Source organism: Streptomyces sp. NPDC051555, from assembly GCF_044454405.1.
In the GTDB taxonomy this organism is placed as follows: domain Bacteria; phylum Actinomycetota; class Actinomycetes; order Streptomycetales; family Streptomycetaceae; genus Streptomyces.
In genome coordinates this window covers 922077-1035948 of record NZ_JBITDP010000001.1, presented here as the reverse complement: position 1 = coordinate 1035948, position 113872 = coordinate 922077, and the positions used below count along the sequence as shown (strand labels likewise).

94 protein-coding genes, 1 pseudogene and 2 riboswitches (2 of these 97 only partly in view) are annotated in these 113872 nt (G+C 73.6%); of the genes and pseudogenes, 55 read left to right on the top strand and 40 right to left on the bottom strand.

The genetic code is table 11. The annotated features are described in order from the left end of the window. Nucleotides 1–391 carry the 5' portion of an IclR family transcriptional regulator gene (locus ACIBEA_RS04365; protein WP_399257756.1) on the bottom strand. 362 nt of this gene lie to the left of the window's left edge, so 391 of the gene's 753 nt are visible here — the first part of the coding sequence; its start codon is at nucleotides 389–391; the stop codon falls past the left edge of the window. Between the two features lie 24 nt (nucleotides 392–415). Next, a complete protein-coding gene (locus ACIBEA_RS04360) occupies nucleotides 416–1489 on the bottom strand; it encodes a sugar kinase (protein ID WP_399257754.1) in 1074 nt (357 codons plus the stop codon). 219 nt (nucleotides 1490–1708) lie between these two features. Here ACIBEA_RS04360 and ACIBEA_RS04355 point away from each other — a divergent pair, with 219 nt between their 5' ends. Genes ACIBEA_RS04355 through ACIBEA_RS04340 form a run of 4 tightly spaced genes read left to right on the top strand, consistent with a single transcriptional unit; the run spans nucleotide 1709 to nucleotide 6724 of the window. Then, nucleotides 1709–3016: an alanine racemase gene (locus tag ACIBEA_RS04355; protein ID WP_399257752.1), complete on the top strand. Its 1308-nt coding sequence runs from the start codon at nucleotides 1709–1711 to the stop codon at nucleotides 3014–3016. Continuing rightward, on the top strand, nucleotides 3016–4641 hold the full coding sequence (locus tag ACIBEA_RS04350; protein ID WP_399257751.1) for an amidohydrolase family protein: 1626 nt from the start codon (nucleotides 3016–3018) through the stop codon (nucleotides 4639–4641). Before ACIBEA_RS04355 ends, ACIBEA_RS04350 begins: the two co-directional genes overlap by 1 nt. Continuing rightward, nucleotides 4638–5330 (top strand): bifunctional 4-hydroxy-2-oxoglutarate aldolase/2-dehydro-3-deoxy-phosphogluconate aldolase, encoded by a 693-nt coding sequence (locus tag ACIBEA_RS04345; RefSeq protein ID WP_399257749.1) that lies wholly within the window; start codon nucleotides 4638–4640, stop codon nucleotides 5328–5330. The genes ACIBEA_RS04350 and ACIBEA_RS04345 overlap by 4 nt, the downstream gene beginning before the upstream one ends. Further along, complete coding sequence (locus ACIBEA_RS04340; RefSeq protein WP_399257747.1) at nucleotides 5327–6724, top strand: GntP family permease; 1398 nt, start codon at nucleotides 5327–5329, stop codon at nucleotides 6722–6724. The genes ACIBEA_RS04345 and ACIBEA_RS04340 overlap by 4 nt, the downstream gene beginning before the upstream one ends. 110 nt (nucleotides 6725–6834) lie before the next feature. Here the strand turns inward: ACIBEA_RS04340 and ACIBEA_RS04335 are convergent, their stop codons facing one another. Next, nucleotides 6835–7377, bottom strand: a complete 543-nt coding sequence (locus tag ACIBEA_RS04335) for a hypothetical protein (RefSeq protein WP_399257745.1) — start codon at nucleotides 7375–7377, stop codon at nucleotides 6835–6837. 218 nt (nucleotides 7378–7595) lie between these two features. On the opposite strand from ACIBEA_RS04335, the gene ACIBEA_RS04330 reads away from it, so the two are divergent. The 3 genes from ACIBEA_RS04330 (at nucleotide 7596) to ACIBEA_RS04320 (ending at nucleotide 10217) form a co-directional block, all read left to right on the top strand. After that, nucleotides 7596–8105: a GNAT family N-acetyltransferase gene (locus ACIBEA_RS04330; protein ID WP_399257743.1), complete on the top strand. Its 510-nt coding sequence runs from the start codon at nucleotides 7596–7598 to the stop codon at nucleotides 8103–8105. 7 nt (nucleotides 8106–8112) lie between these two features. Beyond that, nucleotides 8113–8913 (top strand): alpha/beta fold hydrolase, encoded by an 801-nt coding sequence (locus ACIBEA_RS04325; protein ID WP_399257741.1) that lies wholly within the window; start codon nucleotides 8113–8115, stop codon nucleotides 8911–8913. Nucleotides 8914–9227: 314 nt separating this feature from the next. Then, the gene (locus ACIBEA_RS04320) at nucleotides 9228–10217 is read left to right on the top strand and encodes a phospholipase (RefSeq protein ID WP_399257740.1); all 990 of its coding nucleotides are present in this window, start codon (nucleotides 9228–9230) and stop codon (nucleotides 10215–10217) included. A 61-nt stretch (nucleotides 10218–10278) separates the two neighbouring features. On the opposite strand, the gene ACIBEA_RS04315 is transcribed toward ACIBEA_RS04320, so the two are convergent. The 4 genes from ACIBEA_RS04315 to ACIBEA_RS04300 form a co-directional block, all read right to left on the bottom strand. Beyond that, nucleotides 10279–11421, bottom strand: coding sequence for an FAD-dependent oxidoreductase (locus ACIBEA_RS04315; protein ID WP_399257944.1), 1143 nt, complete (start codon nucleotides 11419–11421; stop codon nucleotides 10279–10281). A 214-nt stretch (nucleotides 11422–11635) separates the two neighbouring features. Further along, nucleotides 11636–12910, bottom strand: coding sequence for an NAD(P)/FAD-dependent oxidoreductase (locus tag ACIBEA_RS04310; RefSeq protein WP_399257738.1), 1275 nt, complete (start codon nucleotides 12908–12910; stop codon nucleotides 11636–11638). Nucleotides 12911–13121: 211 nt separating this feature from the next. Further along, nucleotides 13122–14870: a serine/threonine-protein kinase gene (locus ACIBEA_RS04305; protein WP_399257737.1), complete on the bottom strand. Its 1749-nt coding sequence runs from the start codon at nucleotides 14868–14870 to the stop codon at nucleotides 13122–13124. 173 nt (nucleotides 14871–15043) lie between these two features. Beyond that, nucleotides 15044–16339: a protein kinase gene (locus ACIBEA_RS04300; protein ID WP_399257735.1), complete on the bottom strand. Its 1296-nt coding sequence runs from the start codon at nucleotides 16337–16339 to the stop codon at nucleotides 15044–15046. A 523-nt stretch (nucleotides 16340–16862) separates the two neighbouring features. On the opposite strand from ACIBEA_RS04300, the gene ACIBEA_RS04295 reads away from it, so the two are divergent. From ACIBEA_RS04295 to ACIBEA_RS04280, 4 genes are all read left to right on the top strand, one after another. Continuing rightward, entirely contained in the window at nucleotides 16863–17981 is a 1119-nt protein-coding gene (locus tag ACIBEA_RS04295) for an LLM class flavin-dependent oxidoreductase (RefSeq protein WP_399257733.1), read from the top strand. Then, a complete protein-coding gene (locus ACIBEA_RS04290) occupies nucleotides 17978–18895 on the top strand; it encodes an ABC transporter permease (protein WP_399257731.1) in 918 nt (305 codons plus the stop codon). Before ACIBEA_RS04295 ends, ACIBEA_RS04290 begins: the two co-directional genes overlap by 4 nt. 110 nt (nucleotides 18896–19005) lie before the next feature. Next, on the top strand, nucleotides 19006–20037 hold the full coding sequence (locus tag ACIBEA_RS04285) for an ABC transporter substrate-binding protein (RefSeq protein WP_399257729.1): 1032 nt from the start codon (nucleotides 19006–19008) through the stop codon (nucleotides 20035–20037). After that, entirely contained in the window at nucleotides 20024–20890 is an 867-nt protein-coding gene (locus ACIBEA_RS04280) for an ABC transporter ATP-binding protein (protein ID WP_399257727.1), read from the top strand. The genes ACIBEA_RS04285 and ACIBEA_RS04280 overlap by 14 nt, the downstream gene beginning before the upstream one ends. 43 nt (nucleotides 20891–20933) lie before the next feature. Here the strand turns inward: ACIBEA_RS04280 and ACIBEA_RS04275 are convergent, their stop codons facing one another. Beyond that, complete coding sequence (locus ACIBEA_RS04275; protein WP_399257941.1) at nucleotides 20934–21719, bottom strand: helix-turn-helix transcriptional regulator; 786 nt, start codon at nucleotides 21717–21719, stop codon at nucleotides 20934–20936. Nucleotides 21720–21937: 218 nt separating this feature from the next. Here ACIBEA_RS04275 and ACIBEA_RS04270 point away from each other — a divergent pair, with 218 nt between their 5' ends. Then, the gene (locus ACIBEA_RS04270; RefSeq protein ID WP_399257939.1) at nucleotides 21938–22651 is read left to right on the top strand and encodes an SDR family oxidoreductase; all 714 of its coding nucleotides are present in this window, start codon (nucleotides 21938–21940) and stop codon (nucleotides 22649–22651) included. 43 nt (nucleotides 22652–22694) lie between these two features. Here ACIBEA_RS04270 and ACIBEA_RS04265 read toward each other — a convergent pair whose 3' ends face one another. Both ACIBEA_RS04265 and ACIBEA_RS04260 read right to left on the bottom strand, forming a co-directional pair. Continuing rightward, nucleotides 22695–23885: an aromatic amino acid transaminase gene (locus ACIBEA_RS04265; RefSeq protein WP_399257725.1), complete on the bottom strand. Its 1191-nt coding sequence runs from the start codon at nucleotides 23883–23885 to the stop codon at nucleotides 22695–22697. Next, the gene (locus ACIBEA_RS04260) at nucleotides 23878–24852 is read right to left on the bottom strand and encodes an EamA family transporter (protein WP_399257723.1); all 975 of its coding nucleotides are present in this window, start codon (nucleotides 24850–24852) and stop codon (nucleotides 23878–23880) included. Before ACIBEA_RS04260 ends, ACIBEA_RS04265 begins: the two co-directional genes overlap by 8 nt. A gap of 208 nt (nucleotides 24853–25060) precedes the next feature. On the opposite strand from ACIBEA_RS04260, the gene ACIBEA_RS04255 reads away from it, so the two are divergent. The 6 genes from ACIBEA_RS04255 (at nucleotide 25061) to ACIBEA_RS04230 (ending at nucleotide 32463) form a co-directional block, all read left to right on the top strand. After that, nucleotides 25061–25543 (top strand): Lrp/AsnC family transcriptional regulator, encoded by a 483-nt coding sequence (locus ACIBEA_RS04255; protein WP_399257721.1) that lies wholly within the window; start codon nucleotides 25061–25063, stop codon nucleotides 25541–25543. Between the two features lie 202 nt (nucleotides 25544–25745). After that, nucleotides 25746–27746: an AAA family ATPase gene (locus tag ACIBEA_RS04250; protein WP_399257720.1), complete on the top strand. Its 2001-nt coding sequence runs from the start codon at nucleotides 25746–25748 to the stop codon at nucleotides 27744–27746. 120 nt (nucleotides 27747–27866) lie between these two features. Next, nucleotides 27867–29423 (top strand): MFS transporter, encoded by a 1557-nt coding sequence (locus tag ACIBEA_RS04245; protein ID WP_399257718.1) that lies wholly within the window; start codon nucleotides 27867–27869, stop codon nucleotides 29421–29423. 113 nt (nucleotides 29424–29536) lie between these two features. After that, nucleotides 29537–30901 (top strand): carotenoid oxygenase family protein, encoded by a 1365-nt coding sequence (locus tag ACIBEA_RS04240; protein WP_399257716.1) that lies wholly within the window; start codon nucleotides 29537–29539, stop codon nucleotides 30899–30901. A 79-nt stretch (nucleotides 30902–30980) separates the two neighbouring features. Further along, entirely contained in the window at nucleotides 30981–31538 is a 558-nt protein-coding gene (locus tag ACIBEA_RS04235; protein WP_399257714.1) for a TetR/AcrR family transcriptional regulator, read from the top strand. A gap of 97 nt (nucleotides 31539–31635) precedes the next feature. Next, complete coding sequence (locus tag ACIBEA_RS04230; protein ID WP_399257937.1) at nucleotides 31636–32463, top strand: MBL fold metallo-hydrolase; 828 nt, start codon at nucleotides 31636–31638, stop codon at nucleotides 32461–32463. 56 nt (nucleotides 32464–32519) lie between these two features. Here the strand turns inward: ACIBEA_RS04230 and ACIBEA_RS04225 are convergent, their stop codons facing one another. The 3 genes from ACIBEA_RS04225 to ACIBEA_RS04215 all read right to left on the bottom strand — a co-directional run bounded on the left by ACIBEA_RS04225 (nucleotide 32520) and on the right by ACIBEA_RS04215 (nucleotide 34929). Beyond that, nucleotides 32520–33251 carry a hypothetical protein gene (locus ACIBEA_RS04225; RefSeq protein WP_399257712.1) on the bottom strand — a complete coding sequence of 244 codons (732 nt, stop codon included), beginning with the start codon at nucleotides 33249–33251 and terminating at the stop codon, nucleotides 32520–32522. A gap of 194 nt (nucleotides 33252–33445) precedes the next feature. Then, nucleotides 33446–34306: an alpha/beta fold hydrolase gene (locus ACIBEA_RS04220; RefSeq protein WP_399257710.1), complete on the bottom strand. Its 861-nt coding sequence runs from the start codon at nucleotides 34304–34306 to the stop codon at nucleotides 33446–33448. Beyond that, on the bottom strand, nucleotides 34303–34929 hold the full coding sequence (locus ACIBEA_RS04215) for a TetR/AcrR family transcriptional regulator (protein WP_399257708.1): 627 nt from the start codon (nucleotides 34927–34929) through the stop codon (nucleotides 34303–34305). Before ACIBEA_RS04215 ends, ACIBEA_RS04220 begins: the two co-directional genes overlap by 4 nt. A gap of 220 nt (nucleotides 34930–35149) precedes the next feature. On the opposite strand from ACIBEA_RS04215, the gene ACIBEA_RS04210 reads away from it, so the two are divergent. Then, nucleotides 35150–36514 carry an AMP-binding protein gene (locus ACIBEA_RS04210; RefSeq protein WP_399257706.1) on the top strand — a complete coding sequence of 455 codons (1365 nt, stop codon included), beginning with the start codon at nucleotides 35150–35152 and terminating at the stop codon, nucleotides 36512–36514. 37 nt (nucleotides 36515–36551) lie between these two features. On the opposite strand, the gene ACIBEA_RS04205 is transcribed toward ACIBEA_RS04210, so the two are convergent. The 4 genes from ACIBEA_RS04205 to ACIBEA_RS04190 all read right to left on the bottom strand — a co-directional run bounded on the left by ACIBEA_RS04205 (nucleotide 36552) and on the right by ACIBEA_RS04190 (nucleotide 41478). Continuing rightward, complete coding sequence (locus ACIBEA_RS04205) at nucleotides 36552–36914, bottom strand: UBP-type zinc finger domain-containing protein (RefSeq protein WP_399257704.1); 363 nt, start codon at nucleotides 36912–36914, stop codon at nucleotides 36552–36554. Then, complete coding sequence (locus tag ACIBEA_RS04200; protein ID WP_399257702.1) at nucleotides 36911–38374, bottom strand: ATP-binding protein; 1464 nt, start codon at nucleotides 38372–38374, stop codon at nucleotides 36911–36913. The genes ACIBEA_RS04205 and ACIBEA_RS04200 overlap by 4 nt, the downstream gene beginning before the upstream one ends. Beyond that, nucleotides 38371–40047 carry an FAD-dependent oxidoreductase gene (locus ACIBEA_RS04195; RefSeq protein ID WP_399257700.1) on the bottom strand — a complete coding sequence of 559 codons (1677 nt, stop codon included), beginning with the start codon at nucleotides 40045–40047 and terminating at the stop codon, nucleotides 38371–38373. The genes ACIBEA_RS04200 and ACIBEA_RS04195 overlap by 4 nt, the downstream gene beginning before the upstream one ends. A gap of 153 nt (nucleotides 40048–40200) precedes the next feature. After that, the gene (locus tag ACIBEA_RS04190) at nucleotides 40201–41478 is read right to left on the bottom strand and encodes a helix-turn-helix domain-containing protein (RefSeq protein ID WP_399257698.1); all 1278 of its coding nucleotides are present in this window, start codon (nucleotides 41476–41478) and stop codon (nucleotides 40201–40203) included. 226 nt (nucleotides 41479–41704) lie between these two features. On the opposite strand from ACIBEA_RS04190, the gene ACIBEA_RS04185 reads away from it, so the two are divergent. The 3 genes from ACIBEA_RS04185 (at nucleotide 41705) to ACIBEA_RS04175 (ending at nucleotide 45231) form a co-directional block, all read left to right on the top strand. Beyond that, complete coding sequence (locus tag ACIBEA_RS04185) at nucleotides 41705–42466, top strand: DUF4232 domain-containing protein (protein WP_399257696.1); 762 nt, start codon at nucleotides 41705–41707, stop codon at nucleotides 42464–42466. A 102-nt stretch (nucleotides 42467–42568) separates the two neighbouring features. Beyond that, entirely contained in the window at nucleotides 42569–43927 is a 1359-nt protein-coding gene (locus ACIBEA_RS04180) for an MFS transporter (protein WP_399257694.1), read from the top strand. Between the two features lie 5 nt (nucleotides 43928–43932). Beyond that, nucleotides 43933–45231, top strand: coding sequence for an anhydro-N-acetylmuramic acid kinase (locus ACIBEA_RS04175; RefSeq protein ID WP_399257935.1), 1299 nt, complete (start codon nucleotides 43933–43935; stop codon nucleotides 45229–45231). 21 nt (nucleotides 45232–45252) lie between these two features. Here the strand turns inward: ACIBEA_RS04175 and ACIBEA_RS04170 are convergent, their stop codons facing one another. Both ACIBEA_RS04170 and ACIBEA_RS04165 read right to left on the bottom strand, forming a co-directional pair. After that, nucleotides 45253–46083 (bottom strand): TrmB family transcriptional regulator, encoded by an 831-nt coding sequence (locus ACIBEA_RS04170; protein WP_399257692.1) that lies wholly within the window; start codon nucleotides 46081–46083, stop codon nucleotides 45253–45255. 264 nt (nucleotides 46084–46347) lie between these two features. Beyond that, nucleotides 46348–46575, bottom strand: a complete 228-nt coding sequence (locus ACIBEA_RS04165; protein ID WP_399257691.1) for a hypothetical protein — start codon at nucleotides 46573–46575, stop codon at nucleotides 46348–46350. Here ACIBEA_RS04165 and ACIBEA_RS04160 point away from each other — a divergent pair. The 7 genes from ACIBEA_RS04160 to ACIBEA_RS04130 all read left to right on the top strand — a co-directional run bounded on the left by ACIBEA_RS04160 (nucleotide 46574) and on the right by ACIBEA_RS04130 (nucleotide 52941). Further along, complete coding sequence (locus ACIBEA_RS04160) at nucleotides 46574–47068, top strand: hypothetical protein (RefSeq protein WP_399257689.1); 495 nt, start codon at nucleotides 46574–46576, stop codon at nucleotides 47066–47068. The two genes, ACIBEA_RS04165 and ACIBEA_RS04160, sit on opposite strands and share 2 nt — an antisense overlap. A 318-nt stretch (nucleotides 47069–47386) precedes the next feature. Next, nucleotides 47387–49270, top strand: a complete 1884-nt coding sequence (locus ACIBEA_RS04155) for an ATP-binding cassette domain-containing protein (RefSeq protein ID WP_399257933.1) — start codon at nucleotides 47387–47389, stop codon at nucleotides 49268–49270. A 10-nt stretch (nucleotides 49271–49280) separates the two neighbouring features. After that, nucleotides 49281–49748 (top strand): NUDIX domain-containing protein, encoded by a 468-nt coding sequence (locus ACIBEA_RS04150; RefSeq protein ID WP_399257688.1) that lies wholly within the window; start codon nucleotides 49281–49283, stop codon nucleotides 49746–49748. Continuing rightward, complete coding sequence (locus tag ACIBEA_RS04145; RefSeq protein ID WP_399257686.1) at nucleotides 49745–50290, top strand: NUDIX domain-containing protein; 546 nt, start codon at nucleotides 49745–49747, stop codon at nucleotides 50288–50290. Before ACIBEA_RS04150 ends, ACIBEA_RS04145 begins: the two co-directional genes overlap by 4 nt. Before the next feature lie 32 nt (nucleotides 50291–50322). Further along, nucleotides 50323–50733, top strand: a complete 411-nt coding sequence (locus ACIBEA_RS04140; protein WP_399257684.1) for a VOC family protein — start codon at nucleotides 50323–50325, stop codon at nucleotides 50731–50733. Between the two features lie 103 nt (nucleotides 50734–50836). Next, nucleotides 50837–52114 (top strand): VWA domain-containing protein, encoded by a 1278-nt coding sequence (locus tag ACIBEA_RS04135; protein ID WP_399257683.1) that lies wholly within the window; start codon nucleotides 50837–50839, stop codon nucleotides 52112–52114. Continuing rightward, nucleotides 52114–52941, top strand: coding sequence for a hypothetical protein (locus ACIBEA_RS04130; RefSeq protein ID WP_399257681.1), 828 nt, complete (start codon nucleotides 52114–52116; stop codon nucleotides 52939–52941). The genes ACIBEA_RS04135 and ACIBEA_RS04130 overlap by 1 nt, the downstream gene beginning before the upstream one ends. Before the next feature lie 9 nt (nucleotides 52942–52950). Here ACIBEA_RS04130 and ACIBEA_RS04125 read toward each other — a convergent pair whose 3' ends face one another. Beyond that, the gene (locus ACIBEA_RS04125; protein ID WP_399257679.1) at nucleotides 52951–54390 is read right to left on the bottom strand and encodes an FAD-dependent monooxygenase; all 1440 of its coding nucleotides are present in this window, start codon (nucleotides 54388–54390) and stop codon (nucleotides 52951–52953) included. Between the two features lie 38 nt (nucleotides 54391–54428). On the opposite strand from ACIBEA_RS04125, the gene ACIBEA_RS04120 reads away from it, so the two are divergent. Together ACIBEA_RS04120 and katG are read left to right on the top strand one after the other, a co-directional pair. Then, on the top strand, nucleotides 54429–55121 hold the full coding sequence (locus ACIBEA_RS04120) for a TetR/AcrR family transcriptional regulator C-terminal domain-containing protein (protein WP_399257677.1): 693 nt from the start codon (nucleotides 54429–54431) through the stop codon (nucleotides 55119–55121). Between the two features lie 270 nt (nucleotides 55122–55391). Next, nucleotides 55392–57566, top strand: coding sequence for a catalase/peroxidase HPI (gene katG / locus ACIBEA_RS04115; RefSeq protein WP_399257675.1), 2175 nt, complete (start codon nucleotides 55392–55394; stop codon nucleotides 57564–57566). A 90-nt stretch (nucleotides 57567–57656) separates the two neighbouring features. Here katG and ACIBEA_RS04110 read toward each other — a convergent pair whose 3' ends face one another. After that, a complete protein-coding gene (locus ACIBEA_RS04110) occupies nucleotides 57657–58457 on the bottom strand; it encodes an N-formylglutamate amidohydrolase (protein WP_399257673.1) in 801 nt (266 codons plus the stop codon). A 182-nt stretch (nucleotides 58458–58639) separates the two neighbouring features. Between ACIBEA_RS04110 and ACIBEA_RS04105 the strand changes: the two genes are divergently transcribed. Next, a complete protein-coding gene (locus tag ACIBEA_RS04105) occupies nucleotides 58640–60109 on the top strand; it encodes an amidase (protein WP_399257671.1) in 1470 nt (489 codons plus the stop codon). A 64-nt stretch (nucleotides 60110–60173) separates the two neighbouring features. On the opposite strand, the gene ACIBEA_RS04100 is transcribed toward ACIBEA_RS04105, so the two are convergent. Both ACIBEA_RS04100 and ACIBEA_RS04095 read right to left on the bottom strand, forming a co-directional pair. Then, on the bottom strand, nucleotides 60174–61289 hold the full coding sequence (locus tag ACIBEA_RS04100) for an ABC transporter substrate-binding protein (RefSeq protein WP_399257669.1): 1116 nt from the start codon (nucleotides 61287–61289) through the stop codon (nucleotides 60174–60176). Nucleotides 61290–61354: 65 nt separating this feature from the next. Then, nucleotides 61355–61792 (bottom strand): MarR family winged helix-turn-helix transcriptional regulator, encoded by a 438-nt coding sequence (locus ACIBEA_RS04095; RefSeq protein ID WP_399257667.1) that lies wholly within the window; start codon nucleotides 61790–61792, stop codon nucleotides 61355–61357. Nucleotides 61793–61937: 145 nt separating this feature from the next. Here ACIBEA_RS04095 and ACIBEA_RS04090 point away from each other — a divergent pair, with 145 nt between their 5' ends. The 3 genes from ACIBEA_RS04090 (at nucleotide 61938) to ACIBEA_RS04080 (ending at nucleotide 66205) form a co-directional block, all read left to right on the top strand. Further along, complete coding sequence (locus tag ACIBEA_RS04090; protein WP_399257665.1) at nucleotides 61938–62822, top strand: MBL fold metallo-hydrolase; 885 nt, start codon at nucleotides 61938–61940, stop codon at nucleotides 62820–62822. Between the two features lie 139 nt (nucleotides 62823–62961). Continuing rightward, nucleotides 62962–64428 (top strand): rifampin monooxygenase, encoded by a 1467-nt coding sequence (gene rox / locus ACIBEA_RS04085; protein WP_399257664.1) that lies wholly within the window; start codon nucleotides 62962–62964, stop codon nucleotides 64426–64428. Between the two features lie 82 nt (nucleotides 64429–64510). Next, on the top strand, nucleotides 64511–66205 hold the full coding sequence (locus ACIBEA_RS04080; protein ID WP_399257663.1) for a protein kinase: 1695 nt from the start codon (nucleotides 64511–64513) through the stop codon (nucleotides 66203–66205). Here ACIBEA_RS04080 and ACIBEA_RS04075 read toward each other — a convergent pair. The 5 genes from ACIBEA_RS04075 to ACIBEA_RS04055 all read right to left on the bottom strand — a co-directional run bounded on the left by ACIBEA_RS04075 (nucleotide 66171) and on the right by ACIBEA_RS04055 (nucleotide 71615). After that, the gene (locus ACIBEA_RS04075; protein WP_399257661.1) at nucleotides 66171–67403 is read right to left on the bottom strand and encodes a cation:proton antiporter; all 1233 of its coding nucleotides are present in this window, start codon (nucleotides 67401–67403) and stop codon (nucleotides 66171–66173) included. The genes ACIBEA_RS04080 and ACIBEA_RS04075 overlap by 35 nt on opposite strands. A gap of 179 nt (nucleotides 67404–67582) precedes the next feature. Beyond that, nucleotides 67583–68791 carry an enoyl-[acyl-carrier-protein] reductase FabV gene (locus ACIBEA_RS04070; protein ID WP_399257659.1) on the bottom strand — a complete coding sequence of 403 codons (1209 nt, stop codon included), beginning with the start codon at nucleotides 68789–68791 and terminating at the stop codon, nucleotides 67583–67585. Between the two features lie 256 nt (nucleotides 68792–69047). Further along, nucleotides 69048–70142, bottom strand: a complete 1095-nt coding sequence (locus ACIBEA_RS04065) for a glutamate--cysteine ligase (RefSeq protein WP_399257657.1) — start codon at nucleotides 70140–70142, stop codon at nucleotides 69048–69050. 112 nt (nucleotides 70143–70254) lie between these two features. Further along, nucleotides 70255–70458, bottom strand: coding sequence for a cold-shock protein (locus tag ACIBEA_RS04060; protein ID WP_328929665.1), 204 nt, complete (start codon nucleotides 70456–70458; stop codon nucleotides 70255–70257). A gap of 236 nt (nucleotides 70459–70694) precedes the next feature. Further along, nucleotides 70695–71615 carry an alpha/beta fold hydrolase gene (locus ACIBEA_RS04055; protein WP_399257655.1) on the bottom strand — a complete coding sequence of 307 codons (921 nt, stop codon included), beginning with the start codon at nucleotides 71613–71615 and terminating at the stop codon, nucleotides 70695–70697. A gap of 189 nt (nucleotides 71616–71804) precedes the next feature. Between ACIBEA_RS04055 and ACIBEA_RS04050 the strand changes: the two genes are divergently transcribed. Beyond that, nucleotides 71805–72347: an EF-hand domain-containing protein gene (locus ACIBEA_RS04050; protein ID WP_399257653.1), complete on the top strand. Its 543-nt coding sequence runs from the start codon at nucleotides 71805–71807 to the stop codon at nucleotides 72345–72347. A 199-nt stretch (nucleotides 72348–72546) separates the two neighbouring features. Here ACIBEA_RS04050 and ACIBEA_RS04045 read toward each other — a convergent pair whose 3' ends face one another. Beyond that, nucleotides 72547–73041, bottom strand: a complete 495-nt coding sequence (locus ACIBEA_RS04045) for a GNAT family N-acetyltransferase (protein ID WP_399257651.1) — start codon at nucleotides 73039–73041, stop codon at nucleotides 72547–72549. Nucleotides 73042–73183: 142 nt separating this feature from the next. On the opposite strand from ACIBEA_RS04045, the gene ACIBEA_RS04040 reads away from it, so the two are divergent. Next, nucleotides 73184–74089, top strand: coding sequence for a hypothetical protein (locus tag ACIBEA_RS04040; protein WP_399257649.1), 906 nt, complete (start codon nucleotides 73184–73186; stop codon nucleotides 74087–74089). Nucleotides 74090–74179: 90 nt separating this feature from the next. Here the strand turns inward: ACIBEA_RS04040 and ACIBEA_RS04035 are convergent, their stop codons facing one another. Then, nucleotides 74180–74917: a TetR/AcrR family transcriptional regulator gene (locus ACIBEA_RS04035; protein ID WP_399257647.1), complete on the bottom strand. Its 738-nt coding sequence runs from the start codon at nucleotides 74915–74917 to the stop codon at nucleotides 74180–74182. A gap of 127 nt (nucleotides 74918–75044) precedes the next feature. On the opposite strand from ACIBEA_RS04035, the pseudogene ACIBEA_RS04030 reads away from it, so the two are divergent. Beyond that, nucleotides 75045–76560 (top strand): annotated as a pseudogene (locus tag ACIBEA_RS04030) (MFS transporter). A gap of 66 nt (nucleotides 76561–76626) precedes the next feature. Here ACIBEA_RS04030 and ACIBEA_RS04025 read toward each other — a convergent pair. The 3 genes from ACIBEA_RS04025 to ACIBEA_RS04015 form a co-directional block, all read right to left on the bottom strand. Beyond that, the gene (locus ACIBEA_RS04025; protein ID WP_399257645.1) at nucleotides 76627–80055 is read right to left on the bottom strand and encodes a molybdopterin-dependent oxidoreductase; all 3429 of its coding nucleotides are present in this window, start codon (nucleotides 80053–80055) and stop codon (nucleotides 76627–76629) included. A 110-nt stretch (nucleotides 80056–80165) separates the two neighbouring features. Further along, nucleotides 80166–80504, bottom strand: a complete 339-nt coding sequence (locus tag ACIBEA_RS04020; RefSeq protein WP_399257643.1) for a hypothetical protein — start codon at nucleotides 80502–80504, stop codon at nucleotides 80166–80168. 115 nt (nucleotides 80505–80619) lie between these two features. Further along, nucleotides 80620–81171 carry a nuclear transport factor 2 family protein gene (locus ACIBEA_RS04015; protein ID WP_399257641.1) on the bottom strand — a complete coding sequence of 184 codons (552 nt, stop codon included), beginning with the start codon at nucleotides 81169–81171 and terminating at the stop codon, nucleotides 80620–80622. A 332-nt stretch (nucleotides 81172–81503) separates the two neighbouring features. Here ACIBEA_RS04015 and ACIBEA_RS04010 point away from each other — a divergent pair, with 332 nt between their 5' ends. After that, entirely contained in the window at nucleotides 81504–82232 is a 729-nt protein-coding gene (locus ACIBEA_RS04010) for a DUF4232 domain-containing protein (RefSeq protein WP_399257639.1), read from the top strand. A 71-nt stretch (nucleotides 82233–82303) separates the two neighbouring features. On the opposite strand, the gene ACIBEA_RS04005 is transcribed toward ACIBEA_RS04010, so the two are convergent. Further along, nucleotides 82304–85129 (bottom strand): hypothetical protein, encoded by a 2826-nt coding sequence (locus ACIBEA_RS04005; protein ID WP_399257637.1) that lies wholly within the window; start codon nucleotides 85127–85129, stop codon nucleotides 82304–82306. A gap of 301 nt (nucleotides 85130–85430) precedes the next feature. Here ACIBEA_RS04005 and ACIBEA_RS04000 point away from each other — a divergent pair, with 301 nt between their 5' ends. Continuing rightward, nucleotides 85431–85889 carry a hypothetical protein gene (locus ACIBEA_RS04000; protein WP_399257635.1) on the top strand — a complete coding sequence of 153 codons (459 nt, stop codon included), beginning with the start codon at nucleotides 85431–85433 and terminating at the stop codon, nucleotides 85887–85889. A 107-nt stretch (nucleotides 85890–85996) separates the two neighbouring features. After that, nucleotides 85997–87055, top strand: a complete 1059-nt coding sequence (locus ACIBEA_RS03995; RefSeq protein ID WP_399257633.1) for a hypothetical protein — start codon at nucleotides 85997–85999, stop codon at nucleotides 87053–87055. 72 nt (nucleotides 87056–87127) lie between these two features. Here the strand turns inward: ACIBEA_RS03995 and ACIBEA_RS03990 are convergent, their stop codons facing one another. Further along, on the bottom strand, nucleotides 87128–88393 hold the full coding sequence (locus ACIBEA_RS03990) for a serine hydrolase domain-containing protein (RefSeq protein ID WP_399257632.1): 1266 nt from the start codon (nucleotides 88391–88393) through the stop codon (nucleotides 87128–87130). Between the two features lie 106 nt (nucleotides 88394–88499). On the opposite strand from ACIBEA_RS03990, the gene ACIBEA_RS03985 reads away from it, so the two are divergent. Further along, nucleotides 88500–88931, top strand: coding sequence for a DUF3592 domain-containing protein (locus tag ACIBEA_RS03985; RefSeq protein ID WP_399257630.1), 432 nt, complete (start codon nucleotides 88500–88502; stop codon nucleotides 88929–88931). 35 nt (nucleotides 88932–88966) lie between these two features. Here ACIBEA_RS03985 and ACIBEA_RS03980 read toward each other — a convergent pair whose 3' ends face one another. Further along, the gene (locus tag ACIBEA_RS03980; RefSeq protein WP_399257628.1) at nucleotides 88967–89341 is read right to left on the bottom strand and encodes a cupin domain-containing protein; all 375 of its coding nucleotides are present in this window, start codon (nucleotides 89339–89341) and stop codon (nucleotides 88967–88969) included. A gap of 68 nt (nucleotides 89342–89409) precedes the next feature. On the opposite strand from ACIBEA_RS03980, the gene ACIBEA_RS03975 reads away from it, so the two are divergent. After that, nucleotides 89410–89850, top strand: a complete 441-nt coding sequence (locus ACIBEA_RS03975; protein WP_399257626.1) for a MarR family winged helix-turn-helix transcriptional regulator — start codon at nucleotides 89410–89412, stop codon at nucleotides 89848–89850. Between the two features lie 72 nt (nucleotides 89851–89922). Continuing rightward, nucleotides 89923–91860: a hypothetical protein gene (locus tag ACIBEA_RS03970; RefSeq protein ID WP_399257624.1), complete on the top strand. Its 1938-nt coding sequence runs from the start codon at nucleotides 89923–89925 to the stop codon at nucleotides 91858–91860. A 7-nt stretch (nucleotides 91861–91867) separates the two neighbouring features. Here ACIBEA_RS03970 and ACIBEA_RS03965 read toward each other — a convergent pair whose 3' ends face one another. Together ACIBEA_RS03965 and ACIBEA_RS03960 are read right to left on the bottom strand one after the other, a co-directional pair. Then, nucleotides 91868–92326 (bottom strand): MarR family winged helix-turn-helix transcriptional regulator, encoded by a 459-nt coding sequence (locus ACIBEA_RS03965; RefSeq protein WP_399257622.1) that lies wholly within the window; start codon nucleotides 92324–92326, stop codon nucleotides 91868–91870. A 111-nt stretch (nucleotides 92327–92437) separates the two neighbouring features. Then, complete coding sequence (locus ACIBEA_RS03960) at nucleotides 92438–93664, bottom strand: cytochrome P450 (protein ID WP_399257620.1); 1227 nt, start codon at nucleotides 93662–93664, stop codon at nucleotides 92438–92440. A 483-nt stretch (nucleotides 93665–94147) separates the two neighbouring features. Here ACIBEA_RS03960 and ACIBEA_RS03955 point away from each other — a divergent pair, with 483 nt between their 5' ends. Further along, nucleotides 94148–95311, top strand: coding sequence for an agmatine deiminase family protein (locus ACIBEA_RS03955; RefSeq protein WP_399257618.1), 1164 nt, complete (start codon nucleotides 94148–94150; stop codon nucleotides 95309–95311). A gap of 55 nt (nucleotides 95312–95366) precedes the next feature. Here the strand turns inward: ACIBEA_RS03955 and ACIBEA_RS03950 are convergent, their stop codons facing one another. Next, nucleotides 95367–96779: a hypothetical protein gene (locus tag ACIBEA_RS03950; protein WP_399257617.1), complete on the bottom strand. Its 1413-nt coding sequence runs from the start codon at nucleotides 96777–96779 to the stop codon at nucleotides 95367–95369. Nucleotides 96780–96921: 142 nt separating this feature from the next. Continuing rightward, nucleotides 96922–96997, bottom strand: a riboswitch (cobalamin riboswitch). A gap of 117 nt (nucleotides 96998–97114) precedes the next feature. Beyond that, a riboswitch (cobalamin riboswitch) is annotated at nucleotides 97115–97253 on the top strand. A 109-nt stretch (nucleotides 97254–97362) separates the two neighbouring features. Between ACIBEA_RS03950 and ACIBEA_RS03945 the strand changes: the two genes are divergently transcribed. From ACIBEA_RS03945 to ACIBEA_RS03905, 9 genes are all read left to right on the top strand, one after another. Continuing rightward, nucleotides 97363–100161 carry a prenyltransferase/squalene oxidase repeat-containing protein gene (locus ACIBEA_RS03945; protein ID WP_399257614.1) on the top strand — a complete coding sequence of 933 codons (2799 nt, stop codon included), beginning with the start codon at nucleotides 97363–97365 and terminating at the stop codon, nucleotides 100159–100161. Continuing rightward, the gene (locus ACIBEA_RS03940; protein ID WP_399257612.1) at nucleotides 100158–101138 is read left to right on the top strand and encodes a hypothetical protein; all 981 of its coding nucleotides are present in this window, start codon (nucleotides 100158–100160) and stop codon (nucleotides 101136–101138) included. The genes ACIBEA_RS03945 and ACIBEA_RS03940 overlap by 4 nt, the downstream gene beginning before the upstream one ends. A gap of 4 nt (nucleotides 101139–101142) precedes the next feature. Then, the gene (locus ACIBEA_RS03935) at nucleotides 101143–102330 is read left to right on the top strand and encodes an energy-coupling factor transporter transmembrane component T (protein WP_399257610.1); all 1188 of its coding nucleotides are present in this window, start codon (nucleotides 101143–101145) and stop codon (nucleotides 102328–102330) included. Further along, nucleotides 102327–104033, top strand: a complete 1707-nt coding sequence (locus tag ACIBEA_RS03930) for an ABC transporter ATP-binding protein (RefSeq protein WP_399257608.1) — start codon at nucleotides 102327–102329, stop codon at nucleotides 104031–104033. Before ACIBEA_RS03935 ends, ACIBEA_RS03930 begins: the two co-directional genes overlap by 4 nt. Next, nucleotides 104030–104848: an ECF transporter S component gene (locus ACIBEA_RS03925; RefSeq protein WP_399257606.1), complete on the top strand. Its 819-nt coding sequence runs from the start codon at nucleotides 104030–104032 to the stop codon at nucleotides 104846–104848. Before ACIBEA_RS03930 ends, ACIBEA_RS03925 begins: the two co-directional genes overlap by 4 nt. 117 nt (nucleotides 104849–104965) lie before the next feature. Continuing rightward, nucleotides 104966–106306: a hypothetical protein gene (locus ACIBEA_RS03920; RefSeq protein WP_399257604.1), complete on the top strand. Its 1341-nt coding sequence runs from the start codon at nucleotides 104966–104968 to the stop codon at nucleotides 106304–106306. Nucleotides 106307–106398: 92 nt separating this feature from the next. Beyond that, a complete protein-coding gene (locus ACIBEA_RS03915; protein ID WP_399257602.1) occupies nucleotides 106399–108600 on the top strand; it encodes a hypothetical protein in 2202 nt (733 codons plus the stop codon). Nucleotides 108601–108743: 143 nt separating this feature from the next. Next, nucleotides 108744–110843: a DUF11 domain-containing protein gene (locus ACIBEA_RS03910; protein ID WP_399257601.1), complete on the top strand. Its 2100-nt coding sequence runs from the start codon at nucleotides 108744–108746 to the stop codon at nucleotides 110841–110843. Nucleotides 110844–110986: 143 nt separating this feature from the next. Next, nucleotides 110987–112270 (top strand): serine hydrolase domain-containing protein, encoded by a 1284-nt coding sequence (locus ACIBEA_RS03905; RefSeq protein WP_399257599.1) that lies wholly within the window; start codon nucleotides 110987–110989, stop codon nucleotides 112268–112270. A 28-nt stretch (nucleotides 112271–112298) separates the two neighbouring features. Here ACIBEA_RS03905 and ACIBEA_RS03900 read toward each other — a convergent pair whose 3' ends face one another. Next, entirely contained in the window at nucleotides 112299–113303 is a 1005-nt protein-coding gene (locus tag ACIBEA_RS03900; protein ID WP_399257597.1) for a BtrH N-terminal domain-containing protein, read from the bottom strand. A 160-nt stretch (nucleotides 113304–113463) separates the two neighbouring features. Between ACIBEA_RS03900 and ACIBEA_RS03895 the strand changes: the two genes are divergently transcribed. Continuing rightward, nucleotides 113464–113872: the start of an FUSC family protein gene (locus ACIBEA_RS03895; RefSeq protein WP_399257595.1), read on the top strand. The gene runs 1661 nt beyond the window's last position; the window shows 409 of its 2070 coding nt (coding positions 1–409); it begins with the start codon at nucleotides 113464–113466; its stop codon lies beyond the right edge, outside the window.

Here is a 113872-nt window from a genome sequence, read left to right as displayed (position 1 = left end):
TGTGCAGGGCCGCGCGCAGCCCGATCCGGGAGTACATGCGCACGGGGTGGCGCGAGTCGTACTTGTCGATGTAGACCACCTCGCCGCCCTCGTACGCGGCCAGGTGCACGGTCTGCCCGGTGTCCGCGTTGAGCCCGGCCAGGTGCGGGGCGGCCGTGCGGCGGATGCCGTGCTGTTCCAGGGCCAGGCTGGACAGGGCGAACAGGCCTGCGCCCAGGTGGTAGCGGTAGCCCGGATCCCGGTAAACGAACCGTGCCTCCTCCAGGCTCTGGAGCAGTCGCAGTGCGGTGGTCTTGTGCACGTCGAGGACGTGGGCGAGCTGGTCGAGGGAGCGCTCGCCCTCGCCCAGCTCGGTGAGGAGGCGCAGGGCACGGGTGACGGTCTGGCTCATGGGTGGTGGTGCTCCGGGTCGGGTCTATGGAGTGGTCGACAGGGGTGACACGATGCCACCCGCCGTGACCGAGGTCGCGGCCCACCGCTCCGGCGACGCGCCGAGGAGGTCGTTCAGGACCGGCGCCGGGGCCGGTACTCCGTGGTCCTCGTGCGCGGTGAGCGCGGCGGCCGCGCTGAGGTGGCCGAGCCGCAGCCGGCTGCGCTGGTCGAGGCCGCGCAGCGTACCGGCGAGGTACCCGGCGGCGAAGGCGTCGCCCGCCCCGGTGGCCTCCACCACCTCCACGGTCAGGGCCGGTTCGGTGACGGTCAGGCCGTCCCGGGTCAGGGCAGTGACGGCGTTCCCGGAATCCTTGACGACGAGGGTGGCGGGCGAGGGGAACAGGGCCCGCAGCTCCTGCGGGTCGCCGGTGCCGAAGGCGGCCTCCGCCTCGTCCGCGCCGAGGAGTACGAGGTCGGCCGCGTCCAGCAGGTCACGCAGGACCCCGGGGTCGCGGTCGTGCCACAGGGCGGCGCGCCAATTGAGGTCGAAGCTGACGAGGGTGCCGGGACGCCGGTGTTCGGGGGCCAGGAGGGCCCGTACCAGGTCGAGGCAGCTGTCGGAGAGCGCGGCCGTGATGCCGCTGAGGTGCAACAGCCGGGCCGCCGTCAGCAACCGCGCGGCGGCGGGGTCCGTGAGCAGCTCCGGGCCGAGGGCGGAGGCCGCCGAGCCGGTGCGGTAGTAGTGCAGGCGGCTGCTGCCCGCGCCCAGGTCGCCGCGGTGTCCGGAGCCGCCGGTCTCCTTGAGGTAGAGGCCGGTCGGGCGGTGCGGGTCGATCGCGACGGCGCTGGTGTCCACGCCGCGGGCGCCGACCTCGGCGGTGAGCCGGCGGCCGAAGCCGTCGTCGCCGACGCGGCTGATCCAGGCGCTCGGTATGCCGAGGGAGGCCAGCGCGCAGGCCACGTTGGACTCGGCGCCGCCCACGGACGGCCGGAAGGCGCCGACGGTGTCGAGCGGGCCGGGGCCGTCGGCCAGCAGGACAGCCATCGACTCCCCCAGGCAGACGGCCTGGACCGGTTCGGCCGTACGGGGTGCGGGTGCGGTGTCCTGCCGGTTCATCAGTCGCTGCTCCCTGGTTCGCGTGTCTGCTGCTCGTGGTGTGCCCGTCGCTTCCGCCTCCCGGCACCCGGGGGCCTTTCGGACGTTGCCATCCGTTCCGACGGAATGCTAGAACCATAACAGCAACATACGCAACGAGCGTTGCGCATGTTGCAACGCGCAGTACCCGCAGTACCCGTACCAGTCGCAACACCTGCACCAGTCGCACCGGAGGATCACGTGGATCACCAGAGCTACGCACGCCATACCGACGGCCCCGGGATCGACCACGCCGCCGTGTCCGCGCTGACGGACGAGCCACTCGACTGGCGCTTCAAGGCACTGCCCGATGCGGCCCGGGGCCTGACGGTCGGCCAGTACCTCGCGACCGGCCCCGCCCTCCACGACCTCGGCACCCCGCTGCTGACCCTCGACTCCGGCGCCCTCGCGCACAACACGCGCACCATGGCCGATTGGTGCCGCCGCGCCGGGGTGGTCCTCGCCCCGCACGGCAAGACCACGATGGCCCCCGCCCTGTGGCGGACCCAGCTCGACGCCGGGTGCCACGGAATCACCCTCGCCAACCTGCCGCAGCTGCGGGTGGCCCGCGCCTTCGGCGTCTCGCGGTTGATGCTGGCCAACACCCTCCTGGACCCGGCCGGACTGGCCTGGCTCGCCGGCGAGCTCGACCGCGACGCGGAGTTCGCCTTCACCTCGTGGGTCGATTCCGTCACCTCCGTGGAGCTGATGGACGAGGCCCTGCGGGCCGCGGGGGCCCACCGCCCGGTGGAGGTCCTCGTCGAACTCGGCGCCGCGGGCGGCCGGACCGGGGCCCGCGACCTGGACACGGCCGAGCGGATCGCCGCCGCCGTGGTGGCGGCCCCGACCCTGCGCCTGGCGGGCACCGCCGGGTACGAGGGGGCGCTGGCCCACGAGGCCACCGAGGGCGGGCTGGCCGTCGTACGCGGCTACCTGCGTTCGCTCGCCACCCTGCACCGGCGCCTGGCCGAGACGTACGAGACCTCCGCGCCGGTGGTCACCGCGGGCGGCAGCGCCTACTTCGACACCGTCGCCGAGGAACTCGTACCGCTCGCCGCGCAGGTGCCGGGCACCGTGGTGATCGTTCGCGCCGGCGCCTACCTCGCCCACGACGACGGCTTCTACCGGACCATCTCCCCCCTCTCGCGTGACGCCGACGAGACGCCGCTGCGCTCCGCGATGCACGGCTGGAGCCGGGTCGTCTCCCGGCCCGAGCCGCAACTCGCCCTGCTCGACGGCGGCAAGCGCGACTTCCCCTTCGACGAGGGACTGCCCGAACCGCAGGCGGTGCGCGGTGGCGGCCCCCTCGGCTCCGGCCGGATCACCGCCCTCAACGACCAGCACACCTTCCTGCGCGACGCCGGGGATCCGGCCCCGGTGGGCGCGGTCCTGCGGCTGGGGCTCTCGCACCCCTGCACCGCCTTCGACAAGTGGTCCCTGATCCCCGTGCTCGACGACGCCCACGCGGAGCATCCGCGCGTGGTGGACTTCGTAAGGACGTTCTTCTGATGGCCGATCTGCTCTTCCGGGGCGCCACCGTCGTCGACGGCACCGGCGCCGAACGCTTCCCGGCCGATGTCACCGTCACGGACGGGACGATCGAGGAGGTGACCGCCCCCGGTGCGGGGCGCCTGAGCGCGCGCGAGGTCGTCGACGCCGACGGACTCGTCCTGGCCCCCGGCTTCATCGACATGCACGCCCACTCCGACCTGCGGCTGCTGCTCGAACCCGAGCACCCCTCCCGGGTCACCCAGGGCATCACCTGCGAGGTCCTGGGACAGGACGGCCTGTCCTACGCGCCGGTCGACGACACCACCCTCCCGGCGCTGCGCCGCCAGATCGCCGGCTGGAACGGGAACCCCGACGACGGGGCGGGCTTCGCGTGGGACTGGCGCACCGTCGGCGAGTACCTCGACCGGATCGACCGGGGTGCCGGGGTCAACGCCTGCTACCTGGTGCCGCACGGCTCCGTACGGATGCTCGCGATGGGCTGGGACAACCGCCCGCCCAGCCCGGCCGAGCTGGACCGGATGCGCGAGATCCTCGCCCAGGGAATGCGCGAGGGCGCGCTCGGCATGTCGAGCGGCCTCACCTACACCCCCGGCATGTACGCGGACACCGCCGAGCTGGTCGCGCTCTGCGAGGTGGTGGCCTCGTACGGCGGCTACCACGCACCGCACCAACGCTCCTACGGAACAGGGGCGTTGGAGGGATACGCGGAGATGGTGGAGATCGCCCGCCGGTCCGGCTGCGCGCTGCACCTCACCCACGCCACGATGAACTTCGGCGTCAACGAGGGCCGGGCGGGCGAACTTCTGGCCCTGGTCGACGCGGCGCTCGCCAAGGGCGTGGACCTGACCCTCGACAGCTATCCCTACCTCCCCGGCTCCACCACCCTCTCCGCCCTGCTGCCCAGTTGGGCCACGGAGGGCGGGCCGGACGCGACCATGGCCCGGCTCGACTCCCCCGGTGACCGCGAGCGGATCCGGGGGGACGTGGAGGAGCGCGGCAGCGACGGCTGCCACGGCGTGGTCACCGACTGGGCCACGATCCAGCTCTCCGGGGTGCAACAGCAGCGTCTCGCACCCCTGGTGGGCCGCACCGTCGCCGAGATCGCCGCGGAGCGCGGCCGCACCGGCACCGAGGTCTTCTTCGACCTGCTGCGCGAGGACGCCCTGGCCACCACGATCCTCCAGCACGTGGGCCACGAGGAGAACGTGCGGGCCATCATGCGCCACCCGGCGCACACCGTCGGCAGCGACGGCCTGCTGACCGGGGCCCGCCCGCACCCCCGGGCGTGGGGCACCTTCCCCCGCTACCTCGCCCGCTACAGCCGTGAGTTGGGCGTGCTCAGCCTGGAGGAGACCATCACCCGGATGACCGGCCGCGCGGCCCGCCGCCTGGGCCTGGTCCGGCGCGGCCTCGTACGTCCCGGCCACCACGCCGACCTGGTCCTCCTGGACCCGGACACCGTCCAGGACACCGCGACCTTCGCACACCCCCGGCGGCCCGCCGCCGGCATCCCCTACGTCTACGTCAACGGCACGGCGGTCGTCCACGACGGCGCCCCCACCGGCGCCCTGCCCGGCCGGGCACTGCGCCGCACCCACCGAGGAACAGAGGCAGCGCAATGACATCCCCCGCGACCGGCTCCACGTCCGCACCCACCGCCGACGCCTCCGACGCCTCCGCGGCCCTGGTGGCCACGCTCACCGCGGACCCGGTGATCGCCGTCGTCCGGGCGCCCCGCATACCCGACGCCGCCGCGCTGTGCGAGGCGCTGGCGGCCGGGGGGATCCGCACGGTCGAACTCACCTTCACCACCCCGGGGGTGGGCGCCCACATCGCGCGGGCCGCCGCCGCGGGCCACCGGGTCGGGGTCGGCACCGTACTCACCGCGGACCAGGCGCGCGAAGCCATAGCGGCCGGTGCCTCCTTCCTCGTCACCCCGGGGCTGCGCCCGCTGGTCGCGGCCGTCGCGGCCGAGGCGGGCGTACCGGTGGTGATGGGCGCGCTGACGCCCTCCGAGGTGGCCGACGCGCTGGACCTGGGCGCGGCCGCGGTGAAGATCTTCCCCGCGAAGACCTTCGGGCCCGGCTACTTCAAGGACCTGCACGGCCCCTACCCGGGCGCGGCGCTGGTCGCGTCGGGCGGCGTCAACGCCACCAACGCGGGCGCGTTCCTCGAGAACGGGGCGCTCGGCGTCTGCGCGGGCACCGACGTCGTGCCCCCGGCGGCGGTCGAGGCCGGGGACTGGGCGGACATCACGCGGCGCGCCGCGGCGTTCACCGCGGCCCTGGCCGGGGCGGGGGTCCGGGCGTGATCCACTGGCTCCAGCACGAGACGGCCGGACTCCTGGTCCTGTCCGCGATATCCATCGCCTTCCTCCTCCTGCTGATCATCAAGTTCAAGCTCGAACCCTTCATCTCCCTCGTGGTCACCGGGCTGTTGTTGGCGCTCGCGGCCGGCCTGCCCGTCAACACCATCGTCGGGTCGGCGCTCAGCAGCAAGGAGTCGCTGATCGAAGGCGGCTTCGGCGGGATCCTGGGCCACATCGCCCTGATCGTCGGTCTGGGCTCCCTGCTCGGATCGCTCCTGGAGGCTTCCGGCGGCGCCGAGGTCCTCACCCAACGGTTGCTGCGCGCCTTCGGCGAGAAGCGCGCGGGCCTGGCGATGGGTCTGACCGGCCTCATCTTCGGCATCCCGGTCTTCTTCGACATCGGCATCTTCGTCCTCGCGCCGCTCGTCTACGTGGTGGCCAAACGCAGCGGCAAGTCGATGCTGCTGTACGCCCTTCCGCTGCTGGCGGGCCTGTCGATGACCCACGCGTTCCTACCGCCGCACCCGGGGCCGGTCGCGCTCGCCGGGTTCCTCGGCATCGACCTCGGCTGGTTGATCGTCATGGGACTGGCCTGCGGTCTCCCCGCCTTCTTCGTGGCGGGCGTGCTGTGGCCGAAGTGGATCGGCAACCGGATCATGATCGAGGTGCCGGAGGAGTTCAGCGCCCCGCAGGAGGACGACGCGGAGGCGGACGGCGGCCGCGGGCCGGTGGCGCTGGGCAAGGTGGCGCTGGTCATCTGCGTGCCGCTGGTGCTGATCCTCGGGGCCACCTTCGGGACGGTCTTCCTCGACAAGGACGCCGGCGTACTGCCCTTCTTGACCTTCGTCGGGAACCCGGCCGTGGCGCTCACCCTGGCGTGCCTGGTCGCCATCAAACTCCTGGGCACCGACCGGGGCATGACCAAGCAGCAGCTCTCGGAGCTCGGTGCGGCGGCGCTGCGTCCGGTCGGCATGATCCTGCTGGTGGTCGGCGCGGGCGCCTTCTTCGGCGCCGTCATCTCGGCCACCGGGGTCGGCAAGGCACTGGCCGGGACGTTGTCCACGGCCGGGCTCCCGCTGATCGTCCTGGCGTACGTGATCTCCTGCGGTCTGCGCGTCGCCCAGGGCTCGGCCACGGTCGCCATCGTGACCACGGGCGGCATCATCGCCCCGCTGGTCAAGGACGCCGACTACAGCCAGCCCGCACTGGCCCTGATCGCGGTCTCGATCGCGGCCGGCTCGATCATCGCCTCGCACGTCAACGACGGCGGGTTCTGGATCATCTCCAAGTACTTCAACACCTCGGTGAAGGACACCCTGAGGTCCTGGACCGTGCTGGAGACGATCCTGTCGGTGACCGGCTTCGCCGCGGCCGTCGGGCTCAGCCTGGTGGTCTGACGGTACGGAGCCGCGCGCCGGTGGGCGGCCGTCACGGACGGTCCGCTCGCCGGCGCGTTGCTGTCCGATGCCCTGTGCAGTGTGGGTGTGGGTGGGGGTGGGGGTACGGATCAGCTCCCGGTCCCGTCCGAGCAGACGACCGTCAACGCGTCGAGTCGCACGGCGCGCGGTGTTCCGTTGGAGCCGAGGATGGCTTCGACGAAGTTGTTGTTCTCGCCCTCCGCCATCCAGTCGACCTGGACCAGGCGGTAGTCGCCGCTGATGAGCCATGGAGCGTAGCTGACGAGCTTCTTGCCCTGGGGGGTCCAGACCCTGAGCTCGAACTGGAGGTCCTGGTCCGGCTTGACGTAGACCCGGGCCGTGCAGAAGCGGTAGGCCGGTTCGAAGGAGGCCCAGGTGCCCTCGCGCGCCCATCCCTGGGTGGCGGTGATGCGACCGTTGCCCTGTCCGGTCAGAGCGGTGCCGGTGCCGATCTCGAAGCCCGCCTGACCGTCGCCCCCGGAGAGGCGGTCCCATTTGCCGATGTCGGACGCTTCGAATCCGTTGTAGAGACCCCGTGCACCGGCGTGTGCCGGTGTCGCCGCCATCAGGGCGGCCAGCGGCACCAGGGCCAGGGCCGCCCAACGCGCCGTGATCCGTGCGCGCTTGCGCATGATTACCTCCGCAACGATGTGCAGGTAAAGAAGAACCTGTCGACCAGGCTCGCACCACCCGCCCGCCCATTCCAAGGCAGGATCCCGCCGAAGCCCTCGCCCGCGGCGGCCGGGCCACGACGAGGTCCTCCAGAGGAGAGTGCTGGTCGCTCTCGGTGGGCACGATCGACGTCGTGCGACCGTTCACCCGTGGACACCATGAGGAACGGGAGAAATCAGTGGAGTTGCGCGATGTGGTGCACGGCGACGTCGACGCCTATGTGCGGATGCGGTGCGATCCCGTCATGATGGCCGACCTCGGTGGTCCGCAGCCCCGCGAGGGGATGGCGGACAAGGTCCGGCGGGATGCCGAGCAGGCGGCCGCCGACATCGCTTGGCTGAAGATGATCGTCCCCGATCCGGCCGTCCCCGAGGTGGTGGCGGGGACCGTGACCCTCTGGTCGCACGACGGCGGCGACGGGCCCACCTCCGAGATCGGCTGGATGGTCCTGCCCCGGTTCCAGGGACGGGGGTTGGGCAGGCGCGCCGTCCGCGCCCTCCTGGAGCGGGCCCGGGACGAGGACCGTTGGGGCGTCGTGCACGCCTTCCCGGCGACGAGCAACGCCGCCTCGAACGGCATCTGCCGCTCGGTCGGCTTCCGCTTCGTCGCGGAGGCCGACGTGAGCTTCGCCGGGCAGACCTTCAGGACCAACCACTGGGCCGTGGACCCGCGGAGCGATCTGAAATGATCACGGTATGAGAGCCGACTCCCGCGGAACCGAGACCGTCCGCGTCCCCGCCCCGGGTGGCGGCGGGCTGTGGGCCGAACGCGGCGGCTCCGGCAGCCCGGTGGTGCTGCTGCACGGCGCCGGTATGGATTCCCGGCTGTGGGACGCCGTGGTCCCCGAGTTGGCCCGGCGCCACGACGTGATCCGCTACGACGCCCGCGGGCTGGGCCGCTCCACCCCACCGGGCGAGCCGTTCAGCGACGTCGATGACCTGCGCGCCGTACTGGACCACTTCGGTCTGCGCCGAGCCGCCCTGGTGGGCCTGAGCATGGGCGGCGAGACCTCGCTGGACTTCGCCCTCGCCCACCCCGAGCGCGTCAGCGCACTCGCCCTGGTCGGCGCCTCCGTCAGCGGCCACGTCTGGCCGCGGACCCCCGAGCTCTCCGCCTACTCCGCCGCCCGGCGCGCGGGCGACGCGGCCGCCCTGGCCGAGCTGGAGCTCACGGTCTGGGCAGCCATGGGCCGCACGGCCCCCGGTGGAGAACTGATCGGGGCGATGGTCACCGCGAACGCCGAGCAGCGGCTGGTGAGCGAACGGCACTGTGTGGTGGGCCCGCGTCGCGATGCCGAAGCGCACCTGGGGGAGATCACCGCGCCGACACTGGTCGTCCACGGCGACCGCGACCACCCGGAGATCGCGGTGATCGCCGAACGCCTCGTCACCGACATCCCCGGCGCCCGCGGCCAGGTCGTCCCGGACGCCGACCACTACCTGCCGCTCCGTACGCCGGCGCGCCTGGCCGAGCTCCTCCTGACGCACCTGCCCTGACGTCCGGTGGCCGTCGTCGACACGCGCGGGCGGCCCGTCACCCGTCGAGCAACCGACGATTGACCCGAACCGCCCCGGTGAACCTCCGCCCGCAGGGCGCCAATTCGATGATTCCGGGGCATTCGCCCTCCGCCCCCGGTCGGTTTCCCGTCACGCCGCGGCGGTAGCGGAAGCGGTTTGCCGCCACCGGTACGCACTCGGCGCGCCACCCGCATCCAAATTTCATTCATCATGCATTTATCGCGTGCCACCATGTGCCCGGCGCGGTCGATTGTCCGCTTCAGCAACCGACATGAACATCAAGGAGTGCGCTCGTGACCACCCACCTCAACCGCGGCGCCGTCCCACGGACCTTACTGGCGCTGATCGCGGCCCTGTGCGCGATCGTCGGCACCACCGCGCTCGGTGCGGCCCCGGCGGCCGCGGCCGATCAGCGCCGCCCGATCTACGCCGTCGCGCACCGCGTCGACACCCTGGGCGGCGTGGACGCCGCCCTCAAGCACGGCGCCAACGCCATCGAGATCGACGTCTGCGCCTGGTGGAACCCGAACGAATGGCGGGCCTACCACGACTGTTCCTCGGCCGGCGACAACCGGCTGGGCCCCAGCTTCGACAGCATGATCGACCGCATCGTCTCGAACGCCGACGCGGGGCGCAGGCTGTCCCTGGTCTGGCTGGACATCAAGGACCCGAACTACTGCGGGGAGCAGGAGAACCGCGGGTGCAGCGTCGCCGGACTGCGCGACAAGGCACAGCGCCTGACGGCTGCGGGGATCCAGGTGCTGTACGGGTTCTTCGAGTACCACGGCGGCAGCACCCCCGACGTGGGCGGCCGGGGTTGGAAGAGCCTGGAGGGCCGGCTCGGCGGCCTGGAGGGGATCACGACGACCGGCACCCGTGACCAGGCCCAGGCGGCCTTCAACCGGTCCGGTTCCGGTTTCCCGGCCGGCCACCGCGCGATGGACTACGGCGACTCCGACATCACCAAGGGGTTCGGCAACTGCACCGAGGCCACCTGGAACACCTGCTCGGAGCTGAAGAAGGGCGCCGCGGACCGTGACGCCGGACGGCTCGCGGCCACCTTCTCCTGGACGACCACCTACAACGACCCCTGGTACGTCGACAAGCTGCTCGGCGAAGGTCGCGTGGACGGCATCATCGCGGGCTACGGAGCCTTCACCGGAGTGCGGGAGTACGACGACAGCTGGCAGTGCGCCAACGCCGTCAACCTCGTCCGCGACTGGGTGGGCCGCCACAGCGGCACCCACCGCATGGCCACCCCCGGCGACCGCCTGTTCCGCTAGGGCCTCATACCCGCCCTGTCGAAGCGGCGCCGGCGTGCCGGGCACGGGGGCCGGCGTCGCCTCAGTGGGGTCGGTCCTCCTGGGCGAGCGCGGCGAGCAGTCCCTCGGCCGTGTGGCGGGCGGACTCCGGCCCGTCGGCCTCGCCGCCGGGGGCGCCGAAGAAGGGGTCCCCGGTGCCGCGGGCGAACATGTCCTGTTCGTACGCGGCGAGCGCGGCCTCGATGTCGTCGGGGCGGGCGGCGAGGGCCTTGGCGAGTTCCGCGCCGTCGAGGATGGCCAGGTTGGCGCCCTCGCCGTTCGGCGGCGCGAGGTGTGCGGCGTCGCCGAGCAGCGTCACGCCCGGCACCCGGTCCCACCGGTGGTCGGTCGGCAGGGCGTAGAAGGGGCGCAGGACCGGCGGGAGGTCTGCGTCCGTGAGCAGCGCGCGGAGTTCCGGCGCCCAGCCCTCGAACTCCTCCGCGATCCGCGCGGTGGCTGCGGCGGCATCGGTGAAATCGATCGCGTCGAACCACTCCTGCGACTCGGACACCATCACGTACGCGTGCAGGGTGTCGCCCCGTTCCCGGTGGGCGAAGAGCTCGCGCCCCTCCTTCGGCACGATCATCGAGCCGCCGCCGACCGCCTTCGCCGCGGCCGGGTGCCGGGTGTCGGCGTCGAACAGGTAGGTCTCGACGACCGACGTGCCGACGTACTCGGGAAGGGCTGCGGTGAGCATCGGCCGGACCCGTGACCAGGCACCGTCGGCGCCGACGAGCAGGCTCGTCTCCACGGTGCCACCGCCCGCGAACGTCACCTCGTGGCGGCCGCCGCCGAGGGAGCGGACGCCGCTGACCTTGTGGCCCCAGCGGACGGTACCGGCGGGCAGGGAGTCGAGCAGCATCTCGCGCAGCTCGCCGCGATGCACCTCGGGGCGTCCGCCCGTGCCGTCGTCGGGGACGTCGTGCAGGACCGTGCCGTCCGGGTCGAGGACCCGCATCGCCTGCCGGCCCTCCAGGACGAGGCCGCGGAACTCCTCCATCAAGTCGGCTGCCTCGATGGCGAGTTGTCCGTTGTAGTCGTGGATGTCGAGCAGTCCGCCCTGCGACCGTACGCCCGGGTTGGGCTCCGCCTCGTAGATCGTGGCCGGGATGCCGTGCAGGTGCAGGACCCGGGCGAGCGTGAGGCCGCCGAGTCCTGCGCCGATGATCGTGACGTGAGTGGTGATGGGGTTCATGGAGCTCGTGGGGCTCATGGGGCTCATGGGGCTTACCTTCCTGAGGGCGGCCCGTCGTACGGGTGACGGGCGGGGCCGGCGCCGTCGGTGGGCGACGACGCCGGCTCCTTGCGACTCCAATGTCACGACCGCCACCGACAGCTCACTGACAGGCCCCCGCACCCCCCTGACAGCGGACCGACACCCCTCCCCGCCCCGGTCCTGCTCAGGCCGGCCGCTGCGCGGCCGCCGTGGGCTTCGCGCGTCGTCTGATGTTGACGGCCGAGGCCCTGGCCAAGGCCGCCGGGTTCAGGAAGCGCAGCGGGCCGATCAGGCGGGACGCGAAAAGGTGCATGTGCCGCGCCATCGCGGCGTCGCGCGCCGCCGCCGAGAAGACCAGCCGTTCCAGGGGGGTGAAGGGCCGGGACTTGGCGAAGTCCGCGGCCAGCAGCTGGTGGCCGCGCAGCCGGCGTCGGTGCCTGCGCGCGTACACGGCCAGCTGCTCGTCGAGGTCGCCCCGCCCGGTGACGGCCGCGGCGACCGCTTCGGCCAGCCACTTCCCCGATTCCAGGGCCCATCCGCAGCCCACTCCCCAGAGGGGGTCGCCGGTCAGGGCGGCGTCGCCGATGAGCGCGATGCCCGGGGCGGTCGGCCGGCGGCTGTGCAGCGGATAGTCGACGGTACCGATGATCTTCGTGATGCGCTCGGCGGAGTCGATGGGCGGCGCCTGGGGCAGGGCGCGGACGAACTCGAGGAAGCTGCCCTCCAGGTCGGCCCGGAAGGCCGGCAACCGCTTCTTGTCCGGGAGGACCGCGAGGACGGTCACCCCGTCGTCGTTGGGGAAGGCGTACGCCATGTCGGGTTCGAGGAACCAGGTGTGACCGATCCCGTCGCGCAGCGGGAGGTCTCGGAAGTGCGCGAGGTAGCCGAAGCGCGCGTTCTCGTGCTTCTGGCCCGGCACCCCGGCGAGCTTCGCCACGGCCGAGTCCTTGCCGTCGGCGCCCACCACCAGCCGGGCCCGGATCTCCCGCTCCCCCTGCGGGGTCGACGCGCGCACCCCCACGGTCCGCCCCGCCTCCTGGACCAGCCCGGTCACCTGGTGTCCGAGCAACAGGTCGACGCCGGGGGTCCGCGCCGCGTGCGACCTGATCAGCGGGTCGAGGGTGCTGCGCCGGATGTTGTACGCGTACGGCAGCTCGGAACCCCCCGGCGCGGCCTTCGGCTCGATCCAGCCCCAACGCGTGTACCAGCGGGCTTCGTTGCGCACGGCTCCCGCATCCTCGATGGCGCGGACGAGGCCGAGTTCGTCGAGCACCGGGTAGGCGTTGGCCGTGATGGAGTGGGTGCAGAGCACCTTGTACGCCCCGGGGTCCGAGCGGCGTTCCAGCAGGGCGACGCGGACGCCGCGTCGGGCGAGGAGGATCGCCGCCGTACTGCCCGCGAGGCTGGCTCCGCTGATGACCACGTCGTAGTCGTGTCCCGCACTCTCAGGCTCGGTCATGCGCTGATCGCCCCCTTCGCTGTGTGGCGCCGCCGGCCGTATCGCGCCGCCCGCGGCAGTCGTGTCGTGCAACTGGAGTCAAGATCAAGGGCAGTTGTCAAGGGTTCCGGTTCGGGCGAGGGCGAGCGGGCCGGGTCGGGGCGGGGCGGGGCGGGGCGGTACGACGGATCCGCGCCTTCCGGCAGGCGTGATCGCGCCGGACGGGGCCGGCTCAGGCCCGGCGGTACTGGTCCACGACGATCGTGACGGAGCCGCCGGCGGCCGCCTCCACCAGCCGTACGATCGCGATCTCCGTGCGGTCCGGACTGCGCACGCAGAACGGCCGCGCCTTGGTGAGCGCGCCGAACGGCAGGGCGGACACCGGTCGGGTGTCGATGCCGCGCACGCAGTCGGCGGGCGTCAGCTCCGCGGCCCCCGGATCGGCCATGAAGGCGTCGGACTCCTCGGAGGGCAGGAAGGCCTGGCTGTCGCGGGCGAGGTACCAGGTGGCCGTCTCCGTGGCCACGACCTTCCCCGCCTTCAGGTCGAACTCGTAGCCGGCATCGGGCGCCGTGAGCCGCGCCTTGGCGTAGCCCGGCAGGTAGCCGGGGGCCGTGGGCGTGGGGGTGGGCTTGGCCGACGGGGGCCGCGGGCTCTCGACCGCACCCGTACCCGCACCCGTGCCCACGTCCGTGCCCACTTCCTCGCCCGCATCGGCCCCCGTGGGGTCTTCCAGGTAGTAGACGACTCCGGCGCAGGTGAGCAGCGTGGCGGCCACCGCGAGGGCGACGGCGGGGAGCCGCCTCCCCCGGCCCGTCGACCGGCGACCGGAACCGGGGGCCGGATCGGGGGCGGGGGTGGGGGTGTGGGTCGGCCGGGCAGCGGGGTCCGAGAACGGGGCCGGCGGCTGCACCCGGGTGCGCACCTCGGTGGGGACAGCCGCGGGCGTCACAGCGGGGACCGCAGTGGGCACCGGCGCCGGGCCGGCGGACCGGGCGTCGGGCCCCGGGGGCGGAGGTGCGGAGGCCGCCCGGGTTTCCTGGAGGTGGACCGGCGCCGGCCATCCGCCGCCCTCCCGGCCCCCGACCTCGTCGCCGATCGGCCGGGGCAGCCAGCCGTCGGTGAACTCCGGGCGCGGGCCCACCAACGGGTGCCCGTGCACGTACTCGATCAGTTCGGTGGTCGAGGGCCGGTCCTCGGGGCGCTTGGCCAGGCACCAGGAGACCAGTGCGTGCAGGTCGACGGGGACGTGGCTGAGGTCGGGGTGCTCGTGGACCACGCGGTACAGGGCGCTGGACTCCGGTCCGTTGCCGAAGGGCGGCGCGCCGCCGGCCACGTACCCGATCAGCGTTCCGAGCGCGAAGACGTCGGCGGCCGGTGTCACCTGGAGCCCCAGCGCCTGCTCGGGCGCCATGAAGGCCGCGGTGCCGATCCGCAGCCCCGTACCGGTCAGGGCGGCGGCGTCGGCGGCGCGCGCGATGCCGAAGTCGATCACCCGGGGGCCGTCCCCCGCGATGAGTACGTTGGCGGGCTTGAGGTCGCGGTGGACGACGCCCACCTCGTGGATCGCCTGGAGCGCCTCGGCTATGCCCGCGACGAGCAGCAGGACCGTGCGCACCGGCAGGGGCCCGTGGCGCCGCACGACCTGGTGCAACGAGGGGCCGGGTACGTAGGCCGTGGCAAGCCAGGGCGTGCGGTCATCGGCCCCGGAGTCGACCACCTGGGCCGTGAACAGGCCGTGGATCCGCCGGGCGCTGGCCACTTCCTGGGCGAACCGCTCACGGAACTCGGGGTCCGCCGCGAACTCCCTGCGGACGGCCTTCAGCGCGACGGGGCGGCCCCCGGGCGTGTAGGCCAGGTAGACCACCCCCATGCCACCGGAGCCGAGACGCGCGTGGAGGCGGTAGCCCCCGATCTCGTGGGGGTCGTCGGCGGACAGCCCCGCGGGTGCGGGCTGTGCGCCGGGGAGCTGTTCGTACATGCGGTGGCTCTCTCAACGGTGCGGCAATGACCTGCGCGCATCGTGCCCCTAACTGAAGTTTCAGTCAACATACGACATACGCGACCTCCCCGTACAGGGGTACGGACCCCCGGCGGGCACCCGACGTTCTGGAACCGGGCGCGGTCAGGGCCGGCGACGCGGTGACGGTCCGGTCAGCCCAGCAGTAGCTTCATGAGCACCGCGACCCCGGCCGAGGCACTGACCAGGAGCGCGACGAACGCCACGGCCTTCGTGACGAGGGCTTCGGGGTCGCGGCCCCCGTCGGCCCACGGGGCCCCCGCGCCGGCAGCCAGCCGGCAGCCGAGCAGGCCGACGCCGAGGGTGGTCCACCGCAGCAGCGTCGCCCCATCCCGGTACAGGGCGGGGACGGCGAGGATCCCCGCGACGAGGGCCACGGCGGGTGCGCGGGCGAGCAGCCAACGCCGCTGGCGAAGGATCCGCAGGGGCCCCAGGGGCCGCAGGACACCGCCGCCGGCTGAGGGCTCCACCTGGGTGGGCACGTAGCCGCGGCCGGAATCGCCCGGCCCCACGCCTGCACCGACGTATGCACCGGCACCGGCACCCGCACCGAGGCCGGGACCGGCCACCGCCCGCTCGCGGATCCGCTCGACCTCGTCCCTCATCGCGTCCGCGTCCGGGAACCGGTCCGCCGGGTCCTTCGCCAGGGCCCGCGCGATCAGCGCCTCGACCTCGGGCGGCTGGTGCGCGTCCATGTCCGCGAGGGCGGGCGGCACGGCGGTCACGTGCTGGTAGCCGATCCGGAAACCCGAGTCGGCGTCGAAGGGAACGGCTCCGGTGAGCAGTTGGAAGAGGACGATCCCGACGGCGTACAGGTCGGAGCGGCCGTCGACGGGCCTGCCTGGCTCGAACTGCTCCGGTGACATGTAGTGCGGGGTGCCGACGGTGAATCCGGTACCGGTGAGCGCCGTGGCCTGCTGGTCGAGGGCGCGCGCGATGCCGAAGTCCATGACCTTGACCGAACCGTCCCGGCCCACCATCACGTTGGCCGGCTTGATGTCGCGGTGCACCATCCCGCGTGCGTGGCTGGCGGCCAGCGCGGCGAGGACCGCGGAGACGAGCCCCAGGGCGTCGGCCAGCGGTAGGCCACCGGGAACGTCCGGCACCCAGTGACCGAGGGTCCGCCCCTCGACGTACTCCATCACGATGTACGGGACCCGCCCCTGCGGCAGCTCCTCCTCGCCGACGTCGTGGACCGCGACCACCCCCGCGTGGCTGATGGCCGCGACGGCCCTGGCCTCGCGGCGGAAGCGCTCGCGGCTGGACGCGTCGGCGGCGACGGCGGCGTTCATCGTCTTCACCGCGACCGACCGGTCGAGGGCGGTGTCGCGGGCCCGGTGGACGGCGGCCATGCCCCCTTCACCGATGAGTTCCTCGATCACGTACCGCCCCCGGGCCAGACTCTGCCCCGGTCCTATCCCTGCCTGCATGCGCGTCCCCCACCTGGTCCGACGGCAGGCTATCTCCCGTCCCCGCGACGGGGCGCGATCTTCGGACACCCCGCAACGCCCGGACCCGGGCCCGCCGTTTGCGGGCGTCCCACCATCCGGAACGGATCCGATCAACATGCGGACGGCGCTTGCCCTGGCCCGCTCCGCCCCGACAGGATGCAGCCATGTCCCCCGTACTCGTATCGCGTCGTCACGTGGATCTGCTGCGTGTCTCGACCATGCTCTGTCGGGCCGACTCCTCCCGTACGCGCGGCTGTTGATCCCCTGATCCCCTGATCCGCCGCTCCTGACACCGTACGGACGCGGGCGCCCCGCCGGCGCGCCCATCCACTCCGCGCCTCCGCACTGCCCTTCATCCTCGGCCCACGGCTTCCGCGCGCCCTTGTGCGCGCGGTCCGCCGCGCGCCGGACTCCGCCTCCCCTCCTTCCCGCGTACACGTGTCACGGCCGCCGCCGCGCGGCCTCGGCACGCGCTGCGCCGCTCCTCCTCCGAGGTCCTCCCATGCCGCGAAACCCCCTCCTGCTCCACTGGTTCCTGCCCACCGGCGGGGACGGCCGCGACCCCGGCGGCGTCACCGCGGTGCAGGGCCGCACCGGGGCCGCCACCCGGCGCCCCGCCGACGTCCCCTACCTCGCCCAGGTGGCCCGCGCCGCGGAGCAGGCCGGATTCCATTCGCTGCTCGCGCCCGTGGGCCTAGGCTGCGTGGACCCGTGGATCCTCACCACCGCCCTCGCCCAGCACACGACGCGCATCGGCTTCCTCGTGGCCTTCCGCGCCGGTTTGGCCAGCCCCACCCTGGTGGCCCAACAGGCCGACGCATTCCGTCGGTTCGCGGGTGGGCGGCTGGCGCTGAACGTGGTCACCGGCGGCGATCCAGCCGAACAGCGCGCCTACGGAGACCTGTTGGGGCACGACGATCGCTACGCACGCACCGAAGAGGTGATGACGGTGGTCCGGGCCCTGCTCGACGGCACGTCGGTGGACCACGAAGGGGACCACCTGAGGATCGAGGCGGCCCGGCTGTCCGATCCCGATGCGAGCCGTCCCGTACCGCTCTACTTCGGCGGGGCCTCGCCCGCGGCCGAGGAGGTCGCCGCCCGTCAGGCCGATGTCCAACTCCTCTGGGGAGAGCCGCCGTCGGCCGTCGCCGCACGCGTCGAGCGGGTCCGGCACAAGGCGCGGGCCGCCGGGCGCACGGTCCGCTTCGGGCTGCGCCTGCACGTCATCACGCGGGACACCGCCGCGCAGGCCTGGTCGGAGGCGGACCGCATCCTGGCCGGTTTGGACCCCGAGGCCGTACGGGCGACCCAGGAGCGCTTCGCCACCATGGACTCCGCCGGGCAGGCCCGGATGACCGCGCTGCACGGCGGGGTCGCGGACGCTGCCCGGCTCACGGTGGCGCCGAACCTGTGGGCGGGCATCGGCCTGGTGCGGGAGGGGGCCGGGACCGCGCTGGTCGGCTCGCACGACGAGGTGGCCGCGCGGCTCGCCGAGTACCGGGCCCTGGGCATCGACGAGTTCGTCCTGTCCGGGTACCCGCACCTGGAGGAGGCGTACCGGGTCGGCGAGGAGGTCGCCCCGCGGCTGCGCGCGCTGACCGGATCGGCGGCCGTCGCATGACCGAGCTCACGACGACGGCCGGACCGGACCGGAGTCCGTCGGCGCCGGTGGCCCGGACCCCGGCGCCCCCGGAGCCCGGTGCGGGGCGCGGCCGGTGGACCCGGTCGTCGGCCCGGTCGGCCCGGCTGCGCGAGGCGCTGCGCTGGGGCCTCCTGCGGATCGTCGCGCTGGCCGTGCTCCTCGCCGCCTGGCAGGCGGTGGTCTCGGCCGGGGTGTGGCCACGGGTGCTGGTGCCCTCGCCGGGTGAGGTGTGGCGCCAGTTCGTGCTCGCCTCCAGCGTCCACGACGGGGTGCGGGGCGTCGGCGGGCACCTGCTGGTCGAGCACCTCGGGGTGAGCCTGGGGCGGATCGCCACCGGCTCGGGCTACGCGGTGCTGGCGGGGGTTCCGCTCGGCCTGCTGATCGGCACGGTCCGGCCGTTGGCCGTCGTGCTGGAGCCCGCGGTGACCTTCCTGCGGACGCTGCCGCCGCTGGCCTACCTGTCCCTGCTGGTCATCTGGTTCGGCATCGACGAAGCGCCCAAGATCTGGTTGCTGGTGATCGCCGCGCTGCCGCCGATCGCCGCGGCCACGGCCGCCGCCGTGCGCACGGTCCCCGGGCAACTGGTGGAGGCCGCGCGGGCCTTGGGGTCGGGGCCGGTGGCGCTCCTGCTGTCCGTGCGCCTGCCGTCGGCCCTGCCCGAGATCCTCACCGGTGTCCGGATCGCCGTCGGCGTCGCGTACACCTCCGTCGTGGCGGCGGAGACCATCAACGGCGTACCGGGCATCGGCGGCATGATCCGCGACGCGCAGCGCTACAACCAGACCGCGCTGGTGATCACGGGCATCCTCGCCATCGGCCTGTCGGGGATCGTCCTGGACGCCCTCCTGCGGCTGGTCGAGCGGCTCGCCGTCCCGTGGCGCGGCCGGTCCTGACCTCCGCTCCCCCGCCACCTCCACCACCCACATCCTTCTTCGCCCCCTGTACTACGGCCCTCACGTCCATCCACGCACCTCGCACCTCGCACCTCACACGGAGCAAAGCCATGCCCGCATTCCCGTCCCGCCGGACCGTCCTGCTCGCCGCGGCGATCGCCCTCACCGCCTCCACCACCGCCGCCTGCGGCGACTCGGGCGACGCGGGCGGCCGGACCACCGTCCGGATCGCCTACCAGGCGATACCCAACGCCGACCTGGTCGTGAAGAACCAGCGGCTGCTGGAACAGGCGTTGCCCGACGTCGACGTCACATGGGTCAAGTTCGAGTCGGGCGGCGACGTGAACACGGCCGTCGTCGCGGGGGCGGTGGACCTGGGACTCGCCGGTTCGAGCCCGGTGACCAAGGGGCTCTCCGCGCCGCTGAACATCCCGTACAAGGTGGTGTGGATCCACGACCTCATCGGGGACAACGAGGCGCTCGTCGCCAAGTCCGGCATCGGGTCGGTGAAGGACCTGGCAGGGAAGAAGGTGGCCACCCCCTTCGGCTCGACCGCCCACTACTCGCTGCTCGCCGCCCTCACCGCGGCCGGGGTCGACCCGTCCTCGGTGCGGACCATCGACCTCCAGCCGCAGGACGCGCTCGCCGCGTGGAAGCGCGGGGACATCGACGCCGCGTACGTGTGGACGCCGACGCTCGGCGAGTTGACCAAGGACGGCAAGGTCCTCGTCACCAGTCGCCAGCTCGCCCAGCAGGGCAAGCCCACCGCCGACCTCGGCGTGGTGACGGACGCGTTCGCCGCGAAGCACCCCGAGGTCGTGACCGCCTGGATCAAGGCGCAGGACCGGGCCGTCGCACAGGCACGGACCGCGCCCGATCAGGCGGCGAAGTCCGTCGGCGCCGAACTCGGGCTGCCGGTGGACGAGGCGAAGCGCCAGCTCTCGGAACTGGTGCTGCTCAGCGCCGAGGAGCAGGCGGGCCCCGACTATCTGGGCACGCCGGGAGCTCCGGGGAAGCTGGCCGCGAACCTGCACGACGCCGCGGTGTTCCTGAAGGGGCAGAAGGCGGTCGACACGGTGCCGGACGTGGCGGCCTTCGGTCGGGCGCTCGCGGTGGAGGAGCTGGCCCGTGCCACGAACTGAGCCCACTGAGAAGGGCGTCGTCGAGCCGGACGTCGTCACGCCGGACGTCGTCGAGCCGGACGTCGTCACGCCGGACGTCGCCCACGTCGTCGACCTTGCGGGGGTCGCGGTCCGCTACGGCTCGGCCCGGCAGTCGGTGACCGCGCTGGAGGGCGTGGACCTGCGGATCCGGGCGGGCGAGTTCGTCGTCCTGGTCGGCCCGTCCGGCTGCGGAAAGACGAGCCTGCTGCGGGTGGTAGCGGGTTTCGAGCGACCCTCGCGCGGGACCGCCCTGGTCCGGGGCGCGGCTCCGCGACCGGGCGGCGGCGCCGGGGTGGTGTTCCAGCAGCCCCGGCTGTTCCCGTGGCGCACGGTCGGCGGGAACATCGGCTTCGCCCTGGCCCGACACGGGGTGCCCCGGGCCGAACGGGCCGGACGGATCGCGGAGTTGCTGGAGCGGGTCGGGCTCGCGGGCACGGCCGCCCGGCGCACCTGGGAGCTGTCGGGGGGCCAGCAGCAGCGGGTCGCGCTCGCCCGCGCACTGGCCGGCGAGCCCGAACTCCTGCTGATGGACGAGCCGTTCGCGGCACTGGACGCCTTGACCCGGGAGCGGCTCCAGGAGGAGGTCCGCGCCCTGGCCGGGCGGTTCGGCACGACGGTGCTGTTCGTGACCCACTCGGCCGAGGAGGCGGTACTGCTCGGCTCCCGGGTCCTGGTGATGGCGGCGGGTCCCGGTCGAGTGGTGGCGGAACTGCCGATCGGCCTGGACCGCGGCCCGGACACGGACGTCCCGGCCCTGCGCGCCTCGGCCGAGTTCGCCCGGCTGCGCGGCCGCCTCACCGAGCTGGTACGGCTCCCGGACGACCACGCCTGACCCCGACCCTGGCCCTGGCCCTGGCCACGCCCCGGAGGCCCCCTCAGCCTTCGCCGTACACGACCAGCGTGTGGTCGGGGCGTTCGGCCAGGTGGAAGGCGGTGTACGCGTAGTCGACCACCCCGCGCGCCGGGTGCCGGAGCCGCTTCACCCCGCCGTGGCGGGCCTGGAGGTCGTACTGCGGCCACCAGGCCCGTACGTGCGGGCTCGCCGCGTTCAGTTGATCGACGAGCTTCGGGTACCGCGGGTCCCCCGGGTGGCTCGCGCCCAGGGTCCGCAGCCGCGCGAGCAGATCCCGCGCCTCCTCTTCCCAGTCGACCAGCACCTCCTTGGCCGCGGGATCCAGGAACACCCAACGGGCCAGGTTCGGTGCCGGGGTGGCGAGGTGAGGGAGGAGCTCCGCGGCGGCCGGGTTGTGGCTGAGCACGTCGTAGGTGCCGTTGATGACGTAGGCGGGGTTCGGCTGGAGCAGGTGCGGCACGGCGGCCACCGCGGCGGGGAGCGGTCCGGGCTCCGTCCCCGACGGCTCCTGCTCCTCGGGCGCGTGCCCGGCGAGCCGGAAGAGGTGGCCGCGCTCGTGGCGGTCGAGCCGCAGGACCGAGGCGAGGGAGTCCAGCACCTGGTCGGAGGCGCGGACGTCCCGGCCCTGTTCGAGGTACGTGTACCAGGTGGCGCTGATCCCGGCCAGGAGCGCGAGTTCCTCCCGGCGCAGTCCCGGGGTGCGGCGTCGGCCCGTCCGCGGGAGACCGACGTCCCCGGGGGTGATCCGTTCCCGCCGGCTGCGGAGGAAGACGCCCAGCTCACGGCGCCGCTCGGGCTCCTGCTGCATGGTGGATGGCACCCCTGGTTCCAGAATAAACGGGCTCTGGATACCAGGCTAACGGGCCCACAGACTGATGGTCGGTCCGGGCGTTCGTCCGGCACCACAGGCACGGCGACGAGGAATCCACCATGTCGGTCAGCACATCGCCCAGCACGTCTTCCAGCACGACTCGCAGCGCATCGGCCAACACCTCGGGGAACGTCCCGGGAATCGAGGGCAAGGTCGTGGCGATCACGGGCGCCAGCAGCGGAATCGGCGAGGCGACCGCCCTGCTGCTCGCCGCGCGGGGCGCCCGGCTCGTCCTGGGCGCCCGCCGGACCGAGCGGCTCGCGGGGTTGGTGGCCCGGATCGAGGGGGCGGGCGGTTCGGCGGTGCACGCCCGCACCGACGTGACCCGGCCGGAGGACCTCCACGCCCTGGTCGCGCTGGCCCGCGAGCGGTTCGGGCGCCTGGACGTACTGATCGCCAATGCCGGGGTCGGGACGATCTCGCCCCTCGACGACCTGCGCGTCGAGGAGTGGGACCGCATGGTCGACGTCAACCTCAAGGGGGTGCTCCACGGGATCGGCGCCGCGCTGCCCGTCTTCCGGACGCAGGGCGCCGGCCACTTCGTCACCACGTCCTCCACGGCCGCAGACCGCGTCCTGCCGGCGATGTCCGTGTACGCCGGTACGAAACTGGCGGTGCGCGCCGTCTGCGAAGGGCTCCGTCAGGAGGCCGGGGACCACCTGCGGGTGACCACCGTCTTTCCCGGGATGATCGGCACGGAATTCGCCGAAGCCTCGCCGAACGCGCAGGTCCGGGCGCGGATCGTGGAGGCCCGGGACCGGATCGCCATCCCGCCGGAGGCGATCGCCCGGGCCATCGCCTTCGCCATCGAGCAGCCCGCCGAGGTGGACGTGAACGAGATCGTCGTACGGCCCACCGCCCAGGCGTGACGCCGGAGCGCGGCGATGCCGCCGGCCGCTGGCCGCCGGCCGCTCAGGACCCCGTGACCGCCGCGATGCCGCGCGCGAGGCAGGGGATGCGGTGTTCCGGGATGCCCGCGATGTTCAGGCGTCCCGCGGCCGTGCCGTAGATGGCGAACTCCGTGCGCAGCCGCAGCATCTGTTGCCCCGTCAGCGACAGCATCGAGAACATCCCCTTCTGCCGGGCGAGCGTGCGGGCTTCCTCGGCCCGGCCCAGGGCGCTGAGGCCGGCGGCCAGCGCGGCCCGGTGGGCGGTGATCCTGGTGCGCATCAGCTCCAGTTCCGCGCGCCAGGAGGCCCGTAGCCCGTCGTCCTCCAGGATCGTCGTGACGACGGCCGCGCCGTGTTCGGGGGGCATGGAGTACTGGGTCCGGGCGGCGTTCTGCAGGGCCGTCTCGGCGTGCCGTGCGGCGCCGGCCGAAGCGCCGATGACGATGGCGGCGCCCACGCGGTCGCTGTAGAGGCCGAAGTTCTTCGAACAGCTGACCGCGATCAGTACCTCCGGCACGCGCGCGGCCAGCGTCCTGGTGGCCGACAGGTCGGCTTCCAGGCCGTCGCCGAGCCCGTGGTAGGCGAGGTCGACGAAGGGGATCCAGCCGCTGTCGGCGGCCGAGTCCGCGAGCGCGCGCCAGTCCTCGGGCCGCGGGTCCACCCCGGTGGGGTTGTGGCAGCAGCCTTGGAGGAGGACGACGTCCTCGCGCCCGGCGCCGGCCAGTTCGCGCAGCACGCCCTCCGTGTCGAAGCGGCCCTCGGCGTCGCGCCAGCCGAAGCCGCGCACCGTCAGCCCGGCGGCCTCCAGGATGGGCCGGTGGTTGACGTACGCCGGTTCGCTGATCCACACGGTCGCGCCGGGGCGGGTGCGGTGGATCAGGTCGGCCAGCAGGCGCAGGGCGCCCGATCCGGCGACGGTCTGGACGGCTGCGGCCCGTTCGGCCGGGCCGCCGGGCGCGGAGCCGAGCACCATGGAGAGCAGGGCCCGGTTGAAGGCGGTGTTGCCGGAGAGTCCCCGGTACTCCTTGGACGGCGAGCGTTCGGCGAGGCGTATCTCGGCCTCGCGCACGGCGGCCATGACGGGGGTGCGGCCGGTTTCATCGCGGTAGACGCCGAGGACGAGGTCGAGCCGTTCGGCCCGTTCGTCGGCGCCGAAGGCGTCGGTCAGCGCCCACAGCGGGTCTGCGGGCGGTGGCGGGAGCAGCTCAAGCATCTGCGGGGATCTCCGGTCGGGGGCGGGTGCGGGGACGGCGGTTGGCGAGGACGACGCCGGTGGTGATCAGCGGTACGCCGACCAGCACGGCGGCCGTCGGCGACTCCCCCAGCACCGGAACGGCGAGCAGGACGACGGCGACGGGGCTGAGGCTGCCCATCACGGAGCTGCGCTCGGCGCCGAGCCTGCGGATGGCGAAGGCGTACAGCAGGCCGGCGCAGAGGCCGACCCCGAGTCCCTGCACGACGAAGAAGAGGGCGATGTCGGATCCGGCGGCGTGCGCGAGGCCGGTGGGAAGGGCTCCGGTCAGGACGAGGACCGCGATGATCGCGAAAGAGGGCAGGCAGAGCAGGCCGATGGAGCCGACGGGGTCGAGGTCGACCTCCTTGAGCCCCACCGTGTACAGCGCCCAGAGGCCGCTGGCGACCAGGAGCGTGCCCGCGCCTTCCAGGACGTCGGTGTCCACGGGGACGACGTAGCGCCAGACGAGGGCGGCGACGCCGACCGCGATGAGCGCGAGACCGGCCGCCTGGGTGCCGCGGGGCGCGCGGTGCCCGCGCACGACCATGAGCGCGGTGACGAAGAGCGGGACCATGCCGGGCACGATCGAGCCGACGAAGGCGGCGGAGGTGAGGGAGCCGCCGTGCATCGCGGCGAGGAAGAAGGGCACTCCGGCCCCGCAGATGATCTTGGCGGCCGGGCCGGGCCGCACCGCGGCGATGCGCCGGCGGCGCCGCCACAGGGCGGGGGCCAGCAGCAGGAGCGGTACGCCGAAGCGCAGCAGGGCGGCATCGGCCGGCAGCAGCGAGGAGGCGCTCAGGGCGCGGGCGCTGAGCGCGAAGGCCGCCCAGATCGCCACGGTCACCACCAGCGCCGCCATGCCGACGGTCTGCGGGGAGAACCGGCGCGCGAGCGCTCGGCCGGGTCCCCGGGGAGGGGCCCCGGCCGGGGTGTCGATGGCGACCAAAGGGGTTTCTCCAGCTTCTGGGGCCCGGCGGGCGGGCAGGTGGGGACGGCTGCGGGGCAGGGGGTGCGTACGGGCGACACGGGCGGCGCACGCGCGCGCCGTGGCCGGATCCCGTACCCCGGCAACGCTAGGGCTTCGGCCGGGGCAGTCGATTGCCAGTTCTGCCTCCTGGACATACGTTTGGGGCAGAATCTGCCAAGGAGTGGCCATGGACGCAGTCGATCTGCAGATCATCCGGGAATTGCAGGCCGACGGCCGACTGTCCAACCAGGACCTCGCCGACCGCGTCCGGCTCTCGCCGTCGCCGTGTCTGCGGCGCGTGCGGCGGCTGGAGGAGGCGGGCCTGATCCGCGGCTACACCGCCGTGGTGGACCAGGTCGCCTTCGGCCTGCCCATCACCGTTTTCGTCCGGATACGCCTGGAGCGTCACACGGCGGAGGCGGTCCGGCTCTTCGAGCAGCACGTCGCGCTCATCGAGCACATCCAGGACTGCTACCTGATGGCGGGCAGCAGCGACTACCTGCTCCGGGTCGTCATCGAGGACCTGGAGGCCTACGAGTCGCTGGTGCGCGACCGGATACACGCCATCCCCGGCATCGCCTCGATCGAGTCGAGCTTCGCCTACGGCAGCGTCAAGCAGTCGCGGACCTACCCCCGCCCCGCCCCCGGCAGCTCAGCACGCCGCCTCTGACCCCCGACCGGCCTCGCCAAATGGCCTGATCAGAGCCTCGGTTAGGATCGCCGACGGAGCAGCGGCTCGGGAGGCGGACCATCTCTCGGGCACCGGATCCGACACCTCCCCTCCCGCGCGCGGCACGGCCCGGCGGGCGGAGCTGTCCCGGACGCGGCCGCTCCGTAAGGGAACGAGGGGGAGGAGAGCCACCATGGTGTCCGTGGGAGAGAGGCTGAGCCGGGCGCGCGTACGGGCCTTCATCGGCCGGGACGAGGAACTCGGCCGCTTCGAGGACGCGTTGGGCGGCGACCCGCACGCGCCGTTCGCCTTCTACGTGTACGGTCCGGGCGGCATCGGCAAGTCGACGCTGCTGCGCTGTCTGACGGACCGCGCCCGCGCGGCGGGCCGGCCGCTCGTCGAGCTCGACGGCCGCTTCGTCGAGCGGGACCCGGCCCATTTCGAGCGTGCCGCCGCGGCTTTCCTGGACGTGCCGGGGACCGTCCTGTTCGTGGACTCCTTCGAGCACTGCCAGTGGATGGAGAGTTGGCTGTGGCACCACTTCCTGCCGCGGGCCGCTGACGGCACCCTGGTCGTCCTGGCCGGCCGGCGCGCGCCGCAGCCGCAGTGGGCGGCCGACCCGGCGTGGTCCGGGCTCCTGCACGTGAGCGAACTGGGGCCGTTCTCCGAGGACCAGGCCCGCGGGCTGCTGGCGGCCGCCCGGATCCGGCCCGAACTGCGCGACCCGTTGCTGCGCTTCGCCGGAGGCAACCCGCTGGCCCTGTCCCTCGCCGCCGCCGCGGGGTCGACGGGCTGCGGCCGGGAGGACATCTGGGCCCCCTCGGCGGACGTACTGCGCACCCTGCTGGCGGGCTTGATCGGTGAGGTGCCCACGGCGGCCCACCGCCGGGCCCTGGAGGTGGCGGCGCAGACCCACTCGACCTCCGAGGAGCTGCTCGCCTCGGTGCTGCCGGAGGAGGACGCCCACCTGCTCTTCTCCTGGCTGCGGGAACTGCCCTTCATGGAATCCACGCGGCGCGGTCTCCACCCGCACGACGCGGCGCGCGAGACCCTGGCCGCCGACCTGCGCTGGCGGGCGCCCAACGCCTTCGAGACGATGCGCCGCCGCCTGGCGGACGAGTACCTGCGGATCCTGCGGGAAGCACCCGAGGAGCGGGTGTGGACCGTCACCGACGAGCTCTTCTTCCTCTTCCGCGAGGGGAAGACCCTGGCCCGGCTGCGCACCTGGTCCCGCGAGGACGAGGTGCACGACCGCCCCCTGCACCCGGACGACCTCGACACCGTACTGCGCATGGCCGAGGAGACCGAGGGCGCCGCCTCCGCGGAGATCGTCCGCTACTGGGCCCGGCGCCAGCCGCAGGCCTTCAGCGTCTACCGCCTCGTCGACACGGGTCGGATCGTGGCCTTCACCGCCCGGCTCGCGCTGGCGGCCCCGCCCGACCCGCAGGACCTGGCCGCCGATCCCGTCGTCGCCGCCGCGTGGCGGTACACCGAGGACACCGCGCCCGTCAGCCCCGGCGAACACATCGGCGTCAGCCGCTTCACCGTCTACCCCGAGCGCTACCAGGTCCCCTCGCGCGTCATCGACTTGAGCAGTTCGCGCGCCCAGGCGGAGGCGGCCCGCGCCCGGGGCCGCGCCTACGGCTTCGCCGTCTTCCGGGACGCCGAGACCTGGGCCGCCCGCGTCAAGGGCACCCTGGAGGACACCGGGGCGCGCCCGCGGGTGGGCTCCTACACCTACGGGGTGTTCGGGGTCGATTGGCGCGGCATACCCGTGGAGGCGTGGATCCAGAGCTTCATATCGGACACCGACGCCTCCCCCGTGCCGCCCGGGCCCTCGCCCATCTCGCGCATCGCCTTCGACCAGGCCGTGCGCGAGGCGTTGGCGCACTGGCGGGACCCGGGCACCTTCGCGGCGTGCGCCCTGCTGCGCACCCGGCTGGCCGCCGATCTCACCGACGCCGTCGGGGAGTTGCGCGCCCTGCTGCGCGGGGCGGTCGACGGGCTCGCCGACGACCCGCGCGCCGTGCGCGCCCGGGAGGCCCTGACGGCGGGGTACTTCTCCGGCGCTCCCACCCAGGAAGCCGCCGCCCGGCGCCTCGGCCTCCCCTACGGCACCTACCGGCGCCACCTGCGCCAGGGCCTGGACCTGCTCTGCGAGGCCCTGTGGGAGCAGGAGTTGCACGGCTCGCGGGGGCGCTAGCTAGCGCGGCGGTGGCACGGAAGCCCGCAGCGGTGGGTGGACAGCCGCGGACAGGAGTGGACAGTCACCGGCGCCGTCGGGCCTGGAGAGTGGACAGCGCTCCGCACGAAGCTGTGCGACATGAACCTCCCCCACCGCACACCGACCGGGCGGACACCACCCGGTCGGACACCACCCCGTCGGACACCACCCGCCGTCCGGGCGACGGCCGCGCTCACGGTGCTCGCCGCGGCCCAGTTCACCATCATGCTCGCCACCTCGATCGTGAACGTCGCGCTGCCGCAGATCCGCGCCGGGGTCGGCCTGTCGGACGGAGGCACGACCTGGGTGGTCAACGCCTACGGCCTGGCCTTCGGGGCCCTGCTCCTGGCCGGCGGGCGCGCGGCCGACCTGCTCGGCCACCGCCGGGTGCTGATCACCGGCCTCGCGCTGTTCGCGGTCGCCTCGCCGGTGGCGGGGCTGGCCACCTCGCCCGGCCTGTTGATCGCGGCGCGCGCCGTCCAGGGCATCGGCGCCGCCGCCATCGCACCGGCCTCCCTGGCGCTGGCCATGGGCCTCTTCCCGACCGGGCCCGGGCGGGGCAAGGTGCTCGGGGTGTGGGGCGCGGTCTCCGGTGCGGGGGCGGCGGGCGGCGTCCTGCTGGGAGGTGGGCTCACCCAGGCGTGGGGCTGGCCGTGGCTCTTCCACTGCGTCGCGCTCGGGGCTGCCCTGGTGCTGGCCGCGGTGGTGGCGCTCGTACCGCGCGGGGCCGGCAGCGAGCACGGCCGGTTCGACCTGGTGGGCACCGTCACCGTCACCCTCGCCCTGACCAGCCTGGTCTGGGGCCTGACCACGGCGCGCGGCGCCGGCTGGACGGACGCCCGGGTGCTGGGCGCCTTCCTCGCCGCCGGTGTGCTGCTCGCCGTCTTCGCCGTGATCCAGTCGCGCCGGCCGGACGCGCTGCTGCCGCCGCGGTTGCTCGCCACCGGGCGGGTGGCCGCGGGCAACCTGCTGATGGCCCTGCTCGGGTCGGTGTGGATCGCGCTCTTCTTCTTCCTGCCGCTCTACCAGCAGCAGGTCCTGGGATACAGCCCGTTGGTGACCGGGGTCGGGCAACTACCGCTCGCGATCACCCACATGATCGGGTCGGCCCTCGCGCCGCGCGTCTCGCGCCGCTTCGGCGCCACCGCGACCGTGACCGCGGCCCTGTTCACCGAGGCCGCGGGGATGCTGTGGCTGTCACGGATGAGCGCCGACGGCAGCTACCTCGTCGACGTGCTGGGCCCGAGCGTCCTCATCGGCCTCGGCCTGAGCATCGCCTTCGTCCAGCTCACCGCCTTCGCCGTGGAGGGCCTCCCGCCGCAGGACGCGGGCCTGGCGGGCGGCCTGGTGAACACCACGCGTCAGGTCGGCGGTGCGATCGGCCTGGCCGCGCTCGCCACCTTCGCGGGCTCCGTCACCGCCCAGGCGTCCCCCCACGAACCGGCCCTGGAGGCCCTGACCGCCGGGTACCGGGCCGCCTTCACGGTCTCGGCCGCCGTCCTGGCCGCGACGGGCGTCCTCGCCGTGCTCCTCACGCGCCGCACGGGCCCGCGGAGCACCGGTACGCCGACGTACGGGTCCACGGGCCCGCGTCGCCCGCACCTCGTGGGACGCCCGCGGGCCCCCGAGGCCCCCACGACCCCGCGCGTCGGCTGACCCGGCCGGCTCCGCCACCCCCGCGGCACCCCTCCACCCCCGCTCCCCTGCCCGTACGTCACCTGACGTCCCGCACCTGCCGTTCCACCGTGTCCATCGAAGGGAAATCCACCATGACCGCCGACAAGCCCTACCTGACCGGCCACTTCACGCCCGTCGTCACCGAGGTCACCGCCACCGACCTCACCGTCGAGGGCACCCTGCCCCCCGAGCTGACCGGCCGGCTGCTGCGCAACGGCCACAACCCCAAGCCCGGCGTCACCCCCACCCACTGGTTCAAGGGCAGCGGCATGGTCCACGGCCTCCGGCTGCGCGACGGCCGCGCCGAGTGGTACCGCAACCGTTGGGTGCGCACCCCCGCACTGGACGGCGCCCCGTACATGACGGAGCGGGGCCCGGACCTCACGGCCAGCGCCGCCGGGACGCACATCATCGAGCACGGCGGACGGCTGCTCGCCCTGTGCGAGGCGAACCTCCCCTTCGAGCTCACCCGGGAGTTGGACACGGTCGGCGCGTACGACTTCGACGGCAAGCTGCGCACGGCGATGACCGCGCACCCCAAGGAGGACCCCGTCACGGGCGAACTCCACTTCTTCGGGTCCTCGCCGTTCCCGCCGTTCCTCGTCCACTACGTCGCCGACGCCAAGGGCGAGATCGTCCACACCGCCGAGGTGCCGGGGGCGACCGCCTCGCTCAAGCACGACTTCGCCATCACCCGTCACCACGTGGTCTTCATCGAGGGCAACGTCACCTTCGACCCCACCGAGCACTCCGGCATCCCCTACGGCTGGAGCGACCAGCACCCCGCCCGCATCGGCGTCATGCCGCGCGGCGCCGACGGCCCCCGCGACATCCGCTGGTTCTCCATCGAGCCGGGCAACATGCTGCACGTCGCGAACGCCTTCGAGGACGGCCGGGGCCGCGTCGTCCTGGAGGGCCCCACCGTGGACCACGAGGGCTTCGACCTCTCCTGGAACTGGTGGGCGGGCAACCCCGGTCGCGGCACCGAGCCCGTCTCCCGCTCCTACACCCGCCGTTGGGTGATCGACATGGCGGCCGGCTCCGTCGACGAGCAGATCGTCGACGACCTGCCGGTGGAGTTCCCGACCCTCAACGAGGAGTACCTGGGCGCCGAGAACCGCTACCACTACGCCGTCTCCTTCCCCGACGAGAAGGGCTTCGGCGGCTACGGCGTGGTGAAGTACGACCGCACCACCGGCGCCCGCCGCATCCACCAGGTCGGTGACGCCCGGATGCCCGGCGAGGCCCTCTTCGTCCCCGCCGCCGGCGCCACCCGCGAGGACGACGGCTACCTGCTGACGGTCGTCAGCGACCTCAAGCAGGACGCCTCGCAACTGCTCGTCCTCGACGCGTCGGGCCTCGACCGGATCGCCACGGTCCACCTGCCCCACCGCGTGAGTGCCGGGCTGCACGGCTCCTGGGTCCCCGACGCCGCCCCGGCCGGATCCGAGCGCTGACCGTACCGCGATCGGACACTCCCGAGCCCCTTGACGCTCATCCTTAGCGTTAAGGGGTTCGGGACGCTAGGGTGACGGCATGAGTACGCGACCGACCACACGCCCCGGGGGCCGCAGCGCCCGTGTACAGCAGTCCGTGCACGACGCCGCGCGCGACCTCGTGGCGGAGCGCGGCCGCGAGGGGCTGACGGTGCCCATGATCGCCGCGCGCGCCGGCGTGACGCCGTCCACCGTGTACCGCAGGTGGGGCGACCTCCAGGAACTGCTGGCGGACGTCGCGATCGCGCACCTGCGCCCCGACGGTCCGCCCGACGACCTGGGCTCCCTCAGGGACGATCTCGACGCCTGGGCCGAGCTGTTCCTCGACGAGATGGCGTCGCCCCCGGGACGCGCCTACGTCCGGGACGCGCTGAGCGGCGACCCCGACGGACGCAACGCCGGCCAGTGTTCGGCGTACGCGGCCGAACAGCTCACCGTCATCCTGGAACGGGCCGTGGGGCGCGGCGAGGAGGCGCCCGGCCTGGAGGACACGATGGACGCGCTGGTCGCCCCGATGATGTACCGCATCCTGTTCCGGCCCGGCGCCCTGACGGCGGACTACGCCCGCGGCCTGGTGGACGCGCTGCTGGCCCGCTGAGCCCACCGACCCGCGTAGCTCACCAAAGCCCCTTCCCAGGAGAACTCCCGTGTCCCACTGGCAGATCGGCGACATCGCCGTCCACCGCATCGATGAGATGTCCCTTCCCGCGGCCACCGGACCCTGGCTGCTGCCCGGCGCGACTCCCGCCGTGGTGGCGGGAGTCGACTGGCTGAAGCCGTCCTTCGCCGGCCCCGACGACCACATCAAGCTGGCCGTCCACACCTTCGCGCTGGAGATCGACGGCCTGCGCGTCCTCGTCGACACGGGCATAGGCAACGGCAAGACCCGCGCCAACCCGGCGTGGAACGACCTCGACACGGCCTACCTGGAGCGGCTGACCGACGCGGGTTTCGCGCCGGACAGCGTCGACTACGTGATCCTCACCCACCTGCACGCGGACCACGTGGGGTGGAACACCCGTCGGGCTCCCGACGGTTCCTGGCAGCCCACCTTCCCCGGCGCCCGGTACGTCGTCGCGGCGGCCGAGGACGCGTACTGGTCCGCGGTGGAGGTGGAGGAGAGCCGCCGGCAGATGCTGGACGACTCCGTCGAGCCGGTGCGCGCGCACGGCCGGTTGGACCTCGTCGATGTCGCGGAGGGCGGTACGGAGTTCCTGCCCGGCCTCACGCTCGTGCCCACGCCCGGTCACACGCCGGGGCAGATCGCGGTCGCACTCAGCAGCGGCGGGCACCGCGCCGTCATCACCGGCGACTGCATCCACCACCCGGTGCAGCTGGCCGAGCCCACCCTCTGCAGCTGCGTCGACATCGATCCGGCGGCGGCCGTACGCACCAGGACCCGGTTGCTGGACGAACTCGTCGACACCGACACCCTGTTGCTCGGCAGCCACTTCCCGCCGCCGACCGCCGGAGTGGTCCGGCGCGACGGCGACGGTTTCCGCCTCCTGCCCGCGGCGCACTGACCCGCCCGGCGCGCGGGGGCGCCGACGGGCCGGCCGCAGGCGGGGTCGGCCCGGGATCAGGCGGGTGCGTTCCAGGCGGTCGTCAGGCCGTCCAGCCAGGCGGGCGGCAGCTCCCCGGCGTCCCACTCCTCGCGCAACGGTCCGGGCGCCACGACCAGTCGCTCCAGCACGGCGATGCCGGTGACCGAGTGGACGAGCGAGTACCGGCCGTGCACCGCGATGCTGCCGCCCGGTCCGTACTGCGCGAACAGCCTGTCCAGTCGGGCCCGGTGGGCGGTGGTGAACTCCGTGAGCCGTCCGGCGTACCCGGCCCGCTGGCGCGGGGTCATCGTGGTGAGGACGGCGGCGAGCACCTCCTCCGTCACTTCCGGGTCCAGCTCCGAGACCTCGGTGAAGGACAGGTACAGGGGGGTGAGGGCCACCCGCGCCCGCTCCACCTCCATGCGCCGCACCCGTTGGCGCGCCGCGGCCGGATCGGGCTCGCCCTCCGCTCCCACGACCTGCAGCAGGGTCCGTTCGGTGACGGCGCCGAGCTCCTCCAGCAGGTCTCCGGCGCCGTCGAGCCAACCCGACTCGTACGCCTCGCCCTTGTCACCGGGGGCGGTCCGGGCGCCGCCGCTCAGCTCCTCGTGGGCGAGTGCCAGCGCCCCCGCCTCCAGGAGACCCATGAGCGTCCGCGCGTCATCGGAGGGGACGCCCGCGCGGGCGAGGAGCTGGAGCAGCGTCGCCCTGGCATTGTCGACACTGACCTCGTCCGGCCACTGCCGTCCCTCGTCGGCCGTGCTCATCGGGTCCTCCTGATCGCTCGGGTGGTGCGCGGTGCGTTCCGTCCCATCAGATCAGATCGTCGGGGTGACCGCGGGAAGGGTCCCCCGCAGGATCCCCTCGCGTGGCAGGACACGTCCGAAGAGCCGCTCCAGGATCCCCGGCGCCGCGTCACGTCCTCCATGATCGTCGAACCCGCCGACGTTCCGGCCGCGGCTCAGCCGCCGATCTCCGCCAGGAAGGGGACGACCGCGTCGACGAAGTGTTCGCCCCGGTCCCCGGCCACCATGTGTCCCGCACCGGCCACGTCGACGTACCGCGCGCGGGGCACCCGGGCGCAGAACTGCGCGGCGGTCTCCTCGCGCACCACGTCGCTCTCCCCGCCCCGGACGAGCAGGACCGGTACGTCGGCGCCGCGGGCGGCGCCCAGGAGGCGCTCCGCCATGCCGGGCGGGTCCATCCTGCCCGCGAAGTGGTCCACCATCCGGGGGTCCCAGTGCCAGACCCACCGCTCGCCCCGACGACGCAGGTTGTCGCGGAGCCCGCCCGTTGCGTACGGGCGCGGGCGGTGCGCCAGGTGGGCGGTGACCACCGCGGCCGCCTCCTCGACGCTCCCGAAGCCGTCCGGTTGGCGGCGCATGAACTCCACGATCCGGCGCGCCCCGCGGGGATCCGGGCGGTGGGCCACGTCGACGAGCACCAGGGCGCGCACCGCCGCTCGCGGGGCCTCGCCGGCGGCGAGCAGCGAGGCCAGCCCGCCGAGCGAGGCGCCGACGAGCACCGGCCGGTCGTCGAGCGCGGCGACGAGCTCCCGGACGTCCCCGGCGAAGAGGTCGAGGCCGTACGCGCCGTCCGTCGACCAGTCGCTGGCGCCGTGCCCCCGCAGGTCCGGGGCGACGACCCGCCAGCCCAGCGCGGCCAGGCGGGGCCCGGCCCGGCTCCAGGCGCGGCGGGTCTGGCCGCCGCCGTGCAGCAGGAGGAGGGGCGGTGCGGACGGCCCGCCCCAGACGTCGGCCACGAGCCGGATGCCGTCGCCGCCCACGAAGGTCGAGGTGCGGGGCTGCGCGCCGGCCTTCATGCCGTGCCCCGGGTGCGCAGCGGCTCCAGCAGTCGCTCCCGGTGCGCGTCCGCGGCCGCCGCGGCGAGTACGACGTCCAGCCCGAAGAGGGCCCGCTCCAGGAACCGCCCGTCGTCGATCAGGCCGGCGACCCACTGGTGCAGGGCGCCGACGCAGGAGGTGCCCACGGCGAAGGCCAGGGCGTCCGCGTCGACGTCGGCGCGCAGCACGCCCCGCGCCCGGACGTCCGCCATCGCCCGGCGGAGCTGACCGAGCGGGCTGCGGTCGAAGACGAGGCCGCTCTCCTCCCAGCCCCGCACCATGCGGCGCGACACGACCGGGTCGCCGGTGAAGAGCCGCACCGTCGCCCTGACGACCTCCCGCGGGTCGTCGGCGTCCAACACCGCCAGCTCCGCCTCCAGTCGGTCCACGAAGCCGCCGGCGAGCGCCTCCCAGACCTTCTCGCGCGGTCCGATCAGGTTGTACACGGTGGCCGGGGAGACGCCCGCCCGCTCGGCGATCCGCTCGGTGCTGATCGTGGCCTCCGTACCGTCCCTCAGGAGGTCGCGCGTCGCGTCGAGGATCCGCTCCCGCCGCTGCGCCTTGTGCTGCTCGCGCAGCCCGCCGCCGCCGTCCGTCCCCATGCGATCACGCCCCATCAAACTTAGAGACCTCTCTAAATTTAAGAGGGTCGGCGGGCGGGGTCAAGGGCCGCGCCTTGGTCCTTCCGCCGACGGGAGCCGGTCTCCCTGGTGGGGAAAGCGCATTGCGCACCGGTGTGTCGGCGACTTGGATTGATCGGACCAGGCGGCGGGGCCGCTCCCCGATCCCGTGCGGAGCCCTCGCCCCGAGGGAGGGAAGCGGATGTCACCCACGCTCGACGGCTGTGCGCCCTGGCCCGAGGAGTACGTCGACCACTACTGGGCGGCCGGGCACTGGCGGGGCGCTTCGCTGGACAACCTGCTGCGCGGCTGGGCCCTCCAGTACGGCCCCCGGACCGCGCTCGTGCACGGCGACACCCGCATCACCTACGCGGCCCTGAACCGGCGCGTGGGCCGCACGGCGGCCGGATTCCGGCTGCGCGGCCTGCGGCCGGGGCAGCGGGTCGTCGTCCAGATGCCCAATGTGCCCGAGTTCGTGATCACCGTCTTCGCGCTGATGCGCGCCGGCGCCGTCCCCGTGTTCTGCCCGCTCCCGCTCCGCGCGCCCGAGGTGTCCCGCATCGTGCGGCTCACCCAGGCCGTGGGGTACGTCGGCCCGTCGACGTACCGGGGCTTCGACCACATCGCGATGGCCTCGGCCATCGCGGCCGAAGGGCCCTTCCTGCGAAGGGTGTTCCCCTTCGAGGAACCGGGCACCGCGTCCCCGTACGGCGGATTCACCACCGACACCTCGGGCTGCCACTACTTCCCGCTGGCCTCCCTGGACTCCCCGCCGGACCAGCCGCTCGTGCGGGGCGCCGACCAGGTGGCGCTCCTCCTGCGCGCCGCCCGCGCCGACGGCGCCCGCGACGCGCCCCTGCTCGTGCCCCGCACCCACGACGACTACGCCTACCAGGCGCGGGCCGCCGCGGAACTGGTGTCGCTCACCGAGGACGACGTCTACCTCGCCGCCCTGCCCGCCGAGCACAACCTCACCTTCGGCTGCCCCGGCATCATCGGCACCCTGACCGTCGGCGGCAGCGTCGTCCTGCTCGACGACCCCGATCCCGCCGCGTGCCTCGCGGCGGTCGAGCGGGAGGGGGTCACCGTCACCTCGGTGACGCCGGCCGGGGCCCGGCTCTGGCTCGACGCGCTCCCCGACGTCGGCGCGGACCTGAGCACGCTGCGGCTGGTGCAGTGCGGCGGCGGGCCGCTGCCCCGCGCCACAGCCGAACGGATCGCCGCCGAACTGGGCTGCCGCCTCCAGCGGGTCTTCGACCTGCCCGAGGGACTGGTCACCCTCACCCGGCCCGCCGACCCGCAGGAGACCGTGCTCACCACGCGGGGCCGCGCGCTCTCGCCGGACGACGAGATCCGCATCGTCGACGCCGAAGGCGCGGACGTGCCCGACGGGGAGCCCGGCGAACTCCTCGTCCGCGGTCCGTACGCCCCGCGGGGGCACTACCGCGCACCCGACCACAACGCGCGCGCCTTCACCGTCGACGGGTTCCTGCGCACCGGCGAGCGCGCCCGGCGCACCCCCGACGGGAATCTGATGCCGGCCGACCCTCCCGCCGACCCGCTGTAGGCCGCTCGGCCGTGCAGCTGCTCGGCGGTGCAGTCGGTCAGCGGTGCAGTTTCCGCGCCCAGTCCTGCGGGACCCGGTCGGCCGGGCCCGGCGCGGGCTGGTCCGCGGGGTGGCCGACGGGCGGCGCGAGCGCGGGCCCGGACTCGTACAGCTCGTCGCCGGCGTAGTCCCAGTACCACTCCTCGTCCGGTTCGAAGCTCTGCACGAGGGGATGACCGCTGGACTTCCAGTGGGCGGTGGCGTGTTGGGCCGGCGAGGAGTCGCAGCAGCCGACGTGCCCGCATTGGGCGCAGCGCCGCAGGTGGAACCACCACCCGCCCACCGCGTCGCAGTCGACGCAGCCGGTGCCGCTGGGCGGGGCGCTCGGGTCGATTCCTTCGACGGCCTTGGTGTCGGTCATGCGGGCTCCTCGTCGTCCTCGTCGGATTCCGGGGCTGCGGTCAGTGGCAGCAGCACCTGGAAGCGGGTGTCGCCCGGTACGGACTCGACCTGGAGGCTGCCGTGGTGCTTGCTCACCACGATCCGCCAGGAGATGTCCAGGCCGAGGCCGGTGCCCTCGCCCACGGGCTTGGTGGTGAAGAAGGGGTCGAAGATGCGGCTGCGGATGTCCGCCGGGATGCCGGGCCCGGTGTCACGGAACTCCACCAGCAGCCGGTCCCCCTCCCGCGCCGTGCGGACCGTCAGCGTGCCGTCGCGGCCGGTGCTCCCGATGGCGAAGACGGCGTTGTCGATGAGGTTGGTCCACACCTGGTTGAGTTCCGCCGGGTAGGCGGGCACGTCCGGCACGGAGCGGTCGTACTCCTTGACCACCCGGACCCGGGGTCCGAATTTCCCGGAGAGCATCACCAGGGTGCTGTCGAGGAGTTCGTGGACGTCGACGACCCGGTACGGGGCACGGTCGAGCTGCGAGTACTGCTTGGCGGCGTCCACGAGGTGGGAGATGCGGGTCGTGGAGTCGTTGATCTCGTCCATCAACAACTCGGTCTCGACCGTGTAGTTGAGCCAGCCGATCGCCCCCGGCAGGATGTCCTCGGCGACGGTCGCCGCGACGTGGTCCAGCCAGTCCGTGTCCAGCCCGGCCTGCACGAAGGTCGGTGCGACCCGCCAGCCCTCCTGGATGCCGTGGTCGTCGAGCCAATCGGTGAGCCGGTCCTCCTGGTCGGAGGCCTCCAGCGGACTCAACACCGGCGCCTTGGCGACGCGTTCGGCCGTGCGCTCCTGGATCTCGATCAGTTCGGCGAGCGCCTCGCGGGAGTAGGGGCCCTTGGCGATCACGGCCAGTTTGTGCCGCATCTTGCCCACCCGCTCGCGCAGGCTCTCGGTGGCCCGGACCGCCGCCGCGGCCGGATTGTTGAGCTCATGGGTGAGCCCGGCGGACAACGAGCCCAGCGCCAGCAGCCGTTCGCGTTGCCCGATGGCCTGTTGGGTGCTCCTCGAACCGAAGAAGAGGCCCTCCAGCAGGTGCGCGGCCATCGGGAACCACTCCCGCATGACGTCCGCGAACGACTGCGCGGGCAGCACGAAGAACCGCGTCCGCTCGGTCACCCGCATCGAGTTGTTGTAGGTCTGCGGCACCCGGTCGCCCAGGTAGGCCTGCATGGCCCCGGAGTACACCCCGCGCTGCGAGGTGCGGCCCACCTCCACGTCGTCCGCGCCGACCCGGCGGGACAGCACCACGGTGCCCTCGATCATCACGTAGAAGCAGGTCGCCGGAGCGCCCTCGGTGTACACGGGACCGGCTTCGAAGCGTTCGACCCGTCCTTCGGCGCACAGCCGCCCGAGCTGCTCCGGGGTGAGCTTCTCGAACAGGAACAGCGAGGAGATCTCGTCCGGGGCGCACGGCATGACCTGCCCGCTCATGACTGCTCCAGGTAGCGGTGGACGAGCATCACGGCCATGGCTCCCTCTCCTACGGCGGACGCGACGCGCTTGGCGGACTGGGCGCGCGCGTCGCCCGCCACGAAGACGCCGGGGATGTTGGTCTCCAGGTGGTAGGGCGGCCGGTCGAGCTCCCACTCCGCGGGCGGCCTCCCGTCCGCCGTGAGGTCCGGGCCCGCCAGGATGAAGCCGTGCTCGTCGCGCAGCACGGTGCCGTCCAGCCAGTCTGTCAGCGGGGCCGCGCCGATGAAGACGAACATCCACTGGGTGTCGAGGAGTTCGGTGGCGCCGCTGTCCACGTCCCGCACCGTCAGCTGTTGCAGGTGTCCCTCGCCGTGCGCCGACTCGACGACGGTCCGGGAGCGCACCGCGATGTTCGGCGCCTCCTCGATCTGTTGGACGAGGTAGTGGCTCATCGAGGCCCGCAGCGACTCACCGCGCACCAGCAGCGTCACCGACTTCGCGCCCCGGGCGAGGTACATCGCCGCCTGCCCGGCCGAGTTGGCGCCGCCCACGATGTACACGTCCTGCTCCTGGCACGAGGCCGCCTCGGTGAGCGAGGACCCGTAGAACACGCCGCAACCGGTCAGTTCCTCGCAGCCGGGTGCCCGGAGCTGGCGGTACGACACCCCGGTCGCCAGGATCACGCTGTGCGCGGCGATCTGCGAACCGTCGGAGAAGCGCACCACGCGCGCGGCGCCGTTGACCTCCAGTCCGGTGACCTCGCGGGCGGTGAGGATCTCGGCGCCGAACCGGCCGGCCTGGCGGCGCGCCCGGTCGGTCAGCTGTGCGCCCGAGACCCCGTCCGGGAAGCCGAGGTAGTTCTCGATGCGGGAGCTCTGTCCGGCCTGTCCCCCGGTCGCCGACCGTTCGATCAGTACCGTGCGCAGCCCCTCGGAGGCCCCGTACACGGCCGCGCCGAGGCCGGCCGGGCCGCCGCCGATCACGACGAGGTCGTAGAAGTCCGCGGCGGGCGTCGTCGCGAGTCCGACGTGGGCGGCCAGGTCGGCCGTCTCCGGCTCGATCAGTACGGCGCCCTGCGGGGTGACCACCAACGGCAGCCGCTCCCCGTCGGCGCCGGCGGCCTCCAGCAGCCGCCGGCCTTCGGGCTCGTCGGAGGAGTACCAGCGGTACGGCACCTGGTTGCGGGCCAGGAACTCCCGCACGTCCGAGGAGCGCGCCGACCAGCGGTGGCCGACCACCTTGGTGGCGGGCACCGGTCGGTAGTCACTGGCGCGCCAGGCCGCGAGCAGGTCGTCCACGACCGGGTAGAGCTTCTCCTCCGGCGGGTCCCAGGGCTTGAGCAGGTAGTGGTCGAGGTCCACGACGTTGATCGCGTCGATCGCCGCGTTGGTGTCGGCGTAGGCCGTCAGCAGCACCCGCCGGGCGCCCGGGTACACGTTCAGGGCCTGTTCGAGGAACTCGATGCCGTTCATCTGGGGCATCCGGTAGTCGGCCAGGATCACGGCCACCAGATCGCCCCGCAGCTTCAGCTCGCGCAGGGCCTCCAGCGCCGACTCGCCGGACTCGGCGCGCACGATCCGGTACCCGGCACCGTAGCGTCTTCGCAGGTCACGGGCGACGGCGCGGGAGACCCCCGGGTCGTCGTCCACGGTCAGGATGACGGTCCGCGCGGTGTCGGCGACCTCGACCATGTGCCTCCTGCCCGGGCGGACCCCACCGGCACGGCCAGCCGCGCGCCGGTTCCCGACCATCGTAGGTGCGATCGCCCCGGTCCGCTCCGGGGCGGGGACGGCCGGGAACGACCGGGGACGGCCGAGGACCCGGCCCGCGCGGGAGGGGCGGCCTCAGGAGGCGGTGCCCGCGGCGGCCCATCCGTTGCCGCCGAGGGGGAACTCGTATCCGGGGCGGCCGGTGTGCCCGCTGGTGCGGAACGGCTTCCCGTTGTTGTCGATCGTGAGGGTGCCGTGGCGCGGACCGCTGGACCAGGACAGCTCCAGGTACCAGCTCACGTCGTTCGCCGCGACACCGGCCCTGATGTAGAACACCTCCGGCTCGGACTCGCTCACCTTGAACGGGAAGTTCGGCTGGCCCTCCTCGGGCACGGCGGCCGGGCGCGTGGCGTCCAGGGACACGTTGAAGGTGCGGGTGGGCACGCCGGAGCCGCAGCCGACGCCCGGGTACCCCATGGCGTAGTCGTTCCAGGCGAGGGGCGCGCGCTTGCCGGCGGTACGGACGGTCAGGCCGTCGAGGACCACGGTCTCCTTGCCGGCCCCCTGGAGGGTCAGCGTGAGGTACTGCCCGCCCGCCGACACGGCTCCGGCCGCGGCGGCCCAGGCCGGGGCGTCCCGCTCCAGGGGTGGCGGGGCCACTTCGGCCGGCGGCTTGTCGATCAGGTAGTGCTGGTCGCAGGGGCTCTCCCAGGAGTACGGCTGGGTCGTCACCTTGACCGGCGCACCGGCCGCGGGGGCGTCGCCCCGGCCGGGCGGGGGCGCTGACACGGGGGCGCTGCCGGTCCCGGTGGCCCCGGCGGCGCCCGCCGGGCCCGGGGAGGCGGGTGCGGAAGCCGGGTCCGAGGCGCCGGAAGGGGCCGCCGAGGCCGTCCGGTCGCCCGTCCGCTGCCCCGCGCCGGGCGGGGCGGCCGCGGCGCCGACGGGCCCGTCCGGGCCGTCGGTGTCGCGTGCCGACAGGTTCGCGGTGAGCGCGATCGCCCCGGCGACCACGGCCACGGCGAGCCCGGCGTAGGCCGCCCCGCGGTGGCGGCGCCGCTCCTTCGGGGCGGGCGCGCCGGAGAGGCGGACGACGGACGCCTCGGGGGTGGAGACGGGGTCCGGCGCGGGCGACGGGGCGGCCGCGGGCTCGCCCCCCTTGCGCGGTCGGTTCGCGTCCGCCAGTACCCAGTGCCGGTGCAGCTCGACGAGTTCGTCGGGCGATGCCTTGCAGAGTCGGGCGAGCCGTTCGACGGGGGCGTAGTCCGTGGGGACGACGTCGCCGTTGCAGTACCGGTGCAGCGTCGACGTACTCATGTGGAGCCGTTTGCCGAGCGTTCCGTAGCTGTGCCCGGACCGCTCCTTCAACTCCCGCAACAGCCGGGCGAACCCGGCCCCGGCAGTGTCCTGCGACACCGTTCCTCCCACCCGCGTTGCACCCCGTGTCCCGTTCCGCGTCCCAGCGATGGTTTGTTCCAGCAGCTCAGAGGCTGTTTCGCCGTTCCAGTATCCCTGACCGACCGACAGCCGTGGCGGCCGGGACGGATCGCCTCACAGGCTGGGGCCATCCAAACACAGGGCCACCGGCGCCGGTTCCGACTGATCCGGCGCCGCATGCTCGGCACATGAAGGGCGATCACCGATGACCGCGTTCCGCCGCCACTCCCCGCGTCCCCGCAGCACCCGCCGCCTCGCCGGCGCCGCCGCCGTCGCCCTCACGGCCTTCGCCCTCACCGCCTGTCAGAACGGCGCGGGCGGCAAGGAGGCGGCAGCCCCGGGATCCGCCACGGTCGCTCCTTCGACAGCAGGTGGCACGAACGGCGCCCAGGGCACCCCGACCCCCGGCCAGCAGGGCGCCCCGGGCGCGGTCGCCGCCTCGTCGACGGGAGCCGCGAAGACGTCCGCCGGGACCGGGGCCGCCGCCGGATCGGGCTCGGGCGAGGCGAAGGGATCCGCGGACGCCTCCGGCGCGGGCGGCCGCGTCCAGTGCGCCGGGTCCAACACGGCCGTCACCGTCCAGCCGGTCACCCGACCGCTCAACCACATGCTGATCACGGTCAGGAACACCGGCTCCAAGCCCTGCGATCTGACGTACTACCCGGTGCTCCGCTTCGACGAGATGCAGTGGGCACCGGCCGCGCGGAAGGAGACCCAGCCGCAGGCCGTGGTGACGCTCGCACCCGGCGGGTCGGGCTACGCCGCGGCCATGCTGTCGGCGGCCGACGGCAGCGGCGAAGGCGGGACGACGGCCCGCCGGCTCACGATCGGCTTCCAGGGCCGGACGCCCAACAGCAGCGGCGGCGCCTCCGCCACGCCCGCCCTGCCGCCCCAGGGGATCTACTACGACAGCTCGTTGGTCGTTACCTACTGGCAGCAGAGCGCGGCCGAGGCGCTCGGCTCCTGACCGGGGCCCGCGACGGGGACGGGGGCGTACGGCGGACGGGGGCGTACGGCAGATGGGGGACGGGGCTTGTGGAGCGGCCCCGTCGCTCAGCACGCTTGCCCCATGACCACACCCGCCCCCGCCCCGGTACGGGCTCCCACGGCCGCCCGGCCGACCGGTGCGCGCCGGGCGCTGGTGGCGGGGTCCGTCGGCAATCTGGTCGAGTGGTACGAGTTCGGCGTCTACGGCTACTTCGCCACCGTGATCGCGGCGCACTTCTTCACCCCCGAGGGCGGCAGCCCCGTGGAGGGCCTGGTCAAGACCTACGCGTCCTTCGCCCTCGCGTTCTTCTTCCGGCCCGTCGGGGCGGCGGTGTTCGGCCGGCTCGGCGACCGGATCGGCCGCCGCCCGGTGCTCGTCCTCGTCATCTGCCTGATGACGGGGGCCACGGCGCTGATCGGCGCGCTGCCGACCTACGCGTCCGTCGGCGCGGTCGCGCCATGGCTGCTGACGGTCCTGCGCGTCGTGCAGGGGCTCTCCGCGGGCGGCGAATTCGGTGGCGCGGTGGCGGTGATGACGGAGTGCGCGCCACCGGGTCGCCGGGGCCGGTACGGGGCGTGGCAGTCCTTCACGGTGGCGCTCGGCCTGCTCGGGGGCGCCGCCGTGGCGGCGCTCCTGGCCACCGTACTGAGCGCCTCCCAACTGCACGCGTGGGGATGGCGGGTGCCGTTCCTGCTGACGCTGCCCCTCGGGCTCGTCGCCCTGTGGCTGCGGTTGCGGCTGGACGAGACGCCCGCCTTCGCCTCGGCCGTCGCGTCCGCGGGCACCGCCCCACCGGGCGCCCGGGAAGGTGTCCTGGAGGGCGGGCCGCCGCGGCGGCCGCCCGTCCCGGACACCGTGCGGGCCGTGGTCCTGGGCGCCGGACGGGTGATGGGCTGGTCCGCGGCCGGCTACACGTTCCTGGTGGTGCTGCCCTCGTACCTCCAGAACACCCTGCACGCGACCTTCCAGCAGGCCCTGGTCGCCACCGCCCTGGCCAACCTCGGGTTCGCCTGCTCGATCCTGCCGGCGGGCGCGGTGAGCGACCGGGTCGGGCGGCGTCCGGTCATGCTGGCCGGGGCGCTCCTGGTCGCCGTGCCGGCGCTGCCACTGCTGCACCTGGTGCAGGATCCGGGCGCGGCGACGTACGCGAAGGGCGCGGCGCTGGTCGGGGCCGGGGCGGCCGTCGGGCTGATGGCGGGGCCGGGGCCGGCGATGCTGGCCGAGATGTTTCCGACGACGGTGCGCTACACGGGCCTCGGGCTGGCGTACGCCCTGTCCAACGCCGTGTTCTCGGGCTGCGCGGGGCTGGTGATCACCGAGGTCGTCGCGCGGACCGGGGACGTCGACGTCCCCGGGTACTACGCGGCGGCGGCCTGCGCGGTCAGCGCCGTCGCCCTGCTCACGCTGCGCGGCGACGACCACGAGCGCGAGCTGCGGTGAGCGGCCTGCGGGTGATCGGGTTGATGTCCGGCACCTCGTACGACGCCATCGACGCGGCCGCCGCCGACTTCACCGTGGACGGGGACGCGCTCGTCCTCACGCCGCTGGGCACGATCGGCACGACCTACGACGACGCGCTCCGGGAGGCGCTGGCCGGGGCGCTGCCACCGGCCGGGACGGATCTGGCCACGGTGTGCCGGCTCGACACCCGCATCGGGCAGGCCTTCGCCTCGGCGGCGCTGCGGGCCGACGCCGAGTTGTGCGGCGGGCGGGCCGACCTGATCGCCTCGCACGGCCAGACCGTCTACCACTGGAGCGAGGCCGGGCGGGTGCTCGGCACCCTCCAGATCGGCGAACCCGCCTGGATCGCCGAGGCGACCGGGCTCCCCGTCGTCTCGGGCTTCCGCACCCGGGACGTGGCGGCCGGCGGGCAGGGCGCGCCCCTGGTGAGCATCGTCGACGCGATGTGGCTGCGCGGGCGGCCGGGGGTCTCCGTGGCGCTCAACCTGGGTGGGATCGCCAACGTCACGGTGCTGTCGGACGGCGGGTCCGGCGCGGGCCGGGCCGCTGTGCCGGGGAGTTCGGCGGTCGTGGGGAGCGCGGCCGGCGGTGGGCCGCTGGCCTTCGACACCGGGCCGGCGAACGCGCTGATCGACGCGGCGGTGCGGGAGTGGGCGGGGCGCGATCGCGCGGGCCGGGCCCGCTCCATGGATGTGGACGGCGTGCTCGCCGCGCGGGGCCGCGTACATCCTCCGCTGCTGCGGCGGTTGTCGGAGGAGCCGTACTACGCGCTGCCCGCGCCGAAGACGACCGGCAAGGAGCTGTTCCACCTGGCCTACCTGCGGGCGGCGTTGGCGCCGTTCGGGCGGCTGCCCGCCGAGGACGTCGTCGCCACGCTGACCCGGCTCACGGCGCGGACCGTTGCCGAGGCCGTGCGGCCGTTCGGCGCGACGGAGGTGATCGCCTCCGGCGGCGGTACGCGCAATCCGGTGCTGATGCGGTGGCTGGAGGAGGAGCTGGGCGCGGGTGCGGCGGCCGGGGGCGTCCTGCTGCGGACCTCCGACGGACTGGGGCTGCCGTCGGAGGCGAAGGAGGCGTACGCCTTCGCCGTGTTGGGCTGGCTCACCGCGCACGGACTCCCGGGCACCCTCGCCTCCTGCACCGGCGCCCGGCACCCGAGCGTCCTCGGCTCGATCACGCCCGGCGGGCGCGGCCTGCGACTGCCGGCGCCGCTGGGAACGGCCCCCGATCGCCTCGACGTCCGGCCCGTGCGCGGCCTCGGCTCCCCCGCCGGTCCCCGGTGACGGCGGAGAACGGGACTCCGCTCAGCCGGGGGCGCCGGACCCGAGGTCGGCCACCGTCTCGGCCTGGTCCCAGACGGTCAGGAAGGTCAGCCTCAAGCAGCTCGCGAGCGCCGGGTGTTCGATGAACAGGGCCGTGGTGGCGCTCGTACCGGCCATGGGGTCGGGCATGTCGCACAGGACCAGCGAGGCGTCGGCGATGATCAGCTTGAGCGGGAGCCGCGGGGCGAAGCGGGCCTCCTCGCCCGCCTCGCCGAAGCGGCGCACGTTCTCCAGTACGTCGGCGTCGCCGAGCGCGTCGTGCGTGTACACCGCGCGGGCCGTGCCCCCGGCGCGGCGCAACCTGCGCACGGTCCTGATCCCCTCCGTGTTCGCCGCGGGGGCGACGAAGGGTGGTTTGCAGAAGCTGAGCACCTCGTGCGCCGCCTGCTCCTGGATGCGTGCGAAGCGCTCGGCGATCGCCTTCGGGTCGCGCAGCACCTCGATGTAGTCGAGCGGGTCGGTGTGGGTCTGCCCCGCGGTCCAGAGCGGGGTCAGCGCCGCGGTCAGGGCGGACGAGGCCTGGTCCAGCCGCTCCAGGGACTCCCGCTGGAGGGCCATCAGCCGGGTGAGGGCCAGTTCGGGCGCGACGGCCGAGAAGGCCGCCACGCGGCCGGGGCGCGGGATGGCCAGTCGCCTGCGCACGAGCGCGTCGAGCACGTCGTAGACGCGCTGACGCGGGACGTGCGCCGCGCGCGCCGCCTCCGCGGCGGTGTACGACTCACGCGTGACCAGCGCGAGGTAGACCCGGGCCTCGTAGCGCGAAAGGCCCAGCGCCACGAGGTCGTTGACCGCACCGTCGTCCGACGACTCCATGGCACGACACGCTATACCCGGAGATCACCGGACCGATAGCAATCCTTTGCCCTCGACGGGTGTTCCCTCGGGCCTGCCACTCACCGGCTTCGTCGGTGGCCACCACCGCACGTGGCGACAGGCCGTTCCACCGCCCCTCGCGCGGCACGTCCACCGCCGGCGGTTTCGTCCGGCCGACGCCCCCCGCCGCGACCGGCACATCAACTAAGCTGCGCAACACAGTTGTTGATGCAACGCGACCGACCGGGGTGGAGCACGCATGCGTCACGGATCACGCGGGGCCGCCGTCGCCGCATTCGCCTCGGCGCTCCTCCTCCCGGTCACCGGCTGTTCCGGCTCGGGGACACCGAGCGCGGCCGCGTCGTCCTCGACCTCGCCGAAGGCCTCGTCGTCCGCGCCGTCCACCCCGTCCGTAGCGCCCTCCGCGCCCACCACGGCCACCCCGCCCGCACCGGCGGCCCCGAGTGCCGCGTGCACGGACACCGCGGCCATGGACACGGGGAAGCTGACGTCCTACCTCTCGCGGCTCAAGAGCACCAGCGGCTCCTACGGCAGCAAGGCCCTCAAGATCGACGGGTCGGGGCTGAGCTTCGCCCCCGAGACGACGGAGCGCCCCTGCGCCGCGGTCGAGGTGACGCTCAGCCGGTTCTGGGTGGACGTGTCCCACGGGAGGACGATGCCGGGGCGGCCCTCGCCCTCCCCGGGCAAGGAGTTCGTGTACGTCTTCATGGACCGCCCCGTCCTCACCGTCGGCCCCGCGGACGGCATCGTCGGCGGCAGCGTGCCACCGCAGTCCTCGGCGTGCCGGGGCTCGCTGTCGGTCGTCCACACGGGCCCCGACATCACCGAGTCCGACCTGCCGAACGACCTCCAGATCGCGACCTCCTACACCGAGGCGGGCCGCGGCGCCCTGGACGTGACGGTCAAGGCCCCCCGCGTGCTCGCGGCGACCTTCGTCCCCCCGTCCACGCCGGGCGGCTGCTGAGTGCGACGGGGCGTCCCGTGACGGGCCCGACCCGCGGACGTTAGGAGAGCACCGGTACCCGCAGTGCACTCGTCTGGAGGACCCGTGAATCCGCTGCACCCCCGCGGCCACGACCCGGCCGCGTCGAATGACCGACAGCAGGACGGGACCCGGGAGGAGGGGGCGGGCGCGCAGGACCCGCAGGACACGACCGCTGAGCCGCCCGACGGCGCGCCGTCCGTCTCCGACTCGGAGCGGTTGTTGTTCGGTGGCGAACTGGCCTACGACATCGGCTGGGAGCGCCACGAGGGCGCCTGGCTGGAGTTGGGCCTGTGGACCATGGCCAAGGGGCTCCCGCGGATGGTCGGCATGGGCGTGCGGCTCGCGCACCTCGCCGATGCCCGGGCGCTACGGGTGGTCCTCGGCGCCGAGTTCGGGCGCGGCGTCACCCAGGCGATCGGGCTGGTCGCGGTCAACTCCGTGCTCGGCCACGTCCTGGCGGGCGGGTCGACGAACGAGCGCCTCGCCCGGGCGGTCCCGGCCCTCGTGGTGGTCGCCGTCACGGCCCTGCTCGGCTCGCTGTTGCGCTCCGCCTCGACGGCCGCGACCGGCGCGCTGGAACCGAAGGTCCAGCGCGTGGCCACGGAGCGGTACTTGGGGCTCGTGCACCGGGTGGAACTGGCGGCGATCGAGGACGACGAGTTCCACCGGCTGCTGGACGCCGCCCGCTACGGCGCCGACTCGGCACGTCGGATGATCCGTTACTGCACCAACACGCTCAACTCCGCCATCTCCCTGATCGCGGCGGCGGGCGTGCTCACCGTGCTGCACCCCGCCCTGTTGCCGCTGCTGGTGCTGATGACCCTGCCGAGCGCGTGGAGTTCGCTGACGATCTCCAAGCAGCGGTACGTCTCCTTCCACACCTTCGTCCAACACGCGCGCGCCGGACACCTGCTGGGGCAGTTGCTGACGTTGCAGGAAGCCGCCGCGGAGGTCCGCGTGCACGGGGTCGGCCCGTTCCTCCTGGGGCACTTCCGGAACATGGCCGAGACCAGCGAACGCGAACAGACGCGCCTGGCCCGGGGCGCCGCCCGGGTCGGGCTGGTCGCCGACGGCGCGGGAGGGGTGGCGACGCTCCTCACCTACGGCGCCCTCGGACTCCTGCTGTGGAACGGGGCCATGGACCTCGCCGTCGCGGGCACGGCCGTCCTCGCGATCCGCACGGGCGCCGCCAGCCTCGACGGGCTCGTCTCGCAGATCACCGAACTCCACCAGGAGTCCCTGTTCGTCGCCGACTACGAGCGGCTGTGCACCGAGGCCGAGGCCCGGGCCATTCCCACCACCGGCGAGGCGCTGCCGCCGCCGGAGGACCTGCGCGAGATCCGGTTCGAGAAGGTCACCTTCACCTATCCGGGCAGCAGCGGAGAGACACCGCCGCCCACCCTGCACGAGGTGTCCCTGTCCTTCCCCATGGGCAAGGTCATCGCCCTGGTCGGGGAGAACGGATCGGGCAAGTCCACCCTGATCAAACTCCTCGCGGGCCTCTACCTCCCGGACCGGGACGGCGGCACGATCCGGTGGGACGACGTCGACGCCGCGCGGGCCGACCGCGGCGAGATCTTCTCCCGCGTCGCCCTGATGAGCCAGTCGTTCTACCACTGGCCCTTCACCTTCCGCGTCAACGTCGGCATCGGCCGCCCGGCACGTCCGATCGACGACCGTGCGGTCGAGGCGGCAGCGGCGTACTCGGGCGCCGACAGCGTCCTCGCGGAGCTGCCCCGGGGTCTGGGTACCCTCCTCGCCCGCGGGTACCGGGGCGGCCACCAGATCTCCGGCGGGCAGTGGCAGAAGATCGGCATCAGCCGCGCGAAGTACGCGGACGCGCAGATCCTGGTCGTGGACGAGCCGACGAGCGCCCTGGACGCGGTCGCGGAGCAGCGGGTCTTCGACCAGATCCGGTCCCTCGCCCAGACCGGTCAGACGATCGTGCTGATCACTCACCGGCTGCACTCGGTCCGCCGCGCGGACGTCATCCACGTCCTGAAGGAGGGACGGGTCGCCGAGTCCGGGACCTTCGCCGAGCTGATGGACGAGGGCACCGGGACCGGGGAGTTCCGCGGCGCCTATCTCGTCCAGGCCGCGGCCTTCGCCGACGACCTGCCCGCCCCGCGCGACGGCGCGGACCCGGTCGCGCCGTCCGGCGCCGCCCGTCCCCGACCCTGAGGAGCCGAGCATGAGCACCGCACCCACCGGGCCGCGACCGAACGTGGTCGGCGTCCACCTGTACCTCCAGCGCGACGACGGCCGGATCCTGCTCGGGCTGCGCCATCCGGACGTCGCCTTCGCCGGCCGCACCTGGCACTTCCTGGCGGGCCACTGCGAAACGGAAGGGGCGCTGGCCGCCCTGGTCCGGGAGGCGTCGGAGGAGGCCGGGCTGGTCATCGATCCCGCGGGGGCCGAGCTGGTGCACACCGTGCACGTCCTCGACCCCGACGGCGACGCCCGCCCCCGCCTGCAACTGGTCTTCCGGGCGCGCGCCTGGTCCGGCACCCCGGAGGTCCGGGAGCCGGACAAGTGCCTGGAGTGGGGCTGGTTCGCACCGGACCGGCTGCCCGAGCCGCTCGTCCCCTACACCCGGCAGGCGATCGAGTCGATCGGCCGCGGTCGGGCGTACTCCGAGATGGGCTGGTCGGCACGGTGAGCGGGGTGGAGCGCTACCGGCTGCCGCTGGACGTGCACCTGCTGCTGGTCCGGGCCGGGGAGCGGGGGCGGGAACGGGAGGTGCTGTTGTCGCGGCGGGCCGGGCAGGTGTACGCGGCGGGCATGTGGCACCTCCCGTCCGGGCACGTCGACGGGCCGCACGAGGACGTCGTCACCGCGGTGATCCGGGAGGCGGCCGAGGAGACCGGTGTGCGGATCGAACCGGGCGCGGTGGGACTGGCGGTGACCGTCCACCACCGCGGGCCCCAGGGCCGGGCCCGGATCGGCCTGTTCTTCCAGGTCCGCGCCTGGCGGGGAAGTCCGCGGGTGCGGGAGCCCGACGTCTGCGACGCCATGGGCTGGTACCCGCTGGACGCCCTGCCGGAGCCGATGGTCGCCTACTGCCGGGCCGCCCTGGACGCCTACCGCGCGGGCCTGCCCGGCGCCGTGCACTTCCAGGAGCCCGGCGACCCGATCCCCCACACCGCGGACGCCACCGACGACCGGACCCGGCTGCTGGCGGGCCCCGAACAAACCCCCTAGGAGCTCGTTCGATCTCGTGGCAAGATCGCGGGATGCTGCAACTCACCGATTTCATCATCGACTGCCCGGACACCATGAAGCTGGCAGCGTTCTACTCCGAGGTGACGGGGCTCCCGGTCAAGGCGGACAGCAACGAGCACTGGGCCGGTATCGCGTTCGGCTCGATCGAACTGGCCTTCATCCAGGTGGAGGACTACCGCGCCCCGCAGTGGCCGGACAACGAGCACCCCAAGCAGTTCCACCTCGACTTCGAAGTCGACGACATCGAGGCCGAGGAATCCCGCATCCTGGCCCTCGGCGCGACCCTTCAGCGGGACATCATCGACCCCGAAGGCTACGGCTTCCGCGTCTACACCGACCCCATCGGCCACCCCTTCTGCCTCTGCCGCAACAAGGGCGTCGTCTGGACCGAGCAGGGCCCCACCTGGCCCCAGCGCGCCTAGGCCGTCACCGGAGGTCCGCCCCGTCGGGTGGTCGACCCTGTCGGCAACGTCGCGCACGGCAGCCCGTTTTGGATTGGCGCGCGATCCTCAATACGATCCGGCGATGATCACAAGCAAACGGCTGGCGATCGGGGCGTGCGGCATGCTCGCCGCCCTGGCGGTCGGGCTCTTCCCGGCGAGCGCCGTCGCCGCAGACGGACCAACGGCCAAGGAACCGCCCAAGGTCGACCTCGTCCTCGACGTCAGCGGCTCCATGCGGGCGACCGACATCGACGGCCAGTCCCGGATGGCGGCGGCGAAGCAGGCCTTCAACGAGGTCATCGACGCCGTGCCCGACGAGGTGCGGCTCGGCATACGGACCCTGGGGGCCAACTACGCCGGTGAGGACAAGGCGCTCGGCTGCAAGGACACCAAGCAGCTCTATCCGGTGGGCCCCTTGAACCGGACCGAGGCGAAGACCGCGGTGGCCACGCTGGCGCCCACCGGCTGGACCCCGATCGGTCCGGCCCTGCTCGCCTCCGCCCAGGACCTGGAGGGCGGCAACGCCACCAAGCGGATCGTGCTCATCACCGACGGCGAGGACACCTGCGCCCCGCTCGACCCGTGCGAGGTGGCGCGCGACATCGCGGCCAAGGGCATCCACCTCACCATCGACACCCTCGGCCTGGTGCCCGACGCCAAGACGCGCGCGCAGCTCACCTGCATCGCGGAGGCCACCGGCGGCACCTATACCGCGGTGCAGCACAAGGAGGAACTCTCCGGTCGGGTGCGCCAATTGGTCGACCGGGCGGCCGATCCGGTCGTCAACCCCGTGGCCACCGAGGGCGCGAAGCAGTGCCAGGGGGCGCCGCAGTTGAAGGCCGGTCTCTACAGCGACCGCGAGACCTTCGGCGAGCACCGCTGGTACCGGGTGGACGTCCGTCCCGGGCAGGAACTGCGGGCCTCGGTGAGCATCGCCGCCGACCGCGCCGTCAACAACGACTACGGGGTCCTGCTCCGGGCGACGACCGTCCACGGGCGGGAGATCGTACGGGGTTCGGAGGCGGGTGACGGGCGCACCGACGTGCTCTCGACCGGCCTGCGCTACCCGAAGGCCGACGTCGACGACGCGGGCGCGGACGGCGAACCGCCGGCCGAGACCGTGTGCATCCAGGTCAGCAACTCCTTCTCCGCGGCGCCGTCCGTCAAGACCGCCCCGGGCATGCCCGTCGAGCTGGCCATCGAGCTGGTGGACGGTCCCGACGAGGCGTCCGACGCCGCCGCCTTCGGGCTCGGGCGCGGCTGGTGGTCGCTGGGCGTGCTGGTGCTCGCCGGGCTGCTGGCCGGTCTGGTGTGGGGCTGGATCTCGCGCTGGCGCATCTCCGTCTGGAGGACCAACTGATGCGTACCGTACGCACACTGACCGCCGTGCTCGTGGCGGCCACCGCCGCGCTCGCGGTGGCGGGAACGGCCGCGACGGCGATGGCGGACACCCCCTCGCCCTCCGGCCCCGTCGCCGGCCCGAGTTCCGGCAAGAAGTCCGGCAAGGACGCTTCCGGGGCGAGCGCTCCGACCGAGGCGGGGACCAGTTTCCGTACCGCCGCCGCGTTCCGTCCGGGTCAGCAGGCCACCGCGGCCGGGTCCACGGGTGACTACCTCTACTGGGTGCTCCCCATCGACGCGCAGCAGCGGGTGACCGTGAGGACCACGGTCACCCTGCCCGAGTCCGCCGCCCGGCACGGCTCGGCGACCTGGCAGCTCGACGTGTACGACGGTCTGCGCCGCCGGCAGGCGTGCACGTACGGGACGCAGTCCCGGGCGGTGGCGAAGGAGGCCGCCTCGGTCGAACTCTCCTGCACCCTGCGCACCGTCCGGGCCGCGGCGGAGCCGTGGGCCAACGATCCGCTGCCGGGGAGCTACTACGTGCGCCTGACGGTCGCCGCCCTGCCTGCCGAGGACCTCGGTCTGCCGGTACGGGCCGCGGTCGAGGCCGCGGTCACGGAGACCGGTGGTGCCACCGCGGTGGACGGTTCGCTCGCCGCTCCGCTGGTTCCCGCCACGGTGACCGGGTCGCTGCGCGAGCCGGAGGACGGCTGGTCCGGCGGCTGGTGGACCGACCGTTGGATCTGGACCGCGGCGGGCGGCGTGCTCGGCGCCCTCGCGGGCCTCTTCGGTTACTCCCTCACGCGCGGCTCGGGCCGCCCGTCCCGGGTGCCGTCCGGCGCCTGAGCAGGACCCTCACGCGCGGGGTGCCGCGCCTCCGAAGCGGGCGAGGTAGCGGGCCAGGCCGGTCGGCTCCTCGCCCGCCCAGCCGACGTATCCGTCGGGCCGGACCAGGAAGATCCCCTTGCCGTACGGCTCGTAGGCGTCGATGCGCCGCGTCAGGACGAATTCGGCGTCCACGGCCGGCAGTTCGGCGTCCGTACCCACGGCCAGCAGGGTGAAGTGGGGGCCCCGGAACAGGTCGAAGAGCCGGCTCCCGTCCGGGAGCGGCCCGTCCGGGGCCCGGTCACCGGCTTCCAGGGCGCCCGCCGAGCCCTCGGAGAGCGGGCCGCCCCGGTAGCCGAGGCCGAGCTGGCGACCGGCTTCGCCCCGCTCCTCCTCGCCGCGGTGGATCCGGGTCGACAGGCCGAGCATCTGGGCGGCGACGGGCTGGCGCTCCTGCTCGTACGTGTCGACGAGCGCCGGATCCGCGCCGTGGCGCAGCACCTGGCCGAGCTTCCAGCCGAGGTTGTAGGCGTCCTGGACGCTGGTGTTGAGCCCCTGCCCTCCCGCCGGGGAGTGCACGTGGGCGGCGTCGCCCGCGAGCAGGACGCGGCCGGTGCGGAAGCGATCGGCCATGGCCGCGCGCGGCCGGAAGTCGGAGGCCCAGCGGACCTCGGTGACGTCCCGCGCGCTCAGGTGGGTGAGGGCGGCGACCACCGCGGGGACGTCGAGGTCGTCGGTCCGGGCGACGAGTTGGTAGTCGTCGGTGCCGGGGAGCGGACAGATCGCGGCGAAGGCGCCGTCCGCGCCGGGGAAGACGTGCCAGTGGTCGCGGTCCAGGGCGCCGGGACGCAGCCGGACGTCGGCGACGACCATCGGGTCGGGGGCCACGCTCGCACCGCCCTGGCCGGTCATCGCGATGCCGAGGGCCTTGCGCACCGTGGAACGCCCTCCGTCGGCGGCGACCAGATAGGCGGCGCGCAGGGTGGCTCCGTCGGCGAGGTGCGCGTCCACTCCGTCGGCGTCCTGGTCGAGGCCGATCAGCTCGACGCCGAAGGCGACCCGGCCGCCGATCTCGGTGAGGCGCGCGAAGAGGATCTCCTGCGTGCGCCACTGCGGGATCAACCGGGCCCGTCGGTGGGGCTCGGCGTCGGTGGGCCCGTCGATGTCGCCGTCGCCCAGCATGTCGTGCTCGCCGACGGGGTTTCCGCCCTGCCAGATCCGACCCATGGGGGCGTTGCCGCTGTCGGCCAGCACCGCGTCGACGACCCCGAAGTCGTCGAGGACCTCCAGGGTCCGCGGCTGGACGCCCTTGCCCCGGGAGCCGGGGAAGAGCGCGTCGGCCCGTTCGAGGACCAGGGCGCGGACGCCGCGGCGGGTGAGGTCGAGGGCGAGGGCCAGTCCGGTGGGGCCCGCGCCGACGACGAGTACGTCGGGCGCCCCCGACTCCTTAACGCTGTTAAGTGCTGTCATGGCTACGAGAATGTGCTTAACGCTGTTAAGTTGTCAAGGTGTCGAGAGAACCGGACGCGACGTCCGACGTAAGAGGAGCCAAGCCCGAGCGGGCCCGGCTCGACCGCGCGACGGTCGCGGCCACCGCCCTGCGCCTGCTCGGCGAGGTGGGCCTCGAAGGGCTCACGCTGCGGGCCATCGCCAAGGAACTGGACGTCAAGGCGCCCGCGCTGTACTGGCACTTCAAGGACAAGCGGGCCCTGCTCGACGAGATGGCCACCGAGATGTTCCGCCGGATGACGGCGGACCTGGCCACGGCCGTCGATCCGCCCCGCGACTGGCACGAGGCGCTGGAGAGCGCGATGCGCGGGCTGCGCGACCACCTGCTGCGCTACCGCGACGGCGCCAAGGTCTACAGCGGCACGCACTTCACGGACATGAGCTTCGCCGCCCCGATGGAAGCCCACCTGCGCACCCTGGTCGACGGCGGCTTCAGCTCCGCCGGGGCCGCCCGCGCATGGTTCACCGCGTACAGCTACACCATCGGGTACGTGATCGAGGAACAGTCGATGGGGCCGCTGCCCGGCGCGGACGGCGAGGGGTACGACCTCGACGCCCGCGCCGCACGCCTCACGGACTACCCGCTGACGACCGAGGCAGGCCCGGCCATGTTCCGTGACCGGGACACCGGATTCGAGGAGGGGCTCGCCGCGGTCCTCACGGGCATCGCCGCGACGCGCTCCCGCTGGTGAGCGCGAGGGCTCCGTCGTGCGGTACGAAATCGAGGTCGGTCAGGGCCCGATGATCGCACCGGTACGGGAGCCGAGGGCGGCCGGTGTGCCGACACGTGTGGTGCCGGTGTGGTGACCGGTGGAGATGCGGCGGCGTCCTGCGTGTTCTCGCCGCGGTGCGGGGCGCGGTACGCGACCATACGGACGCCGATGCGCGCTCGATCGTCGGCGGCGTGCGAAGCGGCCGGCAGCCGGCCGAGGGAAACACCGAGAATCAGGAAGAAGGACGACGTGTCCGGCAGCGACAGCGAGAACCCAGTCATCCCCGCCCCTGCCCCCACCTCGACCCGCCCCAGGTCGAACCGGGACTGGTGGCCGGAACAGATCGACCTCCAGGTCCTCCATCACCATTCGTCCCGCTCCAACCCGCTGGGCGAAGACTTCGACTACGCGCGCGAGTTCGCGACGCTGGACCTCGACGCCCTGAAGCAGGACGTCTTCGCGGTCATGACGGCGTCGCAGGACTGGTGGCCCGCCGACTACGGCCATTACGGGCCGCTCTTCATCCGGATGAGCTGGCACTCCGCGGGAACGTACCGCATCGCCGACGGCCGCGGCGGTGGCGGGGCCGGCGCCCAGCGCTTCGCGCCCCTCAACAGTTGGCCGGACAACGCGAGCCTGGACAAGGCGCGCCGGCTGCTCTGGCCCGTCAAGCAGAAGTACGGCCGGAAGGTCTCCTGGGCCGACCTGCTGGTCTTCGCCGGCAACTGCGCCTTGGAATCCATGGGGTTCAAGACCTTCGGCTTCGGCTTCGGGCGCGAGGACATCTGGGAACCCGAGGAGATCTTCTGGGGCCCCGAGGACACCTGGCTCGGCGACGAGCGCTACAGCGGCGACCGGGAGCTCTCCGGCCCGCTCGGCGCCGTACAGATGGGGCTGATCTACGTCAATCCGGAGGGCCCCAACGGCAATCCGGATCCGCTGGCCGCCGCCAAGGACATCCGCGAGACGTTCGCGCGCATGGCCATGAACGACGAGGAGACGGCCGCCCTCATCATCGGCGGGCACACCTTCGGCAAGTGCCACGGCGCGGTCGGCGCCGAGTACATCGGCCCGGAGCCCGAGGGCTGCCCGATGGCGCAGCAGGGCCTCGGCTGGCAGAACACCTACGGCAGCGGCTCGGGCGTCGACGCGCTGACCAGCGGGCTGGAGGGCGCGTGGACCTCCGCGCCCGCGACCTGGGACAACGGCTACCTGGACAACCTCTTCGCCTACGACTGGGAGCTGACGACCAGTCCGGCCGGCGCGCAGCAGTGGACACCCACGGATCCGGCGGCGGCGGGCACCGTGCCCGATGCGCACGATCCGTCGAAGACGCACGCGCCGATGATGCTGACGACGGACCTCGCGTTGAAGTTCGACCCGGTCTACGCGCCGATCGCGAAGAGGTTCCACGAGGACCCGGCCGCCCTCGCGGACGCCTTCGCCAAGGCCTGGTACAAGCTCCTGCACCGCGACATGGGACCCCTCTCGCGTTACCTCGGTCCGTGGACCCCGGCGCCGCAGCTGTGGCAGGACCCCGTTCCCGCGGTCGACCACCCGCTGGTCTCGGACGCGGACGTCACCGCCCTGAAGGCCGCGGTCCTCGCCTCGGGGCTCACCGTCTCCCAACTGGTCACCACCGCTTGGGCGTCGGCGGCGAGCTTCCGCGGCACCGACAAGCGCGGCGGGGCCAACGGGGCCCGGATCCGGCTCGCGCCGCAGAAGGACTGGGAGGTCAACGCCCAGCCCGAGGTGGCCGAGACGGTGCGGCGCCTCGAAGGGATCCGGCAGGAGGCCGGCGGTGCGCGGATCTCGCTCGCCGACCTGATCGTCCTGGGCGGTTGCGCGGCGGTCGAGCAGGCGGCCAGGAACGCCGGGCACGAGGTCACGGTCCCGTTCGCACCGGGGCGCACGGACGCCACGCAGGAGCAGACCGACGTGGAGTCCTTCGCCGTGCTCGAACCGCGCGCGGACGGGTTCCGCAACTACCTGCGGGCGGGCGAGAAGCTGTCACCGGAGACCCTGCTGCTGGACCGCGCGAGCATGCTGACGCTCACCGCACCCGAGATGACGGTGCTGACCGGCGGCATGCGCGCCCTGGACACCGGCTTCCGGCGGTCCCCGCACGGCGTCCTGACCGACCGGCCGGAGACGCTGACCAACGACTTCTTCGTCAACCTGCTGGACATGGGCACGGAGTGGAAGGCGTCGGCGACGGCGGAGAACGTCTTCGAGGGCCACGACCGCGCGACGGGCAAGCCCCGGTGGACGGCCACCGCCGCCGACCTCGTCTTCGGTTCGCACGCCCAGCTCCGCGCCCTGTCGGAGGTCTACGCGTCCGCGGACGCCGGGGAGAAGTTCGTGCGCGACTTCGTGGCCGCGTGGGACAAGGTGATGAACCTCGACCGGTTCGACCTCGCCTGACGGGTGCCCACGGGGACCGGGACCGTGACCGGATGGTCGGGGTCCCCGGTCCCCCGCCCGGCCGCCTCGGCGCGCCCCGGGGCGCCGCCGTCACGGTCGCAGGGCGTCCACGAGGCGCGCCAGGGCCACCGCCAGTGCGCCGAGACCGGGACCGGCGGGGCCGCCCGGCTCGGTCATGTAGACGTCCCGCCGGATCTCCACCATCAGTGCGCCGACCCGGGCGTCCTGGCCGTAGTGCTCCAGCGGTACGTACGTGCCGGCGAAGGGGCTGTCGAGTCCCGTGCCGCCGAAGCCCGCGAAGGCCTTCTCGGCCTCGGCGAGCAGCCCGGCCGGGGTGTGGAAGGGGTCCGTGCCCAGGCAGATCGGCGGTCGGCTCCCCGCGCCGTGGAGTTCGTAGGGGAGGGGCGCGCTCGGGTAGGAGTGCACGTCGATGATCACAACCCGCCCGACGGCCTCCAGCCGGTCCCGCACGGCCCGCGTCATCGCCCGCGCGTACGGGTGGAAGTAGCGGTCGACCAACGGCGTCCCGTCGAACCCGTCCGGGCGCAGGGCCTCCCGGTGGGTGGTCCGCGTGTACACCGCGCCCATGCCCACGGACAGCATCTCCTCGCGCTCGTCGGGGAAGCGCTCGGGGTCGACGACCAGACGGGACAGGCCGTTGACGAACCGCCACGGGGTGAGGCCGCAGAGGGCCGCCGCGGCCGCGGCGATCTCGGCGGTGTGGGAATCGGTGATGTGGTCCAACTCCCGCTCCAGCGCGCCGTCCTCCAGCACGATGTCGGCGCGGACGGAGCCGGGCACGACCCGCGAGGAGTGCGGCACGTGCAGGAGGACCGGCGAGGCGGCGGCGCCGGGGAGGAGCTGGAAGGGGGCGTCGGGCGTGTGCTGCATGCGGGGTTCCTCGGCGGGAGGCGGCGTATTCGGGCACGTCGGGTGGCATGGTAACGCCCGCCCCTGGCAGCGCCCCTGACCGCGCCCCCGTCACCCGCGCCGTGGACGGTGCTTGACGTGCGCGCGACGGGGCACCAGCCTTACCCGGAGTTACTCGTAGGTAGGGGAAAGGGGTGGCGGCCATGGGCGTGGGCTCGAACGGCGCGCTGGGCGGGGAGCGGGACGGGGACGCGGCCGGGCGACAGGACCGGGACGACGCCGAGTTGATGTTCCTGGGGGTCGAGCGCCAGGCCGAGCTGGTGCGCACGGGCAAGGTCACCTCCCGTGCGCTCGTCGAAGCGTCGCTGCGCCGCGTCGCGCGCCACGGCCCCGCCCTCGGCGCCTTCCGCGTCGTCCTCGCCGAGCGGGCCCTGGCCGAGGCGGACGCCCGCGACGCGCGGCGCGGGGACGGCCCGCTCCACGGCGTACCCGTCGCCGTCAAGGACGAGTTGGACGTCGCCGGACAGGTCACCGGCTTCGGCAGCGCCGCCAACCGCACGCCCGTCGCGGCCGATTGCGAGGCCGTGCGCCGCCTGCGCGCCGCCGGAGCCGTCGTGATCGGCAAGACGACGATGCCCGAGTTCGGCCAGTGGCCCTTCACCGAATCCGCCGCCCACGGGCACGCCCGCAACCCCTGGGACACCACCCGCACCCCCGGCGGATCCAGCGGCGGCAGCGCCGCGGCCGTCGCGGCCGGGCTCGTCGGGGCGGCCCTCGGCGGTGACGGCGGCGGGTCCATCCGCATCCCGGCCGCCTGTTGCGGGCTGTTCGGCCTCAAACCGCAGCGCGGCCGGGTCTCCACCGCTCCGCACCCGCACCTCTGGTACGCCCTCGGTACGGTGGGCCCGCTGACCCGCACCGTGCGCGACTCCGCGCTGCTCTACGACGTGCTCGCCGGTTCGACCCGCACCGACCGCTGGAGCGCCCGGCCCGCCGCCACCGACTGGCTGCGGGACCTGGACACCGCGCCCGGCCGGCTGCGCGTCGGCTACAGCGCCACGCCCGCCGTGCCCGGTGTGCGACCGGATCCGGAACACGTCGCGGCCCTGCTGGAGACCGTACGGGCCCTGCGCGAACTGGGCCACGACGTACGGGAGGTGCGCCCCCGCTACCCGGACGCGACGGCCCCCTTCGTCGCCCAGTTCTGCGGCGGCGTGCGGGCGGAGGCCGCCGCCGTCGAGCGGCCGGAGCTGCTGGAGCGGCGCACCCGGCACGTCCTGGCGCTCGCCCGGGCGGTCCCGGAGTCCGCCGTGGAGCGCGGGATCCTGGCGGGTGAGCGGCTGGCTGCCCGCGCCGACCGGATGTTCACCACCATGGACCTGCTGCTGACCCCGACCATCGCCGGGCGCCCGCGCCCGGTCGGCGCGCTGGACGGGGCCGGGCTGCTGACGGCGCTCGTCCGGGCGCGCCCGATGATCGCCTACACGGCGCTGTGGAACGTCACCGGCCACCCGGCCGCCTCCCTTCCGGCGGGCCGCGGCGCGGACGGGCTGCCGCTCGCCGTGCAGTTGGTGGGCCGGCGCGACGACGAGGTGAGCGTGCTGCGGGTCGCGGCGCAGTTGGAGGCGGCCCGTCCGTGGGCGGGCGAGCGCCCGGAGCCACCGCTCGCGTGACCGGCGCCCCGGACATGCCGGCCGCGCCGGACGCGCCGGTCCGGGGCCCGCGTACGCCGCCCGCTCAGCCGGTGTGCAGGATCCGGAAGCGGCCGGGCTCCGCCGGATCCCGGTCCACGACCTGGATCGGCGGGCCGTCCCACTGCCAGACGCCGATGCCCGGCAGCCGGGAGAAGTCGATCTTCCCGCGGGTGCCCTCCACCGCCACGTGCGGCCAGGACCCGGCGGTGCGCGTGCGGTCCGGGCCGTGGGAGCGCAGCACCTCGGCGAGGACGGCGATCGTGTCGTAGCCCTCGAAGGCGACGAAGGAGGGCGCTTCGCCCAACCGCTCGCGCAGGGCCCGCTCGACCCGCGCCCCGAGCGGGCCGAGGCGCTCGGGCAGGTAGCGCAGGAACGGGACCGCGGCTCCGTCGTCGCCCAGCTGCGTCGCCCAGCCCGCGAACTCCGGCTGCCCGGCCGGGGCGCCGATCAGGACCTCGCCCAGTCGCGCGTCCCGGCGGACGGCCCGGACGATCGGCACGGCCGGATCCGGCACTCCGACCAGCAACAGGAGGGCCGTGGCCCGCTCGGCGGCGAGTGCGTCGCACACCGCCGCGGGGGTGAGCCCACCCGCGTCCAGTTCGACGACGGCGCCGCCGCGGGGCGCGAGGCGCTCCCGCAGGATGCGGACCCCGGAGGCCCAGTAGACGCTCGGCTGGGTCGCCACGGCGATGCGCCGGTGTCCCGCGCCGAGGAGGAAGTCCGCGTAGAGCCGCCAGCCGCGGGACTGCGGCGGGGCGAGGCGCGCTACCCGGTCCGTCGGCCCTTCGGTGAGCGCGTCGAGCACCGCCGACGAGCACAGGAACGGCAGGCCGAGGGCGTCCGCCCGGGCGGCGGCGGCGCGGGCGACGACGCTGTGGTACTCCCCCGCCACGGCGGCCACGCCCAGCGCGGCGAACTCGTCCACGGCCGCCACGGCCCGCTGGGGATCGGCCGCGGTGTCCCGGACCACCAGGTCGAGGGGCCTACCGGCGATCCCGCCCGCGTCGTTCGCTTCGCGGACGCCCAGCTCCAGTCCGGCGAGCAGGTGCCGGCCCGCCTCGACCCAGCCGGGCCGGGTCAGCGGCGCGAGCGCGCCGATCCTGACGGGCGACGACGCGTCGGCCGGCCCCTCTCCGCGTCGCGATGCCGTTGCGTTCATGCCTGGACTTCCCCCGTGTGCCGTTCCCGTTGTTCCGTGCCGTGATCGCCGTGCCGGGCCCCTCGCTAGCACCTGCCCTCTCCGGTGACGACCTGCTCCAGCAGGCCGTGGAGGACCCGCTGCTGCTGCGGGCTCAGCCCGGCGAGCGGGGAGTCCACGGCGAGGAGTTCCTGCAGCCGGGCCCGCAGCGCGGTCCCCGAGGCCGTGAGCACGAGGTGCTTGGCCCGGCGGTCGGTGGGGTGCGGGTGGCGCTCGATCAGGCTCTGCTTTTCGAGCTTGTCGACGACGAAGGTGGTGTTGGACGGCTCGCAGCACATGCGTTCGGCCAGCTCCCGCATGGTCATCGGCCCGCTCATCTCCCGCAGCGCGGCCGCCTGGGACGCGGTCAGGCCCAGGGTGCCCGCACACGCCCGCACGTGCTCGGCGATCCGCTGCGCCAGTCCGTTCACCAGGCCGCACAACTGACGCTCGGCGCTGGCCTCGGGTTCGCGGGACGTCGTCATGCCACCACTTTAGCAAGTCCATCAAGACAACATAATTACAGCTTGAATGATTCAAACTTGATGCTTATGGTTGCGCCGTCGCCCCGAACCACGGGGCGACCGACCCCACCACCCGGACCACCGGGCCACCACCAGGAGAGACTTCATGACCGAGACGACCGTGGTACGAGCCGGCCGACTGAACCGACCGTCGCGCATCCGTTCCCTCCAGCTGGGGGACACGAAGGTGTCGTACGTGCCGGACGGCGCCGTACGGGTGCGGCCGCTCGAACTGCTCGGGGACACCACGGCCGAGGTGTGGGACGCGCACCCCGAATACCTGGACGCCACGGGCCACCTCGTCGGGAGCGTCGGCGCCCTGCTCGTGGAGCACGGCGGTCGGGCGCTGCTCATCGACGCCGGCTTCGGCCCGCAGGAGCAGGAGGTGCCGGACGGCCCCATCGCCCGGATCCGGGGCGGCGAGCTCCTGGACCGGTTGGCCGAGCTCGGCCGTGCTCCGTCGGACATCGAAGCCGTGGCCTTCACCCATCTGCACTCCGACCACCTCGGCTGGGCGTGCCACCGGGTCCCCGGCAGCGACCTGCCCGTCTTCACCGGCGCCGCGTACCTGCTCTCCGGACCGGAGTGGGCCGGGCGGGACCTCCTCGCGGACCAGGGCATGGCCGAGCAGGTCGCGGCCCTCGCGCCGCACGTGCGTACGGTCGAGGACGGCCAGGAGGTCTTCCCCGGCGTGCACGTGAGGATCGTCCCCGGGCACACGGTCGGGCACGCCGAGTACGTCATCACCGGCGGCGGGCGGCGGCTGATCGCCTTCGGCGACGCCCTGCACTCGCCGATCCAGATCGACCGCCCCGACTGGTCCTCGGCCTTCGACCACGACCCGGAGCGCACCGCCGACCACCGCCACCGCCTCGTCGCCGAGCTGGCGGAGCCCGACACGATCGGTTTCGGCGTCCACCTGGCGGACGTGGTCTTCGGACGGGTCCTGCGCGAAGGGGACGGTCCGGCCTGGCAGCCCGTGGACGCCTGAGCCCCGGGCACGACGAAGGGCAAGGAGTTCAACTCCTCGCCCTTCCCAAGGTATAGCGCACCAGGGGGCTTGCGGCAAGGCCCCGCCCTCGTCGCAAAATGGCCGACCAAGGCCAGGACCTGCAGAAACGGGCATTGCGATGAGAGACGTGATCGTGGTCGGCGGCGGACCGACCGGCTTGATGCTGGCCGCCGAATTGCGGCTGCACGGGGTGCGCGTGCTGGTGGTGGAGAAGCTGGCCGAGCCGACCGGGGAGTCGCGCGGGCAGGGCCTGCACGCGCGCAGCGTCGAGTTGATGGACCAACGCGGTCTACTGGAGCGCTTCCTGGCGGTCGGCGAGAAGTTCAGCGTCGGCGGATTGTTCGGCGGCGTCGTGAAGGCGTGGCCCGAGCGGCTGGACACGGCGCACCCGTACGGGATCGGGGTCCCGCAACCGGTCACCGAGCGGCTGCTCGACGAGCGGGCCCGCGAGCTCGGCACCGAGATCCGGCGCGGCTGCGAGGTCGTCGGGCTCGACCAGGACGAGGACGGGGTGTCCGTCGAGCTGGCGGACGGCGCGCGGCTGCGCGCGCGCTACCTCGTCGGGTGCGACGGCGGGCGCAGCACGGTGCGCGCACGGCTCGGCGTCGGTTTCCCCGGGGTGCCCGCCACCGTCGAGACGCTGATCGGCGACATGGAGGTGACCGCGGATCCGGCCACGATCAGCGCCGTCGTCCAGGACGTCCGCAGGACCCAGTTGCGGTTCGGCGTCTCCCCCAACGACGACGGGACGCACCGCGTCGTCGTGCCCGCGGACGGGGTGTCCGAGGACCGGACGGCCGCGCCGACCCTGGAGGACTTCCGGCATCGGCTGCGGGCGGTCGCGGGCACCGATTTCGGCGTGCGCGCGCCGCGTTGGCTGTCCCGCTTCGGCGACGCCACCCGGCAGGCCGAGCGGTACCGGGTCGGCCGGGTGCTGCTGGCCGGCGACGCGGCGCACGTCCACCCGCCGACCGGCGGGCAGGGGATGAACCTCGGCGTGCAGGACGCCTTCAACCTCGGCTGGAAGCTGGCCGCGGCGGTCGACGGCTGGGCCCCGGAGGGGCTGCTGGACAGCTACCACGAGGAGCGGCACCCGGTGGCTGCCCGCGTCCTGGACAACACCCGCGCGCAGATGACCCTGTTGGGGAGCGACCCGGGCGCGACCGCGTTGCGCGGGCTGTTCTCCGCGCTGATGGACTTCGAGGAGGTGAACCGGTACGTGACGGGGATGATCACCGCGGTCGACGTCGCCTACGACCTCGGCGGGGGCCACGCACTCGTCGGCCGCCGGATGCGCGACGTGCCGCTGGAGCGCGGCCGCCTCTACGAGCTGATGCACGAAGGGCGCGGACTCCTGCTCGACCGTACCGGGCGGCTCTCGGTGGCCGGCTGGGCGGACCGCGTCGACCACGTCGTCGACCACGGCCTCGACCTCGACCTCGACGGGGAAGGGGGTGCGCCCGCGGTCCTGCTGCGGCCGGACGGCCATGTGGCGTGGGTGGGCGACGACCAGCGGGACCTGCTGGACCACCTGCCCGCGTGGTTCGGAGCCGCGGCCGACGGGCCCGGCGACAGCGCCGGGTGAGGTGGCGCCGTAGCGTCTACTCTTGTCCGCGGCAGAGGGCGGCGAGGGCCGATCGACGAGCGGGTTGTGAACGGGGCGTGCGGTGCCGACGGGGGAAGCGAACGACAACGAGCTGGTCGGCAGGCTGCTGGGAGGCCGCTACCGGGTGACCGCGATGATCGGCCGCGGCGGCATGGGCGTGGTCGCCCGCGCGCTGGACGAACTGCTGGGCCGTGAGGTCGCGGTCAAGATCCTGCGGGCCTACACCGACGCCGGCGCGCCGGAGCTGGCCGATCTGCGGACCCGGATGCAGCGCGAGGCCCGGGCCGCGGCCCGGATCCGGCACCGCGGTGTGGTCACCGTGCACGACGTCACGCAGGACCAGGGGCTGCCGGTCATCGTGATGGAACTCGTCGACGGCCCGTCCCTCGACGACGTGCTCTCCGAGCGCGGCCCGCTGGATCCGCGCGAGGCGGCGGCGATCGGGGCCGAGCTGATGCGGGCCCTCGACGCCGCGCACCGGGCGGGCGTCCTGCACCGGGACGTGAAGCCGGGGAACGTGCTGCTGGAGCGCGGCGGCCGGGTGGTGCTCACGGACTTCGGCATCGCCACCATGGACACCACCGACGACGAGGCCGCGTCCAAGCTGACCCGCAGCGGCCAGATCATCGGCTCCCTCGACTACCTGCCGCCGGAGCGCGCCCAGGGTCAGGAGCCGGGACCCCCGGCGGACATCTGGTCGCTGGGCATGACCCTGTACGCGGCGGTGGAGGGCACCGTCGCCTTCCGCCGCACCTCCGCGTGGTCGACGCTCTCCGCGATCGTCGGCGAACCGCTCCCCGAGCCCCGGCGGGCGGGGCCGCTGATGCCGGTGCTGCGGGCACTGATGGCGAAGGACCCGGCGCAGCGGCCGACCGCCGCCCAGGCCGGGGCGATGCTCGACCAGGTGGCGGCGGGCCGGCCGGCGCACCCCGTGCCCGCCGCCGTGCCCCCGCCCGTCGGCGCGTCGGCTCCCACCACCGGCTCGTTCGGTCCGCCGCCGGTGCTCTCCGAGCCCCACCCCCAGCCGTACGCGCCCCCGCACCCCCGGCCGACGTACGCGCAGCCTGCGTACGCACCGCCGTCACAGCCGCAGCCTTCGTACGCGCAGCCGTCGTACGCACAGCCCCCGAACGCCGGGCACCCGGCGCCCGGCGGATCGCCGACCGGTACCCGGCACACCCCCGGGGACACCGCGCGGGCCCGGCGTCGCACCCGTACCGTGACGGTCCTCGCGGCCGTCGCCGTGCTCGGGGCCGGCGGCGTGGCCTACGCCCTGTCCGCGGGACAGGGCGGCGGGCGCGGTGGCGGGCGGGCGGCAGGGGGCGCCGACACCTCCTCGACGACCGGCCGGCCGGATGCGGGCACGGCGACGGACGGCGCGGCCACCCCGAGCGCCTCCCCCACCCGGAGCCCGAAGAAGAAGCCGTCGGCCAGCGCCTCCCCGCGCCGCACCCCGTCCTCGGCGACGACCAAACCCGGCCCCGCGTCCACCAGTTGCAGTGGCTGGAGCCACAAGGACCCGAAGCCGGGAACCTACGGCTACACGGCCGGCGACGTCCACCTCGAAACGGGCCCGTACGAGCGGTGCCCCGACGCCTCGCCCGCCAGGAGCGGCACCAAGCTCCGCTACTTCTGCTACGTGGTGAACGCGGACGGCGACAAGTGGACGTACGTCCGCCTGGACGGCTCGACCAGCGCGGGCTGGATGTCCAATGCCGACCTCACGCGCCAGAAGGGCCCTTCGTCCCCCTGCTGACGGCCCGGCTCCCAGTCGCCCTGCGGGCGAAGGCGAGCGCGATCGGGCGGACGGACAGTCCGTGCAGGAGCACGCTCAGCAGGACGGTCGCGCACATCGCGGTGACGACGAAGTCGGCTTCCTCGGGCGGCAGTTGTCCGGCCGCCAGGGTGGCGAACACGATCGAGGTCACGCCCCGGGACCCGAACCAGCCGACGGCCGCGCGCTCGGGCACCGTCAGCACGGTGGCGGTCAGGGACAGCATGACGGGCAGGAACCGGACCACGGTGAGGGCCAGCAGGGCGTAGCCGAGCTCGGCCAGGCCGATCCCGTCGGCGAACTGGTCGATCGTCAGGCCGCCGAGGACGAACCAGACCGCGAAGGCGAGCACCTGCCCGACGTGGTGGACGAGGGAGAGATTGGCGTGGCCGAGCGCGCGGGCGGCCGGGGCGTAGCAGACTCCGGAGACGAAGGCCGCGACGAATCCGTTGCCGTGGGCGAGCACGGCCGCCGTGAAGACGAGGAACGGGACCGCCAGCGTGGCCAGGCGCAGGCTCTCCGGAGTTGCCCACTGCGCCGCGAGGGCGCGCCTGACCAGCCAGGCGGCCCCCGCTCCCAACAGGGCGCCGACCAGGACGGCCGTCGCGGACTCGCGCACCACCCGCCACACGAGCGCCCCCACACCGCTGTTGCCGGCCGCGGTGACGTGGGCGACGGCGAAGACGAACAGGGGCGAGATCAGCCCGTCGTTCAGACCGCCCTCCACATTGAGGGCGGCGCGGACCCGCAGGGGTACGCGTTCGTCGGCGAGCAGCGTCGAGATGGGCGCGAGGTCGATGGGCATCACCACGAGCGCGGTGACGAGCAGCAGCCACCACCCGGTGTCGGGGAACAGCGCGGCTCCCATGAGCGTGGCCACGGCGATGGTGAGGGGCAGGGCGATCCCGAGCAGGCGCCACTCGCCCGCCGTGGTCTTCAGCCGGTGGTACTCGGTGGATTCGCAGGCGTCCAGGAACAGCAGCAGGGCGAGGACCACCTCGACGCCCCGTTGGAAGCCGTGTTGGCTCAGGTTCTCCTGCACCCACGGGGCCTCGCCGCTGTTGAGGAACGCGCCCGCGAGCGCGAAGGCGAGGGGAGCCGTCACGCTCCACCGGGCGAGCCGTTCCGCGGTCACGGACCACGCGAACAGCAGGCACGCCACGATGAGGAACGCCGCCATGAACCCTCGCACGGGAGAAGACCGGCGGACCTCCGGGCCCGCCCGTGAGCCGGACCGGCTCACGATGGCCCGTCCCGGGCCGCGGCCCACCACGGCACCGGCCCGATTGACCCGTTTGGCCGCCGGCGACCACCCGGACGAGCCCCGCCGACCGCTCCGGCTCGGCGTTACGGGCCCTCTCAGCCGGTCTTCCGCGGCGCGGGCACGGGCCAGCTCACGGTGGTCTGGTCGGGGCGGCCGTAGTCCACGCCGTCGAGGCCCCATCCGTACAGTTCGCGCAGCTGGGCCATGAACCAGGCGGCGCCTTCGGGCGAGCGCGCCAATCCGGCGTGCGGGTCGGCCCACAGTTCCCGGACCAGGTCCTGGACCTTCGGGTCGAGTTCCCAGCCGTCGAGCCGGATGCGGCCCTGCTCGTCGGTGACGCGTGCCGTGGTGCCGGTGAGCTGGTCCCACAGGTCCTCCGCCTGCTGGGCGGTGGTGCGGAAGCCGTCGCCGAGGACGGTGTGGAGGAAGGCCGTGTACAGGGCGATGGAGGGGATGGCGCTGGAGGCCTGGGTGACGGCGGCGCCCGCGACGACGGTGAAGGCGCGCTGCGCGCCCGCCAGCACCGTCTCGTTCAGCTCGCCGGCGGTGTTCTCCAGGTGCTCCTTCGCGGCGCCGATGGTGCCCTGGCGGTAGACCGGGGCGGTCAGTTCGGAGCCGATGTAGGTGAGCGCGGCGGTGGTGAAGCGCTCGGCGAGCAGCGCACGCGCGGCGAGCGCGCGGACCCACAGCCGCCAGTCGGCGCCGCCCATGACCTGCACGGTGTCGTGCGCTTCCGCTTCGGTGGCCGGTTCCAGGCGGATGCTGGTGACCGCGGGGGCGGCCTGGGAGAAGTCGAGCGCGGGGGCCTGGTAGGGCTGCCCGAGCGGCTTGATCACCGAGTGGTGGACGGTGCCGGTGGCCGGGTCGGTGCGGCGGGGCGCGGCGAGGCTGTAGATCAGGTGGTCGACCTGCCCGAACCGTTCCTCGACCAGGTCGAGGACCTCGGCCTTGCCCGCGTCGGAGAAGGCGTCGGTGTTGACGAAGAGGAAGTCGTTGCCGGCCTCTTCGACGAGGCGGGCGGCGGCCGCGGTGCGGTACCAACCGGCGGTGGCGGTGCGGCGCTCGGTCTCGGCGCCTTCGAAAGCGACGCCGACGCCCCGGATCCCGTGCTGGCGCAGGCCGGTGAGGAGGGTGGCCAGGCCGTATCCGGCGCTGTGGCCCAGGAGGAGCACCACCGGGCTGCTGCCGTCGCTGCGGGCCGGGATCCGCTCCCACATCCGCTCGACGGTCTCGGCGGAGCCGGTGGGGTGGGAGTTGACGATCAGGAAGCCGCGCTGTTTCGGGTCGATCTGCCGGAGGCTCAAGGGGTGGGGTCCGTTCCGCTGGTGCCGAGTGGGTGCGCCCTGGGCGGTGTGCCCTGGTGGGTGTGTTGGTTCGAGGTGCCCTCTTCGGGAGCGTATCGGCGGCGCGGGACGCTCACGCGTACGAGCGGGCTACGGAGAATCGGCCCCCGCGTTGTGGGGTCCGGCATTGAGCATGCCGCGCGCGTATGAAGCGCGCGTATGAAGGATGTTGATCGTCGGATCACAGGTGTGCCGGCGAACGTTGCCCGACGCGGCACTAGCTTCCGGCCCCCGCCGCGGTGATCAGGTCGATGAGGCCCGGCAGGCCGGCTTCGGCCAGTGCGCGGCGCTGCCGGTCGGCGGGGGTGCCTTCGCGCAGGAGGCGGTGGATGAGGGCGCTCACCTGGCGGAGGTCGCCCGCGGCCTCCAGGGCCGGGGTGATGTGGCGCAGCAGCGAGCACAACGTGTCGCCGCTGCTGTGCGGGCGCCCGTCCCGGTCCGTCAGCGTGCCGTTCAGCCCGTACCGGGCCGCGTGCCAGGTGCCCGCTTGCAGCAGCTCCGGATCCAGCGTCGCCGACGGGGCGCCGGCCTCCTCCTCGGCGATCGCCGTGGCGACCAGGGCGCGGACGATCCCGGCGAGCATGACCGCGTCGTCGGCCCGCAGTTGGACGTCCAGGCAGCGCACCTCGACGGTGGGGTAGCGGTCGGACAGCCGGGCCTGCCAGTACACCTGGCCCCGGTCGGCGATCACCCCGGCGGCCACCAGGGCCTCCAGGCGCCGTTCGTAGTCGGCGGCGTCGGCGAAGGCGGGCGGCGGACCGCTGACGGGCCAGCGGCCGAAGACGATGGTGCGCCAGCTCGCGAACCCGGTGTCCCGGCCCTCCCACACGGGCGAGTTGGCGGACATGGCCAGGAGCGTCGGCAGCCAGCCGCGGATCCGGTTCAGCACCGCGATGCCCGTCAGCGGATCGGGAACCGCCACATGGACGTGCATCCCGCAGATGAGGTGCTCGTCGACCAGTTGCCGGGCCGCGCCCCCGATCCGCAGGTAGCGCGGCGTCTGCGTCACGGGTACGGGCAGGGGGCCCCGCAGCGGCGCGGCGCCCGTGGCCGCGATCCGGCAGCCGCTGTCCTCGGCGGCCGAGGCCACGGCGTGCCGCAGGCGCAGCAAGTGGCCCCCGACCTCCGCCAGGCTCGTGCACACGGCGGTGGCCACCTCGACCTGGGCCTGGAGCAGCTCGTCCTGCACCTCGTCGGGGTCCGCGACCGCGCCGAGGCCGGCGGCCCGGCGGACCTCCTCGCCCAGGGGTGCGGGCAGCCCCGTGGCGGGGTCCAGGAGGACGTACTCCTCTTCGACGCCGACGGTGATCACGTGACGCGGCTACCCCGGATGCGCCGTGATCATTCCTACGGGACGTCGCCGTACAGCACTCCGCCCGCCCCGGGGTCCATGACTCCGGGGCGGGCGGACGGTTCCGCGCAGATCAGGCGGCGGTGATGTTCTCCGCCTGCGGGCCCTTCTGGCCCTGCGTGATGTCGAAGGTCACGGCCTGGCCCTCCTGCAGCTCACGGTAGCCCGTGGAGTTGATGTTGGAGTAGTGCGCGAAGACGTCGGGGCCGCCGCCGTCCTGCGCGATGAAGCCGAAGCCCTTTTCGGAGTTGAACCACTTCACGGTTCCGCTGGCCATGATGATGCCTCTCAGTCGATGTCGGATCCGCACCGCGCGGACCCGGAGGTGATCGCCCTGGTCCGGCACTGCACAGCAAAACGCCCACGCCAGGGCGCGGGCAGGAACTGCGAACCACGACAGCTGGAACAGAAGCTACACGGCGAATGCGCCCGTCACCAGAGAGCTACGATCACCGCTTGCAGACGATTCTCGGCGCGGGGATCGCGCGGGTCCACGTCGCGGTCGCGACTGTGTCAGTTCCCCGGCCCGCGCGGCGCCCGTACGGCACCGGCCTCGGCGCGGTGGACGTGGTCGGCGATCAGGCCGGCGACCTCGGGCCACAGCTCCTGCGGCAGGTGGTGGGCCATCTCCTCCAGCACCACGAGTTCGGCCCCCGCGACGGCGGCGGCCGTGGCCCGACCACCGCTGACGTCGCACACGAGGTCGCGGGCGCCGTGCACCACGAGGGTGGGCACGCGCAGGGACCGCAGCCGCGAGGTCCGGTCGCCGGTGGCCACGACCGCGAGGCCCTGGCGCTGCATGCCGAGCGCGTCGTAACCGCGGTCGAAGACCCGTCCGGCCCGCTCGGCCGCGGCGGGCCCGTCGAACGGGAGGGTGGGCGACGCGGCGAGGCGCAGGGCCCGCACCTGCCACCGCACGAACCCCTCCCGGTCCGGCGGCGGCCCTCCCAGCCCGGCGAAGAGCGAGAAATCGGCCACCCCCACACCCGGTTCCCCGGTCGTGGCCATCATCGAGGTCAGTGACCGCACCCGGTCCGGATGCTCGATCGCGATCATCTGGGCGATCATCGCGCCCAGGGAGGATCCGACGAGGTGCACCTCGGTCAGCGCGAGCGCGTCGAGCAGGCCGACGGTGTCGGCCGCCAGGTCGGAGAGCGAGTAGGACGCCGTCGAGAGGTCACCCGCCAGGGCCGCCGGGAAGTCCGGCACGGGCGCGTCCGGGAAGTGCGTCGAGCGGCCGCTGTCCCGGGTGTCGAACCGGATCACCTGGAGGCCGCGGTCGACCAACTCCCGACAGAACCCTTCCGGCCAGTTGATCATCTGCGCTCCCGCTCCCATGATCAGGACGGCGGGCGGCGCACCGGGGGCGCCGAAGCGTTCGTAGGCGAGGTCGATGCCGGCCGGGCCGACGTCGCGCGCTGTGCGTTCCGACATGACCGGCACGGTATCCCGTGCCCGCTGCGCGCGTCGGCACCCCGCCGCCCCGCGGGTGACCCTTCGCATGCATGTGCCGCTGGGAACGCGGGTGCACCCCGCCCTAGAGTGACGCGCTGCCCACCGGCCCGGGGCGGTGGGCAGGGTACGACGGGTTCACGATGCGTTCGGCGACGAGGGAGGCCGCTCATGGCCAGTGCGTTTCAGGAGCGCAAGCTCCGGGGGATGTTCGCGGCGTTCGACGCGGACGGGGACGGCTACCTGCGCGAGGAGGACTTCAGGGCGCTCGTCGCCCGGTGGAGCCTGCTCCCGCGCGTGGGGGCCGGTACGGGGCTGCGCGCGCGGGTGGAGGCCCTGCTGATGGGGTGGTGGGCGGCGCTGCTGGAGGCCGGGGACGCGAACGGCGACGGCGCGGTCGACATGGCCGAGCTGCTGTCCCTCGTGGACCGGTTGCCCGCCATGGTGGCCGACGTCACCGCGACCGCGCACACGGTCTTCGACGCGGTGGACACGAACGGCGACGGCCGCATCTCCCCCGAGGAGCACCACCGGCTCGTCGAGACGTGGAACGGCCGCCCCGTCGACGTGGCGGGCGTCTTCGAGCGGCTCGACCTGAACGGCGACGGGCACCTCGACCGCGCGGAATTCGCCACGCTGTGGCAGCAGTTCTGGATCAGTGACGATCCGGCGGAGCCGGGCAACTGGCTGTGCGGCCGGATCCCCGAACAGTGAGGCAAGTCGCCGCCGACACCTCATCAACTCCCTTTCTAGGCAGGGAACTTCGCCCCTATCCGCCTCGGCTGGCCGTGAGCGGCTCGCGGCCCTCGCCGAGGCGGAGCCGCACCGCTCCGCCATGAAGTCGATGCGCCCGACGATGAGCGAGGACGCCCAGGGGGACCCGATCGGCTGATCCGACCGGTCCGGTCCCGTCTCAGGCGTCCTCCTCCTCGACCTTGAAGGTATGGAACCCGCGACGGTGGTAGTTGGGCAACGCGTTCGCGTTGTCCGCGGAGGACGTGTGCAGCCACACCCTGCGCACCCCCGGGACCATGTCCCACGCCTGCCGGATCGCGAGCGTCAGCGCATGACCGCCGAGACCCTTGCCGGTGAATTCCGGCAGCAACCCGAACGTCCTGATCTCCACGTCGCCGTCCGGGTGGACGTCGTAGCAGACCGCGCCGGCCGGCTCGTCCGCCAAGGTCAGCAGCCAACACGTGCGCTCCGGGTGCTCGACGAACCACGCCCGCCACTCCTGCGGGCCGCGCCGGGCACTGCGCCAGTGGTACGGCGCCCCGATCCTGGCCATCACGTCGGAGACCGGCGACAGGTCCCCTGCGACGGCGACCAGGGCCATGCCCGGGGCCGGTGTGCCGGGAACGAGCCGGCTCCGGTCGGTCATCTCGACGTACGTCACGGTCTTCTTCACCCGAGGCAGGCTACGTTCCCCCCACTCATGCGTGCAGGCCGCCGGAGGAGTGCGACGAAGTTTACGGGGAAGGAACTGCGGGTGTCCGATGGCGCATAGCATCTGGCAGCAACACCGTGAGGTACGAGGAGAGTGAGCCGCAATGGCCGACGAGCCCGACAGCACGCCCATCCACAACGTGTACGCGCAGCGGTTCGCCGCAGATCTCGAAGTCAACCGCAAGGAACAGGAAACCATCACCGCGCAGCTCACGGATCTCGGGGCTCGCCTGGCGCAGTTGAAGTCCGACGAGGGCTGGCTCTCCGGCATGCAGGGCACACTGCCCGCGGCGCCGGTGGCACCGGCACCCGTGACACCGGACGCCGACACCACGGTCGTTCCCCGGCCCCGGACGGCGAAGAAGGCCACCGCGGTCACCGCGGGTACGGCGGGCAAGGCGGCCACCAAGACGGCACGCCCGAGGAAGACCGCGGCCAAGACCCCCGCCCCGGCCCCGGTGGTGGCGGACACCGCCGCCGTCACGGAGACCACCGCGCCCTCGAAGGCCGCCACCCCGGCCAAGGTCGCCGCTCCGACCAAGGCCGCCACCCCGGCCAAGTCCACGGCGCGCAAGACCCCCGCGCGCAAGACCGCGGCGCCCGCGGCGAAGGCGAGCACCGAGAAGGCGGCGAAGGCGAGCGCCCAGAAGGAGCCCGCGACGGCTGCGGCGACCGGCGCCACGGAGCCCCCGCGGCGCGAACTCGTCCTGGCCCTCCTCGTCAGCGCCGCGGAACCCCGCATGGTCAGCGAGGTCGCCGGCGAACTGGCGCAGGCACACCCCGAGCGCCCCGCCTCCACCCAGGTGGTGCGCAACACCTTGGAGCTCCTCGCCAAGAAGGGGCTCATCGAGAAGGAGAACAAGCAGGGTTCGGTCATGTACTCCGCGCCCCGGCCCGGGACACCGGAGCAGGCTGCCGCGGCGACCCCGGCAGCCGGTGCGACCACCCCGACCGGGACGACCGGCTCGGCCGATGAAACCGCTGCCGCCCCCGCTCCCGTAGGGGTCTGATCCGGCGGCGCCCGCCGCTCCCCGGCGACCTCCGCGGTCGTCCGGGGTGCGGGCGCGCGGGGTCGCGGCCGTCCGGGGAGCGGTGGTGCGTTACGCGGCCGGCGGCAGCCGCAGCGCCAGGCCGTCGAGGACGACCTCCAACCCGTAGGCGAACTTGACCTCGCGGATCTCGGCGGGGTCGACGTCCTCGACCGGGGCGTAGGCCTCGGTGAGGTGCTCGTGGTCCGCCACCGCCACCCGCGCGGCGGGCATGAGGCGGGCGACGAATCCGGCTTCGGTCTCGCCCGAGCGCGCGACGGTGGTCAACCACGCCGCCTCGGTGGTGCTCATGCCGATGACGTAGCCCAGGACCGTGTCGATCGCACGGCTCGGCTCCGGGAATCCGGCGGCGGCGAAGAGCGCCGCCAGCCGGTCGGAGAAGGACATGAGGTTCGGGCCCAGGTAGGCGAGGCCCGCCTGGCCGAGGACCGAGGCCAACCAGGGGTGGTCCAGGGCCGTACCGCGGAAGGACAGGGCGGCCTCGCTGACGGCCGTGCGCCAGTCCTCCCGCGCGCGCTGCGGTGACGGGACGAGGATTTCGGCGCAGACCTCGTCCACGGCCAGCTCCATCAACTCCTCCTTGGTCGCGACGTGCCGGTACAAGGAGGTCGCGCCCGCCTTCAGCCGGGCGCCGAGCTTGCGCATGCTGAGCGCGTCGATGCCGTCGGCGTCCAGCACGAGCACCGCCTCGCGGACGATCGCGGCCCGGTTCAGCGCGGGTTGCTGCGCCTCTCGCTGCTGACGGGCCCACACGGACGGGATCGCGTTCGCGTCGCTCTTGGCGGTCATGAGGACTCCTCTTCTGCGCACATCGTTCGCATCCAGCGTACACATCTCGATTCTTGCGCACACTGTTCCGCAATGCGTACAGTGTGCGCAACGAAGGAACGGTGTGCTCAGCCCGGAAGGACGTCCCATGGAAGCCCGCAACCCACGTCGTTGGTGGATCCTCATCGTGCTCTGTCTCAGCACACTGGTCCTGGTCGTCGACAGCATGGCCCTGACCGTCGCGGTGCCGTCGATGACCGCCGACATCGGTGCGAGCGCCCAGGACACCCAGTGGATACTCGACTCCTACATCCTGGTCTTCGCGGGGCTGTTGCTCACCGCCGGAAGCCTCGGCGACCGCTTCGGCCGTCGGAAGGTCATGGTCATCGGCCTCCTGCTCTTCGGGGTGGCGTCGCTGGCCGCGACCTACTGCACCACGCCCGGCGAAGTCATCGCCGCACGCACCGCGATGGGCGTCGGCGGCGCGCTGATCATGCCCTCGACCCTGTCGATCCTCATCACCGTCTTCGACGAGGAGGAACGCGGCAGGGCGATGGCCGCCTGGGGCGCGGTGTCCATGCTCGGCCTGGTCGGCAGCCCCGTGCTCGGCGGCGTCCTGATCGACCACTTCTCGTGGCACTCGATCTTCTTCATCAACGTCCCGGTCGTCGTCCTGGCCGTCCTCGCCGCCTTCACCCTCATGCCGGAGTCCAAGGGACCGTGGCAGAAGCCCGATCCGCTGGGCGCGGTGCTGTCGGCGGTCGGCATGACCGCCCTGATCTGGTGGATCATCGAGATCCCGCAGCACGGTGCCTTCGACGGCCGCTCCGCCGTCACCCTGGGCGTCGCGGTCGTCGCCCTGGCCGGGTTCGTGGTCTGGGAGAACCTCACCCCCTCGCCGATGGTGCCGCTGGCGCTCTTCAAGCACCGCAACTTCAGCGGTGGTTCGCTCTCGCTGACGCTGGTGCAGATCGGCAACGGCGGCCTGCTGCTGGTCCTCACCCAGTACCTGCAGTTCGTCCTCGGCTACTCGCCCGTCAAGGCCGGTCTCGCGTTCGTACCGCTCGCCGTCGCCGCGCTCATCGGCAACGGCGCCGGGGCCGGGCTCGCCGCGAAGGTGGGCAACCGCCTCCTGGTGCTGACCGGCATGGTCGCCATGGCCGCCGCCTTCGGCCTGCTGGCCACCGTGTCGGCCACCACGGGCTTCACCGTCCCCGCCGTCGCCCTCGGCCTGCTCGGTCTCGGCGCGGGTCTGGCGATGCCCGCCGCGGTCGGGGCCCTCATGGGGACCATCCCGCAGGAGAAGGCCGGCGTCGGCTCCGCCCTCAACGACACCATCCAGCAGGCCGGTACGGCCCTCGGCATCGCCATCCTCGGTTCGCTCCTGACCAGCGGCTTCACCCGGCAGATGCCGGCGAACGCCCCCGAGGCGGCGAAGCACTCGATCGGCGGTGCGCTGGAGGTGGCCGGGGGCGACGGCGGCCTGGTCCGGGCGGCCCGGGACGCCTTCACCACCTCGATGTCGATCGACCACCTTCACCATCAGCGCGATCGGCGTCCTCGCCGCTGCCGTCCTCGCCGCCGTCGTCATGCGGGACGTCCGGCCGCAGCCCGCCGCGGCCACCGCCGGGGCGGCAGCCGAGAAGGGCGAGCTCGTCGCCTGATCCGCCGCCCGGAAGGCGGGACGGCCGGTGCCCCGACGGGCACCGGCCGCCGTGCGTCACGGGGCCTCAGGCGTCCAGGGTCAGGTCGCTCGCGGGGACGGACTGACAGGTGAGGCAGTCGTCCTCGGGGAGGCCCTCGGACGGCGTGACGAGGTGGGTGACCGCGCCCTTGAGTACGGGGGTCACGCAGCTTTCGCACTGGCCCACACGACAGCCGCTGGCCATCCTCACCCCGGCCCGCTCGCCGAGGGCCAGCAGCGTTCCGTCCCTCTTGGTCCAGGTGACCTCCTTGCCGGACCGGCCGAAGCGGACGGTGAAGGAGGCGTCGTCGGGGACGGTCACCTCGCGGACGGCGGGGCGGAACTTCTCGCTGAAGACCTCGAAGCGGGGCACGCCCCGGAGCTTCAGCGCCCCGGTGAGGGCGTCCGTCATCGCGGCGGGACCACAGAGGTAGAAGCGGGCCCGCCCTTCGAGGAGCGCGGGGTCGATGTGGTCGGCCGTGATGTGGCCGGCGACCGTGTGGTCGACGCCCGGGCGGTCCTGCGCGAGGGGCCGGGCGTAGTGCGTGACCACGCGCAACACCGGTATCGACGCCTGGAGTTCGCGCAGCCGCGCGCGGTACGGGTGGTCGGCGGAGTTGGCCACGCCGTAGTGGAGGACGACTTCGGGGACGCTGCCGCCGGTGGCGGCGAGGGTTTCGAGGTAGCTCATGAAGGGTGTGATGCCGATGCCGCCGGCGAGGAGGACGACCGGGTGGTGGGTGTGGGTGGGGATCGCGAACACACCGGCGGGGGTGGCCAGGTGGAGCCGGTCCCCCACCTCCAGCTCCCGGTGGACGTAGCCGGAGAAGCTGCCGTCGGGGACGTGCCGGATGCCCAGGTGGTAGGCCGTACGGTCGGCCTGGAGCGCGGGGCCGGTGAGGGAGTACGAGCGTGCGCCGCGCTCCCGCGTGACGACCCCGGCGGCGTCCTCGGCGCGGACCGTGAGGTGCTGTCCCGGTCGGTAGTCGGGCAGGGCTCCGCCGTCGGCCGGGGCGAGTTCCAGGGTGCGTACGCCCTCCCCCTCCGCCCCGATCGCGGTGACGGTGAAGGGACGGGTACCGGACCAACTGGGGTCGCTGCCCGCGGGCAGCGGCCGGATCTCGCACACCGACGAGCGCAGGGGGACGCCCCCGCTGAGGGGGTCGGTGACGGTGTGGTCGATGAGGCCGTTGATGTTGCTGCCCGTCGCGGACAGTGGATCGGAGCCGGGGAGCGCGAGGTCGGGCGCGGCCTGCCACCAGCCGTACTCGGCGACGACGACCCCCGGGTGCAGGGACGCGTCGAAGCGCGCCCGCAGGCGGATGCTGCCGCGTGCGGTGGCCAGTTCGACCCACTGGCCCTCCCCGATGCCGCGGGTCTCGGCGGCCCGCGGGCTCATGTCGACCATCGGATCCGGGGAACGACGGCGCAGGGAGGTGATCGAGCGCTGCTGGCTGTGGACGAAGTAGCCGCTCTTCGCGCTGGTCAGGACGAGGGGGAAGGCCCGGCTGGTCGGCGCCGGGTCGACGTGCACGGGGACGGGCGGGTAGCCGTGGGCGGCGAGGCGCCCGGAGTACAACTCGACCCTGCGGGTGGGGGTGTCGAAGCCCCGGACCGTGCCGTCGGGGCGGGGGCGCGCGTACCGGTGGTGGGTGGCGGGCTGCTCCACGCGGATGCCGCCGGGCCGGGCGCGCAGTTCCTCGGTGGTCAGGCCGAGGGGCTGGAGCTGGTGGTTCCAGGCGGCTTCGATGTCGCCGTCGAAGAACAGCTCGCCCAGGCCCAGGCGGCGGGCGAGGTCGAAGACGATCTCCTGGTCGGATCGGGAACCGCCCTGGGGCTCGACCATCCGCTGCCGCAACTGGACGTGTTCCTGGGCGCGTTGGTCGATGTCGAAGCCGAAGCGAAGGGCCTCGTGTTCCCAGGCGCTGTTGACCGGCAGGACGATGTCGGCGGTGCTGCTCGTGGGGGTGTGGAACAGGTCGGCGTGGACCTGGAACTCCAGCTCCCGCAGCGCTTCGGCGGTCAGGTCGGAGCCGGGCTGGCTCATGACCAGGTTGGAGCCGAAGCCGATCACCGCCCGGATCCGGTACGGCTCGCCGGTCAGGATCGCCGTGCGCAGGTCGCCCGCGTTGATCCAGCCCGAGGCGGGCGGGCCGAGCGGGTGCTTGTCGATGCCGAGCGCCTTGGCGCGCTGCTCCGGGGCGAGCTGCCCGGGGTGGGTGGCCGGGGTGTACGGGGGGAAGGCGACCTGCCGGTTGCCACCGGGTGCGTCGAAGGAACCGGTCAGGGCGAAGAGGGTGGCCAGGGCGCGCTCGATCTGGCTGGCGTTCGCGTGCTGCGCGACGCCCGTCCAGCCGTAGTACGCGACGGTGCCGGCCTCGATGATCATGTCGGCCAGCGCGCGCACCTCGCCCTCCGGGATCCAGGTGGTCCGGGCGACCCGGTCCAGCGGCCACTCGGCGCACGCGTCCGCGTACAGCTGGAAGGCGGGCACGCAGGTGACCGGCCCGTGGGTGGTCTCGATGCGGTGGCCGCCCCGGAGGGCGAAGCGCTCGGGGCGGTCGGCCGCGCGTGCGGTGTCGTAACCGGCGGGGGCGTCCGCCTCCTGGTCCCAGACGACGAAGCGGTCCGCTCCCGCCGCTCCTTCCCCGACGCCTTCCGTGAGGCCGTCCGTGACGTCGGCGGCCCGCAGGAAGTCCTCGGTGTCGGCGCGGACCAGCAGCGGGGCGTTGGTCCAGCTCCGGACGAAGGCCTCGTCGTAGTCGCGCCCTTCGATGAGGAGGTTGGCCAGGCCGAGGGCGAGGGCGGCGTCGGCTCCGGGGCGCATCCGCAGCCAGGCGTCCGCCCGGAGGGTGCTGGTGGAGCGGCGCGGGTCGATGACGGCGAGCTTCGCCCCGGCGGCCGTGGCGGCGCCGAGGGCGGCGGACTGCGCCAGCCAGGTCTTGGCCGGGTTGAACCCCCACAGGACGACGAGGTCGGCGGCGGCGTAGTCGGGCGGCGGGAGCGGGGCGCCGAAGGTGAAGAGGTGGGCGCCGTCCCGGTACCAGTTGCAGATCTCGGTGCTGTAGACCGTGTTCGGGGACCCGAAGGAGCGGACCAGACGCTCCAGCCACTCGATGGAGTCCGAGATCGCCGACGCGCTCGGCGAGGCGACGGCGAAGGCGACCGCTTCCGGGCCGCTCTCGTCCGCGATCGTGCGCATCCTGGCGGCGATCTCCGCCATGGCCTCGTCCCAGCCGATCGGGACCCAGCCCGGGTCGGGGTCGGACTTCGGGCGGGTGCGGCGCAGCGGTGTCGTCAGCCGGCCGGTGGAGTGGGCGATCTCGGGGGCGGCCCGGCCCTTGGGGCACATGGCGGCGCCCGTGGGATGGTCGGGATCCGGGCGCACACCGGTGAGACGGCCGTTCTCGACGGTGTACAGCGCACCGCACTTCGACTTGCACAGGGTGCAGAAGCCCTGCTTCTCCTCGGTCATCCGACGTCCAGCCCTTCGTCACGGGTGCTCCCCCCAGTGGACACCGCGCGAGGGGCCCGCGGGGCTTGCCGACCGTCACCGGGGACAGGGCCGAAGGTCCCGCGCAGGCCCTACAGCGTGAACGCGAGCAGGACCACGATCACCGGCGGGACCAGCGCGATCCACCCGGCGTAGCGGCGGACCGGGGCGTACCCGGGGCGGCGGGGGAACAGCCAGGAGGCCACCACCAGAAACGGCGTCACCGTCCAGCTCGCGAACCAGCAGGCCATGATGACCGCCAGGGTCGCTTCCAGGCTCCGGGCGCAGTCGTCGGGGCCGCAGCCGTCCGTGGCCATGGGGGCGACGGCGCCGTAGAGCAGCGCCAGGGGTACGAGGAGCACGGCCAGCCCCGTCGCCCACAGGGGTTCGCTCACTCGGGCGGTGCTCGCACTCTCGGTCGATTCGTCCATGGGCACAGCCAAGCCGCACCGGGGCCCGCGCGCGTGAGCGGTCGTACTCAGTCGCGGGGGCCCCGTACTCACTCGCGCGCCTCGCCGTGGGTGTACGGGGCCGGCTCCGCTGCGGTCAGTGGGTGGGCGCGGGCGGGGTCCAGTCGGCGGGGAGGCCGGACTGGGCGAGGACGGCGGCGAGGCTGTAGTGGTCCTCGTCCGAGGCGATCCGGCAGTGGTTCGCGTCGAGGTCGAGCAGCGTGGTCATGGGGACGGCGAAGGGCTTGGGGGCACCCTTGAGGTGGCCGGAGTAGACGGCGTCGACGGTGACGCGGTCGCCCTCGCGGTGGGTGGCGCGCACGGTGACGTGGACGTTGGCGATGAGGCCGTCGGCGCGGGCCTTCCAGCCGGAGATCTCCCGCGGGCCGCGGAAGGTGACGCCCACGCCGAGGTCGACATAGGTGCCGTCGGCGGTGAACAGGGCGCCGAGCGCCTGCGGTTCGGTGCCGTTCCAGGCACGGGCCAAGTCGGCGACGATCCTCGCCGGGCGCCGGTCGGCGCCCGCGGCATGGACGGCCGGGGCGGTGGCGGCGGTGACGGCGCAGAGGGCCGCGGCGGTGGCCAGTACCGTCGCGGCACGGGACGGCCGGGAGGTGGGGGCAGAGGTCGAGGGCATGGGCTTGGGCATGGTGCGGTTCCTTCACATGTGGCTGTTACGGGGGCGGTTGCGGGCGTCGGCTCGGCTTCGGTCCGCCGTGGCGGCCGCACCGGTCATGGGACACAGCCTCGTGCCGGGGGGTGTCCACTTTCCACGCCGTCCCGGGGCGGGGAGTGTCCATCGCTGTCCGCACCCGTCCACCCGCATCGCGCCCCCGGTACGGGTCCCCCGGTCCGCTCGACGGAACCGTAACCGCCACATACGAGAGGTGTAACGGTGCTCCTCACAGGGGTGCGACCGACGCCTCGGCGGGCATCCTCTTCACATACATCCCAGCAGGTCAGAAGCCACGGGGGCTCGCCATGCGCACGTACCGGAAGACCACCCACGCCCGCACGCTCGGCGCCCTCGGCCTGGCCGCCGCCCTCCTGGCCACCACCGCCTGCGGACCCGGCGGCGACAAGGCCGGGAGCGCGCAGTCGCCGACGTCCTCCGCGTCCCCCTCCGCATCGTCTTCGACCACCACGTCGGCGCCGACCGCGCCCTCGGCACCCGCGTCCTCCTCCACCAAGCCCTCCGCCGAGCCCGCCGCTTCGGCCTCCTCGCCGGGTCGTCCGGGCGAGGCCGAGGGCGACTCCAAGGGCGTCGACGGCAACTGCTCCGACGACGACACGCGGGTTTCGGTCGAGTGGGCCGTGCCGCCCGTGAAGGACGACTCGAAGCTCCTGCTGACCGTCACCAACGTCGGTACCAAGCCCTGCGAGCTGCGCAGCTACCCGGTGCTGCGGCTGGAGAACGGCCACGGCCGTCTCGTGGGCGTCTTCACCGGTTCCAAGCCGCGGACGGCGGTGACCCTCGCCCCCGGCAAGCAGGCGTACGCGGGCCTGCTGCTGCGCCAGGGCAACAAGGAGGCCGCCACCCTGGTGACCGACATGGCGCTCGCACCGCACGGTCAGAGCCCCACCGCCAACACGGGCGAGGGCCTGCTCCTGCAGATGCCGAAGGGCGGTGTGTACGTGGACGACAAGGCCCGCGTGACGTACTGGAACAGCGGCTCGGAAGCCGCCGTGTCGCCGCTGTTCGCCCACTGAGGCACACCGACCCAGGGAGCCGTGGGGGCCCAGGTAGCCCTGGGCCCCAGGAGCCTCGTGCGCGGATCCGATCAGCGTCGGACGGCGTCCTCGACCCTTCCCGTCAGGAGGGGGCCGTCCGGCCACTCGCCCTCCTCCTGATAGATCTTCACCTGCATCCGCAGTACCTCTTCGGGCTCGGCCCGCGCGTCGGCGAGGGTGGGGACGGCCACCTCGGTGCTCGTCCGCCCCTTGGGGACCGTGACCCAGAGGTAGGAGCCGTTCTCGGACAAGGGCCGATCCGGGTCCGGGGACTCCCCGAGGCCGGCCAGCCATTCCTCGCCGACGTCCTTCGTCGAGAGCTCCGTGCCCGCACCCACCGGCACGATGACGAACGGCGTTTGCACCATGGTGTCCGCCGGAGCGGACAACTCGACCTTCCAGAGCAGTTTTTGACCCTCGATCACCCTATCCGCGACCGGTTTCACGGAGATCGTGGGCATGGGGTCGTCGTTCTTGACGAGGACACCCCCGGAGGCACTGCCGACCGCCGCGCCGCGCACGGCCTTGGCCGCGACCGCGTGGTTGCGGTCGTTGTCGTAGCGGGAGTTCCCCGTGACCGTGAGCGACACCTCCGTGGTGCGGCCGGCCGCCACCGTCACGGTGCGGACCGCGGCCCTGCCCGTCCCCGGGTCCTGCACGGCGAGCTTGATCACCCCGCTCCCCTTGCCGGTGACCTGCACGGGCACCCGGTAGGTGCGGGAGCCGGAGTCGCCCTCCTGGACCGTCAACCGGCCGATGTCGACGCGCGGCAGCGCGACCGGGTGGACCGCCGGGGTGCCCGGACGCCAACCCCACGCGTCCATCAACCAGAGCGCGCCGGAGCCGCTGCGCGGGGTGAGCTCCAGCGACCTGGTCCGCTTCAGGTCGACACCCGCGCTCGAGGCGGCCCCCAGCGGTACGCGGACCTCGCGCGCCCAGTGCGCGACCGTCGCGGTGGATCCGGGGAGGCCGTCGACCGTGACCTGACCGAGCGTCACCCTCTTGCCGGAGGTGTCGGTGAGGGCCACGTCGAGCAGGGTTCCCCGAGTGTTCGGCGGCACGATCACCCGCAGGGCCAACGCCTCGGAGCCCGCCAGCGAGAAGGCGCGCTCCGGCGTCAGCCGGACCGGGGTGCCCGGCGCGCTCCAGCGTGCCGTGATGGCGTTGCGGCCCGGATCGGTGTCGGTGACCGTCCAGGAGGCGAAGTGCGGGGACTGCCCGGCGTCGGAGGCCGTCATGCAGGCTCGGGCGGCGTCCCTGGTGACCTGCTGGCACACGCGCCCGTTCGTGACCGCGAGCGGGGCGTCGGGCGAGATCGCCCCGGTGCGGTTGCCGCCGACCGCGTGGGTCAGTACGCGTGCGGGGTCGGCCGAGGGCGCGCGCCGGTCGGAGCCGTCGAGCAGCGGACGCACCCCGTCGTCGCCCGCGAGGAAGAGCCGTGCGGCGGCGGCGATGTAGGTGCCGCCCGCCTTCTGCTGCTGCGCTGCGGTCAGCCGGGTCGCCGCCCCGGTCGAGCAGACGGGATCCGCCTCGTCGCGGAAGTCGTCGGCGGCCGGGCCCTCGGCCTGGCCCGGGGTCCACTGCGTGTTGAAGAAGTTGTGGTTGGCGCCGACCACGTACACCGCGCTGTGCAGCGCCGCGCCCTGGCCGATCCCCCGGGTGCCGTCGAGGTAGACCTGCCCTTGAAGGTCGCTCACGTCGCCGTCACAGCCCGGCAGGATCGTCATGGACGGGACGTCGGGCGTGGGGTTCTGGCCGAAGAGGGTGGGGCCGATCATGACGGTGCCGCGGATCCGCCAGTCCACCGGTCCGCGGTAGCCGTCCTCGGCGGCCGGTGGCGGGGACAGGCTGTCGAGGGCGGCCCGGTTGACGCCCTCCCCGCCCCGGGAGTGACCGACCAGGAGCACCTTCGACAGGTCCGCGCGCGCCGTCGCCCGTACGGCCTCGGGGGCCCCTCGGGGATGCGCCGACCACTGCGCCCAGCGGGCGAGGTGCTGGCGCACGAGCGAGGACCGGGCCTGCGCACCGAAGTCGGCCGTGCGCCCGTCCTGCGCGTTGATGCCGTTCGCGGAGATCGAGATCGTCACGTAGCCCTGGGACGCCAGCAGTTCCTGGTCGTGCAGGTGGCCGCGGTAGCTCGGGAGCTCCTTGTCGCCCGGCGTGCACGGCCACTGCATGCCCGCCCTGTTCTTGCCGGGTTCGTAACAGGTGGCGTTGCGTCCGTGGAGGAACAGCGCCAGCGGTCGTTCGCCCGGTGCGTCGGTCGGGCCGACGACCGTGGCGCGCATCTCGACGGGCACCGCGTATCCCGGCAGTCGCACCGGCTCCAGGGCGTATTCGCCGCTGGTGGTGCGGTACGCGCCCGGGACGCCGGGGTCGACCGGGCCCGCGGGGAAGGGGATGTGCGGTTCGGTCGCGGTGAGCGAGCGCCGCGGGTTGGGAGTCCGTCCGGCGCCGGGCGCGTCCAGCCTCCGGGAGCCGGCGACCACCTGGAGGTCGCCGGCCGGTCCGAGCTGCTCCCCGTCGAGGCGGAGCCGGAAGGTGCGCTGGTCGGCGGAGGCGGTCGGTACGCCCAGGGTCCGCTTCCCCGAGCGGAACTCCACCAAGGCGCCTCCCATGCCCACGGGTTCGGCCGACCTCCAGACCAACTCGCCGCCCTCCAGGCGCCACCCCGACGGCAGCCGCTCTCCGGAGGATCCCGGGGGCGCCGTGGATATGGGGGCGCCTGTCGCGGATGTGGGAGCGGCTGTCGGCTGCGCGTGCGCCGCCTCCGGCACGCCCGCCGCCAACGCCGCGACCGCCAGGGTCGCGGTCAGCGCGCGTAACACCAGTCTCACGTGTTCTCTCCTCGTCGTTGGCCTCGGCGGGGGTCGCATCCGGGTGCGCCCGGGCAGGACCCGGGCACTTCCCCGCACGCAAGTGGACGTTTCGAGGCGCGATCGGTTGCCGGTGCGGGCGCACACGTGGCCCGGGCGACCGAAAGGGGCTGCCGGGGAGGTGAGTTCCGGCCGATCCGCACCGAACTGGCCGTGCGGCGTCCGGTGTGCGTTCACCTCCCGATCACCTCATGGTTCAATGACATGTGAAATATCACATGTCATAGCCCGGAGCGAAAGCTCCGGGCGTGACCCCTGTCCGTGACCGATGTTCGTCACCCCTTGCAAGGAGAACGCTCCGATGAATCGCTTAGCCCTGGTCCTGGCCGGTTCCGCAGTCCTGGCCGTTGCCACCCTCACCCCCGCGAGCGCCGCGACCCACTCCGCCGGCGAGGTCGACACCGTGACCTCGTGCGGGAGCTCGGGCCTCCAGTCGGGCCTGTCCACCCGGGTGTGCGCCGAAGTCACCGGCACCACCGTCGCGTTCTACGGCACGGTCGGCCTCGCCGGCCCGCCCTCCCCGGGCGGCCCCGGCCCCGCCCCCAAGGAGCTGATCACGACCCTGTCCACCGAGGTCGTCGGCAGCGGCGCCGCGCCCACCACCCAGACCAGGCAGGTCGTCTTCACCTCCGCGAACCTCCAGGTGCGCGGCGCCGCCACCACCGTCCCGTGCGGGTCGACCGTCCGCGGCACCTTCGCCGTGGCCTCCTTCCCCTGGGCCCCGCGTCCGGTGGTCCACGAGGTCGTCATCCCCTGCTGATCGGGGCTCCGCGCACGCACCCGCTCCGCGACAGGACCGCGGAGCGGGTCGAACGGAACGTGCCTACGCTGGAGGGGGCGGCGCGCAGAGGTGAATGAGGTGCGGCCATGGCAACGAGGCGCAGGACGCACACGGGGCACCCGGCGCCACGGCACGCGCGGCGGCGCGTCCCGGTGACCGCCGGCGCGCCCGCCGTTGCCGCGGCCGCCGCCGCCCTCCTGCTGTCCGGGTACGCCGCTCCCGCCGCGGGGACGCCCCTCGCCCCGGTCGCGACCCTCGCCGCCCCGACCGACGGGTCCTGCCGGACCTCCCTGGCGGACAGCTTCTGGCGGGCGCCCGTGGACGCGCTCCCCGTGCACCCGCGTTCCGCCGGTTACGTCGCCTCCATCGGCTCGACGGCGCCCCTGCACCCGGACTTCGGCTCGGGGCTCACCGGGGGCCGGCCCTTCGGCATACCGGTCACCGTCACGGACACCACGGTGCCCGAGTCGAAGGTCGCGCTGGACTACGCCGAGGAGAGCGACGCGGCCGGCTACCGGATCCCGCAGGACGCCAGGATCGAGAACGGTCCGGCGAGCGACGGGGACCGGCACGTCATCGTCTGGGACCGCGCCCTGTGCAGGTCCTACGAACTCTGGGACGCGCACCCGCAGGGCGGCAATGCCTGGCACGCCGGTTCGGGCGCGGTCTTCGACCTGCGCGGGCACCAGCTGCGCCCCGACGGCTGGACGTCCGCCGATGCCGCCGGACTGGCCGTCCTGCCCGGCCTGGTGCGCTACGACGAGGCGGCGGCCGGCGCCGTCGACCACGCGATCCGGATGACCGTCCCCCGCTCGGACCGGAGCTACGTCTGGCCCGCCCGGCACCAGGCGGGCTCCGCCGCGGATGCCTCGCTGCCTCCGATGGGGCTGCGGTTGCGCCTCAAGGCGTCGGTGGACACCTCGCAACTGCCCCCGCAGGCCAAGGCTGTGGCCGAGGCGCTCACGACGTACGGCGCCATCGTCGCGGACAACGGCTCGGCCTGGTACCTCTCGGGTGACGAGGACCCCCGTTGGGACAATGCCCAACTCGACGCCCTCAAGGGCTTCAAGGGCTCGGACTTCGAAGCGGTCGACGCCTCCACGCTCCGGCAGTCGCCCGACTCCGCGGCCGTGGCACCGCGGTAGCCGGCCCGGCGCGTCGGCGCGTTGTCCGGCTGCGCGTTTCCGCCTGCGCTTCTTGCGGCCGCGCGCCGTCCGTCAGCGCATCTTCAGCGGGTGCTCGGGGGCGAGGGCGTCCGAGATGCGTTCGGCGATGGTCTGGGCCGAGTTCCCCTCGGGGCTCTTGGGGCCCTTCGTCACGGTGACGGAGACCGACAGCTTCTGCGCGGGCAGGTACGCCTGGATGGCCGCGTAGCCGGAGAAGGAGGGGTTGGTCAGGATCCAGTCGTTCACCACGATCAGGCCCAGGCCGAAGTGGTGGGCCGCCGTGTTGGTCAGCAGGCAGACGGTCTTCGGGCAGGTGGACGTCGCGTGGCCGAGGCCGAGGGTGCCCGGATCGAGCTGGGTCTTGAAGGACTGCGCGGAGAGCAGCTTCCCGGTCCCGATGCCCCGCGCGGAGCGGTCGAGGTCGCAGATGTTCTGGACGAGCACCGCACCGCGCGCGGTGGTCCACGACGGGTTCCAGAAGGTGGACTCCTCGTAGGTGCCGCGCTCCGAGGTGAAGGCGTGCAGCACGGGTTCCGGTATCTGCGGCGTGCTCTGGTTGGTGGTCCCGGTCAGCCCGAGCGGGACCATCACCTGCTCCGACAGCAGCCGGTCGAGCGGGAGGCCACTGATCTTCTCCAGCGCGGCGCCCAGGATCGCGAAGTTGGCGTGCGAGTAGCTCCAGTTGGTCCCCGGCTCGTACAACAGCGGTTTGCCCGTCGCGATGCCGATGACCTCGGCCGGTGTCCACGCGCGAAACGGTGCGGCCTCCAGTGCGGCGAGGAAGGTGGGGTCCGTGACGTAGTCGTGCAGTCCCGACGTCGAATCGGCGAGCATCCGCAGGGTGATCTGCGAGCCGTGCGGAACGTCCGGCAACCACCGGGCCACCGGGTCGTCGAGCGAGGCCCTGCCCTGTTCGACGAGCCGCAACAATGCGGTGCCCATGTACACGATGGCCACGGATCCGGTCCGGAAGTGCATCGAGGGTTCGGCCGGAACGCCCGTCATCGACTCCCCGAGGGCCGTGGTGAGCACCTCCCGGTCGCCGGAGGAGACGCGCAGGACCACCGAGTTCAGCCCGAGCTCCCGTTGCGCCTGCCGCGCGATGGCGAGGACCTCGGCGGCATCGCCGCGGGCCGGTCCCGGCGAGCTGACGCAGCTCTCCGGATCGGCCGCGGCGGCCGCTGAGGTTTCGGCGGTTGCGGAGGCTTCGGCGGTTGCGGAGGCTTCGGCGGTTGCGGCTCCCGCGGAGACTCCGGCCGGGAGGGCGGCGCCCAGGACACCGGCGATGCACACCATGACCGTACGAGTACGCCTCATCCGTCCAGTATGGGCAGGCCCGGGGACCGCCGCACGCGGACGTGACGGTGCACACGACCGCCGCCCGGCGCGCAACCAACGCCCCCGCCGGCGCGTCGCACCACACATGGAACGTGCATGGCTCTTCTCGCTCATCCCCCTGGTGCTCGGCGCGGCCTTCCTCGCCATCGGCGCGTACGGGCTGCGCCGCACCGCCGCGCTGCGGCGCACCGGTGTCACCACCAGGGCCCGCATCGTCCGCCACGCGGTCAGGCGGGGCGACGAGGGGGCCACCTACCACTACCCCGTCGCGGCCTGGACGACCGCGGACGGGCGCGCCTGCACGTACGAGTCGAGGTTCGGGCGCGGCTCCGTCGGACCCGGCGCCGCGGTGGGCGCCACCGTCCTGGTGCGCTACGACCCGCGGGACCCGAGCCGGTTCACGATCCAGGGGTGGGAGGGGAAGGGGGTCGACCTCCTGTTCACCGTGCTGGGCGCGCTGCTCACCGCGGGGACCCTCGTCGTGGTGCTCGTCCGACTGGTCACCCTGCCCGGCTGAGTCGACCGCGGCCCGAGTCGACCGAGGTCGCGCCGCTATTGGGCCCAGGGCGGCGTGATGGTGCTGCCGTCGGCGAGCTCGGCGGTGAGGCCCACCCGGGTGGTGACCCATAGGTGCGCGCTCTCCTCGGTGGTGTTGGCGACGCCCAGTTCGGAGCCGGCCGGGGCCACCGCCGCGTCGCCGGCGCGGAGTTCGGCGCTCTCGCCGTCGATGGTGAGGCGCAGGCACCCGGACAGCACGTAGAACGTCTCCTCGGCGCTGATCGTGTGGTGCGGCCCCACCATCGCGGGCGGGACCTCGAGGCGCCAGGCGGCGAGGTCCTTGCTCCCGGTGTCGGTGCGGACGTAGGAGACGAAACGACCGCCGTGGATCTCGTGCACCACGGCCTCGTCACGGTGGATGAACGGCATTGCGACCTCCATATGGACAAGTAGCTTGTCCATTTAGACAAGCAGCTTGCCGAGTTATAGTCAAGGCCATGGATGACGCCCTGGCCTTCTCCGCCCTCGTACTCACGCTCTCCGGACACCTGGTGCAGGAGATCCACACCCGCGTGTCCGAGCAGGGTTTCGAGGACCTGCGCCCGGCGCACGGCTTCGCCTTCGCCCGCATCTCCGCGGGCGGCGCCACCACGGCCGACCTGGCCGAACACCTGGGGGTGAGCAAACAGGCCGCCGCCCAACTGGTCGAGGAACTGGTCCGCAAGGGCTACGTGGAGCGGCATCCGCACCCGCACGACGCCCGCGCCCGCCTCCTGGCGCTGACCGGGACCGGCCGGGCCGCCACCCGCGCCGCCGACGAGGCGGCCGGGGCCGTCGTGGCACCGTGGCGGGAGTCCCTGGGCGAGGAGCGCTTCGGCGCCCTGGTCGCCGACCTGGCCCGGCTCACCCCGCCGGGTCCGCTGCGCCCCGCCTGGTGAGCCGTCGCCGTCGGGGCCCACCGGCAGCCCCTCGCCGACCACCGCACCGGGCCCGGAGTTAGGCTGCGCCGTATGAACGGACGGGGGGCCGGGGTGCCCTGGCATGTGATGGAAGGGGTGCCGGCCGGTCGGGCGGAGGTGCCGCGGCTGCTGCGGGGGTTGGTGATCGTCGGCCGACGGGGCAAGGCGTGGCACCGGTTGGAGGAGCGCCTGGGCTGGAGCACCGACGAACCGCTCTTCGCCCACGCGGCCTCCAGGCTCTTCGAGTTGCTCCCGGACCTCGACGATCGCCGCCTGGTCCGCGTGCTCGACTTCCTCGCCCGGCGCGGTCACGGCGCCTGCCGAAGCTCGGCCGGCGTCCACTACATGACCTTCACGGTGTTCGCGAACGGCGGGCGCCACGTGCTAGCACTGGTCGCGCACCGGTCAGCGGAGGTGCGGGCGGGGGCGGCACACGTCCTGCGCACCATCCGCTGCGAGGACCCGGCCGCTCTGGGTGCGCTGCGCCGGCAGGCCGCCGTGGAGGCCGACCCGACGGCGCTGGCGTCCCAGTTGCTCGCGGTGGGCGTCCTGTCGACCCTGTCGCCGCCGTCGGCCGGGGCCGCCGCGGCCACGGCCGGAGCGTGGCTCCGGCCGTGGCTGGAGCACCACCAGCCCCTGGTGCGGCTCGCGGCGGCGCACAGCACCCTGGCTCCCGGCGCGGTGGGCGCGGTGGGGGCACCCGGCGGGGCTCCGGGGACCGGCCACGCGGTGGCCCGCAGCCTCATCGCGATCGGGACGGGCCCGCTGCCGGAGGTGCCGTGGTGGCCCACCGGGTACGGACCGGCCGAACGCTTCGCGCGGCTGCTCGCGCCGTATCCGCCGCAGGCCGCGGCACTGGTGCACGCCCTGGCGCGGCAGCCCGACAGCGAGCTGCGCGGAGCGGCCGTCATGGCGGCCGGTGCACGGCTGCGGTACTGGCGGGACCCCGCGCCGGAGCTGTGGGAGGCCGTCGCCGCGGCGTTGGACGAGCCGGAGGTGGCGACCGTGGCCCTCGATGTCTTCCTCCGGGGCGGTGGGGCCGCGGCCCCCTACGCCGACCGGCTGGTCCGGTACGTCGAGCGGAACTGGCTCCGCGGCACCCGCACGCACAGCGTCGACACCGCGATCCGCGCACTGGTCGCCCTGGGCGACGACCGGGCGCTTCCTTGGTACGCCGATGTCCAGGGGAACCGCTTCCTGGAGGTCGACTCCGTCCCCGACCGGTGGGCTCCGCGCCTGCTGCCGGTGATGCGCCGACAGCTCGCCGCCGGTTCGCCGGCCCGTGACGTGCCCGAGATCCTGCGGACCGTCGCCCGCTGGGGTCCCGCCGCGGCGGCCGCCGTGCCCGAGCTGACCGGGCTGCTGAACACCGGCCTCGCCCGCCCGGCCACCGAGGCGCTGGGCCGGATCGGTCCGGCGGCCGCCGGCGCGGCCGGGATGCTCGCGGCTCTCGCGACCACCACGCACACCCCGTGGGCGGGGCCCCTGTGGCGGGGGGCACAGAGCGCCGCGTGGGCGCACTGGCGCGTCACGGGCGATCCGGAGCCGGCGCTGCGGGTGTGCGGCGCGGCGGTACGGGTCGGCCCCGGCCGACCGGTGCTGCGCTACCTGGCCGACCTGGGCCCGCTGGCCACGGCGTACGCCGACGCCGTACGGCCCCTGATGGCCTGTCCCGGCGAGTGGAGCCGGGTCGGCGCGGCCGAGGCGTGGTGGCGGATCACCGGTGACGCGACCCGCGCCGTCGAAGTCCTGCTGCCGGAGCTGGCGCCGCTGGCGGAGCACGCGGTCACCCCGCTCGTCCTGCGGACGGTAGCGGCACTCGGCGCCATCGGGCGCCCCGCCTCGGCCGCCCTGCCGGCGCTGCTCGCGGTGACCTCCTCACCCCGCCGCTACGGTGGCGACGCCCCGCACGACGAGGAACTGACCCGCGCCGCACGCACGGCCCTGACCGGAATCGGCCAGGGCGCGGGCCCGGCAGGATCCGACTGAGACACACCTAGTGGTGCCAGGCCCGGCCGCCCACGTTGTGGATGAACCGCTGGAGCACCTTCAGCGTGGTCCGGTACTCCTCGTCCGAGATCCCCTCGTGGCGCTCGGTCCACAACTCGCGCTGCAGGGCGGCGGCCCGGTCGAAGAAGGTGCGGCCCTGCGGCGTCAGCCCGAGGACGCCCCCTGCGTCCTGCGTGAGCCACCCCCGGGCTATGGCCGTGTCGATCTCCTCGGAGACGGCCTGCGCGCCGACGGTGAGGTAGCCCCGCAGGGTCTCGATCACCTCCGTGCGGCTCTTCGCCCTCTCGGCCAGGGCCACTTGGCCGAGCACCCACCACTGCGGCTGCGTGGTGCCGATCTCCGCCAGGGCGCCCCGGGTGCGGGTGACGACCGCGTCGTAGGCGGCCCAACTCCAGTAGCCGATGGGCTGCTCGACCAGTTCGGCATCGTCGTGCGAGTACTCCATGACGGAACTCCGTTCGCGCTGCAAGATCGCTTGATACCGAAACCCTAGGAACTCAAGCGCGGTTGAGGTCCAGTCCTCCTGCCGACGGGTTTCCGACGGCCGCGGCCGGGTTCACCCGGGGGTCGGCGCGAACTCCACGACCAGGGACCTCGGACCGCGGGTGAAGACGCCCTGCTCGGCGGGGTCGTAGCCGGCCGCCGGTCGGAGGTCCGGCATCGCGTCGAGGAGCTGGTTGGTCGCGATCTCCACCTCGGCCTTGGCCAGCAGCGCCCCGACGCAGAAGTGCCGCCCCAGGGCGAAGGCCAAGTGGTCCGCGGCCGCGGAGAAGGCGGTCGTGGTCGTCAGGTCCGCACGGAAGATGTCGAACCGGTCCGGGTCCGCGTACCGCCCGGCGTCGCGGTTGGCCGCCCCGATCAGGCAGGTGACGGTGGCCCCCGCCGGGATCGTGCCGCCGCTCATCGGTACGTCGGTGGCGGCCTGCCGCATGATCATGTGGACGGGCGGGCTGAAGCGCAGGGTCTCCGCGAAGGCCCGGTCGATGAGCGCGCGGTCCTGCCGGACGGCCGCGAGCTGGTGGGGGTCGGCCAGCAGGTTCGCGAAGAGGGCCGCGACGGCCTTGTCGGTGGTCTCGGCGCCCGCGGTGAGCAGCAGGCTGCAGAAGGCCTTGATGTCCTCGTCGCTCATGGCCACGCCGTCGACCCGGGCGGCGCAGAGCCCGGACAGCAGGTCGTCGCCGGGGCGCTCCCGCCGGTCCCGTATCACCGGGAGCATGTACGCGGCGAACGCCTCCTGGGCCCGCGCCCCGGCCGCGGCGCACTCGGGTTCACCGGAGAGGTTGCCGGTGAAGGCGACGAAGGCGCGGTACCAGCCGGCGATGCGCTCCTGACCGGAGCGGTCCAGCCCGAACATGTCGCCGATGACCGAGATGGGGAAGCGGGAGGCGAAGGCGCTCACCAGGTCGACCGTCCCGGCGCCGCGGAAGGCGTCGATCAGCTCGCGGGCGTTGCGGTCGATGATCGGCACGACCTTCTCGCGGAGCTCGCCCCCGCGGAAGGCCGGGGCCACCAGCGCGCGCCGGGTGGCGTGCTCGCGACCACTCATCTGGAGGATCGTCTTGCCGTGCACGGGCTCGGCCTGCCAAGCGTAGTTGTCCGTGGTGAAGCGCGACTCCTTGTCCTTGAAGACCCGTGCCACGTCCTCGTAGCGCGAGACGAGGAAGCTCTGCGTCGCCTCGTGCCAGACGAGCGGCGCGCTCTCGCGCAGGACGCGGTAGGTCGGGTACGGATCCTCGGCGAACTGCGGCGACAGGATGTCCGGGGCATCGTGCGCGGCGGTCATGGGTCTCCCCCATCGGCTTGACGGTCGACTGCGTGTCGGAGAGGTGAGCGGCGTCCGGTCACTGAGCGTCATCCAGGAAACACCAGACCGCGCGCGCCCACCAGGGCTTCGACGCCCGTTCCTCGGGGATCCCAGGCACCCCGTGACGGGGGGCGACGCGAGGGGCGCGAAGGACGGTTGGTGGCGAGGGGCGGCCCGGCGCAAGGGTTCGGGCCGACCCCGCAGGCAGCCGCGCGCCACCACGAGCCGCCTGAAGGCACTGCGGACCGCCCGGCGACGCTCCTCGACGGAAGCACCGGGTTGACTGAATGTTCAGTCAGTGCCAGAGTGACAGCACGTGGTCGCATCACTCTCCGTACCGAGCGGCCGTTGCGGCGCGGAGCGCGCACCCTTGTACGTAGAGACCGGTTTGTCCGTCTACGTCATACCGCGCTCCCGCCCAGGCCGGATGCACCTGCCGCCAGCCCACGATCGGAGTCTCCCGTGTCCTTCCCGCCCCCCACCCGACGGACCGTCCTTCGCACCCTCACCGGAATCGGCGCCGTCGTGCTGGGCTCCGCGGCCTGCGGGCCCGCCACGACCGGAGCCCGGGCAGAAGCCCTCGCCGCGCCGTCCCTGACCGCCTCGGGCAACGGCAAGCGCCGCCTGGGCGCCGAGTGGGAGAGCCACACCCGCACCTTCATGGCCTGGCCGGCGCTCAGCTCGGTCTGGAAGCAGGACCTGCGCTACGTCCGCGAGGACATCGCCCGGATCGCCCGGGCCGTCGGCGACTACGAGGCGGTCGTCATGATGGCCCGCCCGGATCAGGTGGACGCCGCCCAGCGCGCCTGCGGCGCCCGGGTCGAGGTCATCCCGCTGCCGGTCGACGACCTGTGGGCGCGCGACACCGTGCCCGTCTTCGTCGAGGAGGGCGGCAAGGTCATCGGCGTCGACTTCAACTTCAACGGCTGGGGCAACAAGCAGGAGCACAAGAACGACGGGGCGGTCGGCCGCGCCGTGCTCCAGAAGTACGGGATCCCCCGGGTCCAGGCCCCCTTCGTCGCCGAGGGCGGCTCCGTCGAGACCGACGGCCAGGGCACCCTGCTGATCACCGAGAGCTCGATCGTCAACGACAACCGCAACCGGGGCAAGAGCCGGGACGCCCTGGAGGCGGAACTCAAGCAGACCCTGGGCGTCGAGAAGGTGGTCTGGCTCGCCGGCGTGCGCGGCGAGGACATCACCGACGCCCATGTGGACAGCCTGGTGCGCTTCACCGCTCCGGGCGTGGTGCTGCTGGACCGCGCCCACCCCAGCACCCCGCCGGACTCCTGGTCGCGCTCCGCCGACCAGGCCCGGTCCGTCCTGTCGAAGACGACGGACGCCCGCGGCCGGCGCTTCGAGATCGTCGACCTCCCGCAGCCCGACCTGAACCGGATCAGGGGCGAGGGCGACGACTTCGTCTCCACCTACGCCAACTTCTACGTCGCCAACGACGCCGTCTTCATGCCCAAGTTCGGGGACGCCAAGGCGGACGACCGTGCCCGGGGGATCCTGCGGGAGCACTTCCCCCAGCGGGACGTCGTACCGGTCTCGATCGACACGATCGCCTCGGGCGGCGGCGGCATCCACTGCTCCACCCACGACCAGCCCGGCAAGCCCGCCGCATAGACGGGAGCGACCGGGTACGGGCCCCCGCGTGCGGGGGCCCGTACCCGGGACGGGATCAGGCGCCCCAGCGCAGGGCGATGGTGTCGCCCACGTTGATGACCGTCTCGCGCAGGGCCCCGGCGAAGGCGGAGCCGTCGACGCTGATCTTCCAGGTGTTCCCGCCGCTGTTGGCCTTGCCGTTGACGGCCGTGATCGTACCGGTGCCCGAGGCGGGGGTCACGCTCGTGACGCAGCCCGAGGGGGTGGCGCCGGTGGTCGCCGCGGTCAGGACGTCGCCGAGGGTGGTGGTCGCCGCGGTCGGGGTGAAGGCGACCGAGCAGACCTTGAGGTTGCCCGCGCCGTCGTCGACGGTGAGCGCCAGCTTGGTGGCGGTCCCGGCCGTGAAGGCGGACTGGGCCACCCACTGCGGGGCCCCGGGGGTGAGCGGGACGGGCGGGGCCGTGGTGAAGCCGCCGCCCGCGACGGCGCGCAGCGCGTCGATCGAGGCGTAGGCGGTGGGGGCCGTGTCGGAGGGCTTGTACTTGAAACCGCCCGCCGGGTTGTACTGGTTGGCGATCAGGAAGTCCACGGGGGTCTTGCCGCTGCCGGTGAGGAAGTCTCCGGTCTGCGGGTTGAATCCGCAGGCGTTCAGGCCCGCGACGCCCCAGCCGTTCGAGCTGGTGTTGACCCCATAGAGGGAGTTGAAGGCACCGCTGCCGGAAACGAGCGTGCTCTTGAGGAAGTTCTTCGCCTTCACGACGCCGGTGTCGGTGTTCGGGACGCCGGAGACGCAGAGCGCGGCCATGGCCGAGCCGGTCATGTCGACGTCGCTCGCGGAGTTGAGGACGGTGGGGTTGCCCTCGCCCTTCTGGTACGTCCAGCCGCCGTCCGCGTGCTGGTTGGCCCGGATGCGGGTGACCATCGAGTCGGTCAGCGCCTGCGGGATGCGGTCGGCGCCGCTCTGGGCCTTGGCACCGCGCAGGGAGAGCGCGGCGAAGACCGTGCCGTTGAAGTTTCCGGAAGGGCCGAAGTAACCGGCCTCCGCCGTCTGCCAGTAGGAGTAGATGTTCGCGACGAGGTTGCGCGAGGCGGAGACCCGGGCCGGGTCGATGCCGGCGGCGTAGGCGTTGAGGGCGCCGCGCTCGTAGTCGGTGACCACCGGGGCGGCCTGTGGCCACCCCGACGTCGACAGCAGGTTGCGGTAGACCGTGCGCGCGTTCTTCGTCGTGTCGCCGCCCGGGTAGACGTCGACGACCGCGGTGCCCGTGGCGGCGAAGGTGCTGAAGGCCCACTCGTTGGACAGGCCCGAGCCGGCGTAGGAACCGTCCGCCGCCTGGAGGGACTTGAGGTAGGCGACGCCGTTGGTCTTGGAGGTCGCGATCTGCGCCGGCGAGGAGGTCGCCGAGGCGGGCAGCGCGGTGAGGACGAGCGCGCCGAGCGCGGCGGGGACCGCGAGCGCGAGGCGGCGGGAGGTACGGGGACGGGACATGGCCTGCTCCTGGAAATCGGCGGACGCCGGCCGCTCACCGCTCGGGCCTCACGTCACCGTCGTAGGGACACGGCTGGGGCACGGGCCGGAGAGCCGCCGTCCGGAACGCGTGGTACGGCTACCTGTTGCTGCATCGCCGTATGGGCATTCGGGCTCCGGAACGGCCCCCGCCGTCCCACACCGTTGCGCGTCAGCCCCGGATTCTCACCGGGTTCCCCCATGTGGCAGCCCTGGACGCTACCCGAGTGATCAAGCCACCGCCAGCCGTCCGGCCCGCGGGCGGACCGGCCCGTGCCGTGGGGACGTCGCCTGAGACGCAGGCCACCTTGACGCCTCCACGCAATCCGTGTTGCACTCCGGCTGATAACTGCTCAGCTCCAGGGGAAGCCGGTCGAATTCCGGCGCTGACCCGCAACCGTAGGCCCGGTTCGACCCGGGCGAGTCGGAATGCCTGGGGCCGAAACACAGCACGAAGAGCGCCGTCGCGGACTACGGCGTGGTCGTAACAGCTCCCCCGTGGCCCGAGGGCCGTGTGGGGGCGGATCGCCACGCACGCAGCCGCCCGGCAGAGACGAGGGCCGCGGTGGGGACCGAACAGCAGGCGCAACGGACGCGGCCGAGACGGCGGTTCCTCTCGCTCGTCACCGCGTCCTTCCTGACGCTCGGTGCGGCAGTGGCCTTCCTCACTCCTCCCCCGGTCGCCCACGCCGACCCGATCGAGCAGTGCACGGCCACCACCGGCGCCATCGTGGCGGTGGACTTCGGCCCCTTCGGCGGCAAGGTCCGGCGCGGCTGCGACACGACCCCGACGACGGGGTACGAGCTGCTGCACACCGCCGGGTTCACGACCACCGGAACCGTCCACGACGGCCCCGCCTTCGTCTGCCGCATCGGCAACGGGTCCTTCGACTCCGGTACGCAGTACCCGACTCCGGACAAGGAGCCCTGCACCGTCACCCCGCAGGCCACCGCGTACTGGTCCTACTGGATCGCCTCGCCCGGGCAGCGCAACTGGACCTACAGCCCGCTGGGCGCCATGGCCCGGAACCCGAAGCCCGGCGACGTGGACGCCTGGGTGTACGGCGCCACCTCCATCGGCGGCACCTCCGGCAAGCCCGCCTTCTCCCCCGACGACGTCCGGGCGGGCGGTGTCGTCACCCCCGACCCGGCCGTGCCCACGGCTCCGCCCACCGTGCCCGCGGGGGCGGTCGACGTACCGGCCGCCCTGCGCTGGATCACCGGGAAGCTGACGGACGGGGAACGGGTCGTCGACGACGGGGCGACGGCCCCGAACCACTTCCTCACCACGGAAGCCGTGTTCGCGCTGACCGCCGCGGACCGCAAGAGCCCGGCGGCGAAGAAGGCGGCCGACTTCCTGGCCACACCCGCGCAGACCGATGCCTACGCCTACCCGGCGGGCAAGGGCGGGATCCCCGACGCGACCGCCGCCGCGCGCCTCGCGCTCGTCGCCGAGGCCACGGGCAAGGACCCGCGCGCCTTCGGCGGGCACGACCTGCTGGGCGACCTCCTGACGTACGTGTGCCCGCGGGACATCGGTGACGGCGACCCCGTCGACGGCTGTCTCACCAAGGGCGACTTCCGCACGACCGGCCAGTCCGACGCACAGGCCATGGCCGTCATCGCGCTGCTCGGCGGCGGGGTCACCCCGCCCGCCGCCGCCGTGCACCGGCTGGTCGGCCTCCAGTGCGAGGACGGCGGCTTCAGCGGCGTCCTCATCCGCTCCGGCGGCTGGTGCGACAGCGACCCGATCGCCACCGGCCTGATCACCTTGGCCCTCCAGCGCGCCGGCGGGTACGGCGCGATCGTGCAGCAGGCCCGGGGCAGCCTCAAGAAGTCCCAACTGCCCACCGGTGCTTGGCCCTCGGCCCCCTACGAGACCACCGGCAGCCCGGCCGCCACCGCCTGGGCCGCCCAGGCGCTGCGCGCCCTCGGCGACGACGCCTTCGCGGACGCCGGTCTCTCCTGGCTCTCCAAGCGGCAGTTCCTCCCCGCGGGCGGTTTCGGCTTCGACGAGAACGACACCGACTCCCGGATGTTCGCCACCGCCCCGGCCGCCGTCGCGGGTGCCAAGAGCGACCTGGTCCTGCTGACCACCGAGCCGGCCGACCCGACGCCGACCACCCCGCCCACCACCACCCCGCCGGCCGGTGACGGCCCGGACCTGGGCAAGGGCACGGCGTACCTCGCCGACCGCAGCCGGCTGGTCCAGGGCCGGTACTACGAGAGCGGCGCGGGCACCGGCTTCGCCGACTACGGCCTGACCATCGACGGCGCCTACGCGCTCGCCGCGACCGGCCGGGACAACACCACCCTGCGCAACATCGTCGACTTCCTCGACAAGGGCGGCAAGGACGGCACGGGCCGCACCGTCAACGACTGGACGCTCATCGGCACCACGTACGCGGGCGGCGGCTCCCTCGGCAAGGCGGCCCTCCTCGCCGAGGCCGTCGGCCGTGACCCCCGCCACTTCGGCGGCCAGGACCTGATCGGCGCGCTCGCCAAGGGGATCTGCCCGGCCAAGAGCGAGACGCCCCAGCAGTGCGCGGCGAAGGGCAACTACACCTACGCCACCTCGGTCTTCTCCCAGTCCCTCGGCGTCATCGCCCAGGTCCGCGCCGGCGAGGGCGCCGCCGCGGCCGAGCCCGTCGCCTTCCTCAAGGGCCTCCAGAGCCCCTCGGGGGCGTGGCCCAGCCTCATCGGCGAGCCCAGCCAGGACGAGGTGGACTCCACCGCGATGGCCGCCATGGCCCTCGACCTGCTCCCGGACGCCGGCTCGCAGACGGCCGTCGACAAGGCGATCGCCTGGCTGGCCGCCCAGCAGAAGGACGACGGCGGCTTCCCCGGTGCGTCCGGGAACTCCGTCAACTCCGCGGCACTCGCCGTGCAGGGCATGTCCCTGGACGCGGCGAAGTACACCGACCGCATCGCGAAGGCCCGAAAGTTCCTGCGCTCGCAGCAGAACGGCGACGGCGGCTTCCGGATCGCCAAGGAGGGCCAGGCCGGATCCGACGTCCGCGCTTCGGCCCAGGCGGTCGGCGGCGCCACCGGCATCTCCTTCGGCCTGCTGACCCGCGACCTGAACGGCACCACCCCGGAGCCCGTTCCCAGCACGTCCGGACGGCCTTCGGGCGGCAACGGCTCGCCCGTCATCGTCACCCCGGGCGAGAGCGGCGGCGCGGGCTCCGCCGGCGGTTCGGCATCCGGCGCGGGCTCGACCAGCGGCTCGGGCGGGGGCGGCCTCGCCTCCACCGGCACCCAGGTCGGCGCCCTCGCCGTCGCCTCCCTCCTCCTGGTCCTCGGCGGCTGGGCGGTCACCCGCGCCGCCGGACGCCGCCGCGAGCGCACCGGGAGCGGAGCATGACGCGCCGGGAGCGATGGACGACGCGCCGGGATCCGGGAACGACGCTCGCCCGCGCGGCGCGCGCGCCGGCCCGCACGGCCGCCGCACTGGGGCTGGCGGTGGCGGCCCTGACCGCCACCGCGGCCCCGGCCGGGGCCTCACCGCAGCCGATGGGCCGGTGCACCACCAGCTCGGGAGCGGTCCTCGCCGTCGACTTCAGCCGTTGGGGCGGGCCGGTCTACCGCTCCTGCGGTACGACGCCCACCACCGGCTACGAACTCCTCAACCAGGGCGGCTGGGCCACCACCGGCACCGGCCACGACGGCCCCGCCTTCATCTGCCGGATCGGCTACAGCGGCTACCAGGGCGGCAAGCAGTTCCCGACGCCGCAGCAGGACGACTGCGTCCTGACGCCGCCCGCCTCGGCGTACTGGTCGTACTGGCACGCGGGCCCCGGTCAGAACACCTGGGAGTACAGCCAGCTCGGCGCCATGCTCTACAAGCCGAAGCCCGGCAGCGTGGACCTGTGGATCTTCGGCGCGACCAACGTCGAGGGCACCGAGGGCAAGCCCTCCGTCACCCCCGATCAGCTGCGCGCGCACAACGCCGCCCCGACGGGCGGGCCCGCGCCCCAGGACACCCGCACCGCCGCGCCCCTCCCGCCGAACGTCGACACCGGCCCCCGACCGGAGAACCCGCCCCCGGCCGCGGCGCCCCCGGCGGCGCCCGCCCCGGCGGCCTCGACCTCGCCGCCCGGCCCGACGCCGCCGGTCGGCCCCGCCGCGAGCGCCCCGCCGACGCCCACCGCGACTCCGTCGACCAGCGCTCCCGCGGTGGCCGCCCCGGCGCCGGGTCCCCAGGTGGTCGAGGCGGCGCCCGCCGCCGATGCCGCCCACGACGCGGGCTCGTACCTGCCCGCCGTCGCCACCGGGGCGCTGGTGCTCCTGATCGCCGGCGCCGCCGTGTTCGCGGCCGCGCGCCGCCGTCGTACGGAGTAGCCGCGTGGCACGCACCACCACCACCGCGGCGGCCGCGCCGCCCGCGGCCGGCTCCGCGCCGGACGCGGGCGGCCGCCGTCTGCCCCGCACCCTGCACCCGGTCGCCTGGTGGATCTGGGCCCTCGCGCTCGCGACCGCCGTCAGCCGCACCAACAATCCGCTGCTGCTGTTCCTCGTCCTGGCCGTCCTCGGCTACGTCATCACCGTGCGCCGCACCGATGCCCCCTGGGCCCGCGGCTTCCAGTACTACCTCTACCTGGCGCTGACCGTGGTCGCCATCCGCGTGACCTTCCGGGCGGTCTTCGCCACCGGCATCACCCCCCGCGACCACTTCCTCTTCTCCCTCCCCCACATCCCGACCCCCGACTGGTACGCGGGCATCCGACTCGGCGGCCCCGTCTCCCTGGAGGCGCTGCTCTCGGCCGCCACCGACGGGCTGCGCCTGGCCTGCATGCTGTGCTGCATCGGGGCGGCCAACACCCTGGCCAACCCGAAGCGGGCGCTGCGCGTGCTGCCCGGCGCGCTGTACGAGCTCGGCGTCGCCGTCACCGTGTCCCTCAGCGTCGCGCCGCAGCTGGTCCAGAGCGTGCAGCGGGTGCACCGGGCCAAGCGGTTGCGGGCCGGCCGCTCGAAGGGGCTGCGGGCGCTGCGCGGGATCATCGTCCCCGTCCTCGAGGACGCCCTGGAGCGCTCCCTGCGCCTGGCCGCCGCCATGGACTCCCGCGGTTACGGACGCGCGGGCACCGCCACCCGCCGCTCCCGCCGGCTGACCGGGGCGCTCATGCTGCTCGGGATGTGCGGACTGTGCGCCGGGGCCTACGGGCTCCTCGACGCCACCGCCCCCAAGCTCCTCGGGCTGCCCGCCATGGGCGCGGGCGCGCTGCTGTGCTTCGCGGGGCTGCGGCTCGGCGGGCGCCGGATCACCCGGACCGCCTACCGGCCCGACCCGTGGCGCGCCGCCGAATGGTCCGTCGCCGGCTGCGGGGTGCTCTCCGCCGTCCTCCTCTTCGCCAACGTCGGCTTCAACGCGGCCGAGCTCAACCCCTCGATCTACCCGCTCAGTTGGCCCACCCTTCCACTGGTCCCCGCGGCCGCCGTACTGCTGGCCGGGGCCGCGGGCTTCCTGGCACCACCGCCGGCACCACCCGCCCGACCCGTCGTCCCCGCACAGCGCACCGAGGAACCCCAGTGATCACCTTCGACCAGGTCTCCGTCCAGTACGAGGACACGTCCGGGCCCGTGCTGCGCGATGTGGACCTGACCGTCGAGGAGGGCGAACTCTGCCTCGTCGTCGGTCACACCGGCGTCGGCAAGTCCACCCTCCTCGGCGCCGTGAACGGGCTGGTCCCGCACTTCACCGGGGGCACGCTGCACGGACGGGTCACTGTCGACGGCCGCGACACCGCGCACCACCCGCCCCGCGAACTCGCCGATGTCGTCGGGGTGGTGGGACAGGACCCGCTCGACGGATTCGTCACCGACACCGTCGAGGAGGAACTCGCCTACGCGATGGAGCAGTTGGCGGTGGCTCCGGCCACGATGCGCAAGCGGGTCGAGGAGACCCTCGACCTCCTGGGCCTGGCCGACCTGCGCCACCGCGCCCTGCACGAACTGTCCGGCGGCCAGCAGCAGCGCGTCGCCATCGGGTCCGTCCTGACCGCCCACCCGCGCGTCCTGGTCCTGGACGAGCCGACCTCCGCGCTCGACCCGACCGCGGCGGAGGAGGTGCTGGCCGCGGTCACCCGCCTCGTCCACGACCTCGGGGTCACGGTCCTGCTGGCCGAGCACCGCCTGGAACGCGTCGTCCAGTACGCCGACCGGGTCATCCACCTCCCCGGCGACGGCCGCGTCGTGTCCGGGCCGCCCGCCGAGATCTTCCGTACGTCGTCCATCGCGCCGCCGATCGTGGAACTCGGCCGGGCGGCCGGCTGGTCACCGCTGCCGCTCTCGATCCGCGACGCCCGCCGCGCCGCCGCGCCGCTGCGCACCCGGCTGGCGGACCGCACCGCGCCGCCGGTGCGCCCGGCGCCCGCAGCCGATCGCCCGGTGCTCCTGCGCGCCCGCGGGGTCACCGTCACCTACCACGGCGTCCCGGCCGTGCGCGAGGTCGACCTCGCGCTCCACGGCGGCGAGGTCACCGCGCTCATGGGCCGCAACGGCTCCGGCAAGTCCTCCCTGCTCTGGGCGCTCCAGGGCTCCGGCCCGCGCAAGGCCGGAACCGTCGCCGTCAGCGCCGAAAGGGACGAAGGGGGCGCAGGGGGCGCTGCCAAGCCCCGGGACCCGAAGGACCTCTCCGCGGCCGCGGCCCGCCGGCTGGTGGGCCTGGTCCCGCAGACCCCCACCGACCTGCTCTACCTCGAATCGGTCGAGCAGGAGCTCGACCAGGCGGACAGCGAGTCCGCGGTGGGCGGGGACGACGTACGGGCACGGGCGATCCTGGACCGGCTGGCACCGGGCATCAGTGGCGCCACCCACCCCCGCGACCTCTCCGAGGGCCAGAAGCTCGCCCTCGTCCTCGCGATCCAGCTGACCGCCGCGCCCCGGGTGCTGCTGCTCGACGAGCCCACCCGCGGGCTCGACTACCGTGCCAAGGGGGAACTGATCCGCATCGTCGACGACCTCGCGGCGGAGGGCCGCGCCGTGGTGATCTCCACCCACGACGTCGAGTTCGTCGCCCGCGCCGCGGACCGCGTGGTGGTGATGGCCGAGGGGGACGTGGTCGCCGACGGCCCCACCACCGAAGTCATCGTCGCCTCCCCCGTCTTCGCCCCGCAGACCGCGAAGATCCTGGCGCCGCTGCCCTTCTTGACGGTCGATCAGCTGGCGTCCGTACTCCCAACCGCCGCGCCGTCCGCTCCCGGGGCCGGGGCCGACGGAACGGATCCGCACGCGTGAGCACGTACACCGCGGCCATCCGGATCCGCGCCCGGGCCGGGGTCGTGATCGCCATGGCGGCCTTCCTCGGGATCGTCGCGTTCTTCTGGCCGTTCCTGGTCGCGCCGGGGAAGTTCGGCTCGAACTACGCCCCGCCGCTGATCTTCGGCGTGCTCCTGGTCGTCGCGCTCTGCGTGGTGGTCTCCGAGATCGCCGAAGGGGGCATCAGCTCCAAGGCCCTGGCCATGCTGGGCGTGCTCTCCGCGGTCAACGCCGCCATCCGCCCGCTGGGGGCGGGCACCGCCGGGATCGAGACCGTCTTCTTCATCCTCGTCCTGGCCGGGCGGGTCTACGGACCCGGTTTCGGCTTCACCCTGGGCTGCACCTCGCTCTTCGCCTCCGCCCTCATCACGGGCGGTGTGGGGCCGTGGATGCCGTACCAGATGTTCGGCTGCGCCTTCGTCGGCATGCTCGCCGGATTCCTGCCGAAGGCCACGGGGCGCCGGGAGGTCGCCCTGCTCGCCGGCTACGGCTCGGTGTCCGGGTACCTCTTCGGCTTCCTCCTCAACCTGTCCTTCTGGCCCTTCTCCCTCGATCCGAACAGTTCCATCGCCTATCTGCCGGGCCTGCCCTTCACCGAGCAGTTCCACCGCTACCTGGCCTTCGACCTGGCCACCTCGCTGGGTTGGGACACCGGACGCGCCGTCACCAACTTCGTCTGCATCTGCCTGGCGGGACCGGCGGTGCTCACGGTCTTCCGCCGCGCCGCGCGCAAGGCCCGCTTCCAGGCCCCGATCCGCTTCGAGCCGCCCCGCACCCCTCCTCCAACGGATTGAATCTGATCACCCATTAGCCACAAACGATCACGAAAAGTGCCTCGATAACGCGATTTATGTGAATAGCTGACCGCACCGCTCCACCCCTGGGGAGACGGATCCTCCGAAGGGTGTGCGATGCGACGCGTCTTTGAGAACCGCCCCGGCGGCGCGTACGGGCGGGGCCGTACCGCGTTCTGCGCGGTGGCGGCCTGCTGGTTCCTGCCGCTGACGCCCGCGGTCGCGGCGCAGCCGTCCCCGTCGGCGCCGCCCCCGTCCCCCGGCGCGCGGGCGGCGGCCCCTGCGGCCGTGCAGCAGCCGGAGAGCGCCGACCTCGCGGTGTCGGGCGCGCTGCGGCCCGGCGCGTCCGGGGCCCGGGAGCAGCGGGAGGGCTCCGCCGCGGCGGTGCGGGAGACCTTCGACTACGTCGTGACGGTGACCAACCACGGGCCCTCCACCGCCCGCCGGGTCCGCGTCACCGACCGACTGCCCGCCTCCCTGGAGTTCGTCTCCTCGCGCGACGGCTGCACGGCGAGCGGTACGACGGTGCTGTGCGGGCCGTTGGCCACGCTCTCGGTGGGCTCCTCGCACGCATGGGTGATCACCGTACGGTTGGCGGCCGACTACCGCGGGGACGGTGCGGACATCGTCAACGAGGCGGTCGTCGACGCGGCGACGTCGGACCCCGACTCCCGCAACAACATGACGTCCCTGACGGGCCTGAAGGTGCCGCCCAGCGCGCGGACCGCGGACCTCTCGCTCCGCAAGACGGCCCAGCTCGCCAAGGGTCGGGAGCACGTCCGGCCCGGCGAGAAGTTCACGTACCTGATCTCGGTGCACAACCAGGGCCCGGGCACGGCCCGGCAGATCAGCGTCACCGACCTGTTGCCCTCCTCGCTCACCCTGCTCTCCTCGCCCGACGACTGCGTGAGCGAGCAGGGGCAGGACCGACGGGTGGTGTGCCCACCGCTCGCGCGCCTGGCGGCCGGGGAGACGGCGGAGTTCCGGATCACCGTGCGCGCCGGCGCCACCGACCGGGCGAACCCTCCGGCGAGCATCTGCACGCCCCTCCAGAACGTCGCGCGCGTCACCAGCGCGAGCTTCGATCCCGATCTGTCGGACAACGCCAACGCGCCGGACACCACCGGACCGGGCGGTGGCCGGCTCTGCCTGGTCTCCGACGGCGGCAAGGACCACCACGGCGAGCACGGCGATGACAGCGATGACAGCGATGACGACGCCAACGACGACGACGGCGAAGACGGGCGCGACGACGCGCACGAAGGACACGACGGCCACGGCGGGCACGAGGACCACGGCGGCCGGGGCGAGCACGGCCGCGAGGACCAGCACGGTGGCCGCGACGACCTCGCCGACTCCGGATCCGCCCTGCCGCCGTGGCTGCTGTGGGCCTCGGCCTCCCTGGTGGCCGGCGGCGCGGCACTGCGCACGGCCTTCCGCGGCCGGTCCCGGGCGTGACGTCGGGCGTGCCCCCGAGGCCGTCCGGCCCGCCCCCGGATCGACGCCTCCCGCAGACCACCGCCGAGCGAGCAGACGAGGAACCCACAGGAATGACAGTGCCCTGGAGCCCGGACCCGAGCCCGACCCCGAGCACGGGCCGGCGCCGGAACCGCACCGGGGGCCGGCACGGCCGGTGGCGACGGGCCGCCGCGCCGCTCCTGTGGGCCGTCGCCCTGCTGGCGCCGCTCGCCCCGACAGCGGCGGCCGCGGCCCCCGGCCCCGGTCCGGACCCGGTCGCCGTGACCCGGGCGCCGGCGGACGGCCGCGGCCCCCGGGCCCTCACCTTCCCCGTCAACGAAACCTTCGACAGCTCCACCAACCTGGGCACCACCAGCGGCGACGCGAGCTATCCGGGCGGCGGTTGGCTGCGCCTGACGTCCGCGAGCAGCAACCAGGCCGGGACCTGGAAGATGAAGGACTCCTTCTCCTCCAGCCTCGGCATCCTCGCCGAGTTCCGGTACGCCACTTACGGCGGAACCTCCTACCTGGGCAAGCGGGGTGACGGGTTGTCGTTCTACCTGACCGACGGCGCGGCGTCCGACGGGGTGGGCCCGTCCGGCGGCAGCCTCGGCTACGCCTGCTCGGGCCCGATCGCGACCCGGTGCACGACCTCGGGCGTTCCGGGCGCCTACCTCGGCGTCGGCCTGGACGAGTTCGGCAACTTCTCCTCGGACGTGGTCGGCAACGGCGGGCCGGGCAACCAGCCGAACAAGATCGTGGTGCGCGGCGGCGGCAACGCGTCGACGGGCTACCGCTACGCCACCGCCGTGGACGGACCGGGCAAGACGGTGGAGACCGGCAGCCGCGCCCAGGAACGCACGGTGCGCGTCTCCCTGCTGCCCAGCGGTACGAAGATGCTGCTGTCGGTGTGGTCCGACAGCGGCCCCGGCACCACCATGACCCAGCTCATCACCGACTACGACGTCACCGGGATCACCGGCCAGCCCAAGCTGCCCGACACCCTCAAGGTGGGCTTCTCCGGGGGCACCGGCGGCGCCACGAACGTGCACGAGATCGACGACCTCAAGATCAACGTGCCGGCCGACCTCACCCTCGCGAAATCGGGCTCCCCCACGAGCGTGCCGGCGGGCGGCGGGCCGGTCACCTACACCCTCACCGTCTCCAACAGCCAGGCCAACGAGGTCACCGGCGCCGCCGTGCGCGACACGGTGCCCGGGCTGACCGGTGTCACCTGGACCTGCCGCGCCGGCACCGGCGGCACCTGCGGCCGGGCCTCCGGCAGCGGGAACGTCCTGGACACGACGGCCGACTTCAAGCGGGGCGGCTCGGTCACCTACACGATCACCGGTACGGCGCCGGCGCAGCCCGTCACCTTGACCAACACGGCGACCGTGACCGCCCCGGCGGACCGTACGGACACGAATCCGGCCGACAACACCGCCGCCGCCCCCGACACGGTGGTGACGGCCCGCGCCGATGTCGCCGCGCTCAAGGAAGGGGTCGGGACCGGGCCCGTGGCCCCCGGCCAGGAGTTCGACTACAAGATCACCGCGCGCAACCTCGGCCCCTCCCACACGAGCGCCGTCAAGGTCGCCGACACGCTTCCGGCGCCGCTGCGCTTCGTCTCCTCCCCCGACGGGTGCACGGCCTCGGGGCAGCAACTGTCCTGCCCGGTCCGCGCCGCGCTGAGCGCCGGGGCGGACGCCACGTGGACCGTACGCGTCCGGCTGGACGCCGCCTACACGGGCGACGGCTCGGACCTCGGGAACGTCGCGACGGTCCAGCACGCCGTGACCGACCCGCAGCCGGCGAACAACACGAGTGCGGCCGCCGCTCCGCCCGGCGGAGTGGCGGCGCCCCGGGCGGACCTCTCGCTGACCAAGGCCGCCGAGAACCGGTCCCCCGTCGCGCCCGGCGAGACCTTCACCTACACGGTGACCGTGCGCAACGCGGGCCCCTCCGTGGCCCGGCAGGTCTCCGCCACCGACCCGCTGCCCGCGGCGCTCGCCTTCGTCTCCTCGGCCGGCGGCTGCTCCGCCGTCGGCCGCGACGTCACCTGCGGCACGGAGGCGACGTTGGCCCCGGGCGGGGTCCGCTCGTGGACCTTCACCGTGCGCCTCGACCCGGCGTACAGCGGCGACGGCACGACGCTGCGGAACACCGCCACCGCCCGGTCGGACACCGCCGATCCCAACCCGCTCGACAACCAGGGCTCCGACGGCGCGCCCGGGGGGCGGGTCCGCGCCCCGAGCGCCGACATCGAACTGTCCAAACGGGCCGTCGCGGGCTGACCGGGCCCCGCCCGGTCGGCCCCGCTCCACCACCCGCTCCACCACCGCGTTCCCCCACCGACTCCCGTACCGCGCCCAGCACGCTCCGTACGGTCCCTGTTCCCCCCGCTCCCTCCCCCCGCACGAAACGGAAACGATGCGCGATGACGACGACACCAGGCCGGCGGCCGGCGGTGTGGGCCATGGCCCCACTGCTCTGCGCCGCGGCCCTGTGGACCGGACCGGTCCCCGCCGCTGCCGCGGCCGCCGCCCTGCCCGGGGGAGGAGCGACGGTCGAGGTGACGGCACGGCGTACCAAGGCCCCCGGTGACCTGATCACCTACACGCTCACCGCGAAGAACAAGGGCCCGTCGGTGGCCCGCAACGTCACCGCGACGGACAAGCTCCCGGCCGGGATCTCCTTCGTGGGCTCCTCCGACGGCTGCACCGCCGTCAGCCAGACCGTCACCTGCGGACCCGAACCGCAGTTGGCCGCCCAGCAGTCCAAGAGCTGGACCTTCCAGGCGCGGCTGAGCCCCTCCTACCAGGGCGACGGCAGCGACCTCGGCAACAGCGCGACCGGCACCTCGGACGCCACCGACCCCGATCCGGCCAACAACAAGCCGGATCCGGTGCTGCCGCCGGGACCCTTCGATCCCGTATCGGACCTGGCCACCGTCAAGACGCCGCTCGGTGCGGGGCCGACCGTTCCGGGCCAGGAGTACGAGTACGCGATCAGCACGACCAACAAGGGTCCCTCCGACGCGCGCAACGTCAAGATCGTCGACACCCTGCCCGACGGCCTGACCTTCGTGTCCTCGGCCGACCCCTGCGCGGCGTCCGGACGGACCGTCACCTGCGGCCCGCTGGCGCGGCTCGTCCCGGGCGCCGAGGTGGTGTGGACCTTCAAGGTCAAGCTGGACGCCGCCTACGCGGGTGACGGCAGCGACCTGCGCAACACCGCGACCTCCTCCTCCGCTTCCAAGGACCCCGAGCCCGCGGACAACACCTCGCACGCCGTGCTCCCGCCGGGCGGGGTCACCGAGCCGCAGGCCGACGTCTGGACCACGAAGCGGCCCGCCAACGACACCCCGATCGCCCCGGGGCAGACCTTCGAGTACGTGGTGACCGCGCACAACGACGGCCCCTCCCGGGCCCTGGACACCACTCTCACCGACAGGCTGCCCGCGCAGCTCGCCTTCGTCTCCTCCCCCGACGGCTGCTCGGCCACGAACGGCACGGTCACCTGCGGCCCGGTGGCCGTGCTGGACCCCACGGGGTCCCGGACCTGGCGGTTCACCGTCCGCCTCGACAGCACCTACACCGGCGACGGCTCCGACATCCGCAACACCGCCACCGCCACCTCGCGGACCAAGGACCCCAAACCGGAGAACAACACGAGCAGCCCGGCGGGCCTGCCCGGCAGCAAGGTCAACAAGCCGACCGCGGACCTGGCCGTGACCAAGGAGGCCGTCGGCACGAAGCCGCCGGTGCCGGGCGAGACCTTCGACTACCGGATCCGGGTCACCAACAACGGTCCGTCGGCCGACGCCTTCAACGTCAAGCTCTCCGACAACCTCCCCGAGGGGCTCTCGTACGTGGCGTCCTCGCCCGCGGGGTGCACCGCCGCCGGACACCTGGTGTCCTGCAAGCGGACGACCCCGCTCAAGGTCGGCGAGACCATCGAGTACCTGCTCACCGTCAAGGTGGATCCCGCGTACAGCGGCGACGGCAGTGACCTGAAGAACACTGCCCAGGTGACGGCCGACAACATCGACCCCGAGAGCGGGAACGACAAGAGCACCGCGACCGTGCCCGGCGGGCACGTCACGGATCCCGCCGCGGACCTCGCCATCACCAAGAAGCCCGTCCAGAGCGCCCCCGTGGCCCCGGGCGAGACCTTCGACTACGCCCTGACCGTCACCAACAACGGTCCCTCCCAGGCCGAGCAGATCACCGTCTCGGACACGCTGCCGACCGCGCTGAGCTTCGTCTCGGGCGACGCCACGTGCACCTCCGGACGGACCGTCACCTGCGGCCCGCTGCCGAATCTGGCGCCCGGGGCCTCGATGACCTGGGTGATCAAGGTGAAGCTGGATCCGGAGTACACCGGCAACGGCTCCGACATCCGCAACACCGCCACCGTCGACTCCCTCACCCACGACCCCGACACCAAGAACAACACGAGCGCGGCCGCCGGCCCGCCCGGCGGCAAGGTCAAGGACCCGACGGCGGACCTGGAGGTCGGCAAGACGACCCCCTGACCCCCGCAGCGGTACCCGCCCGGCGCCGCGCGCCGGGCGGACCCGGGCCCGTTCCGTCCCGCCTCGCGGCGGGTGCGGGGCGGGCCTACGGTGGTGTGGCTGTGTTTTCTCACCTGGGTCCTCGGACGACAGGAGATCGTGCGGTGAAGCCAACCCACATCCGGCTCCGTCGGGCCTGCGCGGCTGCCGCCGCGGCGGGCGTGCTCGTCATCCCGGCGGTTTCGGGCTCGGCGTACGGCGCCACCTCCCCGGCGCCCTCCCCCACCTCCCCCACCTCCCCCACCTCCTCCTCCCCCACCTCCTCCTCTTCCTCTTCCGCGGCCCCCTCACCCACTACGGGCGCGGCCTTCCCGCAGCTCACTCCGGCCGTCGCCGCGCAGTTGGACGCGGCCGTGCGCGCGGTCCTGCGCGAGACCGGGGTACCGGGAGCGACCGTGGGACTGTGGGCCCCCGGCAAGGGCAGTTACGTGAAGAGCTTCGGCGTCGCCGACAAGGTGACCGGCGAGCCGATGCGCAGCGATCTCCGCGTGCGCATCGGCAGCGAGACCAAGACCTTCACGGTCACGGCCCTCCTCCAACTCGTGGACCAGGGCAAGGTCGGCCTGGACGACCCCATCGCCACGTACGTATCCGACGTGCCGAACGGCGACCGCATCACCCTGCGCGAACTGGCCGGCATGCGCAGCGGGTTGTTCAACTACACCCTCGACCCCGGCATGATCAAGGCGTTCGAGGGCGATCCCGGCCGGAGCTTCACACCGCGACAGCTGCTGGACTACTCCTTCACACACCCGGTGCAGTTCGAGCCGGGCGCGCGGTTCCAGTACTCCAACACCAACCTGGTGCTGCTCGGCCTGGTGGTGGAGAAGGTGACCGGGCGTCCGCTGCACGACGTCATCGCGCAGGACGTGCTGGAGCCCGCCGGGCTGCGCGACACGCTCTTCCCGACGGACTCGCGGCTCCCCGATCCGCACGCACACGGCTACACCGACCAGACGCTCTCCGGGAAGATCGAGGACGCGACGGACTGGAACCCCTCCTGGGCCTGGGCCGCCGGCGCGATGATCTCCGACCTCCAGGACCTGCGCAGTTGGGCCCGGGTGCTCGCCACCGGCACCCTGCTGACGCCCGCGACCCAGGCGGAGCGACTGAAGACCACCCCGATGGACATCCCGGGAGCGGGCTACGGGCTGGGCATCTTCGACGTGCAGGGCTGGATCGGGCACAACGGCTCGCTGCCCGGCTACGAGACCCTGACCGTCTACCTGCCGCCGGCCCAGGCCACGATGGTCGTCGTCCTCAACACCGACGTCGAGACCAAGGGTCAGGAGCCGAGCACGCTCTTCGGCGAGGCGGTCACGCGGATCGTGACCCCCGACCACGTGTACCCGGGCCACAAACCGCTGGTCCCCAAGAAGAGCGGCTGAGCCGCTGCTTCCACCGAGCCGCCAGGCGCTACTTCCCCAGCGCCCGGACGGCCTGCCCCTCCAGCTCCAGGCAGCGGTCCACCCGCTGCGCCAACGCCTCGAAGAGCGCGCCGCGCCCCTCCGCGTCGGCCCCGGCGTCGGCGTCCCGGGCGAGCAGGGCCAGTTCCGACCAGTGGCGGCCGGACTCGCGGAAGAGTCCGGCCGCCTCGGGGCGCCCGACCAGATCGAGGAAGTCGGCGTACAGCGGCCGGGTCGCCCCCGGGGCGGTCCATTCCTCCTCCAGGCAGGCGTGGAGCCGCCCGGTGCCGGCGCGCAGAGCCTCGGGGGAACCGCCGAACCGGCGCTCCCATCCGGTCGCAGTGGTCCGGTCGCGCAGCTGCGCGGCGAACTTCTCCATCCCGGAGAAGCCGAAGTTCACGTCGAACTGGTTCCCCAGGACGGGCCCGGTGAAGTGGCCGACGGTCGAGGCGATCGCCCCGTCCACATCCGGCTCCCTCTCGGCCGGCCCGGTGGGCACGATCAGCTGGTGACGCCCCTTGCGGTGCGCCGTCCAGGCCGCCCCGAACTCCTCGCGGTCGATCCGGTGCGGTGTCCCGGCGCCGTCCTCGATCAGCAGGTCGTCGCCGTCGTAGCCGGCGATGACGACGGTGTACGGGTCGGCGCCGGTCATCTCGGCGTCCGGGTCGGCCGCGTGCCAGGGCAGCGAGGAGCGGTCGACGACGCAGAACGCCGGCTGCCCCTCGTCCAGCGCCGCCCGGACCCGGCCCCAGCGGGGCTTCATCGCGCGCGTGGCGTCGTACGGGACCCCCAGGCGGCCGAGCGCGACCTGCACCCAGGGCTCGGGGTGGGCCTGGGCCACGATGGTGGCGATGGGGTTCCGGCCCTCGTACTCGAAGACGAAGTACATGAAGCCGACGCCCCCGGCGAGGCCCGCGACGAGTTCCTCGTCGTGGACGCTGCCCAGGGCGTGCCGGATCAGGGAGGCTTCCCGGTGGCGTCCGGTACCGAAGTCTTCGTACACGAGCACAGTCATGCGCCCAGCCTAGCCGCGCCGCGGGGACGGAATGACCCCCTGTGCGGGGGGGGTGCCGCGCTCGAAGTCGATCGGCCCGCTCCGGCGCGGGCGGGCTGACCGATCCATCGGTCAGGGGTCGCGTGTGGTGGCTCCGGGCCGACGGTCCGATGCTGGAGTCATGGGCGTCCACGGTGGGCCGACGGGCACGACGCGGCGCGCGCTGCGGACCACGCTCGCCGCGTGCGCCGCGTTCTTCGTGTGCCTGTACGGGCTGGACCGGCCCGTCGCGGCGACGTACGCGCTCTTCGGGGTGGTCTCGATGGCCGCCCTCTCCCACGTCCCCGGCACCGGGCGGCAGCGGGCGGCCGCCCTGGTGCGGGCGGCGCCCGTCGCCTGGGCGCTGGTCACCGTCGGGAGCTACCTCGCGGTGCGGACCTGGAGCGCCGTGGCCGGCATGCTGGTGATCGGCTTCCTGCTCGCCTTCGCGGCGGCGGCCGGCCCCCGGGCGGCGGGAGCCACTCCCGGGCTGCAGCTGCTCTACATCCTGCCGTGCTTCCCGCCCTACGCCCCGGACACCCTGGTCGAGC

Excerpts from the sequence above, each read along its gene's own strand:
- ACIBEA_RS04360 (WP_399257754.1), bottom strand. The coding sequence starts at position 1,489 with ATGAACCGGCAGGACACCGCACCCGCACCCCGTACGGCCGAACCGGTC.
- ACIBEA_RS04350 (WP_399257751.1), top strand. The coding sequence starts at position 3,016 with ATGGCCGATCTGCTCTTCCGGGGCGCCACCGTCGTCGACGGCACCGGC.
- ACIBEA_RS04345 (WP_399257749.1), top strand. The coding sequence starts at position 4,638 with ATGACATCCCCCGCGACCGGCTCCACGTCCGCACCCACCGCCGACGCC.
- ACIBEA_RS04335 (WP_399257745.1), bottom strand. The coding sequence starts at position 7,377 with ATGCGCAAGCGCGCACGGATCACGGCGCGTTGGGCGGCCCTGGCCCTG.
- ACIBEA_RS04325 (WP_399257741.1), top strand. The coding sequence starts at position 8,113 with ATGAGAGCCGACTCCCGCGGAACCGAGACCGTCCGCGTCCCCGCCCCG.
- ACIBEA_RS04310 (WP_399257738.1), bottom strand. The coding sequence starts at position 12,910 with ATGACCGAGCCTGAGAGTGCGGGACACGACTACGACGTGGTCATCAGC.
- ACIBEA_RS04305 (WP_399257737.1), bottom strand. The coding sequence starts at position 14,870 with ATGTACGAACAGCTCCCCGGCGCACAGCCCGCACCCGCGGGGCTGTCC.
- ACIBEA_RS04300 (WP_399257735.1), bottom strand. The coding sequence starts at position 16,339 with ATGCAGGCAGGGATAGGACCGGGGCAGAGTCTGGCCCGGGGGCGGTAC.
- ACIBEA_RS04295 (WP_399257733.1), top strand. The coding sequence starts at position 16,863 with ATGCCGCGAAACCCCCTCCTGCTCCACTGGTTCCTGCCCACCGGCGGG.
- ACIBEA_RS04290 (WP_399257731.1), top strand. The coding sequence starts at position 17,978 with ATGACCGAGCTCACGACGACGGCCGGACCGGACCGGAGTCCGTCGGCG.
- ACIBEA_RS04285 (WP_399257729.1), top strand. The coding sequence starts at position 19,006 with ATGCCCGCATTCCCGTCCCGCCGGACCGTCCTGCTCGCCGCGGCGATC.
- ACIBEA_RS04275 (WP_399257941.1), bottom strand. The coding sequence starts at position 21,719 with ATGCAGCAGGAGCCCGAGCGGCGCCGTGAGCTGGGCGTCTTCCTCCGC.
- ACIBEA_RS04265 (WP_399257725.1), bottom strand. The coding sequence starts at position 23,885 with ATGCTTGAGCTGCTCCCGCCACCGCCCGCAGACCCGCTGTGGGCGCTG.
- ACIBEA_RS04255 (WP_399257721.1), top strand. The coding sequence starts at position 25,061 with ATGGACGCAGTCGATCTGCAGATCATCCGGGAATTGCAGGCCGACGGC.
- ACIBEA_RS04245 (WP_399257718.1), top strand. The coding sequence starts at position 27,867 with ATGAACCTCCCCCACCGCACACCGACCGGGCGGACACCACCCGGTCGG.
- ACIBEA_RS04240 (WP_399257716.1), top strand. The coding sequence starts at position 29,537 with ATGACCGCCGACAAGCCCTACCTGACCGGCCACTTCACGCCCGTCGTC.
- ACIBEA_RS04235 (WP_399257714.1), top strand. The coding sequence starts at position 30,981 with ATGAGTACGCGACCGACCACACGCCCCGGGGGCCGCAGCGCCCGTGTA.
- ACIBEA_RS04230 (WP_399257937.1), top strand. The coding sequence starts at position 31,636 with ATGTCCCTTCCCGCGGCCACCGGACCCTGGCTGCTGCCCGGCGCGACT.
- ACIBEA_RS04225 (WP_399257712.1), bottom strand. The coding sequence starts at position 33,251 with ATGAGCACGGCCGACGAGGGACGGCAGTGGCCGGACGAGGTCAGTGTC.
- ACIBEA_RS04220 (WP_399257710.1), bottom strand. The coding sequence starts at position 34,306 with ATGAAGGCCGGCGCGCAGCCCCGCACCTCGACCTTCGTGGGCGGCGAC.
- ACIBEA_RS04215 (WP_399257708.1), bottom strand. The coding sequence starts at position 34,929 with ATGGGGACGGACGGCGGCGGCGGGCTGCGCGAGCAGCACAAGGCGCAG.
- ACIBEA_RS04210 (WP_399257706.1), top strand. The coding sequence starts at position 35,150 with ATGTCACCCACGCTCGACGGCTGTGCGCCCTGGCCCGAGGAGTACGTC.
- ACIBEA_RS04205 (WP_399257704.1), bottom strand. The coding sequence starts at position 36,914 with ATGACCGACACCAAGGCCGTCGAAGGAATCGACCCGAGCGCCCCGCCC.
- ACIBEA_RS04200 (WP_399257702.1), bottom strand. The coding sequence starts at position 38,374 with ATGAGCGGGCAGGTCATGCCGTGCGCCCCGGACGAGATCTCCTCGCTG.
- ACIBEA_RS04195 (WP_399257700.1), bottom strand. The coding sequence starts at position 40,047 with ATGGTCGAGGTCGCCGACACCGCGCGGACCGTCATCCTGACCGTGGAC.
- ACIBEA_RS04185 (WP_399257696.1), top strand. The coding sequence starts at position 41,705 with ATGACCGCGTTCCGCCGCCACTCCCCGCGTCCCCGCAGCACCCGCCGC.
- ACIBEA_RS04180 (WP_399257694.1), top strand. The coding sequence starts at position 42,569 with ATGACCACACCCGCCCCCGCCCCGGTACGGGCTCCCACGGCCGCCCGG.
- ACIBEA_RS04170 (WP_399257692.1), bottom strand. The coding sequence starts at position 46,083 with ATGGAGTCGTCGGACGACGGTGCGGTCAACGACCTCGTGGCGCTGGGC.
- ACIBEA_RS04160 (WP_399257689.1), top strand. The coding sequence starts at position 46,574 with ATGGACACGGGGAAGCTGACGTCCTACCTCTCGCGGCTCAAGAGCACC.
- ACIBEA_RS04165 (WP_399257691.1), bottom strand. The coding sequence starts at position 46,575 with ATGGCCGCGGTGTCCGTGCACGCGGCACTCGGGGCCGCCGGTGCGGGC.
- ACIBEA_RS04155 (WP_399257933.1), top strand. The coding sequence starts at position 47,387 with ATGGCCAAGGGGCTCCCGCGGATGGTCGGCATGGGCGTGCGGCTCGCG.
- ACIBEA_RS04150 (WP_399257688.1), top strand. The coding sequence starts at position 49,281 with ATGAGCACCGCACCCACCGGGCCGCGACCGAACGTGGTCGGCGTCCAC.
- ACIBEA_RS04140 (WP_399257684.1), top strand. The coding sequence starts at position 50,323 with ATGCTGCAACTCACCGATTTCATCATCGACTGCCCGGACACCATGAAG.
- ACIBEA_RS04135 (WP_399257683.1), top strand. The coding sequence starts at position 50,837 with ATGATCACAAGCAAACGGCTGGCGATCGGGGCGTGCGGCATGCTCGCC.
- ACIBEA_RS04130 (WP_399257681.1), top strand. The coding sequence starts at position 52,114 with ATGCGTACCGTACGCACACTGACCGCCGTGCTCGTGGCGGCCACCGCC.
- ACIBEA_RS04125 (WP_399257679.1), bottom strand. The coding sequence starts at position 54,390 with ATGACAGCACTTAACAGCGTTAAGGAGTCGGGGGCGCCCGACGTACTC.
- ACIBEA_RS04110 (WP_399257673.1), bottom strand. The coding sequence starts at position 58,457 with ATGCAGCACACGCCCGACGCCCCCTTCCAGCTCCTCCCCGGCGCCGCC.
- ACIBEA_RS04105 (WP_399257671.1), top strand. The coding sequence starts at position 58,640 with ATGGGCGTGGGCTCGAACGGCGCGCTGGGCGGGGAGCGGGACGGGGAC.
- ACIBEA_RS04100 (WP_399257669.1), bottom strand. The coding sequence starts at position 61,289 with ATGAACGCAACGGCATCGCGACGCGGAGAGGGGCCGGCCGACGCGTCG.
- ACIBEA_RS04095 (WP_399257667.1), bottom strand. The coding sequence starts at position 61,792 with ATGACGACGTCCCGCGAACCCGAGGCCAGCGCCGAGCGTCAGTTGTGC.
- ACIBEA_RS04090 (WP_399257665.1), top strand. The coding sequence starts at position 61,938 with ATGACCGAGACGACCGTGGTACGAGCCGGCCGACTGAACCGACCGTCG.
- rox (WP_399257664.1), top strand. The coding sequence starts at position 62,962 with ATGAGAGACGTGATCGTGGTCGGCGGCGGACCGACCGGCTTGATGCTG.
- ACIBEA_RS04075 (WP_399257661.1), bottom strand. The coding sequence starts at position 67,403 with ATGGCGGCGTTCCTCATCGTGGCGTGCCTGCTGTTCGCGTGGTCCGTG.
- ACIBEA_RS04060 (WP_328929665.1), bottom strand. The coding sequence starts at position 70,458 with ATGGCCAGCGGAACCGTGAAGTGGTTCAACTCCGAAAAGGGCTTCGGC.
- ACIBEA_RS04055 (WP_399257655.1), bottom strand. The coding sequence starts at position 71,615 with ATGTCGGAACGCACAGCGCGCGACGTCGGCCCGGCCGGCATCGACCTC.
- ACIBEA_RS04050 (WP_399257653.1), top strand. The coding sequence starts at position 71,805 with ATGGCCAGTGCGTTTCAGGAGCGCAAGCTCCGGGGGATGTTCGCGGCG.
- ACIBEA_RS04040 (WP_399257649.1), top strand. The coding sequence starts at position 73,184 with ATGGCCGACGAGCCCGACAGCACGCCCATCCACAACGTGTACGCGCAG.
- ACIBEA_RS04035 (WP_399257647.1), bottom strand. The coding sequence starts at position 74,917 with ATGACCGCCAAGAGCGACGCGAACGCGATCCCGTCCGTGTGGGCCCGT.
- ACIBEA_RS04025 (WP_399257645.1), bottom strand. The coding sequence starts at position 80,055 with ATGACCGAGGAGAAGCAGGGCTTCTGCACCCTGTGCAAGTCGAAGTGC.
- ACIBEA_RS04020 (WP_399257643.1), bottom strand. The coding sequence starts at position 80,504 with ATGGACGAATCGACCGAGAGTGCGAGCACCGCCCGAGTGAGCGAACCC.
- ACIBEA_RS04015 (WP_399257641.1), bottom strand. The coding sequence starts at position 81,171 with ATGCCCAAGCCCATGCCCTCGACCTCTGCCCCCACCTCCCGGCCGTCC.
- ACIBEA_RS04010 (WP_399257639.1), top strand. The coding sequence starts at position 81,504 with ATGCGCACGTACCGGAAGACCACCCACGCCCGCACGCTCGGCGCCCTC.
- ACIBEA_RS04005 (WP_399257637.1), bottom strand. The coding sequence starts at position 85,129 with ATGCGACCCCCGCCGAGGCCAACGACGAGGAGAGAACACGTGAGACTG.
- ACIBEA_RS04000 (WP_399257635.1), top strand. The coding sequence starts at position 85,431 with ATGAATCGCTTAGCCCTGGTCCTGGCCGGTTCCGCAGTCCTGGCCGTT.
- ACIBEA_RS03995 (WP_399257633.1), top strand. The coding sequence starts at position 85,997 with ATGGCAACGAGGCGCAGGACGCACACGGGGCACCCGGCGCCACGGCAC.
- ACIBEA_RS03990 (WP_399257632.1), bottom strand. The coding sequence starts at position 88,393 with ATGAGGCGTACTCGTACGGTCATGGTGTGCATCGCCGGTGTCCTGGGC.
- ACIBEA_RS03985 (WP_399257630.1), top strand. The coding sequence starts at position 88,500 with ATGGAACGTGCATGGCTCTTCTCGCTCATCCCCCTGGTGCTCGGCGCG.
- ACIBEA_RS03980 (WP_399257628.1), bottom strand. The coding sequence starts at position 89,341 with ATGCCGTTCATCCACCGTGACGAGGCCGTGGTGCACGAGATCCACGGC.
- ACIBEA_RS03975 (WP_399257626.1), top strand. The coding sequence starts at position 89,410 with ATGGATGACGCCCTGGCCTTCTCCGCCCTCGTACTCACGCTCTCCGGA.
- ACIBEA_RS03970 (WP_399257624.1), top strand. The coding sequence starts at position 89,923 with ATGAACGGACGGGGGGCCGGGGTGCCCTGGCATGTGATGGAAGGGGTG.
- ACIBEA_RS03965 (WP_399257622.1), bottom strand. The coding sequence starts at position 92,326 with ATGGAGTACTCGCACGACGATGCCGAACTGGTCGAGCAGCCCATCGGC.
- ACIBEA_RS03960 (WP_399257620.1), bottom strand. The coding sequence starts at position 93,664 with ATGACCGCCGCGCACGATGCCCCGGACATCCTGTCGCCGCAGTTCGCC.
- ACIBEA_RS03950 (WP_399257617.1), bottom strand. The coding sequence starts at position 96,779 with ATGTCCCGTCCCCGTACCTCCCGCCGCCTCGCGCTCGCGGTCCCCGCC.
- ACIBEA_RS03940 (WP_399257612.1), top strand. The coding sequence starts at position 100,158 with ATGACGCGCCGGGAGCGATGGACGACGCGCCGGGATCCGGGAACGACG.
- ACIBEA_RS03920 (WP_399257604.1), top strand. The coding sequence starts at position 104,966 with ATGCGACGCGTCTTTGAGAACCGCCCCGGCGGCGCGTACGGGCGGGGC.
- ACIBEA_RS03915 (WP_399257602.1), top strand. The coding sequence starts at position 106,399 with ATGACAGTGCCCTGGAGCCCGGACCCGAGCCCGACCCCGAGCACGGGC.
- ACIBEA_RS03910 (WP_399257601.1), top strand. The coding sequence starts at position 108,744 with ATGACGACGACACCAGGCCGGCGGCCGGCGGTGTGGGCCATGGCCCCA.
- ACIBEA_RS03900 (WP_399257597.1), bottom strand. The coding sequence starts at position 113,303 with ATGACTGTGCTCGTGTACGAAGACTTCGGTACCGGACGCCACCGGGAA.